This window comes from Arthrobacter sp. HY1533 (assembly GCF_027568515.1).
In the GTDB taxonomy this organism is placed as follows: domain Bacteria; phylum Actinomycetota; class Actinomycetes; order Actinomycetales; family Micrococcaceae; genus Specibacter.
In genome coordinates this window covers 57672-163502 of record NZ_JANKZF010000014.1, presented here as the reverse complement: position 1 = coordinate 163502, position 105831 = coordinate 57672, and the positions used below count along the sequence as shown (strand labels likewise).

The 105831-nt window shown below is 66.1% G+C and carries 103 protein-coding genes and 3 tRNA genes (1 of these 106 cut by a window edge); 36 read left to right on the top strand and 70 right to left on the bottom strand.

Going from position 1 to position 105831, the window contains the following annotated elements:
• Window positions 1-265: 265 nt before the first annotated feature.
• From PCK14_RS12550 to PCK14_RS12540, 3 genes are all read left to right on the top strand, one after another.
• Window positions 266-991 (top strand): hypothetical protein, encoded by a 726-nt coding sequence (locus PCK14_RS12550; protein WP_269938831.1) that lies wholly within the window; start codon window positions 266-268, stop codon window positions 989-991.
• Window positions 992-1350: 359 nt separating this feature from the next.
• Window positions 1351-2082, top strand: a complete 732-nt coding sequence (locus PCK14_RS12545) for a VIT1/CCC1 transporter family protein (RefSeq protein ID WP_269938830.1) — start codon at window positions 1351-1353, stop codon at window positions 2080-2082.
• A gap of 57 nt (window positions 2083-2139) precedes the next feature.
• Complete coding sequence (locus tag PCK14_RS12540) at window positions 2140-3135, top strand: aminoglycoside phosphotransferase family protein (protein ID WP_269938829.1); 996 nt, start codon at window positions 2140-2142, stop codon at window positions 3133-3135.
• An 8-nt stretch (window positions 3136-3143) separates the two neighbouring features.
• Here the strand turns inward: PCK14_RS12540 and PCK14_RS12535 are convergent, their stop codons facing one another.
• The 3 genes from PCK14_RS12535 to PCK14_RS12525 form a co-directional block, all read right to left on the bottom strand.
• Window positions 3144-3953 (bottom strand): sulfite exporter TauE/SafE family protein, encoded by an 810-nt coding sequence (locus PCK14_RS12535; protein ID WP_269938828.1) that lies wholly within the window; start codon window positions 3951-3953, stop codon window positions 3144-3146.
• A gap of 206 nt (window positions 3954-4159) precedes the next feature.
• On the bottom strand, window positions 4160-5953 hold the full coding sequence (locus PCK14_RS12530) for a proline--tRNA ligase (RefSeq protein WP_269938827.1): 1794 nt from the start codon (window positions 5951-5953) through the stop codon (window positions 4160-4162).
• Between the two features lie 204 nt (window positions 5954-6157).
• Window positions 6158-6382, bottom strand: a complete 225-nt coding sequence (locus PCK14_RS12525) for a hypothetical protein (protein ID WP_269938826.1) — start codon at window positions 6380-6382, stop codon at window positions 6158-6160.
• 217 nt (window positions 6383-6599) lie between these two features.
• Between PCK14_RS12525 and PCK14_RS12520 the strand changes: the two genes are divergently transcribed.
• From PCK14_RS12520 to PCK14_RS12510, 3 genes are all read left to right on the top strand, one after another.
• Window positions 6600-7409: an ABC transporter ATP-binding protein gene (locus tag PCK14_RS12520; RefSeq protein WP_269938825.1), complete on the top strand. Its 810-nt coding sequence runs from the start codon at window positions 6600-6602 to the stop codon at window positions 7407-7409.
• Window positions 7406-8161, top strand: coding sequence for an ABC transporter permease (locus tag PCK14_RS12515; RefSeq protein WP_269938824.1), 756 nt, complete (start codon window positions 7406-7408; stop codon window positions 8159-8161). Before PCK14_RS12520 ends, PCK14_RS12515 begins: the two co-directional genes overlap by 4 nt.
• Window positions 8162-8293: 132 nt before the next feature.
• Complete coding sequence (locus PCK14_RS12510; protein ID WP_269938823.1) at window positions 8294-8566, top strand: hypothetical protein; 273 nt, start codon at window positions 8294-8296, stop codon at window positions 8564-8566.
• On the opposite strand, the gene PCK14_RS12505 is transcribed toward PCK14_RS12510, so the two are convergent.
• The 8 genes from PCK14_RS12505 to PCK14_RS12470 all read right to left on the bottom strand — a co-directional run bounded on the left by PCK14_RS12505 (window position 8563) and on the right by PCK14_RS12470 (window position 17868).
• On the bottom strand, window positions 8563-9114 hold the full coding sequence (locus PCK14_RS12505; protein WP_269938822.1) for a PadR family transcriptional regulator: 552 nt from the start codon (window positions 9112-9114) through the stop codon (window positions 8563-8565). The genes PCK14_RS12510 and PCK14_RS12505 overlap by 4 nt on opposite strands.
• Entirely contained in the window at window positions 9114-11141 is a 2028-nt protein-coding gene (locus PCK14_RS12500) for an oxidoreductase (RefSeq protein ID WP_269938821.1), read from the bottom strand. The genes PCK14_RS12505 and PCK14_RS12500 overlap by 1 nt, the downstream gene beginning before the upstream one ends.
• 139 nt (window positions 11142-11280) lie before the next feature.
• Window positions 11281-12501: a serine hydrolase domain-containing protein gene (locus tag PCK14_RS12495; RefSeq protein WP_269938820.1), complete on the bottom strand. Its 1221-nt coding sequence runs from the start codon at window positions 12499-12501 to the stop codon at window positions 11281-11283.
• Window positions 12502-12531: 30 nt separating this feature from the next.
• A complete protein-coding gene (locus PCK14_RS12490; protein ID WP_269938819.1) occupies window positions 12532-13347 on the bottom strand; it encodes an ATP-binding cassette domain-containing protein in 816 nt (271 codons plus the stop codon).
• The gene (locus tag PCK14_RS12485; protein WP_269938818.1) at window positions 13344-14309 is read right to left on the bottom strand and encodes an ABC transporter ATP-binding protein; all 966 of its coding nucleotides are present in this window, start codon (window positions 14307-14309) and stop codon (window positions 13344-13346) included. The genes PCK14_RS12490 and PCK14_RS12485 overlap by 4 nt, the downstream gene beginning before the upstream one ends.
• Window positions 14306-15214: an ABC transporter permease gene (locus PCK14_RS12480; protein WP_269938817.1), complete on the bottom strand. Its 909-nt coding sequence runs from the start codon at window positions 15212-15214 to the stop codon at window positions 14306-14308. Before PCK14_RS12480 ends, PCK14_RS12485 begins: the two co-directional genes overlap by 4 nt.
• On the bottom strand, window positions 15211-16224 hold the full coding sequence (locus PCK14_RS12475) for an ABC transporter permease (RefSeq protein WP_269938816.1): 1014 nt from the start codon (window positions 16222-16224) through the stop codon (window positions 15211-15213). Before PCK14_RS12475 ends, PCK14_RS12480 begins: the two co-directional genes overlap by 4 nt.
• A gap of 39 nt (window positions 16225-16263) precedes the next feature.
• Entirely contained in the window at window positions 16264-17868 is a 1605-nt protein-coding gene (locus tag PCK14_RS12470) for an ABC transporter substrate-binding protein (RefSeq protein WP_269938815.1), read from the bottom strand.
• A 116-nt stretch (window positions 17869-17984) separates the two neighbouring features.
• On the opposite strand from PCK14_RS12470, the gene PCK14_RS12465 reads away from it, so the two are divergent.
• Window positions 17985-18863, top strand: coding sequence for a LysR family transcriptional regulator (locus PCK14_RS12465; RefSeq protein ID WP_269938814.1), 879 nt, complete (start codon window positions 17985-17987; stop codon window positions 18861-18863).
• Between the two features lie 117 nt (window positions 18864-18980).
• On the top strand, window positions 18981-21254 hold the full coding sequence (locus tag PCK14_RS12460; protein ID WP_269938813.1) for a hypothetical protein: 2274 nt from the start codon (window positions 18981-18983) through the stop codon (window positions 21252-21254).
• Here the strand turns inward: PCK14_RS12460 and PCK14_RS12455 are convergent.
• From PCK14_RS12455 to PCK14_RS12405, 11 genes are all read right to left on the bottom strand, one after another.
• Window positions 21251-22144: a GNAT family N-acetyltransferase gene (locus tag PCK14_RS12455; RefSeq protein WP_269938812.1), complete on the bottom strand. Its 894-nt coding sequence runs from the start codon at window positions 22142-22144 to the stop codon at window positions 21251-21253. The genes PCK14_RS12460 and PCK14_RS12455 overlap by 4 nt on opposite strands.
• Window positions 22101-23267 (bottom strand): flavodoxin-dependent (E)-4-hydroxy-3-methylbut-2-enyl-diphosphate synthase, encoded by a 1167-nt coding sequence (ispG, locus tag PCK14_RS12450; protein WP_269938811.1) that lies wholly within the window; start codon window positions 23265-23267, stop codon window positions 22101-22103. Before ispG ends, PCK14_RS12455 begins: the two co-directional genes overlap by 44 nt.
• Before the next feature lie 129 nt (window positions 23268-23396).
• A complete protein-coding gene (locus PCK14_RS12445; protein ID WP_269938810.1) occupies window positions 23397-23690 on the bottom strand; it encodes a YciI family protein in 294 nt (97 codons plus the stop codon).
• A gap of 4 nt (window positions 23691-23694) precedes the next feature.
• The gene (locus PCK14_RS12440; RefSeq protein WP_269938809.1) at window positions 23695-24243 is read right to left on the bottom strand and encodes a hypothetical protein; all 549 of its coding nucleotides are present in this window, start codon (window positions 24241-24243) and stop codon (window positions 23695-23697) included.
• Window positions 24244-24302: 59 nt separating this feature from the next.
• Window positions 24303-24929, bottom strand: a complete 627-nt coding sequence (locus tag PCK14_RS12435) for a MarR family transcriptional regulator (RefSeq protein WP_269938808.1) — start codon at window positions 24927-24929, stop codon at window positions 24303-24305.
• Between the two features lie 77 nt (window positions 24930-25006).
• Window positions 25007-25933, bottom strand: a complete 927-nt coding sequence (locus tag PCK14_RS12430) for a S1C family serine protease (RefSeq protein WP_269938841.1) — start codon at window positions 25931-25933, stop codon at window positions 25007-25009.
• Window positions 25934-26137: 204 nt separating this feature from the next.
• Window positions 26138-26719, bottom strand: a complete 582-nt coding sequence (locus PCK14_RS12425; protein ID WP_269938807.1) for a TetR/AcrR family transcriptional regulator — start codon at window positions 26717-26719, stop codon at window positions 26138-26140.
• A gap of 5 nt (window positions 26720-26724) precedes the next feature.
• Window positions 26725-27168 carry a tautomerase family protein gene (locus tag PCK14_RS12420; protein WP_269938806.1) on the bottom strand — a complete coding sequence of 148 codons (444 nt, stop codon included), beginning with the start codon at window positions 27166-27168 and terminating at the stop codon, window positions 26725-26727.
• Window positions 27169-27293: 125 nt separating this feature from the next.
• On the bottom strand, window positions 27294-28622 hold the full coding sequence (locus PCK14_RS12415) for a M50 family metallopeptidase (RefSeq protein ID WP_269938805.1): 1329 nt from the start codon (window positions 28620-28622) through the stop codon (window positions 27294-27296).
• 16 nt (window positions 28623-28638) lie between these two features.
• On the bottom strand, window positions 28639-29862 hold the full coding sequence (gene dxr / locus PCK14_RS12410; RefSeq protein WP_269938804.1) for a 1-deoxy-D-xylulose-5-phosphate reductoisomerase: 1224 nt from the start codon (window positions 29860-29862) through the stop codon (window positions 28639-28641).
• A 90-nt stretch (window positions 29863-29952) separates the two neighbouring features.
• The gene (locus tag PCK14_RS12405) at window positions 29953-30465 is read right to left on the bottom strand and encodes a MarR family winged helix-turn-helix transcriptional regulator (protein ID WP_269938803.1); all 513 of its coding nucleotides are present in this window, start codon (window positions 30463-30465) and stop codon (window positions 29953-29955) included.
• A gap of 129 nt (window positions 30466-30594) precedes the next feature.
• Between PCK14_RS12405 and PCK14_RS12400 the strand changes: the two genes are divergently transcribed.
• Window positions 30595-31170: an NADPH-dependent FMN reductase gene (locus tag PCK14_RS12400; RefSeq protein ID WP_269938802.1), complete on the top strand. Its 576-nt coding sequence runs from the start codon at window positions 30595-30597 to the stop codon at window positions 31168-31170.
• A 129-nt stretch (window positions 31171-31299) separates the two neighbouring features.
• Here the strand turns inward: PCK14_RS12400 and PCK14_RS12395 are convergent, their stop codons facing one another.
• From PCK14_RS12395 to PCK14_RS12365, 7 genes are read right to left on the bottom strand one after another with little or no spacing between them, the layout of a single operon-like run.
• Entirely contained in the window at window positions 31300-32112 is an 813-nt protein-coding gene (locus PCK14_RS12395) for an HpcH/HpaI aldolase/citrate lyase family protein (RefSeq protein WP_269938801.1), read from the bottom strand.
• A gap of 53 nt (window positions 32113-32165) precedes the next feature.
• Window positions 32166-32690 (bottom strand): MaoC family dehydratase, encoded by a 525-nt coding sequence (locus tag PCK14_RS12390; protein ID WP_269938800.1) that lies wholly within the window; start codon window positions 32688-32690, stop codon window positions 32166-32168.
• Window positions 32687-33340, bottom strand: coding sequence for a CoA transferase subunit B (locus tag PCK14_RS12385; protein ID WP_269938840.1), 654 nt, complete (start codon window positions 33338-33340; stop codon window positions 32687-32689). The genes PCK14_RS12390 and PCK14_RS12385 overlap by 4 nt, the downstream gene beginning before the upstream one ends.
• A 2-nt stretch (window positions 33341-33342) precedes the next feature.
• Window positions 33343-34167 carry a CoA transferase subunit A gene (locus PCK14_RS12380; RefSeq protein WP_269938799.1) on the bottom strand — a complete coding sequence of 275 codons (825 nt, stop codon included), beginning with the start codon at window positions 34165-34167 and terminating at the stop codon, window positions 33343-33345.
• A gap of 41 nt (window positions 34168-34208) precedes the next feature.
• Entirely contained in the window at window positions 34209-35372 is a 1164-nt protein-coding gene (locus tag PCK14_RS12375) for an acyl-CoA dehydrogenase family protein (RefSeq protein ID WP_269938839.1), read from the bottom strand.
• A gap of 2 nt (window positions 35373-35374) precedes the next feature.
• Window positions 35375-37516: an acetyl/propionyl/methylcrotonyl-CoA carboxylase subunit alpha gene (locus PCK14_RS12370; RefSeq protein ID WP_269938798.1), complete on the bottom strand. Its 2142-nt coding sequence runs from the start codon at window positions 37514-37516 to the stop codon at window positions 35375-35377.
• Window positions 37517-37519: 3 nt separating this feature from the next.
• Window positions 37520-39127: a carboxyl transferase domain-containing protein gene (locus PCK14_RS12365; protein WP_269938797.1), complete on the bottom strand. Its 1608-nt coding sequence runs from the start codon at window positions 39125-39127 to the stop codon at window positions 37520-37522.
• 100 nt (window positions 39128-39227) lie between these two features.
• Between PCK14_RS12365 and PCK14_RS12360 the strand changes: the two genes are divergently transcribed.
• A complete protein-coding gene (locus PCK14_RS12360; RefSeq protein WP_269938796.1) occupies window positions 39228-39824 on the top strand; it encodes a TetR/AcrR family transcriptional regulator in 597 nt (198 codons plus the stop codon).
• Window positions 39825-39860: 36 nt separating this feature from the next.
• On the opposite strand, the gene PCK14_RS12355 is transcribed toward PCK14_RS12360, so the two are convergent.
• From PCK14_RS12355 to pdhA, 5 genes are all read right to left on the bottom strand, one after another.
• Window positions 39861-40289: a hypothetical protein gene (locus PCK14_RS12355; protein ID WP_269938795.1), complete on the bottom strand. Its 429-nt coding sequence runs from the start codon at window positions 40287-40289 to the stop codon at window positions 39861-39863.
• Window positions 40290-40403: 114 nt separating this feature from the next.
• Window positions 40404-40772: an SPW repeat protein gene (locus PCK14_RS12350; RefSeq protein ID WP_269938794.1), complete on the bottom strand. Its 369-nt coding sequence runs from the start codon at window positions 40770-40772 to the stop codon at window positions 40404-40406.
• 163 nt (window positions 40773-40935) lie between these two features.
• Complete coding sequence (locus tag PCK14_RS12345; RefSeq protein WP_269938793.1) at window positions 40936-42339, bottom strand: dihydrolipoamide acetyltransferase family protein; 1404 nt, start codon at window positions 42337-42339, stop codon at window positions 40936-40938.
• Window positions 42339-43352: an alpha-ketoacid dehydrogenase subunit beta gene (locus PCK14_RS12340; protein WP_269938792.1), complete on the bottom strand. Its 1014-nt coding sequence runs from the start codon at window positions 43350-43352 to the stop codon at window positions 42339-42341. Before PCK14_RS12340 ends, PCK14_RS12345 begins: the two co-directional genes overlap by 1 nt.
• Window positions 43349-44497, bottom strand: coding sequence for a pyruvate dehydrogenase (acetyl-transferring) E1 component subunit alpha (gene pdhA, locus PCK14_RS12335; protein ID WP_269938791.1), 1149 nt, complete (start codon window positions 44495-44497; stop codon window positions 43349-43351). The genes PCK14_RS12340 and pdhA overlap by 4 nt, the downstream gene beginning before the upstream one ends.
• Before the next feature lie 146 nt (window positions 44498-44643).
• On the opposite strand from pdhA, the gene PCK14_RS12330 reads away from it, so the two are divergent.
• The 3 genes from PCK14_RS12330 to PCK14_RS12320 all read left to right on the top strand — a co-directional run bounded on the left by PCK14_RS12330 (window position 44644) and on the right by PCK14_RS12320 (window position 46347).
• On the top strand, window positions 44644-45114 hold the full coding sequence (locus PCK14_RS12330; RefSeq protein ID WP_269938790.1) for an Lrp/AsnC family transcriptional regulator: 471 nt from the start codon (window positions 44644-44646) through the stop codon (window positions 45112-45114).
• Window positions 45115-45235: 121 nt separating this feature from the next.
• Window positions 45236-45640 (top strand): DUF4383 domain-containing protein, encoded by a 405-nt coding sequence (locus PCK14_RS12325; RefSeq protein WP_269938789.1) that lies wholly within the window; start codon window positions 45236-45238, stop codon window positions 45638-45640.
• Window positions 45641-45696: 56 nt separating this feature from the next.
• On the top strand, window positions 45697-46347 hold the full coding sequence (locus tag PCK14_RS12320; RefSeq protein WP_269938788.1) for a hypothetical protein: 651 nt from the start codon (window positions 45697-45699) through the stop codon (window positions 46345-46347).
• A gap of 14 nt (window positions 46348-46361) precedes the next feature.
• Here PCK14_RS12320 and PCK14_RS12315 read toward each other — a convergent pair whose 3' ends face one another.
• From PCK14_RS12315 to PCK14_RS12305, 3 genes are all read right to left on the bottom strand, one after another.
• Window positions 46362-47126, bottom strand: coding sequence for a C1 family peptidase (locus PCK14_RS12315; protein ID WP_269938787.1), 765 nt, complete (start codon window positions 47124-47126; stop codon window positions 46362-46364).
• 211 nt (window positions 47127-47337) lie between these two features.
• Window positions 47338-49005, bottom strand: a complete 1668-nt coding sequence (locus tag PCK14_RS12310; protein ID WP_269938786.1) for a solute symporter family protein — start codon at window positions 49003-49005, stop codon at window positions 47338-47340.
• Between the two features lie 3 nt (window positions 49006-49008).
• Window positions 49009-49377 carry a DUF485 domain-containing protein gene (locus PCK14_RS12305; protein WP_269938838.1) on the bottom strand — a complete coding sequence of 123 codons (369 nt, stop codon included), beginning with the start codon at window positions 49375-49377 and terminating at the stop codon, window positions 49009-49011.
• Window positions 49378-49548: 171 nt separating this feature from the next.
• Here PCK14_RS12305 and PCK14_RS12300 point away from each other — a divergent pair, with 171 nt between their 5' ends.
• From PCK14_RS12300 to PCK14_RS12285, 4 genes are all read left to right on the top strand, one after another.
• Window positions 49549-50769: a sensor histidine kinase gene (locus PCK14_RS12300; RefSeq protein ID WP_442864716.1), complete on the top strand. Its 1221-nt coding sequence runs from the start codon at window positions 49549-49551 to the stop codon at window positions 50767-50769.
• A gap of 85 nt (window positions 50770-50854) precedes the next feature.
• Window positions 50855-51580: a LytR/AlgR family response regulator transcription factor gene (locus tag PCK14_RS12295; protein WP_269938784.1), complete on the top strand. Its 726-nt coding sequence runs from the start codon at window positions 50855-50857 to the stop codon at window positions 51578-51580.
• On the top strand, window positions 51577-51981 hold the full coding sequence (locus PCK14_RS12290) for a hypothetical protein (protein ID WP_269938783.1): 405 nt from the start codon (window positions 51577-51579) through the stop codon (window positions 51979-51981). The genes PCK14_RS12295 and PCK14_RS12290 overlap by 4 nt, the downstream gene beginning before the upstream one ends.
• The gene (locus PCK14_RS12285) at window positions 51978-53489 is read left to right on the top strand and encodes a sodium/solute symporter (protein WP_269938782.1); all 1512 of its coding nucleotides are present in this window, start codon (window positions 51978-51980) and stop codon (window positions 53487-53489) included. The genes PCK14_RS12290 and PCK14_RS12285 overlap by 4 nt, the downstream gene beginning before the upstream one ends.
• 16 nt (window positions 53490-53505) lie before the next feature.
• Here PCK14_RS12285 and PCK14_RS12280 read toward each other — a convergent pair whose 3' ends face one another.
• The 6 genes from PCK14_RS12280 to rpsB form a co-directional block, all read right to left on the bottom strand.
• Entirely contained in the window at window positions 53506-54111 is a 606-nt protein-coding gene (locus tag PCK14_RS12280; RefSeq protein ID WP_269938781.1) for a DivIVA domain-containing protein, read from the bottom strand.
• A gap of 58 nt (window positions 54112-54169) precedes the next feature.
• On the bottom strand, window positions 54170-55639 hold the full coding sequence (locus PCK14_RS19365) for a phosphatidate cytidylyltransferase (RefSeq protein ID WP_442864714.1): 1470 nt from the start codon (window positions 55637-55639) through the stop codon (window positions 54170-54172).
• Complete coding sequence (frr, locus tag PCK14_RS12270; protein WP_269938780.1) at window positions 55639-56196, bottom strand: ribosome recycling factor; 558 nt, start codon at window positions 56194-56196, stop codon at window positions 55639-55641. Before frr ends, PCK14_RS19365 begins: the two co-directional genes overlap by 1 nt.
• A gap of 127 nt (window positions 56197-56323) precedes the next feature.
• Window positions 56324-57091 (bottom strand): UMP kinase, encoded by a 768-nt coding sequence (gene pyrH, locus PCK14_RS12265; RefSeq protein ID WP_269938779.1) that lies wholly within the window; start codon window positions 57089-57091, stop codon window positions 56324-56326.
• A gap of 231 nt (window positions 57092-57322) precedes the next feature.
• The gene (tsf, locus tag PCK14_RS12260) at window positions 57323-58150 is read right to left on the bottom strand and encodes a translation elongation factor Ts (protein WP_269938778.1); all 828 of its coding nucleotides are present in this window, start codon (window positions 58148-58150) and stop codon (window positions 57323-57325) included.
• A gap of 162 nt (window positions 58151-58312) precedes the next feature.
• Window positions 58313-59152 (bottom strand): 30S ribosomal protein S2, encoded by an 840-nt coding sequence (rpsB, locus tag PCK14_RS12255; protein WP_269938777.1) that lies wholly within the window; start codon window positions 59150-59152, stop codon window positions 58313-58315.
• Window positions 59153-59558: 406 nt separating this feature from the next.
• Here rpsB and PCK14_RS12250 point away from each other — a divergent pair, with 406 nt between their 5' ends.
• Complete coding sequence (locus PCK14_RS12250) at window positions 59559-60083, top strand: M23 family metallopeptidase (RefSeq protein ID WP_269938776.1); 525 nt, start codon at window positions 59559-59561, stop codon at window positions 60081-60083.
• Here the strand turns inward: PCK14_RS12250 and PCK14_RS12245 are convergent.
• On the bottom strand, window positions 60080-61270 hold the full coding sequence (locus PCK14_RS12245; protein WP_269938775.1) for an acyl-CoA dehydrogenase family protein: 1191 nt from the start codon (window positions 61268-61270) through the stop codon (window positions 60080-60082). The two genes, PCK14_RS12250 and PCK14_RS12245, sit on opposite strands and share 4 nt — an antisense overlap.
• A gap of 158 nt (window positions 61271-61428) precedes the next feature.
• Window positions 61429-61626 carry a hypothetical protein gene (locus PCK14_RS12240; protein ID WP_269938774.1) on the bottom strand — a complete coding sequence of 66 codons (198 nt, stop codon included), beginning with the start codon at window positions 61624-61626 and terminating at the stop codon, window positions 61429-61431.
• Window positions 61627-62175: 549 nt separating this feature from the next.
• Between PCK14_RS12240 and PCK14_RS12235 the strand changes: the two genes are divergently transcribed.
• The 6 genes from PCK14_RS12235 to PCK14_RS12215 all read left to right on the top strand — a co-directional run bounded on the left by PCK14_RS12235 (window position 62176) and on the right by PCK14_RS12215 (window position 67643).
• Window positions 62176-62790, top strand: a complete 615-nt coding sequence (locus PCK14_RS12235) for a hypothetical protein (protein ID WP_269938773.1) — start codon at window positions 62176-62178, stop codon at window positions 62788-62790.
• 107 nt (window positions 62791-62897) lie between these two features.
• Entirely contained in the window at window positions 62898-64061 is a 1164-nt protein-coding gene (locus tag PCK14_RS12230; protein ID WP_269938772.1) for a hypothetical protein, read from the top strand.
• 136 nt (window positions 64062-64197) lie between these two features.
• Window positions 64198-65163, top strand: a complete 966-nt coding sequence (locus tag PCK14_RS12225; RefSeq protein WP_269938771.1) for a hypothetical protein — start codon at window positions 64198-64200, stop codon at window positions 65161-65163.
• Window positions 65164-65194: 31 nt separating this feature from the next.
• Window positions 65195-65734, top strand: coding sequence for a hypothetical protein (locus tag PCK14_RS12220; protein WP_269938770.1), 540 nt, complete (start codon window positions 65195-65197; stop codon window positions 65732-65734).
• Window positions 65735-65879: 145 nt separating this feature from the next.
• On the top strand, window positions 65880-66176 hold the full coding sequence (locus tag PCK14_RS19360) for a hypothetical protein (RefSeq protein ID WP_442864713.1): 297 nt from the start codon (window positions 65880-65882) through the stop codon (window positions 66174-66176).
• 354 nt (window positions 66177-66530) lie between these two features.
• Entirely contained in the window at window positions 66531-67643 is a 1113-nt protein-coding gene (locus PCK14_RS12215; RefSeq protein ID WP_269938769.1) for a tyrosine-type recombinase/integrase, read from the top strand.
• Here PCK14_RS12215 and PCK14_RS12210 read toward each other — a convergent pair.
• From PCK14_RS12210 to PCK14_RS12190, 5 genes are all read right to left on the bottom strand, one after another.
• Window positions 67625-67698, bottom strand: a tRNA-Ile gene (locus PCK14_RS12210). The genes PCK14_RS12215 and PCK14_RS12210 overlap by 19 nt on opposite strands.
• Window positions 67699-67765: 67 nt before the next feature.
• Window positions 67766-68971 (bottom strand): glycosyltransferase, encoded by a 1206-nt coding sequence (locus tag PCK14_RS12205; RefSeq protein WP_269938768.1) that lies wholly within the window; start codon window positions 68969-68971, stop codon window positions 67766-67768.
• A 46-nt stretch (window positions 68972-69017) separates the two neighbouring features.
• Complete coding sequence (locus PCK14_RS12200; protein WP_269938767.1) at window positions 69018-69914, bottom strand: DMT family transporter; 897 nt, start codon at window positions 69912-69914, stop codon at window positions 69018-69020.
• Window positions 69911-70534 (bottom strand): CDP-alcohol phosphatidyltransferase family protein, encoded by a 624-nt coding sequence (locus PCK14_RS12195; RefSeq protein WP_269938766.1) that lies wholly within the window; start codon window positions 70532-70534, stop codon window positions 69911-69913. Before PCK14_RS12195 ends, PCK14_RS12200 begins: the two co-directional genes overlap by 4 nt.
• Window positions 70535-70569: 35 nt before the next feature.
• Window positions 70570-71400, bottom strand: coding sequence for a phage holin family protein (locus PCK14_RS12190; protein WP_269938836.1), 831 nt, complete (start codon window positions 71398-71400; stop codon window positions 70570-70572).
• 326 nt (window positions 71401-71726) lie between these two features.
• Between PCK14_RS12190 and PCK14_RS12185 the strand changes: the two genes are divergently transcribed.
• Window positions 71727-72947 (top strand): multidrug effflux MFS transporter, encoded by a 1221-nt coding sequence (locus tag PCK14_RS12185; protein ID WP_269938765.1) that lies wholly within the window; start codon window positions 71727-71729, stop codon window positions 72945-72947.
• Window positions 72948-73006: 59 nt separating this feature from the next.
• On the opposite strand, the gene PCK14_RS12180 is transcribed toward PCK14_RS12185, so the two are convergent.
• Genes PCK14_RS12180 through PCK14_RS12160 form a run of 5 tightly spaced genes read right to left on the bottom strand, consistent with a single transcriptional unit; the run spans window position 73007 to window position 77133 of the window.
• Window positions 73007-73699 carry a RibD family protein gene (locus PCK14_RS12180; protein ID WP_269938764.1) on the bottom strand — a complete coding sequence of 231 codons (693 nt, stop codon included), beginning with the start codon at window positions 73697-73699 and terminating at the stop codon, window positions 73007-73009.
• On the bottom strand, window positions 73692-74672 hold the full coding sequence (locus PCK14_RS12175) for a lysylphosphatidylglycerol synthase transmembrane domain-containing protein (RefSeq protein ID WP_269938763.1): 981 nt from the start codon (window positions 74670-74672) through the stop codon (window positions 73692-73694). Before PCK14_RS12175 ends, PCK14_RS12180 begins: the two co-directional genes overlap by 8 nt.
• A gap of 1 nt (window position 74673) precedes the next feature.
• Entirely contained in the window at window positions 74674-75753 is a 1080-nt protein-coding gene (locus tag PCK14_RS12170; RefSeq protein WP_269938762.1) for a glycosyltransferase family 4 protein, read from the bottom strand.
• Complete coding sequence (locus tag PCK14_RS12165) at window positions 75750-76148, bottom strand: 6-pyruvoyl trahydropterin synthase family protein (protein WP_269938761.1); 399 nt, start codon at window positions 76146-76148, stop codon at window positions 75750-75752. Before PCK14_RS12165 ends, PCK14_RS12170 begins: the two co-directional genes overlap by 4 nt.
• 4 nt (window positions 76149-76152) lie before the next feature.
• The gene (locus PCK14_RS12160; protein WP_269938760.1) at window positions 76153-77133 is read right to left on the bottom strand and encodes a zinc-dependent alcohol dehydrogenase; all 981 of its coding nucleotides are present in this window, start codon (window positions 77131-77133) and stop codon (window positions 76153-76155) included.
• Between the two features lie 131 nt (window positions 77134-77264).
• Between PCK14_RS12160 and PCK14_RS12155 the strand changes: the two genes are divergently transcribed.
• On the top strand, window positions 77265-79739 hold the full coding sequence (locus PCK14_RS12155) for a CDP-alcohol phosphatidyltransferase family protein (RefSeq protein WP_269938759.1): 2475 nt from the start codon (window positions 77265-77267) through the stop codon (window positions 79737-79739).
• Here PCK14_RS12155 and PCK14_RS12150 read toward each other — a convergent pair.
• The 6 genes from PCK14_RS12150 to dusB form a co-directional block, all read right to left on the bottom strand.
• Window positions 79657-80049 carry a hypothetical protein gene (locus PCK14_RS12150; protein ID WP_269938758.1) on the bottom strand — a complete coding sequence of 131 codons (393 nt, stop codon included), beginning with the start codon at window positions 80047-80049 and terminating at the stop codon, window positions 79657-79659. The genes PCK14_RS12155 and PCK14_RS12150 overlap by 83 nt on opposite strands.
• Before the next feature lie 160 nt (window positions 80050-80209).
• Window positions 80210-80285 (bottom strand) — tRNA-Asn (locus PCK14_RS12145).
• Window positions 80286-80402: 117 nt separating this feature from the next.
• A tRNA-Asn gene (locus PCK14_RS12140) sits at window positions 80403-80478 on the bottom strand.
• Between the two features lie 62 nt (window positions 80479-80540).
• Window positions 80541-82556 carry a DNA primase gene (gene dnaG / locus PCK14_RS12135; RefSeq protein ID WP_269938757.1) on the bottom strand — a complete coding sequence of 672 codons (2016 nt, stop codon included), beginning with the start codon at window positions 82554-82556 and terminating at the stop codon, window positions 80541-80543.
• A gap of 85 nt (window positions 82557-82641) precedes the next feature.
• Window positions 82642-83916 carry a deoxyguanosinetriphosphate triphosphohydrolase gene (locus tag PCK14_RS12130; protein ID WP_269938756.1) on the bottom strand — a complete coding sequence of 425 codons (1275 nt, stop codon included), beginning with the start codon at window positions 83914-83916 and terminating at the stop codon, window positions 82642-82644.
• Window positions 83917-84057: 141 nt separating this feature from the next.
• Window positions 84058-85239, bottom strand: a complete 1182-nt coding sequence (dusB, locus tag PCK14_RS12125) for a tRNA dihydrouridine synthase DusB (protein WP_269938755.1) — start codon at window positions 85237-85239, stop codon at window positions 84058-84060.
• A 246-nt stretch (window positions 85240-85485) separates the two neighbouring features.
• Here dusB and PCK14_RS12120 point away from each other — a divergent pair, with 246 nt between their 5' ends.
• The 8 genes from PCK14_RS12120 to PCK14_RS12085 all read left to right on the top strand — a co-directional run bounded on the left by PCK14_RS12120 (window position 85486) and on the right by PCK14_RS12085 (window position 94436).
• Window positions 85486-86217 (top strand): ATP-binding cassette domain-containing protein, encoded by a 732-nt coding sequence (locus PCK14_RS12120; RefSeq protein WP_269938754.1) that lies wholly within the window; start codon window positions 85486-85488, stop codon window positions 86215-86217.
• Window positions 86218-88566 carry a YhgE/Pip domain-containing protein gene (locus tag PCK14_RS12115; RefSeq protein ID WP_269938753.1) on the top strand — a complete coding sequence of 783 codons (2349 nt, stop codon included), beginning with the start codon at window positions 86218-86220 and terminating at the stop codon, window positions 88564-88566.
• A 66-nt stretch (window positions 88567-88632) separates the two neighbouring features.
• The gene (locus PCK14_RS12110) at window positions 88633-89208 is read left to right on the top strand and encodes a TetR/AcrR family transcriptional regulator (RefSeq protein ID WP_269938752.1); all 576 of its coding nucleotides are present in this window, start codon (window positions 88633-88635) and stop codon (window positions 89206-89208) included.
• Between the two features lie 278 nt (window positions 89209-89486).
• The gene (locus PCK14_RS12105; RefSeq protein WP_442864712.1) at window positions 89487-90641 is read left to right on the top strand and encodes a magnesium and cobalt transport protein CorA; all 1155 of its coding nucleotides are present in this window, start codon (window positions 89487-89489) and stop codon (window positions 90639-90641) included.
• A 73-nt stretch (window positions 90642-90714) separates the two neighbouring features.
• Window positions 90715-91902 (top strand): type III polyketide synthase, encoded by a 1188-nt coding sequence (locus tag PCK14_RS12100; RefSeq protein WP_269938751.1) that lies wholly within the window; start codon window positions 90715-90717, stop codon window positions 91900-91902.
• Window positions 91889-92611 carry a class I SAM-dependent methyltransferase gene (locus PCK14_RS12095; RefSeq protein WP_269938834.1) on the top strand — a complete coding sequence of 241 codons (723 nt, stop codon included), beginning with the start codon at window positions 91889-91891 and terminating at the stop codon, window positions 92609-92611. The genes PCK14_RS12100 and PCK14_RS12095 overlap by 14 nt, the downstream gene beginning before the upstream one ends.
• On the top strand, window positions 92604-93746 hold the full coding sequence (locus PCK14_RS12090) for an FAD-dependent oxidoreductase (protein WP_269938750.1): 1143 nt from the start codon (window positions 92604-92606) through the stop codon (window positions 93744-93746). Before PCK14_RS12095 ends, PCK14_RS12090 begins: the two co-directional genes overlap by 8 nt.
• A 27-nt stretch (window positions 93747-93773) precedes the next feature.
• Window positions 93774-94436: a GNAT family N-acetyltransferase gene (locus tag PCK14_RS12085; protein WP_269938749.1), complete on the top strand. Its 663-nt coding sequence runs from the start codon at window positions 93774-93776 to the stop codon at window positions 94434-94436.
• 7 nt (window positions 94437-94443) lie between these two features.
• Here the strand turns inward: PCK14_RS12085 and PCK14_RS12080 are convergent, their stop codons facing one another.
• From PCK14_RS12080 to PCK14_RS12070, 3 genes are all read right to left on the bottom strand, one after another.
• Complete coding sequence (locus PCK14_RS12080; RefSeq protein WP_269938748.1) at window positions 94444-95739, bottom strand: YibE/F family protein; 1296 nt, start codon at window positions 95737-95739, stop codon at window positions 94444-94446.
• Window positions 95740-96037: 298 nt separating this feature from the next.
• Complete coding sequence (locus PCK14_RS12075; RefSeq protein WP_269938747.1) at window positions 96038-97027, bottom strand: GNAT family N-acetyltransferase; 990 nt, start codon at window positions 97025-97027, stop codon at window positions 96038-96040.
• Between the two features lie 2 nt (window positions 97028-97029).
• Window positions 97030-98415, bottom strand: a complete 1386-nt coding sequence (locus tag PCK14_RS12070) for a glycine--tRNA ligase (protein ID WP_269938746.1) — start codon at window positions 98413-98415, stop codon at window positions 97030-97032.
• A gap of 193 nt (window positions 98416-98608) precedes the next feature.
• On the opposite strand from PCK14_RS12070, the gene PCK14_RS12065 reads away from it, so the two are divergent.
• The gene (locus PCK14_RS12065) at window positions 98609-99691 is read left to right on the top strand and encodes a hypothetical protein (protein ID WP_269938745.1); all 1083 of its coding nucleotides are present in this window, start codon (window positions 98609-98611) and stop codon (window positions 99689-99691) included.
• A 67-nt stretch (window positions 99692-99758) separates the two neighbouring features.
• On the opposite strand, the gene PCK14_RS12060 is transcribed toward PCK14_RS12065, so the two are convergent.
• From PCK14_RS12060 to PCK14_RS12040, 5 genes are all read right to left on the bottom strand, one after another.
• A complete protein-coding gene (locus tag PCK14_RS12060; protein WP_269938744.1) occupies window positions 99759-100742 on the bottom strand; it encodes a hypothetical protein in 984 nt (327 codons plus the stop codon).
• Window positions 100736-101584, bottom strand: coding sequence for a phytanoyl-CoA dioxygenase family protein (locus PCK14_RS12055; protein ID WP_269938743.1), 849 nt, complete (start codon window positions 101582-101584; stop codon window positions 100736-100738). Before PCK14_RS12055 ends, PCK14_RS12060 begins: the two co-directional genes overlap by 7 nt.
• 87 nt (window positions 101585-101671) lie before the next feature.
• The gene (locus tag PCK14_RS12050; protein WP_269938742.1) at window positions 101672-102538 is read right to left on the bottom strand and encodes a helix-turn-helix transcriptional regulator; all 867 of its coding nucleotides are present in this window, start codon (window positions 102536-102538) and stop codon (window positions 101672-101674) included.
• Between the two features lie 108 nt (window positions 102539-102646).
• Window positions 102647-103711, bottom strand: coding sequence for a lactonase family protein (locus PCK14_RS12045; RefSeq protein ID WP_269938741.1), 1065 nt, complete (start codon window positions 103709-103711; stop codon window positions 102647-102649).
• 129 nt (window positions 103712-103840) lie between these two features.
• Window positions 103841-104842, bottom strand: a complete 1002-nt coding sequence (locus tag PCK14_RS12040) for a DMT family transporter (protein ID WP_269938740.1) — start codon at window positions 104840-104842, stop codon at window positions 103841-103843.
• Window positions 104843-104954: 112 nt separating this feature from the next.
• Between PCK14_RS12040 and PCK14_RS12035 the strand changes: the two genes are divergently transcribed.
• Complete coding sequence (locus PCK14_RS12035; protein ID WP_269938739.1) at window positions 104955-105185, top strand: RNA-binding S4 domain-containing protein; 231 nt, start codon at window positions 104955-104957, stop codon at window positions 105183-105185.
• 67 nt (window positions 105186-105252) lie between these two features.
• Here PCK14_RS12035 and PCK14_RS12030 read toward each other — a convergent pair whose 3' ends face one another.
• Window positions 105253-105831: the 3' portion of an alpha/beta hydrolase gene (locus PCK14_RS12030; RefSeq protein WP_269938738.1), read on the bottom strand. The gene runs 63 nt beyond the window's last position; only the last 579 of its 642 coding nucleotides appear in the window; its start codon lies off the right edge, out of view — the gene reads right to left on this strand; it ends in the stop codon at window positions 105253-105255.

Genomic DNA, 105831 nt, shown 5'->3' with positions numbered 1-105831 from the left:
TCCCCGCCGCTGTTTCCATGCCCTAATTCTAAATCCAGGCACTGACAAAGAAGCCCAAACAAGCCCCGATGTGCACAACTACCGCCCCAGAGCCCCTGTGGAGGAACAGACACCACAAAACAGGCAACACCTGCCCCCACGCAGAAGCACATCAGCTGTCGCGCGGGCGACCGTTGAGGTGTATGTTCGACGCATGGCCACTAGCCGCCGCTGCTCTCCAAGACTTCCCCCTCAACAGGGTGGATTGATGACGGTGGTCTTCTAATTGACAAAACATGGTTTCGAATCCACAAGCGACGCCGAATTCGCTGATAGCTCCTTGATCAGGGGGCTGAAGAATACCGACGCGGAGTCCGACTCGATGCGCATCGCAGAGGATCGGCGATTCCAAGCGCTCTTGGCTGATCTCTCGTCCCGCCAGCAGGAGATTGACTCTCTTGTCGGCAACGAGCGCCAACTCTACATGGCTCTCGTTGCGGCGGTATTCACTGCGGCAGGCGCAGTCGTCGTTGCCACCGGACTGAACGTGGCAGCCTTCGGAATTCTCGGAAAGTGGCTCCCCTCGATGGTGCTCTTCCTGACTGCGGTTCTGCTGTGGCTGCCGGTGGCGAACTCCCAATCACAACTCACCATCAGACTCAACGCCATATACATAGAGAGACAATTGGTTCCAGCAATTAGAGATTTGTGCGCAAGGCAAGGATCCACTGACAAATTTCAGGTCTTGGGGTGGGAGGGCTTCGCACACCATCGATTGAAGCGCGCCCCGGTGATCAGGCGACTCGCGATAGTGGCACAAGCGATGTACGTTAGTGTCCTTTATCTGCCCGCTGGCGTCACTTTCTGCTTCTATATCCTAGGAACAGAAAGATGGAAACCTGGGTCGACCTTGACCATTGAGATCATCGGTCTAGTAGTCATAATCGTGGAAGTCCTCAGTTCAACCGCACTCGCAATAGCCACCTATAGATCATCCGCATTAGTCGATTAACCGAGCTCTTGGGCTGTCTGCGTCACCAACCCTCTTCGGCGTCGCAATGCTGCCCGATCCGACCACAGTCAGTTTCTCCGAATGTCGCTGCTTGAGTCAGTCAGGAATTGAGGTCGACCCTATCTACACACTCTCGACTGACACCTCAGGCGCAGAACGGTGAGAATGGTTGGTGGTTTAGGCTTCTCCATGACCACCTGCGACAACCCCACCGAACCCACCAAGGAGGTGCCCGGCGTCGTACATAGGGAAGGCAATCCCGCGCGGAACCACCTCGGCAAGACAAAGGCCAGCCAAACCTCAGCGAGGGCATCCTTTCCTTGCTGGCGGCCAATTTGTCATGGTGGTTTGCTGGGGGAATGAAGCGATCTGATGAGCTGGCACGGCCCCGGGAGCTCTCAACAACAGGGGAAATCGCACAACGTCTGAACTGGTTGCGGGCAGGTGTGCTGGGCGCCAACGACGGCATTGTCTCCGTCGCGGCCGTGGTGGTGGGCGTCGCCGGTGCCACGTCCGGCAACGGCCCGCTCCTCACCGCCGGCATGGCGGCACTCGTGGGCGGCGCAATCTCCATGGCCCTGGGCGAATACGTGTCCGTCAGCAGCCAGAGCGACAGCCAAAAGGCACTGATTGACGCCAAGCGCCGCGAACTCCGGCACGACCCCAAGGATGCCGCGGACCAACTCGCGGCCGCCTACGAACGCAAGGGCCTCTCCCCCGCCACGGCCGCCCTGGTGGCCACAGAACTGAGCGAACACGACGCCCTCGGCGCACACCTGCAGGCGGAACTGAACCTCGACGCTGACGAGGTGGTCAGCCCCTGGCACGCCGCATTCGCCTCCGCCATCGCGTTCACCCTGGGTGCCATCCTGCCCCTGCTCGCCATCCTGCTGCCGCCTGATTCCATCCGCGTCCCCGTGACCTTCGTGGCGGTTCTGCTCGCCCTGGGCGCCACCGGCTGGCTGGGCGCCGTGATCGGCGGCGGCCCGCGGTTCAAGGCCGCGGCCCGGGTGGTCCTCGGCGGCGCGCTGGCCCTGGCCGCCACGTTCGCTATCGGCAGCCTGCTCGGCTCCAGCGGGCTGGTCGGCTAGCAATTAATGTCCGACGCCGGACCGCCCGCCCGGGTGCCGGCGGCTAAACTTTGGGGTGTGCCCACCACTGTAGAAATTCCGGAACCGCTGCGTCTTCAACACCGCAATTCACCCGAGGGCCGCACCTGGCTGGGCCGGCTGCCGGGCTACATTGGCCAGGCCATGCGGCAGTGGCAGCTTTCCGTCGACATTCCAGCCGGCGGGACCGCCTGGCACGGAAACACGGGCATCGTGGTGCCAGTGGTTGCCGGTGACGGAAGACGTGCGGCACTGAAGGTGGCGTTCCCCCATGATGAAGTGCTGCTGGAGCCTGCTGCCCTGCGGCTGTGGGACGGCCGTGGGGCTGTCCGGCTGCTGGAAAGCGACCCTTCCATTGGTGCCATCCTGCTGGAACGCCTTGATGAGACCCGCTCCCTGCTGGAACTTCCCATGGAGGAAGCGGTCCCCCTGTGGGGTGTGGCCGTCCGTGCACTGAGCATCCATCCCGACAACCGGGCCGGGTGGAATCAAATCCCCCGCATCGCGGCCACGGCCGAACGCTACTGCGACGAATTGCCACAGCGCTGGTCTGACCTCAACGAACCTTTTCCGCGCTGGCTGCTGGAAGCGGCCCTCGAGGTGTGCCAGACCCACGGGGCCGTGTCACTGCGCAGCAGCGGCAACGACGTCCTGGTCCACACCGACCTGCACTTCATGAACATCCTGGCGCGCCCCGGCACAGACGGCTACCTGGCCATAGACCCGCAGGTTCAGGTGGGAGATGCTGAGTTCGCCCTGGCGCCGTGCCTGTGGAACCGGCTGCGCGACTTGCCGCAGCATGACGCTGAAGCCGGGCTGCGCCGTCGTGCTTCCAGGCTCGCGGCTGCAGCGGGTCTCGACGAAGACCTGGCTGTACAGTGGGCGGTTGTCCGGGAGGTCGAAAACGCGCTCTGGTACCTGGAGGCTGCCGGCCACGGCGACGACGCGCAGCGCTCCTTGTGGGTGGCCAGTACAATGGCGGGGAAGACACTGCCGGGGCTGCCCCCGGCGCACGAACTCAAGGCCCTCTCCTAAGCCACGGCTTAACCGGCCAGTGCCACTGAGATGTTCTCGTTCCAGACGTCCACGCCCAGCTTGATGATGAGCGCGCTGACCACCAGCAGGAACACAATCCGAATGAACTTGCTGCCCTGCTTCACGGCCGTCCGGGCGCCCAGGTAGCCGCCGGCCATGTTGGCCAGGCCAAGGATGAGGCCGATTCCCCACAGCAGCGATCCGTGCGGCAGGAAGAACATGAGGGCGCCGGCGTTCGTCGCCAGGTTGACAATTTTCGCCTTGGCGCTGGCCTCCAGGAACGCGTAACCCATGAGGCTGACCATGGCGATAACCAGGAAGGAACCTGTGCCGGGGCCGATCAGGCCGTCGTAGAAGCCGATGACGCCGCCAATGCACGCAGCCACCACGTAGTGCGTGCGGCCGGAATGGCGCAGCGCCGTCAGCTCGCCCATGCCCGGCTTGAACACAGTGAACAGCAGCACGGCAATCAGCGCCACAACAATGATGGGCTTGAAGACGGAACCGGGCAGGCTCGCCGCCACGACAGCCCCGCCAATGCTGCCCACAAGCGCGACGGCGGCCATCGGCAGGGCCGTGCGCATGTCGGGTTTCACCCGCCGGTAGTAGGTGACCGAACTGGTGGCAGTGCCAAAGATGGAGCCCATCTTGTTCGTGGCGAGGGCCTGAACGGGCGTGATGCCGGGGATCATCAGCATGACCGGCAGCTGCAGGAGCCCGCCGCCACCCACGACGGCGTCGATCCAGCCCGCCGCGAATCCAGCCACGATGATGAGCAGGATCGTAACGGCGGTAATGTCTTCAAGACCGGAAACCAAGGTCACCTCATCGGAGCGCGGGGTGGAGGGGCACAGCCCCGGAGCGAGGATGGATTTTTCTCCGCACGGGCCGAGAGGGCCCACAGCCGCGAGGGCCCCGCTGCGAGCTTGCGAGCAGTGGGAGCGGCTGGGGAACGAGGAACGGGCGAAAAAATCTTACTGCTCGCGAGGGGCTGCGCTCCGCAACCCCTCGCGGGCAGTAGGGCCTACCGGTTGTCGAGGATGTACTGAACGGCCTCGGCAACCGCCACGTTCTCGGCAACGCCGGTGGCGCGGTTCTTGATTTCGACGACGCCGTCCACGAGTCCGCGGCCGACGGCCAGGATGGTGGGGACGCCGATGAGCTCGGCATCGCCGAACTTCACGCCGGGAGAAACCTTGGGGCGGTCGTCGTAGATGACTTCCAGTCCGGCGGCTTCAAGATCGGCGGTCAGCTGTGCGGCCGCACCGAAGATTTCCTCGCCGCGGCCCACGGCCACAACGTGCACGTCGGCCGGGGCCACGTTGGAGGGCCAGATGAGGCCCTTGTCGTCGTGGTTGGACTCGGCCAGTGCGGCAACAGCGCGGGTGACGCCGACGCCGTAGGAGCCCATGGTGACGACGGCAAGCTTGCCGTTCTGGTCCAGCACCTTCAGGTCCAGGGCTTCTGCGTACTTGCGGCCCAGTGCGAAGATGTGGCCCATTTCGATGCCGCGGGCGGCCTCCAGGGGGCCGGAGCCGTCGGGTGCGGGGTCGCCTGCGCGGACCTGTGCGGCTTCGATGGTGCCGTCCCAGGTGAAGTCGCGGCCGGCCACGAGGCCGAAGACGTGCTTGCCGTCTTCGTTGGCGCCCGTGATCCAGCTGGTGCCGGAGACCACGCGGGGGTCAACGAGGAACAGCAGCTTGGTGGAAGCTTCAGCACCCAGCACAGCTGCATCCAGGCTCAGGCCAGGCCCGATGTAGCCCTTGATGAGGCCCGGGTTCTTCTTCAGGTCGGCTTCGCCGGCTGCTTCAACGCCGACCTCGCCGCCGATGGCCAGGTGGACGCCAATGTTGGCCTCAATGCGCTTGAGGTCCACTTCGCGGTCGCCGGGCAGGGCCACGACGACGATCTGGCGTTCGCCGGTGGGCAGGTCGATGGCCAGGACCACGTTCTTCAACGTGTCCGCTGCCGTCCATTCGCCCTCGGCGCGGGGTGCCAGCTGGTTTGCCGCGGCCACGAGAGTGTCGATGGTGGGTGTGTCCGGGGTGTCGATGACGCGCGCGGCCGGGGCGTTGCTGAAGTCAATGTCCTCGGGGACAACGGTGGTGACTGCCTCGACGTTGGCTGCGTAGCCGCCGGCGGAGCGCACAAAGGTGTCCTCGCCGATCGCGACGGGGTGCAGGAATTCTTCGCTCCTGGATCCGCCCATGGCACCTGCCGTGGCGGCGACGGGAATGATTTCCAGGCCGAGGCGCTCGAAAATGCGCAGGTATGCGCCGCGGTGGGCCTGGTAGCTGGCTTCCAGGCCGGCGTCGTCAATGTCGAAGGAGTAGGAGTCCTTCATGATGAACTCGCGGCCGCGGAGCAGGCCGGCGCGGGGACGGGCCTCGTCGCGGTACTTGTTCTGGATCTGGTACAGGCTCAGCGGCAGGTCCTTGTACGAGGAGTACAGGTCCTTGACCAGGAGCGTGAACATTTCCTCGTGGGTGGGGGCCAGCAGGTAGTCGGCGCCCTTGCGGTCCTGGAGGCGGAAGAGGCCGTCGCCGTATTCGAGCCAGCGGTTGGTCTGCTCGTAGGGTTCCTTGGGCAGCAGGGCCGGGAACTGCACTTCCTGGGCGCCAATCGCGTTCATTTCCTCGCGCACGATGTTCTCGACCTTGCGCAGCACGCGCAGGCCCAGGGGAAGCCAGGTGTAGATGCCCGGGGCAGCACGGCGGATGTAGCCGGCGCGCAGCAGCAGCTTGTGGCTGTCCACCTCGGCGTCGACGGGGTCTTCACGCAGGGTGCGGAGAAAGAGTGTGGAAAGGCGAAGTGCCACGGGCGAATTTTCCATTTCTTGACGTTGGTAGGTGCCGTCGTAGATGCAGACGCACAATAACCAATCTACCGGTTCAGGCAAGGCCGTGGCACATGCGGCCGTGCGGCCTCTGCTCCCGAGGGGCTCCCCCACACATGGGCCCACGCGCCCGAGGGGCCCCAAGTGCAGACGCGCCAGCGGCTGCACTTGGGGAGGGCGTGGGGACTAGCCCGACTTGTTCTCGAGGGCGACGAGCACGCCTGCGACGGCGAAGTATTTGTTGCTCCCCAGCTCGCGGATGGTCTTGATGCCCAGAATTTCCTTCAGGGCTGCGGCCTTGGCGTCAGTGATGCCGGCCAGCGCAGCGGGTGATGCATCGAGGATTTCTTTCAGTGACTTGTCCTCAAAGTCCTTGTCGAGCGCCTTCTCCAAATTTACCGAAACTGCCATGGGTATGTCCTTTCAGTTCGATTCAATTCCACAGCTGCGTGGAATGCGCACTTTGGAAGTGCAGCCTCTGCCAAGCTACGTGCCCAGGCGTCACAACTTCAAGCATTTGGCACGTGAAACCCAATGTGTTTTCTGCGCGTGGCATTGCTGGACAGCCGTTGCACCCGGGTCTAGTTTGAAGTCAGACGTCCTTTGAAGCTGCAATCCAGGAGCCGCAATGTCCCACCGAGCAGCGTTGCCAGCCCCGGAACCACCGGCAGGCCCCGTCCCGGCCGATCCATCCGGCTTGCCGGGCCCGGCAGGGGTCAGCGTGGAGGGCCTGCGCGTGCACCGCGGGAAGTCGACAGTGCTGGCCAACATCACCTGCAACATCCCTGAGGGGCGCATCACGGGGCTGCTGGGGCCCTCCGGCAGCGGCAAGACCACCTTCATGCGGGCGCTGGTGGGCGTCCAGAAAATCACCGCCGGGACCGTCACGGTGCTTGGCCGGCCGGCCGGGGATCCCGCCAACAGGCACGACGTCGGCTACGTCACCCAGGCGGCCAGCGTGTACCGGGACCTCAGCGTCCTGGACAACGTGCGGTACTTCGGCTCGGTGCACGGCGCCGGGCGGGAAGAGGCACTGGCGGTGCTGAACGCCGTGGGGCTTTCCGATTTCGCCAAGCGGCGCGCAGGGGACCTCTCGGGCGGGCAGTTCAGCCGCGTGTCCCTGGCCTGCGCACTCGTGGGCAAGCCGAGGTTGCTGGTGCTCGATGAGCCCACAGTGGGCCTGGACCCCGTTCTGCGCGCTGAGCTGTGGACACAGTTTGCCGCCATGGCCGCCGAGGGGACAACACTCATCATTTCCAGCCACGTCATGGAGGAGGCCGGGCACTGCGACACGCTCCTGCTGTTGCGCGAGGGCATGCTGCTGGCCCAGCTGACGCCGGAGCAGCTTCGCCAGGGCGGGGAAACGGACGATTTGGAGCTCGCCTTCCTGCGGCTCATCCAGGCCGCCGCGGAGGATGAGAGGAAGGCCGCCTCATGAACGTCTCGATGATGTGGGCCACCAGCAGGCGCGTGCTGGGGCAACTGCGCGGTGATCCCCGCAGCATTGGCCTGATCCTTGTGGTTCCGGCCCTGTTGTTGGCGCTGGTGTACTGGCTGTACCAGAACGAGACCCTGCCCCCGGGCATGCCGCGGACCTTTGACCGGGTGGGCCTGATGATGCTGGGCATCTTCCCGTTTGTGGTGATGTTCCTGGTCACCTCCATCACGATGCTGCGCGAACGCACCTCGGGAACGCTGGAGCGGCTGCTGACAACCCCCATCCACAAGGCCGACCTGCTCTTTGGGTACGCACTGGCATTTTCCATCATGGCCGCATTGCAGGCGCTTGTGGCCACCGGGACGGCCTATTGGGTGTTCGGCATGAAGATTGAGGGCAACGCGGGCTGGGTGGTGCTGATCTCGGTGCTGACCGCCGTCCTGGGCGTGGCCCTGGGCCTGCTGTGCTCTGCCTTTGCTGCGACCGAGTTTCAGGCCGTGCAGTTCATGCCAGTGGTGGTCATCCCGCAGATTCTGTTGTGCGGGCTGTTTGTGGCCCGGGACCAGATGAACGGGGTGCTGCACGCCATCTCGAACGTGCTGCCGCTCAGCTACGCCGTGGACGGGCTGCAGCAGGTGGCAGCCAATGCCGATCCCACGGCGGACCTGGCCCGGGACCTGGTGGTGATTGCATCGTTTGTGGTGGTCGTGCTGCTGTTGGCCTCGCTCACTCTGCGGCGCCGGACCGCCTGAGATCCCGCGAAGGACGGAGGACACCATGGGCAGCTCTGCCCATGGCCCGCCGGGACTTGCGCCACCTAGGCTGGAAGTTCAGCAAGACCATTGCCTCACGGTCCTGGACACGGCAAGCACGGGAGAGACTGCATGAGCCCCGCCATCATCGGCGCAGACCCGGATGACTTGCGCCAGCTTGCCGGAGAGCTTGAGCACGCGCAGGAGGAGCTCCTGACGGTCAAGAACCAGTTGGGTGCCCGCATCACCAGCCAGCTGCGCTGGGAAGGGCCGGACGCGTTTGTGTTCCGGCACGCCTGGCAGTCGTCCTACTCCCCCGTGATTGCCCGGACCGCGGCCATGCTGGCCGACACCGCCCGCATGGTCAGGGCACAGGCGGCCCAGCAGGAACAGGCCAGCAGCTAGTCTTCGGGACCGGCCAGGTCCTCCAGCGCCTGGGCGCACCAGGCAAGCCACGACTGCTCATAGGCGATTCCCGCCCGGAGCACGGCGAGCTGCAGTTCGTCGGCCCGGGACCGGCCAGCCGCGGGCGGAAAGTCGCGGCGCTCAATGTCCAGGTAACCGTCCAGCACCTCCTGGTGCAGGCCCCTGTGCCTGCGCATTTCAGCGACCACATCCCAGGCCGATTCCTGGGTGCCCAGCACGGCGGCCGCCCGCAGCCGCACCAGCAGCGAGTCCCTGATGGGGCGCGGCTCACCCGCTGTGGCACACCAGCGCAGCAGTTCCGTGCGACCGGCGGGCAGCACGTCAAAATGCCGCTGCTGCCCGCGGCTTGAGGGGAGCCCGCGGCTCTCCACGAGCCCGGCCTCCTCCAGCTTTCCCAGCTCTCGGTAGATCTGCTGGTGCGTGGCCTGCCAAAAGTGGCCCAGCGACTTGTCGAAGCGCCGGGCCAGTTCGGCCCCCGTGCACGGCTTTTCCAGCAGCGAGGTCAGGATGGCGTGCGTGAGAGACATCAGATGCGCGCGGCCAGTCGGGTGCCTTGGTCAATGGCCCGCTTGGCGTCCAGCTCGGCCGCAACATCCGCACCGCCAATGAGATGCACGACGGCGCCGCCGGCTTCCAGCGCGCCCTGCAGTTCGCGCCGTGGTTCCTGGCCTGTGCACAGGATGACGGTGTCCACGGGGAGCACGGTGTCGGTGCCGTTGATGCCCAGGTGGAGGCCGGCGTCGTCAATCTTTTGGTACTGGACCCCGGCAACCATCTGCACGCCCTTGGCCTTGAGTTCGGTGCGGTGGATCCAGCCGGTGGTCTTGCCCAGCCCGGCGCCCACCTTGCTTTCCTTGCGCTGGAACAGGCCCACGCGGCGGTCGGGGCGCGGCGGGGCGGCCGTGGTGATGCCGCCGGGGTTCGCGTACTCGGGGTCGATGCCCCATTCGCGGTAGAACTTTTCCGGCACGAGCGTGGCGCTGGTCCCGTGCGCGGTGATGTACTCGGCCACGTCGAAGCCGATGCCGCCGGCGCCCAGGATGGCCACGTTGGCGCCCACGGGCTTCTTGTCGCGCAGCACGTCAAGGTAGTTGAGCACGCTGGGATGGTCGACGCCGTCGATCTCCGGGATGCGCGGGGTGACGCCGGTGGCCAGGACAACCTCGTCGAAGGTCTCCGCTAGCAGGCCCTCCGCCGTGGCCTTGGTGTTCAGCCGCAGCTCGATGCCACGCAGCTGGACCTGGCGGGTGAAGTAGCGGATGGTCTCGTGGAATTCCTCCTTGCCCGGGATCTGCTTGGCAATGTTGAACTGCCCGCCAATCTCCCCTGCCGCCTCGATGAGGGTGACGGCGTGGCCGCGCTCGGCCGCCGTTACGGCAAAGGCCAGGCCTGCGGGGCCGGCGCCCACCACGGCGATGCGCTTGGGGGTGGGCGTGGTCTCGATGATGATCTCGGTTTCGTGGCAGGCGCGCGGGTTGACCAAGCAGGAGGACGTCTTGCCGGCAAAGGTGTGGTCCAGGCAGGCCTGGTTGCAGCCGATGCAGCTGTTGATCTCGTCGCTGCGCCCCTCGGCGGCCTTGCGCAGGAAGAACGCGTCGGCCAGGAATGGGCGGGCCATGGAGACCATGTCGGCAGTGCCGCCAGCCAGGAGTTCCTCGGCCACGACCGGGGTGTTGATGCGGTTGGTCGCGACCAGCGGGATGCCCACCGAGCCCATGACCTTCCTGGTCACCCACGCGTAGCCGGCCCGGGGCACGGAGGTGGCGATCGTGGGGATGCGGGCCTCGTGCCAGCCAATGCCCGTGTTGATGATGGTGGCGCCGGCCTTTTCCACGGCCTGGGCGAGCTGGATGACTTCGGCCAGCGTGGATCCGTCCTCCACAAGGTCCAGCATGGAGAGGCGGTAGATGATGATGAAGTTCGAGCCGACGCGTTCGCGGGTGCGGCGGACAATCTCCACGGGGAAGCGCATCCGGTTTTCGTAGGAGCCGCCCCATTTGTCGCTGCGCTGGTTGGTGCGGCGGGCAATGAACTCGTTGATGAGGTAGCCCTCGGAGCCCATGATTTCCACGCCGTCGTACCCTGCCGACTGGGCCAGGGCCGCGGCATTGACGAAGTCCTCAATGGTTTGCTCAACCTCTTCGGCGCTGAGCGGGTGCGGGGTGAGCGGGCTGATGGGCGCCTGAACGGCACTGGGCGCCACGAGTCCCTGCTGTGCGGCGTAGCGGCCAAAGTGCAGCAGCTGCAGGGCAATCTTCCCGCCCTCGGCATGGACGGCATCGGTGACCACCCGGTGCTCCATCGCCTCCTCCGTGGTGCTGAGCTTGGCCCCGCCCTTCATGGGCCGGCCGGCCTCATTGGGCGAGATCCCGCCGGTCACCATGAGGGCCACCCCTCCCCTGGCGCGTTCGGCGTAGAACGCCGCCATGCGCTCAAATCCGCCGGGCCGCTCCTCCAGCCCCACGTGCATGGAACCCATCAACACCCGGTTGGGCAGCGTGGTGAAGCCCAGGTCCAGGGGGGCGAACAGGTGGGGATACTGGCCAGCGTTCATTCATGCACTCCTTTGCGCAACAAGTTGCATAATCGTAGCGCATCGAGGGTGACGGGGGTTACAGGCCGATTGAGTATGCAGCGGTGGCTGCTTAGAACGCTCTAAGCAGCCACTGCTGCATACTCACCGCAGAGTTGGCTCAGAGTTCGCCGAGTCCTGCGGCGATGTCACGGAAGAGCTCGGCATGTTCCCTGTTCACGGCTTCAGTGATGGCCACGGGCAGGGATGAGAACTTCACAATCACGGAGTCCGACACCGGATCAACCCAAATGAATTGGCCATGGATGCCACTGGCATAGAAACTGCCACGATCATCGCCCGTCACCCACCACTGGTTGCGGTAGGACCCGTTGGGGTGGACCCGCTGAAATGCCGAACCCGCTGCGGCGCGCGGCTCCCCGCCGGCGGCGGTCTCTGCAACCCACCCGGACGGAACCACCTGGACGCCGTCGAGGACGCCGCCGTCGAGCATGAGTTGCCCAATCCGGGCCAGGTCGCGGGCCGTGCAGGCAATGCCCCCGTTGGCGAAGGCGAATCCGCCGGTGTCCGTGGTGATCAGCGCATCATGGTCCGCCCCGATCCTTGACCACAGCTCGTTGGACAACACGTCTGCGAACCGGAGCCCCGTGACGTTCTCGGCGATCCATGCCAACACGTCCGTGCCGGCCGAGCAGTATTGGAAGACTTGCCCGTGTTCGCCGGATTTCTCCAGCCGTGCCAGAAACTCGTAGTTGTCCTCCGGGTCGCCGTCGCGGCGCGGGCGCCATCCTGCCACACGGTCCTGGGTCTGAACATGGGAAGCGGGGTCGTGGTAGCTCTCGCTGAAGGTCACAGCGACTGTCATGTCCAGCACCTGCTGCACCGTGGCATCCCCATAGGCGGAGTGGGCCAGTGCCGGCACATAGTGTTCAACCAGCTTGTCCGTGTCTATGGCGCCGGAGGCCACAAGCTGCCCGATCGTGAGCCCGCACAGGGATTTGGACACCGACATCAGCAGGTGTTTGCTGGCGGGTGAGCTTTCGCCAAAGTACTGCTCGTGGACAATCTCCCCGTGGCGCACCACCAGCAGGGCATCCGTGCATGAGGCAAGCAGGCGGTCCTGCAGGCCGGCCACCAGCTGGTTGAGCCTGGTGGTTTCGGGTGCCGCGGAGTTGTCCTGGGCCAAGCCCCGGGCGTCCTTGCGGATGGTGGTTGAGGGGACCATTTCCTCGACGTGGGAGAAGCTCCAACGGTTGTAGGGCGCTTCGAGCCAGTTGGAAAGGCTCACGGGGGGCAGCCGGTCCAGATGGGAGTCGCGGGGCACCCGGCGGCCCCCCATGCCGGAGGGCTGGCGGCCGGATTCTCGGACGGTGTCAGTCATGTAGGGCTCCTTGTTCACGTTGCAAGGCTGTCAAAGTTGGATGGTCACCGGCTCGGCACTGGCCACGAGCTGGTGGTTGTGGCGGCTGCCGGGGGACGCATCGAGGAGTTCACGGGTGTAGTCGTGCCGGGGTTTGGCAAAAACGTCGGCCGTCGGGCCCTCTTCCACAAGTTGCCCCTGCCGCATGACCCCGACGTAGTCGCTCATGTACCGCACAACTTCAAGGTCGTGGGAGATCAGCAGGTAGCTCAGCTCGTGTTGCTCCCTGAGTTCCCTCAACAGGTTCAGAATCTGGGCCTGGACGGAGACGTCGAGTGCACTCGTCGGCTCATCCAGGACTATCAACTTCGGGTTGGTGGCCAGTGCCCTTGCAATGCCGACGCGCTGGCATTGCCCGCCGGAGAGTTGGTGCGGCAGCCGCTGCGCGTGCTCGGCGGCAAGTCCCACCCTGTCCAGAAGTTCACCCACCCGCGCCTGCAGTGCCGGTCCGCGGAGCCTGGTGTGGGTGATGAGCGGCTCGGCCACGAGTGCCTGGACACGCATCCGCGGATTCAGCGCCGCCACGGGGTTCTGGAAGACCATCCCCGTGCCGGCCCGGGCCCTGCGCAATTGCGAACGGCTGAGCGCTCCGAGGTCCTGCCCGTCCAGCTGGGATGTCCCTGAGGTGGGCGGAATGAGCCTGAGGGCGCAGCGCGCCAGCGTGCTCTTTCCGGAACCGGATTCGCCCACCAGCCCGAAAGTCTGGCCGCTCTCGATGGCCAGGGAGACGCCGTCGACCGCGTGAAATGCCTTCCCCTGCTTGCGGAAGGTCTTCACAATGTTGTCCAGCTGCAGCAGTGCTGTCATGATTCCGCGCTCCTGATGCACGCCGCTTCATGGCCTTGTGCGACTGGTTGAAGGATCGGGTCGGTGGCCAGGCACTCATCGATGGCCATGGCGCACCTGTTGGCGAACGCGCAGCCGTTGATGCCCAACAGCCTGCTTGGCACGCTGCCGGGGATGGCCACGAGCGGCCGGCCCACGCTTTCCGGGCCGGGCAACGCCCCGAGCAGCCCCCTGGTGTAGGGGTGGCGCGGAGATGCCAGCACGTCCTGGGTGGTTCCGGTCTCGATGACCCGGCCGGCGTACAGCACCGCCACGCGGTCGCAAATGTCGCGCACCACGCCAAGGTTGTGCGAGATGAGCATGACGCCGAAGCCAAAGCTGCCGCGCAGTTCCAGGATCAATTCCAGAATCTTCTTGGCAACTGTCACATCCAGGGCAGTGGTTGGCTCATCCAGGATCAAAAGCCGGGGTTCGCACAAGAGCGCCATGGCGATCATGGCCCGCTGCAGCATGCCGCCGGAGAGCTCGTGCGGATAACTGCCAAACACTCGCTCCGGGTTGGGCAGCTGGACAAGCCCGAGCTGCCGCAGGATGTGCCCCCTGGCCTCGGCGCGGGACATGGCCTTGTGCCGTTTCAGCACCTCGCGCATCTGCTGGCCAATGGTGAACACGGGGTTGAAGGCTGTTCCGGGGTTTTGGAACACCAGGGAGATGACCTTGCCGCGCAGCGACGCTGCGCCGTGGGGCGTGTCCGTGGCCAGGGTGCCATCAAGGGCAATGGTGCCCAGCTGCCTGGCGCCATTGGGCAGCAGCCCCAGGATGGCCAGGCCGGTGAGCGATTTCCCGCATCCGGTCTCCCCCACCACTCCCAGTATTTCCCCGGGGGCAATGGTCAGATTCACGCCCCGGAGGGGCCGGTTGGTCACGGCGCCCCTGTCGGAGAACTCGATCTCGAGCTCGCGCACTTCCAGCAATTGCTTCATCGCTTCACCTGCCGTGGATCGAAGTAGTCCCGCAGGGCGTCGCCCAACAGGTTGAAGCCAAGGGTGGCCAGGAAGATCGCCAGTCCCGGGAAGGTGGAAATCCACCAGCTGGTCAGGACCATGCCCCGGCCTTCTGCGACCATGAGGCCCCAATCGGGCGACGGCGGCTGGGCACCCAGGCCGATGAAGGCCAGTGAGCCCGCGGCGAGGATGACGCTTCCAACATCCACCGTGGCCTGCACCAGGATCGGTGTTGAGCAGTTGCGCAGGATGTGTTGGCCAATGATCTTCCAGGTGGGCACGCCCATGGCACGGGCGGCCTCAACAAAGGGCCTGTCCCGCAGCGACCGCGCCTCGGCCCGGACGAGCCGGGCGTACCAGGGCCACCAGCAGATGGCCAGGGCAATGCCGGCGTTTGTCATGCTCGGCCCCAGCACGGCCACGGTGACCATGGCCAGCAGGAGCGGCGGGAAGGACTGGAACACCTCGGTGATGCGCATGAGCACCTCATCGAGCCAGCCGCCGCGGTATCCGGCGATTGCCCCCAGCGGGACACCGATCAGGGCTGCAATGGCAACCACGAACAGGGACACGGTGAGTGCGGGGCGGGCGCCCATGACGATGCGGCTGAGCACGTCGCGGCCCAGCTGGTCGGTGCCAAGCCAGTGGAGGGCGCCGGGGGCCAGGTTGCGCTGGGAGATGTTGGTCTGGCCCATCCCCTGTTCCGGGAAGGGGGCAATCCACTGGCCAAAGACCGCCAGGACCACCATGAGCAGGATCAGGCCAATGCCAACGGCTGCCAGCGAGTCGGTGCGCAGCACCCGGCCCAGCCGGCCAAGCGGCCCTTCACCGAAGGGAACAAATGCCTTGAGCGCGGGCTCGGGCTTCTTCTGTGTGATGGTCATGAGATCCTCACTCGGGGATCCAGGCGGGCCTGGACCAGGTCCACTGCGACATTGGTCAGCAGGTATCCGACGGCGCTGAGCAGCGTGATGGCCATCATGACCGGATAGTCCACAGCGAGCATGGCCGCCGTGGCAAAGGCGCCAATGCCCGGCCAGTTGAACACAATCTCAACAAAGAACGTGCCAGTGAGTGCATAGGCGGCTGCGAGTCCAACAATGGTCAGCGTGGGTGGCAGGGCGTTCTTCAGGGCGAGCCGCCACACGATGGCGCGCTGCCGCAGCCCGTAGGCGTTGGCGGTGAAGATGTAGTCCTGCCCCTGCACCTCCAGCATGGAAGCCCGGGTCATGCGCGCAATGAGCCCCAGCGGATAGGCGGCCAGGGTGATGGCCGGCAGGACCAGGTGCTCCAGCCCGTCCGTGTATGCCACCCAGTTGCCGGTGATGAGGCTGTCAAACAGGGGGAAGCCGGTAACGGTGGAGACCGGGTCCGAGTACTTGATGGAGTTGCTGAACTGCCCCGTTGCCGGAAGCAGGCCCAGCCGCCCCACGAACAGCACCTGCAGCAGCAGCCCAAGCCAGAACGTCGGCATGGAAATCCCGCCGATGGACAGGAAGCGGATCGCCGCGTCGGTCAATTTGCCGGGCCTGCGCGCCGCCACCACGCCCAGCACAATGCCGAGCACAACTGCCAGGAACAGTGCCGCAAAGATCAGTTCCAGGGTGGACGGCAGCCGGGTGGCAAGTTCCTCAAGGACCGGCCGCTTGGTGGCCAGGGAATTTCCCCAGTCGCCCGTCACCAGGCCCAGCAGGTAACTGAAGTACTGCACGTAGAGCGGGCGGTCCAGGCCAAGTTCGGCGTGGACCCGGTCCAGCTCGGCCTGGGGCGCCTTGGGACCCACATAGATGACGGCGGGATCGCTGGGAACCACGCGGGCCAGGATGAAAACAATGATCGTCAGTGCGAGTATGACGATGGCAGAGCTGCCAAGACGGCTGGCAAGGTAGCGCAATGTATGTCCCCCTTCGTGAAGGAAACGCGGGTGGGGGCGTCAGCTGGAAGGGCGGACCGGGGCAAAGAACACTGTGAATGGATAGTTTTCGTTGAACTTTCCAAATGTCAGGCCGTTGGGGATGACGGACACAGCGTGTGCGTCATAGAAGAACGCCCCGGGCGCCTCCTTGTACAGGACGTCCATGGCCTCCCTGTATACCTTGCCCGCTGCCTCCTTGTCCGTGCCGGCGAGCTTTCCGGCCTTGTCCACCAGGGCGTCGTAGTCGGCGTTGTTCCAGTAGCTGAGGTTGAAGTACGGCTTCTCGCTTGAGTGGAACAGGGAGTAGAGGTTGTCCGCGCCGGCGTCGCTGTAGGTGGGCCAGTAGTACAGGACAAAGATGTCCTGGGCCGACTTCGGGTCGGCCTTGGCTGATTCCCACTGCTGGTTGAACAGTTCAGCCCTGACGGTGACCTCGACGCCCACCTTGGCCAGGGCATCCTTGATCAGCGGCACAAAGCGGGCCTCGGCCGGGTTTTCCGAGGCGTAGCTCAGGTTCAACGAGAAGCCTCCCCCGGGGTGCCCGGCCTCGGCCAGGAGCGCTGCAGCCTTGTCCAGGTCCTGCTTGTACTGGGGAACTGAATCGGCGTAGGGGAAAATGCCCTTGGGCACGGGACCGTGGCTTTGGGTGCCGTAGCCCTGACCGCCAATTTCGATGATGTCCGCGTAGGGCATTGCGTAGCTGAGGGCCTCGCGGACTTTCACGTTGTCCAGCGGCGGCTTGGTGGTGTTGAAGAAGGCCAGGTAGTTGAACGGTGAGTTGTATTCCTGGACCTTGTAGTCGCCGCCTGCCGCCAGGTCCTTGGCGTTCTCCAGGGGGACGTTCGTGGCGAAGTCAACCTCGCCGGCCGTCAGCATTTGCTGGGCCGTCACGGCGTCGGGGGTGATGGAAATGTCCACTGTGGTGTAGCTGGGCATGGCCTCCTTGTTCCAGTAGTCCGCGTAGCTCTCCAGCACCACCTTTTGGCCGGGAACGTAGGAGGCCAGTTTGTAGGGCCCACTGCCCCCGTCCACGCCGGCATCAAAGTAGGTCTTGTCGGCCTTGACCGCGGCCAGGGCCTTGGGGGAAACAATCCATGCGCCGTAGGTCGAGGCGGCAACCAGGTCCATGGGTGCCGGGTACTCCAGGTGCATGACCACAGTGGAGGCGTCCGGTGCCTCGACGCTCTTCAGCGGCGCCCAGATGAATGATGCGCCGCCGTTCTCCTTTGCCGCATCAATGCTTGCCTTCACGGCAGCCGCATCCACGGCCTCGCCGTCATGGAAGGTGGCGCCGGAACGAATGGTGAAGGTCCAGCTCAGGCCGTCGTCGCTGGTCTTCCAGTCCGTGGCGATGCCTGGGCTGAAGGCCTCCTGGGCGCCCTCGGCATTTTTCCAGATGAGGGGTTCGTAGATGTTCCCGAGGTACAGGGCCTCGGTGGAGAACGATCGAACGGGATCCCAGGTGGTGACGGCAGCGGATGCCGCCACGGAGAGTACATTGCTGGCGGCACCATTGCCGCCCTTGTTGCCCCCGGGGGAACAGGCGGCCACGGCCACGCCGCCAACAACCAACATTGCTGTTGTGACGAATGCTCGACGGCTCAATACTGTGTTGATTTCCATGCCGGATCCTCCTGGACTCTCTCGCATTCTCGTAGCGAGGTGGCATTAGTCTATTCATCACATTAAATGTCTGTAAAATACTAATATCGTAACAACTTCATGCCTGGGAGGCATATATGGACCTGCGCCTGCTGCAGTACTTTCTGGCCGTTGTCGATGAAGGCTCGGTCAATGCCGCTGCCGCCAAGGTGCATGTGGCCCAGCCCTCGCTGTCCCGCCAGATCAGGCGGCTGGAAACGGAGCTGGCCTTGAATCTGTTCAACCGCTCGGCCAAGCGGTTGCACCTGACGGCAGCTGGGCAGAAGTTTGTGCCCATCGCCCGGGACCTGGTCAACCGCGCGGCCCAAGCCCATGCCGCCGCGACCACCATGTCCAAGGGGTTTTCCACCAACCTGACCATGGCCTCCTCGCCAACCACGGTGGCGGACATCATTTCGCCCTTCATAGTCCAGGCCGGCTCAACCGGCCCCATTGCCAATGTCGTGGAGGCAAGTCCGGAGCATGTGTACGACGCGCTGCGGGCCGGCGATGCAGACCTGGCCGTCGGCACGCGGGTTCCGCCGGCCGAACTGCGTTCGAAGGTCATTGGGCGCGCCTACCTGTGGGCCCAGTTCCCGGCCGGCCACCCGCTGGCAGGAAGCCGGCGGGTGGCCATCGAGGAGCTGATCAAGTGGCCGCTGATCGTCCAGTCCGCCGACCACGGGGTCAGGCGCATGTTTGATTCGGCCGCAACGGCCAGCGGGCTTTCCTACACAGCCGCGTTCGAGACGGAATCGCCCTACGTTGCCCAGGCCCTTGCCGCTGCCGGGCGGGGCGTCTGCGTGCTGTCGGACGACTCCCGCTACGAGCTGCAGGTGGCCCCCATTGGCGTTGGCAGTGAGGAGCTGGTCATCACGCTCTACGGCGTTTGGGATCCGACCCACTTTGCGGCCGAGGCAATCGAGGACTGCCTCAAGGACCTTGGCGCCTTCATCTCTGAGCTCTACCCGCAGTAGCGCGCTGCCCCGGGGAGTGGATGCTCCCGGGGCATGATCCTTGAACCCAATGGGTCTTGGACGATTCTCCGCGGGCTGCGGATGCTGGTTGTATCCACCAACCGGCAGGAGAGCCCCATGCACCACCGCATTGCCCAAATCACCGTCGCAGCCCTCACCATCGCGGGGGCGGGCCTGGGAATCGCAGCACCCGCCACGGCCGCCGCCGTCCCCGTTCCAGGTGACCCCTTGACGGGCTCCGGCGCCGTCTCAAGGCAACTGCTCACGGCGGCCCAACTCAACGGCGGCACCAGCACGGGAACGGTCTCGAACGATGCCTTCGCCCTGCCGGCCAACGCCAAGGCGCCCAGCAACCAGTTTGAGGGAACGCTCACGCTGAACGGCGTTGGCACCTCCGGCGGTTTCTCCTCGCTCAAGGACCCCTACGGCTACGGCACCGACACTGCCCTGCGCCACCTTCCGCCCATGGGCATCAAGCTCGTGCAGAATGGCAGCCACCTCATCCCGGCGGCACGGGGCCTCCTGTTCACCGGCAGCCCCTACTGGAACCTTGCCGTGGGGCCGGGCCGTGCCTGGAACGAGACCGCTGACGGTTCCAAGACCCGGGCCTCACTTCCCTTTGCCCTGGTCGAGCGCAACGCCAATTGCGTGCACAACGGGGTGCTTACCTTCCTTTTCGATGCCGGCAGCACCAGCAATGTCAGGTACCAGGTCACCAGTGAAACCTGCGAGTACTTCCAGTTCGACATGTGGGGCCAGCTCGGCTCAACGTACGCACCCGGCCCCGTGGCCAACGCCGAGGCGCTCAAGACGGCGTTCTCCACGGAAGTTGGGAACCGCCTGCCAACCCGGCCCATCAGTGCCCTCGCCACCGACTACCCGGGAGCAGGCATTGATGTGGCCGCGTTCAGCAACGGCATCTCCCCCGCCGCGATGAGCACCTTTGGCTTCTTCTATGGCGAGGTCAACTACGTTGGCGGCTGCACCACCCGCCAGGGCGCCTACCCGTATTGCGGCCAGCTGCTGCTCCCTTCCTATTCGACGGCGAAGTCCGCGTTCGCGGGCATGGCCTTGATGCGCATGGGGCAGAAATTCGGGGCCGGCGTGTATGGGGAAGCCATCAGCGCCAGTGTCCCCGAGGCCGCAGCCAAGTCCGCGTGGAATGGCGTCACGTGGCAGAACACCCTGAACATGGCCACAGGCAACTACGATTCACCCGACTATGAGGTGGATGAGGGCGGCTCAACCATGGCGGCATTCTTTGCGGCCGAGCCCTACGCCCAAAAGATGTCCTCGGCGCTTGGATTTCCACGCAAGGCGGCACCCGGCAGCTCATGGAATTACCACAGCTCGGACACGTTCGTGGCAACAAAGGCCATGAACAACTACCTGCAGTCATGGGAAGGAACCTCCCGCGACATCTTCACCATGGTCCGTGACGACGTCTTCGCGCCCATCAAGCTCAGCCCGGATGCCCAAACAACCCTGCGGACCGACAATTCGCCCACGGGGACTCCGTTGGGCGGCTACGGGCTCTTTTGGACCCAGGACGACATTGCCAAGGTGTCCAAATTCCTGACTGTGGACAACGGCGCCGCCAACGGCCAGCAAATTCTCAGCCCTGCCATGCTCGATGACACCATGCAGCGAAACCCAGCCAACCGCGGCGTCACAACCACCGGAACCACCGCGTTCAGGTACAACAACGGGTTCTGGGCAAAACAGTTCACCTCGGCCGACAGCCCCGCCATCACCACACCCTTCCATGTCCCGTTCATGTCGGGGTTTGGCGGGATCAGCGTGGCCCTCATGCCCAACGGCGCCAGCTACTACGCCTTCAGCGACAACAACGAGTTTGCCTGGACGGGGTCGGTGCTCCAGGCGATGAAGTTGGCGCCGATGACCACGGCGCCCAACCCCACGTGCCCGGCCGCCAACCTCTTGGGCAATGGCGGCTTCGAGACCGGCACGGCCGCACCGTGGGCGGCCTCACCGGGGGTGGTGGACAACCGGACGCTGCAGCCGGCACGCACGGGATCCTGGAAGGCCTGGCTGAACGGTTTTGGCAGCGCCAACACCGAGACACTCAGCCAAACCGTCGCCATCCCGGCGTCGTGCGCCTCCGCCAAGCTCACCTTCAGCCTGCGCATCGACTCGGCCGAGACCCTGCCCAACGCCTATGACGGGCTGAAGCTCTCTGTCACGCCCACAGGCGGCACCGCGACCCAACTCGGGAGCTGGAGCAACCTGGACGAATCGGGATACGTCCAAAGGACATTTGACCTCTCCGCCTGGGCGGGACAGAGCGTGAGCATCCAGTTCACGGGCATGGAGGACTACTCAAAACAGACGTCCTTCGTCATTGACGACGCAAGCGTGGACGTTGGCTAAAACAACACCGTGGCGAAGGTGCCCACCTGTTCAAAGCCCACACGGTCATAGACGGCCCGGGCACGCGTGTTGTAGTCGTTGACGTACAGGCTGGTGATGGGCGCGTGCTTCTGGGACAGCAGCACGACGGCGGCCATGTAGCCCGCGCCCAGGCCCAGTCCGCGGTGGCTCGGGTTCATCCAGACCCCCTGGACCTGGGTGGCGTGGCGCGTCACGGCGCCCAGGTCGGCCTTGAAAATGACCTCACCGTCGGGTTCGCTGTCGCTGAAGGAGTGGCCGTGGCTGATGAGCCAGGCCACGCGGCGGCGGTAGTTGGCCTCGCCGCCCAAAAACGGCGAGTAGCCCACTTCCTCCTCGAACATGGCCGCGGCTGCCACCAGCACTTCGCTGAACTGGCTGCTGACGCTGACGGCCAGCCGGGGGTTGGGTTCAACGCGCGGGGGCCCGGAGATGGTCAGAAGGGGCTGGTTTGCCCGGATTTCCTGGGCCTCGATGCCGGCACCGCGCAAAACGTCCATGAGGGCCAAGGTGGGTTCGGCCGGGCCAAAGATGGAGGCGTGGGGCTGCCAGTGGGCCACCATCCAGCGGCCGAAGGCGGCTGCGTGCTCGGCCGTTGCCTCGACGGGCACCACGTTGGAGCCGACCCAGCAGGCGGCGGCGAGGCTCACGCCGTCGTCCGCAAAAAAACCCAACATGACGGCGCCCGGAAAGCTGGGCACAGCCGTGTTGTTTTGCTCAAGCAGCGAGTCGACGAAGACGTTGGCCACGCGGTCGCGCGCGATGAGCGCCCGGAGCGCGTCCGTGTCCTGGTGGACAAGGACGCGCACCGGGTCGTGGTGCAGGCCCCTAGGAAACGGTAACCACGGGGCCACCCGGGAGAGTCGTGCCATCCGCGTCGGACTCCATCTCTTCGGCAAGCCTCATGGCTTCTTCAATGAGTGTCTCAACAATCTGGTCCTCGGGCACAGTCTTGATGACCTGGCCCTTAACAAAGATCTGGCCCTTGCCGTTTCCGGAGGCCACGCCGAGGTCGGCCTCGCGGGCCTCGCCGGGTCCGTTGACAACACAGCCCATGACGGCCACACGCAGCGGCACTTCCATGCCTTCCAGGCCGGCGGTGACTTCCTCGGCCAGGGTGTAGACGTCAACCTGGGCGCGGCCGCAGGACGGGCAGGAGACAATCTCGAGCTTGCGCGGGCGCAGGTTCAGCGACTGCAGGATCTGGTTGCCCACCTTGATTTCCTCAACCGGCGGGGCGGAAAGGGACACGCGGATGGTGTCGCCGATGCCCTTGGCGAGCAGTGCGCCGAAGGCCGTGGCCGACTTGATGGTGCCCTGGAAGGTGGGGCCGGCCTCGGTGACGCCCAGGTGCAGGGGCCAGTCGCCCTTCTCTGCCAGCATCTCGTAAGCGGCCACCATGATGACGGGGTCGTTGTGCTTGACGGAAATCTTGAAGTCGTGGAAGCCGTGCTCCTCAAAGAGCGACGCCTCCCAGACGGCCGATTCCACCAGGGCCTCGGGCGTTGCCTTGCCGTACTTCTTCATGATGCCCGGCTCCAGCGAACCGGCGTTCACGCCAATGCGGATGGAGGTCCCGTGGTCCTTGGCGGCCCTGGCAATTTCCTTCACCTGGTCATCGAACTTGCGGATGTTGCCCGGATTCACGCGGACCGCGGCACAACCGGCCTCGATCGCGGCGAAGACGTACTTGGGCTGGAAGTGGATGTCCGCGATGACGGGGATCTGGGACTTGCGCGCAATGATGGGCAGCGCATCGGCGTCATCCTGCGACGGGCAGGCCACGCGGACAATGTCGCAACCGGACGCCGTCAGCTCGGCGATCTGCTGCAGCGTGCCATTGATGTCAGTGGTTGGCGTGGTGGTCATGGACTGCACGCTGATGGGCGAATCCGAGCCCACACCCACAGAGCCCACCTTGATTTGACGGGTTTTGCGGCGCGGCGCAAGAACGGGAGGCGGCAATGGCGGCATGCCGAGACTGACGGAGGTCAAAATATGCTCCTTGGAGTTCATTGTTCAAGCACTGCGGCGGTGGAACCGGCTTCTGGCGCCACCTGGGGATCCCGCAACTTCTACCAACGATTGTAGGCTTGATCCCCGCTCCGCGAGGACCAGTGAGGCCTAGCCCACGTAGTGGCTGAGCTGGCCAATCACGGGGTTCCAGCCGGAGATCTTCAACCCGGTGACGCCCCCGCCAATGGTCATGGGGTCCTGGGAGACGAGCTTCTGCACGGCGGCCTCGTCCTCGGCGCGGAAGATCAGCAGCGCGCCGGCACCGTCGGCGTAGGGACCGGAGGCAAGGACAACCTCGGCCTCGGCCTGCGCGGCCAGCCATTCGCGGTGCTTGGGGCGGTGCTCGGTCCTGGCTGCTTCGGCTTCGGGACCATAAACGTATTCAACGGCAAAAATAGACATGGCTTCAGCCTATAGGCACGAGGGTTTTTGTGAGGGCTGCGACGCTTGCCGCCCACAACATGGACGCCAGCGTGCCAATGATGAACCGCTCGCTGGCCGCGGGCGTGTCCTTCAGTTCGGGGTAGCGGCCCAGGCCCTTGATGGCCACAACGTAGGCGATGGCCACCGGCTGGCCGGAGAGGATGGCCACGGCCACGGCGGCCCGCTCCAGGAATCCAATCAGGAGCCCGCCGCGGAGCACCTCGGTGCGTGGCGCTTTGCCCGGTTCGGCTGCCGCGGACGCATTTTCGCCCGCAGGCACGACGCCGGATCGCTCGCCTTCCGCCGGCGCCGGCGCGTCAGCATCTGCTTCCGGTGCCGGCGCGTCAGTGGTGGAGTCCGTCTCAAACCCTGCCGGCGCAGGGGTTTCCGCCGCCACGGGGCCGCTGCCGGATTCGGCCGCGTCGACGGCCCGGACGGTGCTGGACCTGGCAAATTTCAGGATGCCGGCGGTCACGGGCCAGCCTCCAACCACGGCCACCACAAGGGCCATTCCCACCCAGATTGCTTCCATGCACCCTCCCAGCTTGGGCCGGCCCCGCGGATTGCCGGCCGACGTGTCCTGCCCCCAAGCTACCGTGCGGGGCTGACATCCGTGGCGAGCCGCGCATGGCGCAGCAGCAGGGCTGCCGCCTGACGTCCGTTGCGCTCTTCCTGGCTGCCCGAGCGCTGGATAGCCTTGCTCACGGCCTGGGGCGTGATGCCAAGCTTTGCGGCAAGGTCCTTTTGGCTCGCTCCGGCAGCGGCGGCCTGGGCGTCCAGGACGCGCCACTCGGCCTCGGAACGGTTCCGGACAACATCGCCCAGGAGGACCAGCACGGCCTCGGCGGCCGCCGCCCATTCGGCCGCGGCCGGGTCCGCCGCCCGCACCCGCAGCGGCACCCGCTCCCCCGTCTTCTTGGCCGCCTCGACGGCGTCGCGAGCTGCAACAAAGGCCCCACCGGAGGCTTCACGGGGCGTTTGTGGCAACGGGAGGTCCACGGGCCCCACGCCGATTCCCACGTACCAGTCCTTTTCCCGCAGGACCCTGGCTGCCACTTCAACCACGGTGCCGGGGTCCGCCAGCAGTCCCTGGACCTCGTCGCCCACGGAGCGCTCGAAGGGGAGCACCGTGGTGAACCCCGATAGCATGTCCAGGATCCGGGGAACCCTGTCCCCGTGGGTGCGACTGCCGCGTTGGTCCATCGTCAAAACAAACATGAATCAACCATAATCAACTGATTGTGGCAAATCAACCTTTTTTGACTGTTGATTCGACCCGGCTCACGGTCCTGCGGCTACTCCGCCATCTCAACCGGCACGGTGATGACATCCACCATGGCGCCGTTTCGAAGCACTGTCACGGGCAGCGGCACGCCAATAGCGTCGGCGAACAGCCGCTTTTGCAGGCTCTCGGCGCTTGAGACCTGGCGCCGCCCCACGGTGAGCACCATGTCACCCGGCTTCAGCCCGGCCATTTCCGCAGGAGATCCGGCCATGACATCCACGATGCGCAGCCCCTCCCGCTGGCCCAGGCGCACCGCCAAGGTCTCGTTCAGGGGCATGGGCGAGCTGACCAGGCCAAGATAGGCGCGGCGGACACGTCCGTCAGCCATGAGGGCTGCAATGATCTTGCGGGTGGTCGCGTTGATGGGCACGGCCAGGCCCAGGCCGGCTCCCGCGACTGCCGTGTTGATTCCGACAACCCGGCCGCGGGCATCCGCAAGTGCCCCGCCGGAGTTCCCGGGATTCAGTGCGGCATCGGTTTGGATGACGTCCTCAATGACCCGGCGGGTTCGGCCAACTGCCGAGGGCAGCGACCGACCCAGGCCGCTGACCACTCCGGCAGTCACAGATCCGGCCAGCCCCAGCGGGTTGCCCACGGCAATGACCAACTGGCCCACCCTCAAGTCCTCGGCATCACCGAGCCGGGCAGGTGTCTGCAGGTGGGACAGGCCGCGGATGACGGCAAGATCGGACAGCGGGTCCGCTCCCCTGATCTCAATGTCGGTTCCGGTCCCGTCCGAGAAGGCCGCCCAGCCGCCGGTGGCGCCGGCAACCACATGGGCGTTGGTCAGCATGTAGCCGTCTTCGGTGAAGACCACGGCGGATCCGGCACCGAGCCGGACCGTGCCGTTGCGTCCCGGGCCGCGCAACTCAATGGCGGCCACGTGCGGCCCCACCGCCTCGGCCACGGCTATGACAGTGCGGGAATAGGCATCCATGGCTTCTTCCTCCCACGTGCCGTGCGGGGAAACTTCGGGAAACTCTTTCACTTCACACCTCCGGGACTTGCCAGCTCTGGCGGGGAACCCATCGCAGGAAACAGCTGCACCCCATGCCAGTACAACAAGCGTGGCGGCCACCACAGTCCCGCCGCTGCTACGCCATGGGTGAACGCGCCCGGCAAGCCGCCGGCAAGGGTGCCGCTAAGGCTGGTTGGCCCGTGCCCTGCCCTGGAGCATTTCGGCAAGGTCCAGCAACTGCTGCGCGACGGCGTCGAACGGTTCCGTGGTGTGTTGGGAGCGGCTCAGCACCACGGCGCCCTCACTTGAGGCGATGAGCATGGCAGCAAAACTGCCGGCATCCGCCGCGGTGAGTCCGCCCTGCTCCAGAAGGCGGCCCAGCCCAAGTCTCCAGGATTCAAAGACCTTGGCTGCCTGTTCCTGGAGCAGCTGCGATTCCGTCGCCACTGTCACGGCCAGCACCGAGCATCCCGCCCGGAAGTCGGAGCGGAGCAGGACCTCCCGCCACAGGTGGAGAAAGTAGGCAGTGACCCCGGTGGCAGGCTCCCCCGCCTTGGCCTCGAGCAGGGCCACAACGCGGGCCCCGGCGAATTCCATGGCCTCCCCGACCAGCTGGTCCTTGCCGCCGGGGAAGTGGTGGTAGATGGAACCGCGGGGCGCGCCCGTCAGCTCAATCACCTCGGCGAAGGATGTGCCCTGGAAGCCTCGCTCGGCCAGGAGCCGGGCAGCCCCCTCAATCATGATCCTGCGGGAATTGGAAGCCATGCGCTCTAGGGCTGGGCCGCCTTGGCCGCCAGCTCGCCGATTTGTTTGCGGGCCGCGGCAACCAGCTCGTCGTTGGTGTTGGCGTGGCCGGCAAGGCCCCAGCCCCCTGGAACAGCCTCGGTCAGCAGGACCCAGGTCCGCCCGGCAAGGCCCGGGTCTCCCGTCGCCGTGGCAACGATCTCGGTGAACTGGGCCACCACGGCGAGCTGCTGTTCGCGGTTGAGTGCGCCGGAGTTCGTCAGCACCTGGACGCGGACGTAGTTGCTGTCCCCGTCAATGTTGGTGATGTCTCCGGCGGGCAATTCATGAATGAAGCCGGCCGTGTTTTGGCGGAACATGGGGATGTCGGGGACACCCTCGATGACCCTCAAGGTGGCGGCGAGATCCTTGGCAAGCTGGTGCTTGTCGGCAAAGGTTCCCGCCGTTGCATAAACATCGATCATGGGCATGGTGGCCCTCCGCATCAGTTGTTTGCAGCACATCCGTTGTCACCATGGTGAACTATGACGATCGTCATAGTCAAGGGTTTCACAGGACATCCGCCGGGCCACTTGGCGGCCACGACCGGCCCGTCTCAGCCGAACAGGTTGACGGGCTTGACGATGTCGGCGTAGATGAGCAGCGCACCCATGGCCATCAGGACCACGGCTGCCACATAGGTCAGCGGCAGGAGCTTGGCAATGTCGAACGGGCCCGGGTCCTTGCGCTTGAACACCTTGGCCACGGTGCGCCGCGCACCCTCGTAGAGGGCCCCGGCGACGTGGCCGCCGTCGAGCGGCAGCAGCGGGATCAAGTTGAACACAAACAGGGCCAGGTTCACCCCGGCCACCAGGCCAATGAGCGTTGCCGCGCGCGAGCTGAAGGGGACTTCCTCCATGGCGGCCACCTCGCCGGCCACGCGGCCCACGCCCACCACGGAAATGGGGCCGTTGGGATCGCGGGGTTCGGAGCTGAAGGCGGCCTGCGCCACACCCACCAGCTTTTGCGGCAGCTGGAACACGACGCCGCCGATCTGGACGATGTTGTCCCCCACGGCCGGCAGCACGGCCGACGCCGGTTCGCGCACCAGGGCGGATCCCGGGCCCACGCCGAGGAAGCCAGCCTGCACGGTGACGGCGTTGCCTGCGGCGTCGACGGCGGCCCTGCCGTTGGCATCAACCACGGGCCGGGCAGTGAGAACAGGGGTGATGGAGGTGGTGACCGTCTGGCCGCCGCGTTCATACACGAGCGGAACTGTCTTGCCCGCCGAGGCACGGACCCACTCGGTGAAGGAGTTCCAGTCGGTGACCTCGCGGCCGTCGAAGGACTTGATGGTGTCGCCCGGCTGCAGCCCCGCCGCGGCGGCGGGCGTCTTGGTGCAGTTTGTGAGGTCTTCGGGGACCGGCTCGCCGTAGGCCACCTGGCAGGCGTTGACTGTGGACAGCGTGGTGGTGGGCTGGGCAGTGCCGAAGCCCATGAGCAGCACACCCATGAGGACCACGCCAATGAGCAGGTTCATGAACGGCCCGCCCAGCATGATGATGATTTTCTTCCACACGGGCAGCTTGTAGAACACCCGGTTCTCATCGCCCGGGCCCACTTCCTCGTGCGCGGCGCTGCGGGCCTCGCTGGCAAGGGTCTGGAACATGCCGGTGCTGGAGGGGCGGACGCTGCCGTCGGTGGGGTTGGGCGGGTACATGCCCACCATGGCCACATAGCCGCCGGCCGGGATGGCCTTGATGCCGTACTCGGTTTCCCCCTTTTTCCGCGACCACAGGGTGGGGCCAAAGCCGATCATGTACCGCGTGACACGCACCTTGAACAGCTTGGCCGGCACCAGGTGGCCCACCTCGTGCAGGGCGATGGACAGGGCGATGCCGACGGCCACGAAGGCCACCCCGCCAATGAAGAGCAATACGGTCACGGTCTACTTCCTGCGATCAGCGGTTGCCGGCCTTGGCGGCCAGCAGTTCATGGGTCCGGGCGCGCGCCCACACCTCAGCTTCCAGCACACCTTCGAGTGTGAGCTGCGTGGCGGGTGTGTGTTCGCTGAGAACTTCGGCGATGGTGTCCACAATGTCCAGGAATCCGATCCGCCCGTCATGGAAGGCGTGGACAGCCTCCTCGTTGGCGGCGTTGTAGACGGCCGGGCAGGTGCTCCCCCGTCGCGCTGCCTCCTTGGCCAGTTCGACGGCGGGAAACGCTGTGTTGTCCAGGGGCTCGAACGTCCAGGTGGCGGCCTTGGTCCAGTCGCACGGTGTTGCGGCACCCGGAACCCGCTCCGGCCAGCCCATGCCGAGCGCGATGGGCAGGCGCATGTCCGGCGGGGACGCCTGGGCAATCGTGGAGCCGTCGGTGAACTGCACCATTGAGTGGACCACCGACTGCGGGTGCACCACGGCCTCGATGCGGTCCAGGGGAATATCGAACAGCAGGTGGGCCTCGATGACCTCAAGGCCCTTGTTGACCAGGGTGGCCGAGTTGGTGGTGACCATGGGGCCCATGTCCCAGGTGGGGTGCTTGAGCGCCTGCTCCGGGGTGACCTGGGCCAGCTCTTCGCGGCTGCGGCCGCGGAACGGCCCGCCCGAGGCGGTGACGATGAGCTTGTCCACCTCGCCGGCGGTGCCCGAGCGCAGCGCCTGGGCCAGGGCCGAGTGTTCGGAGTCGACGGGGACCAGCTGCCCCGGGGAGGCGGCAGCCTTGACGAGCTCCCCGCCCACGATGAGTGATTCCTTGTTGGCCAGGGCCAGGATGGCGGGGGTGGCCAGTGCGGCAAGGGTTGGTGCCAGGCCGATCGAGCCGGTGATCCCGTTCAGGACCACGTCTGCTGCGTTGGCGGTGCCGGCACCCCAGGCGGCAATCAGTGTGGAGGCGTCGGGGCCGGTGAAAATTTCGGGGCCATAGCTTGCCAAGCCGGCCTCGGCGGCGCGGGCGGTGATCAGCGAACGCAAGGTCCCGGCGTCGTCCGCGGCGGTGCCCACGGCCAGGACCTGCAGCGCAACAGCCTGCCTGGCCAGCAGTTCCAGGTTGCCGCCGCCTGCGCTGATGGCCGTCACACTGAAGCGCGGCGTGCCGTCGGGCAGGGCGGCCTGGGCGACGACGTCAATCGCCTGGGTGCCGATGGAACCTGTGGAGCCGAGGATGATCACTTTGCGATGGGCCATGCCTACAAGTATTCCGCAATTGTTCCACGGCTGGGCCCACGACCGCGAGGGACCCGCTGTGAGCTTGCGAGCGGTGGGAGCGGTTGGGGATTACCAGAGGCCGCGTTCCTCGGCGGCGGCGCGGATGCTTGTCAGTGCGTCGTGGAGTTGCGCCTGTTGTTCGGGGGTGAGCGGGTCAAAGATGGTTTCCCTGACCATGGTGACGTGGCCGGGCGCGGCGCTGTGGATTTTTTCCCAGCCGGCATCGGTGAGTGCGATGTCCTGGCCGCGACCGTCGGAGCTGGCGGCGCAGCGGTGGATGAGGCCGCGCGCCTCCATGCGGCGCAGCAGGTGCGAGACGCGGGAGCGTTCCCAGCCGAGCTTGGCGGCAAGGTCGCCCGAGCGCACGGCATCGGCGCCAGCCTCGGAGACGACGGCCAGGATGGCGTATTCCCCGCCGGACACATCGGAATCGCCGCTGAGCTGGCGGTCGATGGCACGCGGCAGTCCCTTGGCGAACTCGCGCAGCTCAAGCCACAGCGCCTGTTCGTCCAGGCTGAGCCAGCGGGTCTGGCCGGGGTCGCCGGCGGGCTGTTCGCTGCCGGTGTTTTCGCGGCTGGTCATTGCCTTCCTCACATTTCTTCGCATTGGTTGACATGTCAAGTATCTCTGATCCATGATTGAAACATCAAGTTTTAGTTGACACGTCACTTACTTTCGGTGGCGGGCTTCCACTCTTCAAGGAGAAAACTCATGACCAAGATCGCCATCGTCACCGGTTCCACCCGCCCCGGCCGCAACAACCACGGCGTTGCAGAGTGGGTTCTGGCCCAGGCCCAGCTGCGCGGCGACGCAGACTACGAACTCGTTGACATTGCGGACTTCAAGCTGCCCATCCTGGATGAGGCCTTCCCGGCCGCGTACCAGAACTACCAGAACGACCACACCAAGGTCTGGGCTGCCAAGATGAACGAGTTCGACGGCTACATCTTCATCACCGGCGAATACAACCACTCGGTCCAGCCGGCCCTGGCCAACGCCCTCTCCTACCTGAACGCGGAGTTCAACAACAAGGCCGCCGGCATGGTGGGCTACGGCTCGGCATTCGGCGCCCGCGCCATCGAGCACCTGCGCGGCATCCTCTCCGAGCTGCAGGTCGCCCACGTGCAGAAGACCGGCCTGTTCTCCCTGTTCACCGACTTCGAGAACTTCTCCACCTTCAAGCCCACCGATGCGCAGGCTGCCTCGGTTGAGCCCATGTTCGACCAGCTCATCTCCTGGACCCACGCCATGAAGACCGTGCGCGAATCCGCACTGGCCGCCGTCTAAAGCCCCAGGACGCTCCCTCACTTCACGGGGTGTTTTTGACAACGCTCCCTCACCAGTTCATTTCGGGTGAGGGAGCGTTGTCATTTAATGCCCCAAAAGTGAGGGAGCGTTGTAGGGGTGGGGTCTGGGTCAGGGGGTTGCGGCGCGGCTGATCGTTTGCTTCGCGTGGAGCAGGATGGGGCCGTCGACCATCTGGCCCTTGAACGCGAACACGCCCGTTCCGGCAGCCTCGGCCGCGTCCAGGAGTTCCCGGGCTGCAGCCACCTCGGAATCGGCGGGGCGGTAGGCGTCGCGCACCACAGCCACCTGCGAGGGGTGGATGCAGGCCTTGGCGCCAAAGCCGCTGGCCACGGCGTCCTCGGATTCCTCCGCGAGCCCGTCGAGATCGGCAAAGTCGGCGTAAATGGAGTCGATGGCCACCTTGCCCGCCGCCCCGGCCGCCAGCAGCAGCTGCGAGCGCGCGTGCATTGCCACGGCTCGGTAGGCACCTGCCCTTGCGCCGGAGGTGAAGCGGCTGGATGTGCCGCCCAATGAAGCCACCAGGTCCTCCGCACCCCACATCAGCCCCACCACATTGGGCAGCTGCGCCAGGGCCGGTGCGGCGAGGATGCCGGCCGCGCTTTCGCACAGGACCACAACGTCGTATCCCTCCAGCGCCGCCACTGCCTCGGGGTCGGAAGCTTTCGCGACCATGATGGTTCGGTAAGGGCTGAGCGCAACGGCCGCCAGGTCCTGGACGGAATCCGGGGTGCCGAGCGCGTTGATGCGCACCATGGTGCTGGCCGGATCCAGCGTTGCCGCCGCCAGGTTCTCCCGCGCCTCCGCCTTGGCCGCGGGTGCCACTGCGTCCTCGAGGTCGATGATGACGGCGTCCGCCCGCTCGGCGGCCTTGGCAAAGCGTTCGGGCCGGTCCGCCGGCGCAAACAGCAGCGCCGGGCCCATGGTGAATTCCCTGTGCTCGGAAATGGTGTGCTCCTTAGGTGTTTCCTGGTTGGTCAGTCTTGCCCGGCGGGCAGGAGCCAGAACAAGGCGGTGCGGCTTGCCTTGGCCACCACGACGCCGGACTGGTTGCGCCCCGTATGCTCCATCACCACTATCCCCTGCCCGGGCCGCGATGCCGAGAGCCTCTTCTCCACCACCACTGTCTCGGTGTACAGGGTGTCGCCGTGGAACATGGGGTGTGGAAAGGCAATGTCCGTCATGCCAAGCTGGGCCACGATGGTGCCCTGCGTCAGTTGCGCCACGGACTGGCCCACCATGGTGGCGAGGGTGAACATGGAGTTCACCAGGCGCTGGCCGAACGGCTGGCCCTCGCTCCATGCCGCGTCCAGGTGCAGGGCCTGGGTGTTCATGGTCATGGTGGTGAACAGGACGTTGTCCGTCTCCGTCATGGTGCGCCCGGGCCGGTGCCGGTACACGGTGCCGATTTCGAGTTCCTCAAAGTACAGGCCACGCTGGGTCACGACGCGCGGTTGGGGCGGGGACTGGTCCTTGGGCCAGCCTGCGTGCAGCTCACTCATACATTGTCCACATCGTGCATCTCCAGGTTCAGCGGGGCGCCGGTGGCGGCCACGATCTGCTCCACTGTGACATCCGGTGCGAGCTCCTTCAAAACCAGCCCGTCCGGCGTCACCTCGATGACGGCCATGTCGGTGATGATCAAGTCCACGCAGCCCTTGCCGGTCAGCGGCAGTGTGCACTCCGTGAGGATCTTCGGCGAGCCGTTCCTGTCCACGTGCTCCATCATGACAATGAGTTTCTTGGCGCCGAACACCAGGTCCATGGCACCGCCCATGCCCTTGACCATCTTGCCGGGGATCATCCAGTTGGCGAGGTCGCCGTTCTCCGCCACCTGCATGGCACCCAGCACCGCGACGTCAACGTGGCCGCCGCGCACCATGCCAAAGGACAGCGCCGAGTCGAAGAAGGCCGCCCCCTTGTTCACGGTCACGGTTTCCTTGCCGGCGTTGATGAGGTCGGGGTCGACGTCGGCCTCGGCCGGGTAGGGCCCCGTGCCCAGGATGCCGTTCTCTGAGTGCAGCACCACCTCCACCCCGGCGGGGATGAAGTTCGGAATCAAGGTGGGCATGCCAATCCCCAGGTTCACGTACTGGCCGTTGTGAAGTTCCCGGGCCACCCGGGCGGCGAGCTCGTTGCGCGTAAGTGCCATGGTCATGCCTCCTTGGTCTGGGTCTCGACAGGCTCGACCACCGGGACAGGGGTCTCGACAGGCTCGACCACCGAGACGGTCCGCTTCTCAATGTGCTTCTCGCTGCCCGGTGTTCCGGCGGGCACGTGGACCACGCGCTGGACGAAGATGCCCGGCACATGCACATGTTCGGGGTCCAACTCCCCAGGTTCCACGAGCTCCTCGACTTCGGCAATGGTGATCTTCCCGGCCATGGCGCACAGCGGGTTGAAGTTCATGGCGGTGGCGTGGAAGACCAGGTTGCCGTGGCGGTCGCCCTTCCAGGCGTGCACCAGCGCGAAGTCCGGGGTGAGCGATTCCTCCAGCACAAAGTCGGCGTCACCAAAGGTGCGCACCTCCTTGGCCGGCGAGGCAATCTCAACCCCGCCCGCGCCGTCGTACTTGCGCGGCAGGCCGCCCTCGGAGACCTGGGTACCGACCCCGGCCGCCGTGTAGAAGGCGGGGATGCCGGCTCCCCCGGCGCGGAGCTTCTCGGCGAGCGTGCCCTGCGGGGTCAGCTCCACCTCGAGTTCGCCGGCCAGGAACTGCCGGGCAAACTCCTTGTTCTCCCCCACGTACGAGGAGACGGTGCGGCGGATGCGGCCGTCGGCGAGCAGGATGCCCAGGCCCCAATCGTCCACGCCGCAGTTGTTGGAGATGGTTTCCAGTTGGGAGGTGCCGGCGCGGTGCAGGGCGCCGATGAGGGCAACGGGAATGCCGCACAGGCCAAACCCGCCCACGGCGAGGGAGGCGCCGTCGTGGATGTCATGAATGGCGGCGGCTGGGGTGGCAACGACTTTGTTGATCATCACTAATACCTTTCTGGGGTCTCGACAGGCTCGACCACCGGCTACAAACCCAGTTCGCGGGCGATGAGCATGAGCTGGACTTCCGTGGTGCCCTCCCCCACCTCCAGGATCTTCGAGTCGCGGTAGTGGCGGGCCACGGGGAATTCATTGATGAATCCGTAGCCGCCGAAGACCTGCGTGGCGTCCCTGGCATTGTCCATGGCCGCCTCGCCTGCGACCATCTTAGCGATGGCCGCCTCGGTCTTGAAGGGCTTGCCGGCGAGCATGCGGGCGGCGGCGTCGTAGTAGGCTAGGCGGGCCGTGTGGGCGCGGGCCTGCATGCGGGCGATCTTGAAGGAGATGCCCTGGTAGTGGCCAATGTTGTGGCCGAAGGCGCTGCGCTCCTTGGCGTAGCGGACGGATTCGTCCACGCAGCCCTGCGCGGAGCCGGTGGCAAGGGCGGCAATGGCGATGCGGCCTTCGTCCAGGATGGACAGGAAATTCGCGTAGCCGCGGCCGCGCACGCCGAGCAGGTTCTCTTCGGGCACGTGGACGTTGGACAGGCTCAGCGGGTGGGTGTCGGAGGCGTTCCAGCCCACCTTGTTGTAGGCCTTCTCCACCGTGAAGCCCGGCGTCCCGTTGGGCACGATGATGGTGGAGATTTCCTTCTTCAACGAGCCGTCCTTGCGTTCCGAGGCGCCCGTGACGGCCGTGACGGTGACGAACTTGGTGATGTCCGTGCCGGAGTTCGTGATGAACTGCTTGGCCCCGTCGATGACCCATTGGCCGTTCTCCAGCCGCGCCTTGGTGGCCGTGCCGCCCGCGTCGGATCCGGCGTCGGGCTCGGTCAGCCCGAAGCCTGCGAGCGCCTTGCCGGAGGTCAGCTGCGGCAGCCACTGCTCCTTCTGGGCGTCCGTGCCGAAGCGGTGGATGGGCATGGCGCCGAGCGACACCCCTGCCTCAAGTGTGATGGCCACCGACTGGTCCACCCGCCCCAGCTGCTCCAGGGCCAGCGCCAGGGCAAAGTAGTCCCCGCCCATGCCGCCAAACTCCTCGGGGAAGGGCAGGCCAAAGAGCCCCAGCTCCCCCATCTGCGCCACCACCTCGTAGGGGAAGGAGTGTTCCTCGTCGTGCTTGGCGGACACCGGGGCCACCACGGTGTCGGCGAAGTCGCGCACCATGTCACTGAGGTCCTGGTGCTCGTCGTTGAGCTCAAAGTTTGGCACTGTCATTCCCCTTCAGGGTTGGTTGTAGGTTCTTGGTCCGGCTCCACGGTGGCCACCACTTGGTCGGCCTTGACCAGGGCGCCGGGCACCACGGCGATGTGCACGGTGCCGGCCATGGGTGCGGTGATCTGGTGTTCCATCTTCATGGCCTCGACGGCGAGCAGGACGTCGCCCGCCTGGACCCGGTCCCCCGTTTTTGCGTTCACCACTGTGACGGTGCCCGGCATGGGGCTGCGGAGCTGGGGATCGGCCGCGGCGTCCACGCGCTCCAGCCCGGCGAGCATGCGGGCCGTGGCCGCATCCCTGCCCAGGCGCTCCAGCGCAATGCTCCATCCCCCGGCGCCCAGGAAGACCGTGTCCCCAGCCAGGGCGAACTGATAGCCATCCACCGACGCGGACACCTCCTGAGCCCCGTCCAGCCCACTGACCAGCACGACGCCGGGATCTTGCGTGCCGTTGACCGTCACCACACCGGTGCGGCCCGGTGCCGCCCACGACGACCGCCACGGCTGGGGATCGCCGAGCCGCCACCCGTCGGTTCGGGCCCAGGGGCGGTGCGGCGGAGGAGCCGGCGTTTCCGAAGGGCGCGTCAGGGAGACCGAGGCCGCCCGCGGCCGATTGGTCGGAAAGCGCCCGAGGGAATGCCGGTCCGCAGCCACACCGGACCGGGTCTCGACAGGCTCGACCACCGGGGAGCGGGCAACGAGGGCCGCGGCGGCGTAGTCGGAGGCGGCGACGTGGCGGAACGCCATGTCCGGCAGCTTGCGCTCGATGAGGTTGGTGTCGAGGCGGCCGGCCTGGACGTCGGGGTCGGCCAGGAGCAGGCGCAGGTATTCCACGTTGGTGTGGACGCCCAGCACCACGTAACTGGCCAGTGCGGCGTCCAGCCGTTCCAGTGCCTCGGCCCGGCCGGCTCCCCAGGCAATGACCTTGGACAGCATGGGGTCGTAGTCGGCCGAGATTTCCAGCTGCGGCAGCAAGGAGCTGTCCACGCGAATGCCGGGGCGCTGGGCAACCGATTCATCCAGGGCCACCACGGTTCCGGTGGCCGGCAGAAACCCGTCCGCCGGGCTCTCCGCGTACACGCGGGCCTCGATGGCGTGCCCCTCGAGCGCCACGTGCTGCTGGCCGAAGTTCAGCTTCTCCCCGGCGGCGATCTGCACCTGCCACCCCACCAGGTCAATGGGTGAGTCATCCACGCGTGCCACCATCTCCGTGACGGGGTGCTCCACTTGCAGCCGGGTGTTCATCTCCATAAAGAAGAACTCCTCCGGGTTGTCGTCCGAGACCAGGAACTCCACGGTGCCGGCGCCCGTGTAGTTGACGCTGGCGGCCGCGGCACACGCTGCGGCGCCGATGCGTGCCCGGGTGGCACCGCCGTCGTCCAGGGCCTCCAGCAGCGGCGAGGGGGCTTCCTCGATGACCTTCTGGTGGCGGCGCTGCAGCGAGCATTCGCGCTCGCCCAGGTGGACCACGTTGCCAAAGGTGTCGGCCAGGACCTGCACCTCGATGTGGCGCGGGTTGGCGACGAGCCGCTCCAGGAACAGGGTGTCGTCGCCAAAGGCTGTTGCGGCAACCCGGCGGGCCGTGGCGAGGGTGGCCGGCAGCTCGTCGGCGGAGAAGACGCTGTGCATGCCCTTGCCGCCACCACCGGCCGAGGGCTTGATGAGCAGGGGGTAGCCAATCTCTGCAGCGGCGGCAATGAGGTCCGCATCCGTCAATCCCGGCTCGGAGATGCCCGGCACCACGGGCACGCCGGCGGCGGCAACGTGGTTCTTGGAGCGGATCTTGTCGCCCATGACGTTTAGGGCTTCCACGTTGGGCCCGATGAAGGTGATGCCCGCAGCGTCGAGTGCCTTGGCAAACTCGAGGTTCTCGGACAGGAAGCCGTAGCCGGGGTGGACTGCCTGCGCGCCGGACTCCCGGCACGCGGCAATCACGTTCTCGATGTTCAGGTAGCTCTCGGCTGCGGCGGCGGGGCCGATGCAGACGGCGGCGTCGGCCTCGCGCACGTGCCGGGACCCGGCGTCGGCCGTTGAATGGACGGCCACGGAGCGGATGCCCAGGTCCCGGAGCGTGCGGATCACGCGGCAGGCGATTTCGCCGCGGTTGGCGACAAGGACGGTGTCAAACATTGCAGTCATGGCTCACATCCTGAAGAGGCCGAAGGCGGTTTCGGGCAGCGGGGTCCGGGCGCAGACGTCCAGCGCCAGGCCCAGGACGGTGCGGGTGTCGGCGGGGTCGATGATGCCGTCGTCCCACAGCCGGGCCGTGGCATAGTACGGGCTGCCCTGGTGTTCGAACTGTTCCAGGACGGGTGCCTTGAAGGCGGCCTCAGCCTCGGCGGACCAGTGCTCGCCGTGCTGCTCAAGCGCATCCCGCTTGACGGTGGCCAGCACGGAGGACGCCTGGTTGCCACCCATGACGGAAATGCGCGACGCCGGCCAGGTCCACAGGAAGCGGGGACCGTAGGCGCGCCCGCACATGGAGTAGTTGCCGGCGCCAAAGGACCCGCCCACAATGACCGTCAGCTTCGGCACGCGGGCCGTGGCCACGGCGGTGACCATCTTGGCGCCGTGCTTGGCGATGCCGCCATGCTCGTAGTCCTTGCCCACCATGAAGCCGTTAAGGTTTTGCAGGAAGATCAGCGGGATCCCGCGCTGATCGCACAGTTCAATGAAGTGGGCGCCCTTGAGCGCCGATTCGCTGAACAGGACACCGTTGTTGGCCACGATGCCCACGGGGTGGCCGTGCAGCGTGGCGAAGCCCGTGACCAGCGTGGTGCCGTAGTTCTTCTTGAATTCGTGGAACTTGCTGCCGTCCACCAGGCGGGCGATGATTTCACGGATGTCGTAGGGCGTGTTCAAGTCGGTGGGCACGGCGCCGTACAGTTCGGCGGGGTCAGCGTCCGGTTCGCTCGATTCCCCCACTGCCCAGGCCGGCGCCGGGTTGGGCGGGAGCGTGGCCACGATGTCGCGGATGATGGCCAGCGCGTGTTCGTCGTTTTCCGCCAAATGGTCGACGACGCCGGAGATTCCCGCGTGGACGTCGCCGCCGCCGAGCTCCTCCGCCGTGACGATCTCACCAATGGCGGCCTTCACCAGCGGCGGCCCGCCCAGGAAGATGGTGCCCTGGTTGCGGACAATGACGGTCTCATCGCTCATGGCCGGCATGTAGGCGCCGCCGGCCGTGCAGGAACCCAGCACGGCGGCAATCTGCGGGATCTTCCGGGCCGACATTTGCGCCTGGTTGAAGAAGATCCGGCCAAAGTGCTCCTTGTCCGGGAACACCTCGTCCTGCTTGGGCAGGAAAGCCCCGCCGGAGTCCACCAGGTAGATGCAGGGCAGCCGGTTCTCCAAGGCAATCTCCTGGGCCCGCAGGTGCTTCTTGACCGTCAGCGGGTAGTAGGTGCCGCCCTTGACAGTGGCGTCGTTGCACAGGACCATGACGTGGCGGCCCTCCACCAGGCCAATGCCGGCGATGACCCCGGCCCCGGGGGACGCGCCGTCGTACATCTCATGCGCGGCCAACGGGGAGATCTCCAGGAAGGGGCTGCCCTCATCGAGCAGGTGGCCGATCCGATCCCGGGGCAGCAGCTTGCCGCGGGACACGTGGCGCTGGCGGGATTTCTCGGGACCGCCCAGGGCAGTGGTGCGCAGTGTGCCGCGCAGTTCCTCCACGAGGGCACGCTGGGCGGCATCATTGCGCGCAAAGGACTCCCCCGACGTTTCCACCCGGCTGTGCAAAGTCTCCATCGACCCCTCGTTTTTCCTTCAAGCCTGCGCTAAGTTAATAGGCACTAACTGAGTTTCAGGTTAGTCTGTGAGCTCTGTGATGTCCAGCACAAGGGGAAAGATGAATCCGCAAACGGCCAATGCACGCACCCAGGCCAAGGCCGAGCGCCGAACGGTGCTGTTGAATGCCGCGGGCGCACTGTTTGCGCGCCGCGGCTTCAACGGCGTGTCCATTGAGGACCTCGGGGCAGCCGCGGGCGTCAGCGGCCCCGCCGTGTACCGCCATTTCCCGGGCAAGCAGGCCCTGCTTGGCGCACTCCTGGTGGGCGTGAGCGAGGACCTGCTCGCGGGCGGCCGGGCAGTACTGGCTGCCGGCTCCGACGCCGCCTCTGAACTGCGGGCACTTGTGGCCTTCCACGTGGACTTTGCCTTGACCAAGCCCGACGTGATCCGAGTCCAGGACCGGGACTTTGAAAGCCTGGGCGGGGACGACAGCGCAGCCGTCAGGTCTCTGCAGCGTGAATATGTGGAGCTGTGGGTCGAGGTGCTGGGCAAGCAGTTCCCGGATCGGGCCGTGGCAGTGCGCCGGCTGCAGGTCCAGGCAGTTTTCGGGCTCATCAACTCAACCCCGCACAGCGTGCCCATGCACCGCCAGCAGCTCACCGCTGCCCGGCCCGTGCTGGAGGCCATGGCCTGGGCGGCGTTCACGGGCTTGTAGCGGGCCATGGTGAAAGCCCGGCCAAAAATGCCGCCGCTACTGGCCACCGCCGCCGACATAACGACGGCGGCGGCCATTACCGACGGCGGCCGCAAGAATCACGGCGGCCCCGGCCAGGGTTGCCAACAAGTGGCCCCGGACCAACGCTGTGGACACAACAAGGAACCCCGAGATGATCAGCGCCGCCGGAAAGTAGCACAACAGCCAGCCAAGCAGCAGGAATACGTAGCCGGACCGGCGGCCGCGCAGCTTCCATGCCGCCCATCCGCAGAGAGCAATACCCAGTCCGCTGGCCCCGCCAATGAAGATGCCCAGCATGGGCATGCCGTCGTAGAGTCGCTCGCCGGAATCCACCTGCGCGAAATACCGCAGCAGTCCCCAGAATGAGGCCAAGACGCATGCGATCCCGCCGGACAGCATCGCCAGCGCCAGGCCGCCCGCCAGCCGAGTAAAAACGTTCCCCATGGCCTGTGATCCTAGCGCCGCCACCGGCCAAAGCGCTGCACAAAGGGGAAGCCCCGGCGTGGTGCCGGGGCTTCGACTTTGGTGCCGTGCGTCCACAAGGGAGCCCGGCGGGAATCAGTGTGCCGCAACACCGCCATGGGGGTGCTCAGCATGCTCGTGCATGGCAGGCTGCAGTGCCATCACCCCGGCAATCAGGGCGCAACCACCTGCAATCCATGAAGTCCAGGTTGCTGCCGTGTGTGCCGTGTAGCCGGCCAACCACGGGGAGACGAACAGCAGGGCGCCAAGGACCATCTGGACCCACTCGGCCACCGGCTGCCCGGGGCTCATGAGGTTCCAGACGCCGGATGCCATCAGCAGCACGCCGCAACCAATCATCATGACCATGGAACTGCCCTGCTGTGATGTCCACATGGTCGAGAGTGCTGCGTACAGCCCGGCGACCACGGCAACATAATCCTGCCAGCGATTCCACTTCTTCATCGAAACCATCCTCCTTGTCAAGGCGGCTCCCAGAATGGGGGTCACTACAAATATACGACTGCTCCCGCCCCGCAACCAGAGGCCGGAGGTTGCAGAGCGGGAGCAGTTTCCCGCGCCCGCATTGCGCCGCACCGCGCCCGCACTGCGCCCGCCCGGCGCCGCCTCAGTCCAGGGCCAGCACCATGGCGGGGTCGGCCATGACGGCGCCAACGTCGGCCAGGAACTTCGAGCCGGCGGCACCGTCCACAAGCCTGTGGTCGAAGGACAGGCTCAGCGTCATGACCTGCCGCAGCGCCACGCGCCCCTTGTGCTCCCATGGCGTGCTGCGCACGGCCCCGAGCGCCAGGATCCCGGCCTCGCCCGTGTTCAGGATGGGCGTGCCGGCGTCGATGCCAAACACCCCGATGTTGGTGATGGAAAAGGTGCCCCCGGCCAGGTCCGCCGGCGGCGTCTTGCCCGAACGGGCCGTCTCCGCCAGTCCACCCAGCGCAGCTGCGAGCGCGCGAAGCCCCAGCGTGTGGGCGTCCTTGATGTTGGGCACCACGAGCCCGCGCGGTGTGGCCGCGGCGATGCCCAGGTTCAGGTAGTTGTGCTGCACCACTTCCTGCGCGGCCTCATCCCAGCTTGAGTTCAGGGCCGGGTGTCGTTCCAGCCCGAGCGCAACGGCCCTTGCAGCGAGCGTCAGGGGCGTGAGCTTGACGCCGTCGAAGTCCCGGCGCTTGCGCAACCTCTCCAGGAACTTCATGCCGCGCGTGACGTCCACCGTGAGGAACTCGGTGACGTGCGGTGCCGTGAACGCGCTCTGGACCATGGCCTGGGCCATGAACTTCTGCACGCCCTTGACGGGGGTGCGCACCTCCCGCTCATTCCCCTGACCCCAGCTGCGGGTGACGGAAACGTTCGACGCCGCACCCTCCCCCGCGGTCACCGCACCTTGGGCCTGGTTCCCGGCCGCGCCGGCCGCAGCTTGCCCACCGGCGCTGCCGGAGGAATAAGACAGGACGTCATCGCGGGTGATGAGCCCGCGTTCCCCTGATCCGGGCACCAGCGCCAACTCAATGCCCAGGTCCCGGGCCAGCTTGCGCACAGGGGGCGTGGAGCGGGGCCGCTCGGCCTGCACAACTGTGGTAGTGGCGACGGCGGCAACGGTCGGGGTGGCCAGGGCCGCCGTCGGGGCAACCGGGCCCGCACCCGCCGCAACGCGGGTGCGCCGGACGGGCCGCCCGGACGGTTCGGGGTCTGCCCCGTACCCCACGAGCGTGGGGATCCGCTTGGCGGTCTCCCCCTCGGCACCTGCCTGGCTGGCGCCGACTTCGGGGCCACCTGTGCCTGGAATGTCGAAGGCAATGATGACCTCGCCCACCTCCACCACCGTTCCGGGCCCATGCGCAATGGCCGTGACCTTGCCGGCGTAGGGCGAAGGAAGCTCCACCACAGCCTTGGCGGTTTCCACCTCGCCCAGGACCTGGTTGAGCGTGACGGTGTCGCCAACGGACACGGCCCAGCTGACAATTTCCGATTCGGTGAGACCTTCGCCGAGGTCGGGCAGCTTGAATTCAGCAATCATCAAGAGTCCTCCATGCCTGTGAGTGAGTTGGGTCGGCCCAGCGCGCGGTCCACGCCGTCCAGGATCCGGTCGAGGTCCGGCAGGTGGTGTTTTTCCAGCTTGGACGGCGGGTAGGGGATGTCGAATCCCGTGACGCGCACGGGGGCACTTTCCAGGTGGTTGAAGCACCGCTCGGTGATGGTCGCGGCAATTTCGGCGCCGAGCCCCAGCGTGCGGCCCGCCTCGTGCGCCACAACGAGCCTGCCTGTGCGCCGCACCGATTCGATGATGGGCCCGTAGTCCACGGGCGAGAGCGAGCGCAGGTCGATGACCTCGATTGACACGCCGTCGGCCGCGGCCGCACTGGCTGCGTCGAGGGCCGTGCCCACCATGGGGCCGTAGGCAACCAGCGTGGCATCGGTGCCCGGGTGGGCCACGCGCGCCGCACCCATGGCGGGGGCGGAGGACAGCGGCGCCTCCAGGTCAACCTCGCCCTTGGCGTGGTAGCGGCGCTTGGGCTCAAAGTAGAGCACGGGGTCGTCGCTCGCGATGGCCTGGCGGAGCATGGTGTAGGCGTCCTGCGGGTTGGAGGGGCTGATCACCCGCAGCCCTGAGGTGTGCACAAAGTACGCTTCGGGCGACTCCGAGTGGTGTTCCGGCGAGCCGATCCCGCCGCCAAAGGGCACCCGGATGGTGATGGGCATGCGCACACTGCCGTGGGTGCGGGCGTGCATCTTGGCCACCTGGGAGACGATCTGGTCAAAGCCCGGGTAGATGAAGCCGTCGAATTGGATCTCGCACACGGGGCGGAAGCCGCGGTAGGCCAGGCCCACGGCCGTTCCGATGATGGCGGATTCGGCCAGCGGCGTGTCCATGACCCGGTGCGAGCCGAAGTCCTTCATGAGCCCGTCGGTAACCCGGAAGACGCCTCCGAGTGTGCCAATGTCCTCACCCATCAGGACCACCTTTGGGTCATCCTCCAGGGCCCGGCGCAGCCCGGCGTTGATGGCCTGGGTCAGGCTCAGCTTTGTCATGATGCACTTCCTTTGGCTGCCGTGCCCGCCGCTGTTGCCGGGCCTGTGCCGAACATGTCCAGGTAACGCTTGTATTCCTCGCGCTGGCGGAGCAGGACCGGGTTGTCGTCCACGTAAACGTTGTCAAAGACGCTCATGGGTTCGGGGTCCGGGAGGTTGATGCAGGCATCGCGAAGTTCCGCGGCGACGGCGTCGGCCTCGGCCGCGATGGCGGCTTCGGCACCGGCGTCGAGCACTCCTTCGGCCAGCAGGTGGGCGCGCAGACGAGAGATGGGGTCTTTGGCGGTCCACTCCTCCAGCTCGGTGACGCCGCGGTAGCGCGTGGGGTCATCGGCCGTGGTGTGCGGGCCCATGCGGTAGGTCACGGCCTCAATGAAGCTTGGCCCGCCGCCGCTGCGGGCGCGGCGGGCGGCCCAGCGGGTGGCCGCCAGCACGGCCAGGGCGTCGTTGCCGTCAACCTGCAGGCCGGGGATTCCGTAGCCGGGGGCGCGGCCGGCCAGCGGCACGGAGGACTGCAGGCCCACAGGTTCGGAAATGGCCCAGTGGTTGTTCTGGCAGAAGAAGATGACAGGCGCCTGGAAGCTGGCGGCAAACACCATGGCTTCATGGACGTCGCCCTGGCTCGTTGCGCCGTCGCCCAGGTAGGCGATGGCCAGGGATTCCTTGCCATCAAGCACCAGGCCCATGCCGTAGCCGGTGGCGTGCAGGGTCTGCGAACCAATGATGATCTGCGGTGTGGCCATGTTCAGCTGGTGCGGGTCCCAGCCGGTGTTGCTGGTGCCGCGCCACACCCCCATGATCTGCTGCATCTTGGCGCCGCGGATGTGGGCCACGCCGTTTTCCCGGTAGGTGGGGAAAATGAAGTCATCGGCCTCCAATGCCCTGGCGGAACCGGCCTGGGCGGCTTCCTGGCCAAGCATGGGCGGCCACAGGGCCAGCTGGCCCTGGCGCTGGAGGGCCGTGGATTCAAAGTCAATGCGGCGCATGACAACCATGTCGCGGAGCAGCCCGCGCAGGGCCTCGGCGTCGACGTCCGCCACGTATTCATCGAGCAGGGCATCGGCGCCGCGCTGCCCGTCGGGGGTGATGAGCTGGTGCATGGGCATCGGGCCGGGGCCCGGGGCGGCTTGGCCTGGGTTGTTCATTCTCTGCTCGCCTTCGTGCAGTGTGATGCGGATCATTCCCTGATGTGTGTGACGATACTCACGCCGAACAGGTGGCGCAATCACCTCAGGAAAAGTTGATCATCCTGCACTGTTGGCCGCCGCCGTACCGTGCTAATCTGCGCATTATGCCCACTTTGGATGGAACCGACGCACGCATACTCCTGGCCCTCATGCAGGACCCCCGGCAGACGGTGGTGGCCATGGCCACGCAGCTGGGGCTCTCCCGCAACACGGTCCAGGCCCGGATGGCGGCGCTGGAGAAGCGCCACGCCTTCCTGCCCTTCGACCACAGGATCAATCCCGGCCCCCTGGGCTATCCCCTGCAGGCCTTCATTTCGGTGCACGTGCAGCAGCAGAAACTCGGCGCACTGGCCACCTCGCTGGCAGCCATCCCGGAGGTGGTGGAGGCGCACGGCCTCAGCGGCCGGGCCGACCTGCTGGTCCGCGTCGTGTCCAGGGGGGCGGAGGACCTGTTCCGCATCAACGGGAAGATCCTGGCGTGCGACGGCGTTGAGCGCACCGAGACCTCGCTGGCCATGAACGAGCTGGTCCCCTTCAGGATGTCGCCGCTGCTGAAACGGGAACTCGAAAAATAGTTCCCGTGCGTCCAATCTGCGCGCCCGCCCGCTCCGAACAACTGTCACGGGTTCACTTCGAACCCGCTCAGGACTGAACGGGGCAGCTTCTGCCCCGGCATCGGGAAAAGGAGTAATCATCATGCGCACCTCACCGAACCGGCTTCTCGCCACCATCTTCGGGGCCGTCTACCTTCTGGTCGGCATTGTGGGATTTTTTGTCACCAGCGGCGTGGGCTTCTTCGCCACCGAGGGCAGGAACTTGATCGTCTTTGAGGTCAACCCCCTGCACAACGTGATCCACCTGGCCATTGGTGCGGCGCTTCTGCTGGCCGGGCTTTCTTCCGCACCGGCTGCCAAGACCATGAACTCAACTGTGGGTGCCGTGTACCTGCTGGTGGGCATCGTTGGCCTGTTCCTTCCGGGCACCGCGCTGAACATCATTGCCCTGAACGGTGCCGACAACGTCCTGCACCTGGGCAGCGCGCTTGTCCTGCTGGCAGTGGGCCTGTCCCAGGACCGCACGGCCGCCGTGCGAACCGCCTGATCATGGCCACCACCGCCCACATGGGGGTCCCGGCCGTTTCCAGGCCAGGGCCCCCGGTGGCAAAACCCGGCGGGGCAACTGAGCTGGGCGCCCTCTACGCCAGCCTGGCCCTGCTGGGCATTGCCTCCCTGGCCATAGCCGCGGCCTCGAGCCTGCTGCCCTGGCTCAATGCCGGCCAGGCATCGGTTGCCGGAGAAGGCCTGCCGGCGGTTTGGCCGTGGGCGGCCGGGCTGGCTTCGGCCGCGTACGGGCTGGCCGCATTGCTGTACGGCCTGGCATCGCTGCGCAGCGGAAGGCTTCCTCGCGTGGATGCGGTGCAAATTGTGCTCGCCGTGGCCGGCGCCATCCACCTGACAGCACTTCTGGCAGGGCTGTGGCGGATGCCCGAAACCGGCAGGACCTTTGATGCGACCCTGGCCGCACTGCTGGTCCTGGAGCTTTCCGTTGTGGCCACGCTGGGGTGGCGCCGCAACGCGGCCATGCGGCGGCGGCCCGGACGGGCAGCCCAGCACAAGCTGCCGGCGGCTGCCGTGGTGGGCATGCTGTTCGCGGCATCCATCTTTGTGGCGGCACTGACCACCGCCGGCATGGCAGCGTCAACTGCAGGCGAGCTGGCGGTGCCGCACTCCGGGCACGGGGGCAGCCACGAGGCACCCGCGGTGCCGGAGAATGTGCAGCAGCTCAAGCAGCAGGGCCACCACCACTAGCGACAAGCGTGCGCCTAGGAGGTTGCGGAGATCATCCAGAAGTCGCTGGCAAGTGAGGGGCTGATCAGGTACGTGTAGGGCATGGTCGCATAGCCGGCCATGCCCCATCCTGTTCCCCAGGAGTTCCGGATGGTAAACCGCTGGCTCGCGTCGTCGTAGCCCACGGCCACCACGCAATGCCCGCCAATCACGGCCTCCGCCGCGGCCGGCATGGGGACCACGCCCGTGTTGGCCACATCGGAGCCCTCAAAACTCTCGTACACGGTGAACCCGAAGACAATCGGGAATCCTGAAGCCAGGCACCCCTTCATGTGGGCCAGGGTCTGGGCCACCCGGGAGTAGGCAATGGCGCGCTGGTTCAATGCCGCCTTGTAGGCCGCCGCGCTTGGCTTGGTGGCGAACTTGGTGATGTCGTAGGGCCACAGGGTTTCATCGCAGGCGCCGGTCTTCGCCACGGTCTTGATGCCGTCACGGATCTGGGCCCCGGCGTCGGACTTCACGGTTCCCTCAATGACCCGCTCATTGTAGTAGATGAACAGGCGTGAGGGTGTGGACGTGTCGGCGAGCCCTTCCTTGAGGGCATCGAACTGGATTGCGGCGGCCACCCCGTTGCCGGTGCAGGAGCCCAGCTGCCCCTGGTCGTAGACGGGCGGGCACTGGGGGCGGAGGTCGACGGCGGGCGGCAGCGCTGCCTGCACGGCCTGGGCCGCAGCGAAGTGGAAGTCACGCTGGTCCGGCAGGTCCGGAACCCATCCGTAGTGTGAGTTTGTTCTGGCCATGGCGGCACTGCCTCCTTGCACCACCCCGTGGTCCAGACGGGCCTCCAACGGCATGGCTAATGTGAAGATTCCTCCGCCGCAGGGCGGAAGTCAATGCCTTGAACGCCAATAAAAGTGCGCCTGCTTTGGTGCCACGCAGAAGGCCCCGTCCGCCGTCGAACAACGACGGCGAACGGGGCCTTCTGGGCTGAACTTTCCGGCAGTTGGCGCGTCAGTGGTCCACGGCCTTCTCGGCGCCGACGCCGGTCAGGGAACGGACCTCCATTTCGGCCTGGATGCGCGGGTCCTCGGTGTTCTTGTCCAGCACAGTGCCCAGCCAGCCCAGGAAGAACGCCAGCGGGATGGAGACGATGCCGGGGTTGGCCAGCGGGAACCACGCGAAATCGGCCCCGGGGATCATGGCCTTTTCGGATCCGGACACCACCGGGGAGAAGGCAATGAGGATGATGGCCGCGGCCAGCCCGCCGTACATGCTCCACAGGGCGCCCTGGGTAGTGAAGCGCTTCCAGAACAGCGAGTACAGGATGGTGGGCAGGTTGGCGGAGGCCGCGATGGCGAAGGCCAGGGCAACGAGGAAGGCAATGTTTTGGCCGTTGGCCAGGATGCCGCCGCCGATCGCCACCAGGCCAATGACGATAACGGTGCGCCGTGCCACCTTGACCTCCATTTCGGGCTTCGGTTCACCCTTGACGATCACGTTGGAGTAGATGTCGTGGGCAAACGAGGCTGCCGCGGTGATGGTCAGCCCGGCCACCACGGCCAGGATGGTTGCGAAGGCAACGGCGGAGATGAAGCCCAGCAGCACGGGCCCGCCCACCACGAAGGCCAGCAGCGGTGCGGCCGCGTTGACGCCGCCGGGGGCTGCCAGGATGGCGTCCTTGCCGATCAGTGCGCCGGCGCCGTAGCCCAGGACCAGGGTGAAGATGTAGAAGCCTCCGATGAGCCAGATGGCCCAGACCACTGACTTGCGGGCTTCCTTGGCGGTGGGGACCGTGTAGAAGCGCATGAGCACGTGCGGCAGCGCCGCCGTGCCGAGCACCAGGGCCAGGGCCAGGGAGATGAAGTCGAGCGGGGCCTTGCCGTACTGGGCGCCCGGGTTCAGCAGCGCCTGGCCGGCGCCGCCTTCGTTGATGGAGGTCTGGACGGCAGCTTCCATCAGCGTGGAGAGGTTGAAGCCGTGCATGGCCATCACAATGATGGTCATGATGGCGGCACCGATGATGAGCAGGAACGCCTTGATGATCTGCACCCACGTGGTGCCCTTCATGCCGCCGATCAGCACGTACACGATCATGAGCACGCCCACCACGGCGATGACAATGTTTTGTCCCACCTTGTTGGAGTTGTCCAGGCCCAGGAGCAGGGACACCAGGCCGCCGGCGCCGGCCATCTGGGCCAGCAGGTAGAAGAAGCAGACCACCAGCGTGGTGGTGGCCGCCGCGATGCGCACGGGTCGCTGCTTGAGCCGGAAGGAAAGGACATCGGCCATGGTGAACTTGCCGGTGTTGCGCAGCAGCTCGGCCACGAGCAGCAGGGCCACGAGCCAGGCCACGAGGAATCCAATGGAGTACAGGAATCCGTCGTAGCCGTTGACGGCGATGGCCCCGGTGATGCCCAGGAACGACGCTGCGGAGAGGTAGTCGCCGGCGATGGCCGTGCCGTTCTGGCCGCCGGAGAACGAGCGGCCGGCGGCATAGTATTCCGCCGCGGTGTTGTTGTTGCGGCTGGCACGGAACACCACGATCATGGTCACGGCCACGAAGCCGATGAAGATCAGGATGTTGATCCAGGAATTTTCCTTGGTCTGCTCCGCCAACGTCGCGGACAGGGGTGCTGCGGCGTGGATTGCCGCGGTGTCGAGAACTGAAGTCAGGCTCATGCGTCAGACCTCTTCCTTTTCGGCGGCGTCGTCGGCAATCCTGGTTTCCAGGCGCGCACGGATCACGGCCGCCTGCGGATCGAGTTTGCGGTTGGCGTAGGACACGTACCAGGTGGTGATGCCGAACGTCGTCACGAACTGCAGCAGCCCCATGACCAGGCCGATGTTCAGGCTGCCCCAGACCTTGATTGACATGAAGTCGTGCGCATAGGCGGCCAAAAGGACGTAGGCGAAGTACCAGGCCAGAAAACCAATGGCCACGGGGAAGACAAAGTTCCTGTGCGATTTGCGGAGTTCTCTGAACTCCTGCGATTGCTGCTCGGCGATGAAATCCACCGGACCGGGTTGACTTGCTTGGGCTGGGTTACCCATCATTCCTCCTTGAGTGATGTGATCCCCTTCACTATGGTGTGTGCCACCTCACATTCGGCTGCGGTGATGCGCCTGCCGCGCCGAACGGCAGGGACGCTGCGGTGAACGGCGCCGCCGCCTGCCCGGCGGCCCGGCCGGCCAGCTAGTCTGGACTGCATGCCCTCCCCCGTGCTGAGCGATTCGACGCTCCTGCTGATTACCGCGATCGCTGCCGTTGTTGCCGCGATCGCCATCGTGGCGGCCGTCGGGTTCCGGCTCACCCGCTCCCAGCGGGACCTGGGCACGGAGGCAGAGCACGCAACCTTCGCCACCCTGCATTCGGCCGCGGCAGCAGGCGAACACCTCCGCAACGGGCTGCAGCCGGCCGGTGCACTCAAGGCCAGCAGGCAGCTGCGCACGCTGCTGAACTGCGCCGCCTTTGCCATGACCGACGACGCCCGTCTCCTGGCCTGGGACGGCACAGTCACCGCTGCCGGGCAGCCCGGGTCCGACGTCGTCATGGGCCTGGCCGCAAAGACGCTGGGCAACGGGCGGACCCAGGTGGCAACACTGGACGGTCCGCTGCGCGGGGAACTGGGGCTGGGGCAGAACGGCACAGAGCTCAAGGCAGCCGTGATCTGCCCACTCAAGGTCGAGTCCCGCGTGGTGGGGTGCATCGTGGTCCTGTCCGGGACGCCAACGGCCGGGCTGGTGCGGGCCACCAACGAGGTGGCTGCCTGGGTTTCGGCCCAGCTGGAACTGGCCGAACTGGCATCCTCGCGGTCGCTGCTGGCCGAGGCCGAGGTACGGGCACTGCGGGCACAGATCAGCCCGCACTTCATATACAACTCGCTGAACGCGATTGCCTCATTCATCAACACCGACCCGCAGCGGGCCCGGGACCTGGTGGTGGAATTTGCCGACTTCACCCGGTACTCGTTCCGCCGGCACGGGGACTTCACCACCCTGGCCGAGGAACTGCGCTGCATCGAAAAGTACCTGCTGCTGGAAAATGCCCGCTTTGGCGAACGGCTCCAGGTCAGCCTGCGCATTGCGCCCGAGGTGCTCAGCACAGTGATACCGTTCCTGAGCCTGCAGCCGCTCGTGGAAAATGCGGTCCGCCACGGCCTCGAGGCCAAGGTGGGCCGCGGGCTGGTGCAAATAACCGCCCGCGACCTGGGCGCCTTCACGGAGGTCACCATCGAGGACGACGGCGTGGGCATGGACCCCGAGCAGCTGCGGCAGGTCCTGGCCGGGCGGCAGGACGGCCACCATGTGGGGCTGCGCAACGTCGACGCGCGGCTGCGCCAGGTGTACGGCGACGCCCACGGGCTCACGATTGACACAGGCGTGGGCCACGGAATGCTCATCAGCATGACGGTGCCCAAGAACCAGCCCGGTCACGACGCGTGACGAGGCGCCTCGCCAGTTAGCGCCCAACCGCCTCCCCTTCCTCGCTGCGCTCGGATGTGGCCCCTCGGCGGTTAGGCTGGGTCACATGATCAATGTCCTTGTCGCCGACGACGAGCTGCCCGCCGTGGAGGAGCTGGCGTTCCTGCTGCGCCGGGACCCGCGCATCGGCACCATATTGCGGGCCACCAACGGCCCCGAGGCACTGGAATTATTGGCCGCCAACCCCGTGGACGCGGCCTTCCTGGACATCCACATGCCCGGGCTGTCCGGGCTCGAACTGGCCGAAATCATTGGCCGCAGCGCCAACGCCCCCGTCGTTGTTTTTGTGACCGCCGACGATGACCGCGCCCTGGAGGCCTTCGAGCTGGCCGCCGTCGACTACCTGCTCAAGCCCCTGCGCAACGAGCGGCTCACCCGCACCGTGGACCGGGTGGTAGAACTCGTTGCGCACCCGGCCCAGGCTGCCGAGGTGGAGATGATCACCGTGGACCAGGGCGGCATCAGCCGGATCATCAGGCTGGACGAGGTGAGGTTTGTCCAGGCCCAGGGCGACTATGCCAGGCTGCACACGGCCGAGGCCAGCTACCTGGTCCGCATCCCCCTGGCCGAGTTGGAGAAGCAGTGGGCGGACTCGGGCTTCATCCGCATCCACCGCTCCTACTTGGTGTGCATGGCCTTTGTCACCGGGCTGAAGCTCAGCGCCGCAAAGCCCACCGTTTCGGTGGGCAGCGCCGCCCTGCCCGTTAGCCGCCGCCACGTCACCGTGCTGCGTGAGCGGCTCGAGGCAACCAGGGTCCGGCCGCAGAAATGAGCCACCCGCCCAGCCACCCGCCCAGCGAACCACCGGCCGCGGGACGTGAGCGGGTCACCGCCCCGCGCACGCCCGCCCCGCAATTTCCGGGCCGCACCACAGTGTCCCAGGAAGTGGCCGAACAATCCGCGGTGGGCGAGGTCATGGTGCGCTCGCTCATCCGCTCGCAGCTGCGCCTGGGGCTCGTGGTGGCCTCCGGGTTCATGGCAGCGCTGCTGCTGTGCTGGGCCCTGGTGGCCTGGGTGCCCATGTTCGCCGGTTGGCTGATCCTGGGCATCCCGGCGCCGTGGATCCTGTTGGGCGTGGGCGTGTACCCGCTCATCGGCAGCTGCGCATGGCTGTATGTCCGCGCCGCCGCCAGGAATGAAAGCCGCTACCGGGACCTGGTGGACGGGCCATGAACCCGGCCATCGGCTACACCGCACTCATTGCCGTTTCGCTGGCCACCACCGCCATTGGCTTCTACGGCCTGCGGATCTCCCGCACCACGAGCGACTTCTATGTTGCCTCGCGCACCGTCAAGCCGTGGTGGAATGCCTCGGCGATCGGTGGCGAGTACCTTTCCGCGGCCAGTTTCCTGGGCATTGCGGGCCTGATCGTCATCTCCGGGGTGGACGCCCTCTGGTTCCCCATTGGCTACACCGCCGGCTACCTGATGCTGCTGTTCTTTGTGGCCGCCCCACTGCGCCGCTCCGGCGCGTACACCATCCCGGACTTTGCCGAAGCCAGGCTTGAATCGCCGGTGGCCCGCCGTGTCACAAGCGTCCTGGTGGTGGCGGTGGGCTGGTTCTACATTGTGCCGCAGCTGCACGGGGCCGCCCTGACCATCCGGACCACCACGGGCCTGCCATCGTGGGTGGGTGCGGCAGCAGTCGCGGTGGTGGTGTGCCTGACGGTGGTGACAGGCGGCATGCGCTCCATCACTTTTGTCCAGGCGTTCCAGTACTGGCTCAAGCTCACGGCCCTTGCCGTGCCTGCCATCTTCATGCTGCTCCTGCTGGCAGGCACACCGGACAGCGCCGCGCAGCTGGCCACCACCCCGCCGGCCGGCGGCATCCTTCCCCCGGCGGCCCCCGTCACGGGCGCGTCCGTGTACGGAACGCTTTCACTTATGGTGGCGCTGCTCTTTGGGACCCTGGGACTGCCCCATGTCCTGGTCCGCTTCTATACAAACCCCGACGGCGCTGCCGCCCGCCGCACCACCCTGATCGTGTTGGGCCTGCTGTCGGTCTTCTACCTTTTCCCCACGATGTACGGTGTGCTGGGACGGGCGTTCCTTCCGGGGCGGGACAGCGGCGGTTTCCCTGACGCCACGGTCCTGCTGCTTCCCGGAGCCCTGGTGGGCGGCCCGCTGGGCGACGTGCTCTCGGCGCTCGTGGTGTCCGGGGCGTTCGCGGCCTTCCTGTCCACCACCTCGGGGCTCGTGGTTTCGCTGGCGGGTGTCATCAGCCAGGACGTGCTGGGGGGAAGCGTGCGGGGGTTCCGGGTCGCGGCTGTGGTTGCCGCCGTCGTGCCGCTGGGCATTGCCCTCGTGACTGATTCCTTGGCACTGGCCGGCAGCGTGGGGCTGGTGTTTGCCTTCACAGCATCAACCATCTGCCCGCTGTTGCTGCTGGGCATCTGGTGGCGGGGCCTGACCGACGCCGGCGCCGTGGCGGGCATGCTCACGGGCGGGCTGCTGTGCGGGGCTGCGATCCTGTTCGGTTCCCAGCTGGGGCCGGAAGCGCCGTGGCGCGGGGTGCTGGTCCAGCCGGCGGCGTGGACGGTTCCGGCCGCGTTCCTGGTGGCGGTGCTGGTGTCCAGGGCAACCCGGCACCGGCGCAGCCCGTCCGTGTCGCGGTTCATGGCCAAGCTGCATGTCCCCGAACGTCCACTCGCCGTGGACGAGCCGCGGCCGCAGGGCGGCTGAGGCGCCGCGGTTGCCGCTAGTGGGTGGCGAGCGGGTCGATCGCGGCCATGAGCTCCACGACGCGGTCCAGGAAGGCGTCGACCTGGCTTTCCTCATAGCCGGCGGCACCCTTTTCGGGGGCGAAGACGGCGCGCCGGACCACGTCGACGCTGAGTTCGCCGTTGTCCTCGATGTAAACCAGCAACTCGCGGCACAGCACGTCCACGTCGTTGATGTTGTAGCTTTGGGCGCTGTTCTTGGACGGGCGGCGGAACCGCTCACCGTCGGGGCGGTGCAGGCGGGCACGCAGCACAGATGCGGTCTTGCCGATCTTGATCATCCACGCTTTTTCGCCCTCGGCCCCGATGAGGAGGTCCTTTTCGCGGAGCACAAACTCGTCCTCGATGCGGTCCATGGCCGCATCGACTGCCTGGGCGCTGTAGCCGCCGCGGGCCGGGTCGAAGGAGGCTGTGCGGACGTCGTGGCTCGTGATCGCCGGCCCGTTGGTGTCATCGTTGAGGAAGTAGGCACGGGCACGCTCGAGGAAAACGTCCACCTGCTTGACGTTGTAGCCCACTTCCTTGGGCCCAACCAGCTTGAACTTGGAGTTGGTCCGGGGTGTCTCTTCCACTGTCACAGTCATTCCTTGAACTATCGCTCGACGGGTTGCAGTACGGTGCCGGGCACCGCGGTCCTGGCCGCTAGAACCGGCCCAATACGGTGAAGATTGCGTATGCCACCGGGGCGGCAAACAAGATTGAATCGAGGCGGTCCATGACGCCGCCGTGTCCCGGAAGCAGGTTGCTCATGTCCTTGACACCCAGTTCACGCTTGACCATGGACTCGGCGAAGTCTCCGCCCGTGCCGGCCAGGACCATGCCGATGGCCAGTGCCAGGCCCACCCACCAGTGCTGATCCAGCAGGAAAACGGTGGCGGGAATGGCCACCAGGGTGGCCCCGCCTAGGGAACCGGCAAAGCCCTCCCATGACTTCTTGGGGCTGATCTTCGGCGCCATGGGGTGCTTGCCGAACAAGACCCCCACCAGGTAGCCGAAGGTGTCGTTGGCAACCACCAGCAGCAGCATGATCAAGACCTGAACCACGCCGGGGTTGATGTGGCCCAGGTCCAGTGTCAGGCCCGTGGTGGGTCCGTGGTCTGCCCGGAGCATGAGGAAGACAAAGCTGAGCAGGAACGGGATCCACATGAGTGTGAACACACCGGAGAGGATGCTCTTGACCGCTCCGGGTGCAGGGTCCAGCGACCGCCACAGCACGGTTGCGCCTGCGCTGGCGACGAGGGCAAACAGCAGCCCTTCGGCTCCGGCGAAGTAGGCGGAGGCGGGCATGGCCAGCGCACCGACCATGACGGGGGTGAGCGGGGCCTTGATGCCCTTGCTGCCGATGGCGCGGTTGACTTCCCACACCCCGGCACAGACAAACGCGGTGGCCACGGCAACGAATGCCACGGGATAAAACAGCAGGGAACCCATGACCAGCACCAGCAGGCCCACGCCCACGCTGATGGCCGCGGGCAGGTCGCGGCCGGCCTTGGGCGTCCGGGGTGGCTTGCCGGCGGTGGCGGCATCGGGCATGACAGCGATGGGGCCCTGGGCGACGGGAACCACGGGCAGGCCCGTGACATTCAGGGCCGAAACCGGCTTGGGTGCGGCCCCCTCCCCCGCGGCAAAGTCGTCGACTTCCTCGAAGGATTCTTCGCTGATGGACTCGTCGTTGCCGGATGCCACGGGGCCGGGTGCCACAGGGCTGGATGCCTTCTCCGCTGCGGGCTGAACCTCGGTGGCAGCCGGAAGACCGGCTGCAGCCGCTTCCTCGGACTTCCCGGCTGAGGATTCCCCGCCAGGCTTCTGCTCCGTTGCCGTCTCGGCCCCAGCAGTCTTGGCGGCGGGCACCGTGGAGGTGCCGGCGTCGTCCTTGTCCTTGGGGGCGGACGCACCAGTTCCAGCCTCGGCAGCCGTTTCGGCCGCGGGGGCCTGCGCCGCCTGGTCCTTTTTGGGCACGATGATGGGGATCATGCCCGTGAGCTCCGCCTGGCGGCGGGCCTTGCGGGAGGGGAACTGGTAGTCGTCAGGTGCTTGCTTGGGAGCCTGCCCTGGATTTGGCTCGGCCGGCTCCGCAGGGGAACCGGCCGGCTTGTTTTTGGGGGCCTTCATTAGACCTCGAGAAGCTCGACTTCCTTGCGCTTGAGCAGCTCATCGATGTTGTCCACGTGCGACTTGGTCATGGCGTCCAGTTCCTTCTCGGCACGCGAACCCTCGTCCTCGCCGGCGTCGCCGTCCTTGACGGACTTGTCCAGCTGCTCCTTGGCCTTGCGGCGGATGTTGCGCACGGAGATCTTGGCGTCTTCACCCTTGGTGCGGACCAGCTTGACGTATTCCTTGCGGCGTTCCTGGGTCAGCTCCGGCATGATGATGCGGATAACGTTGCCGTCGTTGGAGGGGTTGGCGCCCACCTCGGAGGAACTCAGGGCGCGCTCAATGTCGTGCATGGCCGTCTTGTCGAACGGGGTGATGAGCAGGGTGCGGGCCTCCGGCACGGAGAAGGCGGCCAGCTGCTGCAGCGGGGTCGGGGAGCCGTAGTACTCCACCATGACCTTGTGGAACATGGCGGGGTTGGCACGGCCTGTGCGGACCGCTGAGAATTCCTCTTTGGCTACCTCAATGGCCTTGTCCATCTTTTCCTCGGCCTCGAGCAAAGTATCTTCGATCACGCGTCTCTCCCTGAAATATATGACTACAAACTATTCCGCGGCATGCGCCTGCGGCAATTCTGACACCATCCTACCGTGCGGTACCCCCGGACCGGGGCCAGCCACACGGGCCCCGGTTTCGCGGATGCTACGGGGTGACGAGTGTGCCGAGTTCCTCACCGAGGATGGCACGGGCAACGTTGCCTTCACCCTCCATGCCGAAGACCAGCATGGTGACATTGTTGTCCTTGCACAGGCTGAAGGCGGTCTGGTCCATGACGCGGATGTCGCGGGCCATGGCCTCGTCGTAGCTGAGGTGGTCGAGCTTGACGGCCGTGGGGTCCTTCTTGGGGTCTGCCGTGTAGACGCCGTCAACACCGTTCTTTGCCATGAGCACCACATCGGCGTGGACTTCCAGGGCGCGCTGGGCGGCAACGGTGTCGGTGGAGAAGTAGGGCAGGCCCGCGCCGGCACCAAAGATGACCACGCGGCTCTTCTCCAGGTGGCGGATGGCGCGCCGCGGAATGTAGGCCTCGGCAACCTGGCCCATGGTGATGGCGCTCTGGACGCGGGTGTCTACGCCGGCCTGTTCCAGGAAGTCCTGCAGGGCCAGGCAGTTCATGACGGTGCCCAGCATGCCCATGTAGTCGGCGCGTGAACGGTCCATGCCGGAGGCGGAGAGCTCGGCGCCGCGGAAGAAGTTGCCGCCGCCAACCACAATGGCCACCTCAACCGTGTCCACGGTGCTGGCGATCTGCTTGGCGATGCCGCGGATGGTCTCGGGGTCGACGCCGAGCTTGCCAGCTCCAAAGACCTCGCCGGAAAGCTTGAGCAGCACACGACGGCGCCGTCCGGCTCCCGCTGCTGGTTCAGCTGCAGTGGTGGTGGGCTCGGTCTGCGAAGTGTTCGAGGTCATGGTGCCTTCCGTGGGTGCCGGCTGCCGTCCGCCGCGTCGGGGATCGGTCCGGGGCCATTTGCCGTTGTGCTGGGGTGCGGTATTCCGCCGGGCCGGGGCCAGTTGAAAAGGGTGCGCCTAAATCTTATCCGACGATGGACGCAAAGAAGGGGCAACCGCAGTTGGCGGCCACCCCTTCTTCGTCACATCGCCTCAGGCCACCGGGGCGGCCTGGGTTGCGAAGTGTTGTACTTACGCGCCCACGCGGAAGCGTGCGAAGGCAACAGGCTTGACGCCTGCTTCTTCCAGAACAACGCCGACGCTCTTCTTGGCGTCCTTGGCGAATGCCTGGTCAACCAGGACGATCTCCTTGAAGAAGCCGGTCAGGCGGCCTTCAACGATCTTGGTCATGGCGGCTTCCGGCTTGCCCTCTGCCTGTGCGGTTTCGGTGGCGATGCGGCGTTCGCTTTCAACGACGTCTGCAGCAACCTCGTCGCGGGTCAGGAACGTCGGGGACATGGCGGCGATGTGCACGGCCACGTCGTGTGCGACTTCCTGGTTGTCGCCATCAACGGCGAACAGCACGCCAACCTGGGCCGGGAGGTCCTTGGAGGTCTTGTGCAGGTAAGCGTCAACAGTTGCACCCTCGATGCGTGCAATGCGGCGGATGGCAACCTTTTCGCCCAAGAGTGCACCGGCTTCGATGACAACCTCGGACATGGGCTTGCCGTCAACGTCAACAGCCAGCAGGGTCTCAACATCGGCTGCACCGGAGGACAGCGCGGTTGCGAGAACCTTGTTGGAGAATTCGATGAAGGGGGCAGCCTTGGCAACGAAGTCAGTTTCGCAGTTGACCTCAACCATGACGCCAACGCCGTTTTCAACGGCAGCGGCAACCAGGCCCTCGGCGGTGGAGCGGCCTTCACGCTTCGTGGCACCCTTGAGGCCCTTGATGCGGATGAGCTCCATGGCCTTGTCGGCGTCGCCGTTTGCCTCGTCGAGAGCCTTCTTGACGTCCATCATGCCAGCGCCCGTGCGCTCGCGCAGAGCCTTAATATCAGCGGCGGTGTAGTTCGCCATGTGAACCCCTCAGTGTAGATGTTTGAGTATGCAAATCAGTTTTAGGCCAGTTCTGGCAGGACCGCTGTGCCTTGTGGGCGGCGCGATCCTGCCAGCATCTGGTTCCTGGGTGGCGGACTGCCCGGGATTGCTCCCTGGGCGGGGTCCGCGAGGAAAAGTTTTTTACTTCTCGGTTGCAGCTTCTGCGGCAGCTTCGGCCGGAGCCTCAACAGCGGCTTCAACAGCAGCTTCAGCGGCGGGTGCCTCGAGGAGCTCGCGCTCCCACTCAGCCAGCGGCTCAGCCGGAGCTTCTTCGTTGCCGGTTGCCTTGTTGTTGCGAGCGATCAGGCCCTCTGCAACTGCATCAGCGATCACGCGGGTCAGCAGCGCAACGGAGCGGATGGCGTCGTCGTTGCCCGGGATCGGGAAATCAACTTCGTCGGGGTTGCAGTTGGAGTCCAGGATGGCCACAACGGGGATGTTCAGCTTGTGTGCCTCGTCGATGGCGAGGTGTTCCTTCGGGGTGTCAACAACCCAGAGCACGGACGGTGCCTTGGTCAGGTTGCGGATACCACCGAGGTTGGTCTGCAGCTTGGTGAGTTCACGCTTGAGGAGCAGGAGCTCCTTCTTGGTGTGGCCCGAGGAAGCAACGTCTTCGAAGTTGATCTCTTCGAGTTCCTTCATGCGGGAGATACGCTTGGAAACCGTCTGGAAGTTGGTGAGCATACCGCCCAACCAGCGCTGGTTCACGTAGGGCTGGCCAACGCGGGTAGCCTGCTCGGCAATTGCTTCCTGAGCCTGCTTCTTGGTACCGACGAAGAGAACGGTGCCGCCGTGTGCAACGGTGGCCTTTACGAACTCGTAGGCGCGGTCAATGAAGGACAGTGACTGCTGCAGGTCGATGATGTAGATGCCGTTGCGCTCCGTGAGGATGAATCGCTTCATCTTCGGGTTCCAACGACGGGTCTGGTGTCCAAAGTGGACGCCGCTGTCAAGCAGCTGGCGCATAGTTACGACGGGCATGCCGGCGCTCCTTCTAGTTAGTTTTACGGTTCGATCAGCCTTGGTTCCGTGCCGGTTGCCCGGTGGTTCCGTTGCTCCTGGCACCCATTGTGCATTCCATCAACCGCCGTGAGGCGGACCGCATGGACACAATCCATCCGCAGGATTCAAGAAGATTCTCGAATTCCTCATCAGGTGGGGTGCGCGTAGTCAGCGTGCACACGGCACACTGCTCTTTCAATGTTACTACAGGCGGGCAACGGCGGCTGACCACAACCGCTCCCCCACAGGCCGTTCCACCCATGGGCTTGTCCACAACTTGCCCGGGGCACCTCCCCGCGGGGCCTTCAGGGGCGCATTGTTGGGCATGGGCTACATACTGGACTACTTACGCTGTCACCCGCGGGGGCATTTGCTGGGTGCGCTCTTGCTGGTCCTTGCGCTCCTGCCGGGTCCCGCCACTTCCCCCGTGGCCGCGGCACCCCTCCCCCTCCCTGCGACGCTCGCTTGGGGCTGGCCGCTGGCCGGGCGCCCGCGGGTGGTGAATGTCTTTGACCCGCCGGCCAAGCCGTGGCTTTCTGGCCACCGCGGCGTTGACCTGGCCGCTGAACAAGGCGCCGCAGTGCTGGCTCCGACGGCCGGCGTGGTGGCGTTCTCCGGCAACGTGGTCGACCGGCCGGTGCTGACCATTGCCGTGGCAGGCGGTTTGCGGCTCAGTTTTGAACCGGTCCTCTCGCGCCTCAAGGCGGGCGACACGGTGGCCCGGGGCCAGGATATTGGCAAGGTGGCAGGTCCCACACACTGCAGGGACCCGGCCGGGGACGGCTCCTGCCTGCACTGGGGCGTGCGGCGCGGGGAGGACTACCTTGATCCGCTGCAGTTCATCCTGGACCTGCGGCCGTCGGTCCTGCTGCCCTTGACCAACCAACCCGCAGCAGGGCGCCGGGATTAGACGATGGCGGAGATGCCCGTGATGGCGCGACCCGTGACGAGGGTGTTGATCTCGTAGGTGCCCTCATAGGAGTAGATGGCCTCGGCGTCGGCAAAGATCTTGGCCATCTCGTAGTCGGTGACAATGCCGTTGCCGCCCAGGATGCTCCGGCCCATGGCGACCGTCTCGCGCATGCGGGACGTGGTGAAGGCCTTGGCCAGGGCGGACTGCTCGTCCTTCGCCTGGCCCAGGTCCTCCAGCTGGGACAGACGCACCATCATGCCCATGGAGGCCACGGTGTTGCCGAGCATTTTCACCAGCTGGTCCTGCACCATTTGGAAGGAGGCGATGGGCCGGCCGAACTGGTGGCGCTCCACGGCGTAGCGGCGGGCAACGTCGAATGCGGCCATCTGCTGGCCCACGGCCTGCCACGCCACGGCCAGGCGGGTGACCTTCAGGACCTTGTTGGTGTCGCGGAAGCTGTTGCCGCCGGCGAGCTTGTGGCTGTGCGGGACAACCACGTTTTCGAGGGTGATGTCGGCATTCTGCACAGTGCGCAGGGCAGTCTTGTTCTCGATCTTCGTGGCACTGTAGCCCGGCAGGGTGGTGTCCACGAGGAAGGCCTTGACCTGGTTGTCGGCGACGTCGCGGGCGTAGATGACAACCCAGTCGGAGAACGTTGCGTTGCCAATCCATCGCTTGGCGCCGTTGATGATCCAATTCTCGCCGTCCCGCACGGCAGTGGTGCGGGTGCCGCCGGCAACGTCGGAGCCGCCGAGGGGTTCGGTCAGGCCGAAGGCGCCGATCTTCTTCATGGCGTAGATGTCCGGGAGCCAAGCGGCCTTTTGCTCCTCGGAAGCCAGGGCTTCGATGGAGCCGGTGAACAGGCCGTCATGCACGCCCATGAACGTGGCGATGGAGGCGTCGGCCCGGGTGAATTCGGCATGGGCCAGTCCGGCAAACAGGCTCGAGTAACCCTGACGGTGGACGGGGCTCATGATGTCCAGCGCGGCAAGCTTGGGGATGATCTCCATGGGGAACTCGCCGCGGTTCCAGCAGTCGGTGGCGATCGGCTTGACCTCCTTGGCCAGGAAGTCGCGGATTTCCTGCAGGCGTTCGCGCTCGGCTTCGGAGAGCATCTGCTCAAATCCATAGAAGTCGCCGTCGGCGTAGGGGAGGTTGTTCGGGTCTGCGGCAGCCTTGGACACGGGAATTCCTTTGCTTGTCTTCATCATTGAACAGTGACCGTTCGGCCCAGCACCAAACATGTTACTGGTCAGTAACTTACCGCATCTTGTGTGGCGAAGGCAACATTGCCGGATCCCGCGGGCGGCACGCGCACCCGCGGCGGACGGCGCTGCGGCCGTCAGTCCCCGGGCTGTCCGTTGCTCACGGTCCCCGCGCGGCCCCCGGCCACGTCATCCTCCGGGGGCTCCGCGGCAGTGCCCGTGGCGGACCCTTCACACATGATGTCCAGGCGCGAGCGTTCCGGCATGGGGTCGTCGGCGATGATGTGCCGCTCAATCCATTGCCGAAAACGGGCACGCGCGTTGTTCCAAAACATGGGCTGAATCCTTCAAGAATGTCGAGGTGCCAATTCTCTCCGATGAACTGCCACGGCGTCCCGGAAATTGCGGGCATTGTGACAGGCCGAATATGACGGATTTGTCACAGCCAACGTGCCCGTTGGCGAACAACCTCCGCTTCCGGCCCAAAGCAAAAGTGCCCCCGGCCTGCGTTTCCGCAGGCCGGGGGCGTCCCGAATCTTGCAGCCGTGCGACATCCAGCCAGCAATCTTGTCGAGACGGCAGCCGGAAAGTCAGGGACGATCGTTAGCCGCGACGGTAACTGTCGGCCTCTGGGCTGCGTTGAGACAACGTCGGTAGCTAGTAGCCAGGTTCTAGGCAGCAACCGCCGCATCGCTTCCTGTAGCCACCTGCTCAATTTATGGCTATGCACGGCATACTCTGGCTTTCACTGTGTGTGTTCCGCGCGCCCGCGCCAATCCGGTGAAACGATGCCACAACTTGTATTCTTTTTGGAGTTCATTTATTTATATGTTGCAGTGTCCGCCAAGTCTGGGTGCTGCGTGGCCATTCGAGAGGCGGACGTAGTGAACGCAACACATTCGCTTGATGTCCTGACTCAAGTTGCCCAGGACAAGAACGGCTGGTCTACCCGATATCTTCAGCGGCGCACTGAGAACCTCGCACTGGATATGAAGCACTCGAACTTCTCGCGGCTGAAGAACCAGGAGCTCATCTCAATCAAGGGCAACGTCATCCACGCCCTTGCAGAAGTCGTCCGGGTCCCGGTTCAGAGAGTTGTCCAGGGCGCCATGGCCAGTATGGGAGCCGAGGGGCAGGCCGTACGGCCGGCGCTCGAAGATGTGGTCCGCGATTCGCAGGAGTTCAGCGCTCTGGACCGACAAATCATCCAAGGTTTCGTGGACACGATTCGAACTCTTGACGCTACAAATCAAGAGGAGGCGGCAGCCAATCCCACCCATATGAACCAGGCAGGGAACGCCCCTGCCAACCCCAAGGGCAAGAAGGTCCCGTATGTGTATCCCCCGCCCACCCTGGATGCCGACGAGTTCGGCCGCGTGCCACTGCCGGCCAACCATTGCGAACTGGCAGCAAGCGGCCATCCGAACCTTGGCGCCGAACAAGACGCCCGAGCCCGCGAGCGCGGCGAAGAATCACAAGACACAAAGCACGACAACTAGACCAACCCGCGGGCGCTGCTCGCATCGTAACCGATTGGGGAATGAGAATGACGGACTATAGGCTGCCAGGTCCTGAGAATGGTTGGGCGAACGTCGATGCTGTAGGCATGTTCTACCACCAGGCGAACATCGCGAAGGTCATTGGCGGGAAACCTCCGGTAGGCCAAAGCATCGAAATGAATGTCGATGCTCAGCTAGTCCCTGAGCCGGACAACCCCCATGGAACTCATGCCATCTCTGTCAGGGTCAACGGACGAATCATTGCCTACATTTCGAAAGACGACGACGCCAGTTACTGGAACGATATTGGTCGTATCGCGGCCAGCGGCCACACAGCGGTAACCACCGCCCGTATTTGGGCCAGCACGCAACGGCCTTGGGACGGTCGGGGCGCGAACAAGTTCGAGTCCCGTGTCACGCTGGTCCTTCGGGAGCCAAATCTACTCACCCCTATCAACAACGCCCCAACGGGTACTTACTCGGTGTTGCCCTGGGGCGGTGGACTGCAGGTCATCAAAGAAGAAAATCACTTTGATGTTCTTTTCAACTATGTGCCGCCCTCTGGAGTGGGCATGCTCTTACTGACGATGCACCGCGGCATCAACCGCCTCAAGAACGGAACTGAGAAACAATTCATTGAAGTTCGGCTGGAAGGCGAACGCGTAGGCGAATTGAGCGGCGCCACCTCGGGTCACTACTTGCCCGTCGTTGAACACATGGAGACCATGAATGTATTGCCCGTTGCTTGGGCAACCATCAAGGGATCTGCTCTCGCAGCTCAGTTGACCCTTCAAGCGGCGAAATCCACGGAAATCCCCGACGAGTGGATCATCGGTCCGGCGACCACCGTTCCCAAATTCGTGCCGCACTCAGACAGCTACACAATCCCGCCCACATACCAAGGTGAGCTTCCAACGCCAGCAGCCGCCGGACGACCGCCAACTGCCACCATCTCTACTCCTTCCTCCTTCCGAGCCGCACCGCAGGCATCAGCGCCCGCCGCCGGACAACCGAAGGTCAAACGCGGGACCGTTCCCACTGACGAGCACCGGAAATCCAGCCCCACTATGCACAGGCTGGCCGGCGTCAGCATGATCATCCTGGGTGTACTGCTCGGGGGCATCCTCGCGCTCATACCAGGCATAGGCCCACTGCTCTGCATCGGCGTCATCTGGCTCGGCATCTACGGCAACATCGTCCGCCGGCGGATAGCTAAGACCTTGGAGGCCGAGGCCAGCAGCGGCCAAGGCACTCAGCCAAGCAGCCGCTAAGGCCCTCGACACCCAGAAAGACGCCCGCGCCCGCAAGCGCGGCCAAGAAACACAAGAACCGAGCACGACAACTAACAACCAGCTGCGAGCGTTGCTCGCACAATGATTTGGGGGCGCAACAATGCCTAGAAGAACAATGACCTATCAGTCGATCATGATCCGTGAATCTCGGACCGATAGGTGGTTTTCACTGGACGACATCCAGGGCCTGAACGTTTTGGACGAATTCGAGCGCTGGCTTAAGGGCCTCCCTATCGAACACTTCAAAGACTCAGCCAAGAAAACGTACGGCAAGAAGCCAGATGTCAAACGGCGAAACCGTATCGTGATGGCAAAAATGCGTACCGGCAGCTACGGAACAGTCGGAGACGAAGTTGTGGATACCGCGACACACGGAACGGCCTACACAACCAAGGAGTTGGATGCACAGACGGTCGAAACCCGGAGCGCACTCCTGATACCACCGGGCTCGACTGTGGCTCTATTCTTCGCAGAAAAACAAGGCCATTCGGGTTGCGGTCCTTTGATCCTGCCGTCGTTTGTTGGACACCTCAAATCGATGGTCTCGGGAAAGATATCCAAGACGACCGGGAAACCGCTCTCTCTTGTCGTAGACACCGAGACAGTGGTTTCGCCTGATTCGTGGCTAGCTCTGGCGAAATTGGAATCAGTGACGGCAACTGTCTACGACTACTCACCGGACATAGCCGATGACTCGTCAACTACTTCCACACTGATGAACTACAGCTCGACTCTCACGCCGATCAAAGGCGAGAGGTGGCTTCCAAGCAAAATCAAGGACATCGTTCGCGGGAAAAAGTTGGAAGGTGTCACGGATCTCGGCTTCCCTGACGATCTCAACTATGACGAGATGGAGATGCGGCTGAGCGATGGTGAACGCACCAAGACCATGGTTGTGGACAAAGATCGAACGCCCGGAATACGCGTGCTCCTGAACGACTACGGCGAATCTTCTCTGGGAATGTCAGCCCTGATCGGTATGATCGACGAAGAGGCAAAGGGCTTCTACGAGCGACGTAGCCTCGACTGGAAATACGAGTGGACGCGCAAGCTTCCTAAGCCTGTCACAGCGACACGATAGTAGTACTTGGCTGACTAGAGGGAGGCCGATCATGAGTTCGAAGATCAACATATTTCCCATCGTTCGGGATCATTTTGGAACGCTAAGAAACGCCGCTACCGGCCGACTGTCCCCAATGGATTTCATCGTTCATGTCGGTATACCGATCGCAGCCGGAATTGCGTCATGGTGGCCCCTGGGTTTTGAGCTCACAAACGCTCACGCGAACATGGTTGCGGCCCTGGCCATCGTTTTCGGTTTCTCCTTCGCCGTAACCGTCTTCGTTTTCCAGCTTCGGATGCAGATGGCTGAGATGCAAATTTCCTCGGAGAAGCGCACTGTTGCTGCAATCGCCCCACAGATAGATACACGCGCACCGGCACTTGTTAATCAATTGTTTAGCAACTGCCTATACGCCGTTGTGCTCAGCGGCTTTGCGACGCTCTTGACTGCAGTGGCAGGCCCGCTGAAATTTGGACAGGCCGCCGATAGCATTTTGATCGCTATCATTTTGCACCTGCTAATGGTCCTGCTGATGTGTTTCAAGCGACTTAACGCCGCATATTTCAGAGTGTCTTCACTCGTTTCATAGCCGAAATTGCCAGAGCCTCCCCCTGGGATCATCGAATGTTTGATCCTCGGAGGGGGCGCTTCGGCGGCTGACACACATCCACATCAGTCCTATTCGCCTGTCGGATGGCCTGCCTGGGCGGACGGATGGCCTCCGGGTCATCTGGTTGGACAACCGTCTTCAGCAAGACGAGCGGCGATGCGCTGTAACCCACGAGCTCGTACACCTGGAACGTGGCCACGATGGTTGCCAAGAGCCGAGCATTGAATACGAGGTCTGCACTGAAGCCGCGCGCCGACTCATCCCCATAGACACCCACTGCGCGCATGCCGCCTGGGCCACCAGCGACCACGAGCTGGCAGAGGAACTATGGGTAACTCCGCAAGTCGTGACCGACCGATTGCAATCCCTCACACCCGAAGAGACGGCACAGCTGGCTCTCGTGGAGCACCAAACCCGCTGACCTCCGGGCAGCCACTTTCGAATCGAGACGCACCATTGTCAAGGCCAACACCTAGGGAGAAGGTAATATCCCTACAAAACCAGCGACGGTCGGTGGCGGTCCGAAGTCGCCGTCGGCTGGACCGCCGCCGGCAAGCCCAAGAAACTGATCATCTTCGCACCCACCCGAGCCGAGTGCGCCACCAAACTCCGGGCCTCTCTCGGCGCCAAGGACGACGGCTCCCTGGTCTCAGGCAATGTCCCCACATTCATCCAATGGATGGACTACTGGCTGGCCAGCATCGCCGCCATCAGGGTCAGGCCCCACACACTGGTCGGGTACCGAACCTAGTTCCGCAAAGGGGTGGTCGGCACCATGGCGGCCCTCGTCCCGCTGGACCAGCTCCGTACCGAACACATCGAAGAACTCCGCGCCAACATGCGGGCCGCCAAGATGTCGGAAACCTCGGTCACCCAACTGCACCGCATCGTCTCCCGCGCCCTCACCATGGCCGAACGCCGCGGTCGCATCGGCATCAACCCCGCCGGCCGCCTCGACGCCCCCACCCCTGCCCACTACTCCCCCTCAGTGCTGTCTATGGATGATGCCCGCCGCCTTATCCAGGCCGCGAGCGCAGCTCCGGACGGCGCCCGCTGGATTGTTGCACTGGCGCTCGGCCTGCGGCAGGGAGAGCGACTGAGCCTCGTCTGGCCGGACATGAAGCTGAACACTGGCAAAGTCTGGATTACGCGGGAGCTGTACCGCCTTCCGGACAAGCACGGCTGCGCCGAGGTGAAGAACGCCCCCTCAGGCGGCCGTCGCACCCACTGGTGCCCCGCAAAGCACTCGGGTGGCATCTTTTACCGCCCACCTAAAACGGAGGCGGGAAAACGGCACCTGGCGCTTCCGGCCCAGATCGTTGATGTCATCACCGCCCATAAGGACCGACAAGATCTCGCCCGGCTGCAGACTGGTGACAGCTGGAGAGGGTTCACCTCAGCCAACGGCGAGCTCGTAGATCTCGTCTTCTACCAGGACAACGGGCGTTCCGTGGATTCCCGAAAGGACTGGGGCGATTGGAAGAAGTTCCTGGAGCAGGCCGACGTGCCCTCACTGCGAATGCAAGATGCCCGGCACACAGCCGCCACAGTCTTGCTGCGGCTGATGGGCGTGGACGGAAGGGTCGTCATGGAGATGATTGGTTGGTCCCAGTCCTCCATGCTCAAGCGTTACCAGCACGTACTGACTAAAATGAAGAAGGACGCTGCCGCGAAGATGTCGGACGCACTCTGGGCCCCGCCTGCCCCAGGCCACAGCCGCACCGGCCGTTGCTTATGTGGTGGACTTCGCTGCTCGGCGCGCCGCGCGGGACATGAAACGCGGCTAACTCCCACCAAATCTCCCACCAAAGCCAAGAAAGCCGCAGGCCAGAAACCCTCGAAAGGGCTTCTGACCTGCGGCTTGACATGTAGGGCCACTCGGACTTGAACCGAGGACCTTAGGATTATGAGTCCCGCGCTCTAACCAGCTGAGCTATGGCCCCATGCAGGCGCTTTGGCCCGGCAACGGTCACCGGGAAAAGCACTCCTGCAATCTTAGTGGAACTTTTCCTAAACGGCGTGATCCTCGTAGCTGCCGCCACGATAAATGTCCTCGAAGGTGTCCAGCGTCTTGGCGAGCCCGTGGCGGGCCACCATGGAGTGGCTGGCGGCACCCATGGCCGCACGGTCCTCCGGGGAGAGTTCCATGATGGTGGTGATCTTCTCGGCGAGGTCGTCACTGTCGTTCGGCTTGAACAGGTAGCCGTTGACGCCGTCCTCCACCAGGTGCGGCAGGGCCATGGCGTTGGCCAGGACCACGGGGGTTGAGGCGCTCATGGCCTCAAGCGTCACCAGTGACTGCAGCTCGGCCGTGCCCGGCATGACGAAGAGGTCGGCCTTGAGGTAGACGTCGCGCAGTTCCTCATCGCTGACCAGCCCGGTGAAACTGACGCGGGAAGACAGGCCGAGCTTCTCTGCCTGTGCCTTCAGCGCCGACTTCACCTCGCCGCCGCCCACCACCACCAGGTGCAGGTCCAGCTCCGCGGGAGTCTTGGCTATGGCGTCGATGAGGACGTCAATGTGCTTTTCCTCCGCCAGGCGGCCCACGAATGCCACTGTGGGGTGCGGGTACTTCTGCAGGACCTCTCCCTCGGCGAGTTCGTAGTTGCCCACCTCGATGCCGTTGGACAGCGGCAGGACCTTGCGCAGGAACGCGTGCTGGTGCATGGCCTTGGCGGCCAGCGGTGTGGGTGTGGTGACCACGTCGGCCCGGCTCATGACCTTGCCCATGTCGCGCCAGGAAACCCGGCCCACAATGTTCTTGAACCACTGCGGGAATGGCAGGAACGGGTTCAGGTTTTCGGGCATGAAGTGGTTGGTGGCCACAATGCGGATGCCACGCTTTTGGGCCTCGTAGACCACGTGCTCACCGATCATGTAGTGGCTCTGGACGTGGACAACGTCGGGCTTGATGACGTCAAAGAGCGCCGCAATGTCCTTCTTGATTTCCCAGGGCAGGCAGATCCGGAAGTATTCGTGTGTGGGAACCGGGCGGGAGCGCAGGCGGTGCACGGTGGCCTCCGGCCGTGTCTCCGTGTACATGGGCCCACCGTCGGGGCGGAACGACATGACGTGGACGTTGTGGCCCCTGCCCGTCATGCCCGTTGCCAGCCGGAAGCAGAACTGCGCCGCGCCGTTGATGTGGGGCGGGTAGGTGTCGGCGGCAATCAAGATGGTGAGCGGCTTTTGGCCGCTGTCACTCGCAGAGGGTGTCACGGGTAAAACTCCTGGTGGCTACTTGGATGGCCCACGGGCCGTTTGCTTAGGCTGCACTTTTCTTGGCAGCTCGACGCCGCTTGACCACGTCCGGATGGTGCCGGGACAAGGCGATCACCCCCACGATAGCAAGGATGGCAGCCCCGGCCATGGCAATTGCCACCACCGGCGGCACGTCGTCGCGCAGTTCGTTCAGAATCGTGATTCCAATCGCGATGCCCACAATGGGGTCAATCACTGTCAGCCCGGCAATGACCAGGTCCGGGGGGCCGCTGGCATAGGCGCTCTGCACAAACCAGCTGCCCAGCCCGCCGGCAACTGCAATGGCGATGATCGAATACCACTGCACATTGAGCAGGAACAGGCCGTTGGGGTCAAAGATCTGCTTGGAAATGATGCGGGTCAGCACGGCCACAAAACCGAACAGCATGCCCGATCCCATGATGTAGAAAAACGACTTCAGGTGCCGCTTGAACAGCACCAGTGCCCCGCCGAAGAAGATGACCACAACTGTCAGCAGCAGCACCACCGTCAGCTCCTCCTCGACAGTGACGTGAGTATTTTCACTCACCACGTTCACTGCCATGAGGACAAACAAGGCGCTGCCGGCCACACAAGCCGTGATGGAAAGCACCGTGGCCCGGTTGAGCCGGATGCCCTGGTCGCGGGAGTTAACAATGGTGGTGATGACCAGGGCAATGGCGCCAATGGGCTGGACCACTGTCAGGGTGCCCAGCGTCAGGGCCACCACGTTCAGGGCCATGCCAACACCCAGCAGCACCAGGCCCAGCACCCAGCGGGGATTGGTCAGCAGGCGCACAAAGCCGGAACCGCCCAGCGCCAGGCCGCCTGTGTTGTTCTTGACGGCGCTGCCCTGCCGCTGTGCGCCAAAGGCGAGAAAGAAGGCACCCGCCACCGCGCACACCACGGCCAGCCACATCATGGGCGGCCCTGGATGTCGCCGGCCGGCCCCGCGGCGGGCAGGTGAAGTTCACGGTGCTTGGCCAGGACAGCCACCAGGTACTGGGCGAAGGCGATGACATGCATGACCATGCCGGCGCCCAGGATCGCCCACGCCAGCCAGAAGGCGAAGCCGGAATCCGTCGCCTTGGCCAGCAGCAGCAACGGCGTGCCCACCATGAGCGCGGCCGTGCGGGTTTTGCCCAACATGGTGACCTTGAGCCCGGCATCGCCACGGAAGAAGTACAGCGTCACTGCCAGCAGGACGACGTCGGGCACCAGCAGGAGCAGCAGCAGCCACAGCGGCAGGATCTTGGCCACCACCAGCGTGATGATGACGGCAACAAGTGCCACACGGTCTGCGAGCGGGTCCATGATCCGCCCCAGTTGGGAGGTCTGGTTGAGCCTGCGCGCCACGAATCCGTCGATCCAGTCGGTGCAGCCCATCATGGCCAGGACAAAAACTCCCCAGCCGTACTCGTGGCGGGCCAGCACGAGCCACACAAAAAGGGGCGTGCCAAGGAACCGCACAATGGTGATGATGTTGGGGACGGTGAAGACCGCTGTGGAGTAATCGGTCGGTGAACCGGAACTGCCGGACATCTGCCCCACCCCTGTCTTTGGTCTGCCGTGCGGAATTATTTCTTCATCAACTTTCGCAGCAGCACAAGGAATGCCACCGCCGACACGGCGAATGCCGCCAACGGCTTCCAGCGTTCCTTGATGGTTTCCGCCGCCTGCCCGGCGGCTCCTGCCGCTGCCTGGCCCACGGTTTCGCGGGCCTTGTCCTTGGCGGCGTCGAGCGCGTGAACCGTCAATTTCTTCACATCAGCCTCTGCCACGATTTCCTCGCGAATCTTCAGCAGGTGTTCGCGGCGGGCTGCGGTGCGGGCGATCAGCTCGGTTTCGGTGGCCTTGGGGCCCTGGGCGGCCTCCTTGGCGTTGTGCTCGGCGATGGCCCGCGCCTTGGCCTCGGCGGCCTCGGCCTTGCGTGCCTTCTTCTCCTCGCGGCTCAGCTCTTCCTTCTCCAGGGTGGCCGGGTCAAAGTCAAGGCCGAGCTTGGCAATGCCGAGGTCGTGCCGGATGCCGCGGGTGGCGTTTTCGGGCAGCAGCGGCAGCAGGGCCTTGAACTTGCGGTACGCCACGAAGGCGCTGATGCCGATGACCAGGAGCATGGCCCCGCAGATGATCAGGGCTGAGAGCCACAGGGGCAGGACGGTGCCGAGTCCGGCAATGGCGGCAACCACCAGGGCGATGACCAGCAGTGCCATGAATACCAGGGCAACACCGGCGAAGGCTGCAACGCCGCCCAGGCGGGCCTTCTTGTGCTCAAGTTCGAGCTTGGCCAGGGCAATTTCGTCGTTGACCTGGCGGGGAACCAGCCGGGCCGCGGTCTTGACCGTTTCCACCAGCGCGGCGACCCCGTCCCCCGTGTTTTCACCCGCCGCGACATGCAGTTCCTTGTGCATATCCGTCACTGAGACCGCCTCCATAATGAGGGTCCGTGCAGAATGCGTAAAGATCCGCACGAACCCGAAATCTTTGTAGCGCCCTCACCCAGCGGCACAACCGTAAACTCAAAATTACCACCCATCGCCGGGGGCGCGGTCCGTCCTGGGCCGGGGCGAGGTTGCGGAATAGTAAAGGCCGCATGTGAGTTGTTGGCCGATGGACGCCAAATTTGCACAGGGCGCCCTGCCTTGGCCTGCCATGACCACCTAACATGATCCAAGGGGTTGTCCCCACAAGGGCTTTCCTGCACCGCGCGCACACCACATTCTTGAGGACTCCTTACTTGACCACCACCGTTCACCCCGGCGACGCCCTGTCGCGCCGGCAGAAACTGATCTACGTCCTGGTGCTGGGGCTGCTGACCGCCCTGGGCCCGTTCACCATTGACCTGTACCTGCCAGCCTTCCCGATTATTGAACAGGAGATGGGCATCACGGCCACGGCCGTGCAGCTGACCCTGACAGCCACCACGATCGGTTTCGCCGCCGGCCAGCTGGTGGTTGGCCCGTTCAGCGACAAGTTCGGCCGGCGCATGCCACTCATTTTGGCAACTGCGCTGCACGTGGGCGCATCGATCGGCGCTGCCATGTCCACCGACATCACCATGCTGGGCGTGTTCCGCGTGCTTCAGGGCATTGGCGCGGCCGGTGGCGGCGTGGTTGCCATGGCCATGATCCGTGACCTCTTTGCCGGTTACCGCCTGGTGAAGATGCTCTCCTACATGTCCCTGGTCAACGGCATGGCCCCGATTCTTGCACCCGTGATTGGCTCACAGCTGCTGGGCATCATGGACTGGCCCGGCATCTTCTGGTTCCTTGCCGGCTACGGCGCCCTGGTCGTGCTGGCCACCTCCGTTTTCATCATTGAGACCCTGCCGCGCGAAAAGCGGCATTCCGACGGCGTGCGGGTCGCCGACAGGTACAAGGCGGTGTTCAGCGACCGGATCTTTGTGGGCACCTTGTTTGTTGGTGGCTTTAACTTTGCCGCCCTGTTCACCTACCTGTCGGCGTCCACCTTCCTGTTCCAGAACACGTTCGCCTTTACCCCGCAGCAGTATGGCTTCTTGTTTGCCGTGAATTCCCTGGGCGTTGTTTCAGGTGTGCAGATTGCCTCGCGGATCATGCGCCACACCGGTCCGCAGTGGGTCATTGCATGGGCCACCGTGGCCCAGGTGGCTGCGGCTGTCGCGATGGTGGTGTTTGACCAGCTTGGCTTTGGCCTGTGGGGTGTCATGGTGCCGCTGTGGTTCTTCATCTGCGCCACGGGCTTCATGTTCCCCTCGGTGCAGGTCATGGGCCTGGCCCGCAACGGCAAGCAGGCCGGCACCGCGGCCTCGCTCCTCGGCGCCGTGACGTTCGGCTTCGCCGGCCTGATCACCCCCGTGGTCGGCTTCGTGGGCGTCACCACGTCAACGCCCATGGGCCTGATCATGGGATCGTGCAGCCTGTTGGCCATGGTCGCCCTGTGGGTCATTGTCAGGCCGCGCACCGTGCCGAAACTGTAGCCAACGGCGCGGGCCTGCGCACTGCGCAGGCCCGCGCCTTTTTGCTTAATTGGACGGGCTCAGGGTCCTTCGAACCGCCCCGACAGGGCATAGCGCAGCAGCACGGCGTCGCCCATGGGCAGGGCCTGGACAAGGGTGGCGGGCCGCTCGGCGGTCCAGGGGAACACGCCGTCGAACACCAGGCGCGGGGCCTGGGCATCGCCCACGAAGAACGGGGCCACCACCAGCTGGAGTTCGTCGGCCAGCCCCTCGGCCAGGAACTGGGTCAGGATGCTCTGGCCGCCCTCCACCATGAGGCGCCGCACGCCGCGGGCATGGAGGTCCTCGCTCAGGCCGGCCATCCACACGCGCTCCCCGCCGTCCACCACTGTGGCCAGCGCGCCGAGCCGCACCCTGGCAGCAGCCACGCAGGCGCTCGTGCAGTAGACGATCCGGCCGGCCTCCCCTGCGGTGAAGAATCCCGCGTCCGGGTCAAGCCGACCGCCGCCGGTCACCGTGACCTTCAGGGGCGACGGCGGCAGCCCCCGCTCCGCCCGGCGCCCCCGCCGTGAACCGCTGCGCACCAGCAGGCGCGGGTTGTCGCCCCGGATGGTTCCGGCGCCCACCATGATCGCGTCGCAGGAGGCCCGGACGGCGTCCACCCGGTCAAAGTCCGCGTCGTTGGAGAGCAGCAGGCGCTCACTCGTGGCGTCGTCAATGTGCCCGTCGATCGACATCGCGGCGCTGAGCAGCGTGTAGGGGCGTTCAGCCATGCCGCACTCCCCCGGCGGCGCCCGGCCCGCCATGGACCGCCGCCCGGCCCCGCGCACGGCCCCGGCGAAGCCAGCCGGCCAGCAGCACGGCGGCCCCCGGCAGGCAGGCGGCCAGCGACAGCACGCCATAGACGACGGCGGCACTGACCCCTTGCGCGGCACCCAGGCCGGCAGCCATGAAAGCCCACGCCGCGGCACCCTCCCGCGGACCCCAGCCGGCAATGCTGGCGGGAACCGACATGGCCAGCAGCACGAACATGGCCAGCGGCAGCAGCTGCGTGGCCGTGGCGGCTGTCCCGGCGGATCCGGCCGCAATGACGAAGATGGCGGTGTACCCGGCCACGGCTCCGGCAGAGGCCAGCACAATGCCCGGCGCGGTGCGGCACTGCAGCAGGCCGTGGCGCAGATCGGAGGCCACGGCAGGCAGGACGCGTGCCCACCACCGTGCACCGGACCGCGGCGGCCACAGGACAAGGGCGGCCACGGCGGCCGCAAGGGCCAGCAAAACCCAGGCCAGGGCTGCTCCGACGCCGTGCAGCGGGGACGGCAGGAAAGTCAGCACCAGCACGGCCAGCAGCAGCTGCACGGCCTGTCCGGCAGCGCGGTCCCACGCCACGGCCCGCAGCCCTGCGCCAACGTCCCCGTCGCGGCTGCCCTGGTCAACGCCGCGGTGGACGTCGCCCAGGATCCCGCCGGGCAGAACGGAATTCAGGAACTGCGAGCGGTAGTAGGCCGCCACGGCGGGCCAGTAGGGAAAGTTCCGGCCCAGCCCCCGGGCCACAAGCTGCCAGCGCCAGGCACAGCACAGGGTGGTGCCCAGGGTGATCACCATGGCGGCAGCCACGGCCCGGGCGTCCACGGCCATGATGCCGTCAATGAAGGGCCCCGAGCCGAGCTTCCAGAGCAGGGCCGCCAGCACGGCGGCACCCGCCAAGGCCTGCAGCCAGCCCAGCAGCACCCTCCTCCCCGGCATGTCAGTGCCGAACTGTCTCGGTGCGGGCGGCGGCCAGAAAGGACAGCAGCCCGGCCAGTGCAACGGCGGCGTCGTCCCAGTCCGGCAGGATGTCCCGTCGATCCAGGGCAGCTGCACGCAGGGAGTGCCGCAGGGCAGCGTCCCCGAGCCAGCGGCGAAGTGCGGCGGCCAGCGCGGAGGCGTCGCCGGGCGGCACCAGCAGGCCCGGCACCGTGCCCAGGGAGCTGTGTCCCAGGGCCTCCGGCACGCCGCCCGTGTTGCTGGCAATGACCGGGAGACCATGCGCCTGGGCCTCGGCCACCACCATGCCATAGCTTTCCTGCCGGGAGGCCAGGACCAGGGCGTCCGAGGCTGCGTAGCTGCGGCCAAGCTCCGCCCGGGTGAGCGGCCCCAGCCAGTGCAGCCGCCCCGCAATGCCGGCATCGCTGGCCTGCCGGCGCAGTTTCTCCATCAGGCCCGCCTCCATGTCCGTTGCACCGGCAAAGGTGCAGCTCCAGTCGAGCCCGGCCACAGCGGCCAGCGCATCGATCAGCACGTCGTGGCCCTTGTTGGCCGTCACGGCCGCGGCGCACAGCAGCACCCCGCCGCCCGGTGTTCCGGGCGCCACCGGCCCCCTGTCCGTGCCGGGCTCCAGGACCAGGATGTCCCCGTGCGCGATCCCGTGCCGGGACACGATCAGCTCGCGGGTCCAGGCACTCGTGGTGACCACGGCTGCCGCCTGGCGCAGTGCCGCACGTTCGCGGGCAAGCCTCGGACCGGCGTCGTCCGCGGAAGCCAGCAGCATGTGCACCAGCACCACAAGCCGCAGCCTGCCTGCCGTGGCGGCCGGGACGGCGCTGGCCAGTGCAACCAGGCTGTCCAGGAGCACCACGGCCCCGTCCGGCAGGCCTGCCAGCAGCCGCGGGAGCGCCCCGGCGTCGCACGGTGCGGGGCTGGGCCAATTGCCGGGCAAGGGGTGTTCCACGATGCGCCAGCCCAGGCCGGCCAGTGCCGTGGCGATCCGCCGGTCAAAGTGGTTGCCGCCGCTGGGCCGTGCCGGGTTGTCGATGCCCGCGGGGACCACCAGGTGCAGAGTTGTCACAGGGCACGCTCGTAGCTGGCCCAGGCGATGTGCGACTCGCGCAGGGTCACCTTGATGCCGGCCAGCCCTGACGCGCCGGGGCCGAATGCGCCGGCGTGGATTCGCGCGGCGAGGCGGTCCGCAACTGTCTTGGCGAGCACCTCGGTGGTGGTGTTGATGCCGGCGAACTCTGCGTCCTCGTCCAGGTTGCGGTAGCCCAGTGCTTCCGCGATGGAGCGCAGCTCGGCTGCGGCGGCGCCGATGTCGACCACTGTGCCGTTGGCGTCGAGCTCCTCCCGGGTGAACGTTGCATCGATGATGTAGGTGGCCCCGTGCAACCGCTGGGCCGGGCCGAACGCCTCGCCGTTGAAGCTGTGGGCGATCATCATGTGGTCGCGGACGCTCACGCTGAACATGGCATCACCTTGTCGTTCCGGTCGGGGCTGGGTTGTCGGGGACGGCTGTGCCGTAGGAGATGGTGTGGCACAGGGCTTCCAGCCGTCCGTCGGCGAGCCTGGCCATGACGCCCGGCAGTTCGCTGAAGGTGGAGGTGCCCGTGGTGAGGGCGTCAAAGGCCGGGTCGCGCAGCAGTTCCAGCGCGAGCTCCAGGCGCCTGCCCGGGGTGCGGTTGCGCCGCCTTGCCGGGGCCACCGACCCCACCTGGCTGGAGCGGATGGCGAGCCGCGAGGGGTGGAAGCTGCCGCCCAGGTTGATGGTGGCGGGGGCGTCGCCGTACCAGCTCAGCTCAATGACTTCCCCCTCGGGCGCCAGCCGGTCAAGGCACAGTTGGAGCCCGGCGGAGGTGCCGCTGGTGTGGAAGGCGAGGTCCCAGCCCTCCGGCCCGCCGGCGTCGTCCGGCAGCGAAAAGCCCGCCCCCATGGCGGCAGCCACTTTTGCCTTGGCCGGGTCCACGTCCACGAGCTCCACCGCAACTCCGGGGATGCCGGCCAGCAGCCGGGCCACGGCGCACCCCACCATGCCGGCGCCCACCACCCCGACCCTGTCTCCCACCAGCGGCGCCGCATCCCACAGGGCATTGACGGCCGTCTCCACGGTTCCGGCGAGCACGGCGCGGCGGGCGGGGACGCCGTCGGGCACCACATGGACGGCGGATTGCGGCACCACATAGGCGCTTTGGTGCGGGAAGAGGCAAAACACTGTGCGGCCCAGCAGCTCCGCCGGCCCCAGCTCCACCGTGCCCACGTTGAGGTAGCCGTATTTGACGGGGCCGGGAAAGTTGCCGGCCTGGAACGGGGCCCGCATGGCCTCCCGCTGCCCGGCCGGGACGCCGCCGCGGTGGACCAGCAGTTCACTGGCCCGGCTGATGCCGCTGAACAGGGTGCGGACCAGGACCTGCCCGGGTTCCGGCTCGGCCAGCCTCTCGGCGCGGATCAACCCCATGTCTGGCTCCTGAAGCCAGTAGGCAAGGGCATCACGGTCCACTGGGCTCACATCCCTGGCTCGGATTCACGGGTTCAGCCCCGCAATTGCCCCTATCCTAATACTGTTGGGGTCCCAACTCTGGAGGCACAGTGCGAACAGTGCACCTCGGTCCGGCCGCTGGCTTCGCTTGCCAGTTGCTGCTGCTGGCTGCCCTGGCCGCGGGCGTCGGCCTGGGCTCCGCAGGCTGGGTCACGGGCGTGCTGTACGCGGTGGCCGTATGGGCCCTGCTCGCGGCGGCGCTCATGAAGCGCGGTTCCGGGTTCGGCCCCGCCGACTGGGTCACGGCATTCCGCGCCGTCCTGGCCGGCGGCGCCGCCGCGCTGGTGGCCGACTCCTTTTACTCCCCCGCCGCCGTGCCGGCCCTCGTTGCACTGTCCGCGGGCACCATCGTGCTCGACGCCGTGGATGGCAAGGTTGCCCGCAGGACGGGCACGACGTCGGAACTTGGCGCACGCTTTGACATGGAAGTTGACGCTTTCCTCATCTTTGCCCTGAGCGCCTACGCCGCGCCCCGGGTGGGTGGCTGGGTGCTGTTGCTTGGTGCCGCCCGCTATGTGCTGGTGGCCGCGGGCTGGTTCCTGCCCTGGCTGCGTGCCGACGCCCCGCCCCGTTACTGGAACAAGGTGGTGGCAGCCGGGGTGGGCATTGCCCTGACCATTGCGGCCGCCGGGGTGCTGCCGCCTTGGCTTGCGGCGGCCTTGCTGCTCGCTGCCCTGGCGATGCTGGCCGAATCGTTCGGACGGGAGGCCTGGTGGCTGTGGCGTCACCGCAGGGAGCATCCGGGAAAGGTGGTGCTGCCGCCGCGCGTGCTGACTGTCACGGCCGCGGTTGCGGTGTGGTGTGTCCTCTCCGCCCCGGCAAACCTTGCCGGGACAACACCGGCGGCGCTGGCCGCCATCCCGCTCGAGGGGATCGTGCTGCTGGGTGGTGCACTGTTCTTGCCGGTGCGCCTGCTGCGGCCCTTTGCCGTGACGTTTGGGCTGCTCTTGGCGGGCCTGCTTGTCCTGAAGGCCCTGAACACCGGCTTTGAATCGGCTTTTGGGCGCGGTTTTGACCCCGCCAACGACTGGTACTACCTGGGCCCCGGAGCCGGTGTTCTGGGCGACTCCATAGGGCAGGCCGGGGCCATCGCCATTGTGGCCCTGGTTGTGGTGTTCGTTGCCCTTGCCCTGTTCTTGCTGCCGCGGGCCACGCTGCGGCTTGTCCGGGCTGCGGCAGGCAACCGCAGGGCGTGGCTCGGCCCCTGGGCCGTGCTGGGTGCGGCCGGGCTGCTGTTTGCGGCGGCGGGGCTGGCGTGGGCGCCCGGGGCACCGGTGGCATCCGCCGGCTCCTCCGGATTCGTGGCAGGCCAGGTCCGCCAGCTGCAGCGCGACCTGGCCGACCGGGGCGTCTTTGCCGCCGAAATTGCCCATGACCCGATCTTCGGGGCGGGCACGGGAGCCGCAGGCCCGATCTCGCCCGGCGGGATGTCGGGCGCCGGCGTGGCGCAGGATCCCGGTGGCTTGCTGTCCGGGCTCCGGGGAAAGGACGTGCTGCTCGTGTTTGTTGAAAGCTATGGGCGGTCCGCCGTGGAGGGCTCGTCCTTTTCCCCCGGCATCAAGGACGCGCTCACCGCCGGAACCGCCCGGCTTGAGGCTGCGGGCTTTGCATCACGCAGCGCGTTCCTGTCCTCCCCCACGCTGGGCGGCGCCAGCTGGCTGGCCCACTCAACCCTGCAATCGGGGACGTGGGTCAACAGCCAGCAGCGCTACAACCAGCTCCTCACCACCGGGCGGATGACATTGTCCGGGGCGTTCCACAAGGCTGGCTGGCGTACGGTCTTCGACGTCCCTTCAAACACCACTGACTGGCCCCAGGGCCAGGCGTTCTACGGCTTTGATGCGCTCTACGATTCACGCAATGTTGGGTATGCGGGCCCCAAATTCAGCTATGCAACGATGCCTGACCAGTATGTCCTGTCGGCCTTCCAGCGGCTGGAGCTGTCCCCGGCGCCACGCTCCCCTGTCATGGCCGAGTTGGACCTGGTCTCAAGCCACACCCCTTGGACGCCGCTGCCCTCTCCAGTGCCGTGGGCTGAAGTGGGCGACGGCAGCGTGTTCAACGGCATGCCCGGGCGCGGCGCCACCCCTGAATCCGTGGCCGGCGACCCCGCGCGGGTGCGCGCCCTCTACGGCGAGTCGATCGAGTATTCGCTCAACACCGTCTTTTCCTTTGTGGCCGCACACCCGGACCCGAACCTGGTCCTGGTTGTGCTGGGCGACCACCAGCCGGCCCCTGAGGTTTCCGGCGGCAGGGGCGGCCATGACGTTCCGGTGTCGATCATGTCCGCGGATCCGGCCGTCATGGCGGCTATCTCACCGTGGGGATGGCAGGATGGCATGCTGCCGGGGTCCGGCGCACCCGTCTGGCCCATGAGCGACTTTCGCGACAACTTCCTGGCAGCCTACAGCGGCAACTCCGCAAGCCCGGGCACTGCCGCCGTCACCGAAGGTGTGAAGACGCCGCAGCCCGCGGTGCCAGTGGGTGCCGGCGTTCCATTGCCAGGCCCGCAAGGCCCAGGATGATCGCGGCTATCTCCACGCCGGCGGCCGTGAAAATGATCCAGCCCGTCCAGTGCTCGTGAACACCGAAGAGGCCCACGGTGGCGGAAATAATGAAGGCGCCCAGCGTCGAGGCGCCAAAGAGCACCGTAAGGGCCAGGGGGATCCAGTGCCGCCAGAAAAGCAGGAGCAGGGCGATCACGACGCCGCCGCCAAAGTTCAGCAACATGGCGGGGGCCATGAAGGCATTGTCTCGGAACACGACCCACCATTGCTCAAGGTGGATGAGGGCTGAAACAAAGACTGCCACGGCAGCCAGGATTCGAATCAACATGGCCGGGCTCCTTTTCTGTTCCGAAGAGGGCTTCTCTGGGCACGTGTGACAGACCGCACCTGCCATCCAGTTTATTCCTGATGGCCCGCCGCAAAAAGGGCCGGCCCGGAAAACAAAAGAACCCCCGCATTCACATGGAATGCGGGGGTTCTTTTGTCGATGGCTCCCCCACCTGGACTTGAACCAGGAACCTTTCGATTAACAGTCGAACGCTCTGCCAATTGAGCTATAGGGGAATGAAGCAACACTACCTTAGCAGAAACTCACAGTAATTACCAAAACCGATCATTTCCACCCACACGACACAATAATTGTCTCCGGCCCCGATACGAGGCCGGAGACAATTTTTGCCTTGGCTCCCCCACCTGGACTTGAACCAGGAACCTTTCGATTAACAGTCGAACGCTCTGCCAATTGAGCTATAGGGGATCGTGCAGGAACAACAATAACAAAGGGTTGCCCCGTTGTGAAATCGAGTGGTCCCGTGCCGATTATCCGTCGCCGCGCAGCTGCCTGCGGGCCGTTTCCAGCTCCATGAGCTCGCGTTGCAGCAGCTGGTAGTTCTCCGGATCGACGGCCGGATCCATGCGCTGCAGGGCCCCGAGCCGCTCCTCCTTCAGGCGTGTGATTTGCAGCTCAAAGAGCCTGCGCAGGATGTCCCGGCAGTAGCGTGCCAGGGTGTCCTCCCGGGTGGCCGGCAGGGGGCTGAGCGCCAGCTCGGCGACGAGTGATTCCAGCTCCGGCGGCACGCTTGAGCGGACGGCCTCCAGCCACTGCACCGAGGTCTCCTCGGACTGGCCCGCGGCGGCGATCCCGGCCTGGATGGCCTTGTAGGCGGGAACCACGAATTCCGTGGCGCCAAAGTGCTGCCAGTTTCCGGCCGAGAGGTACCCGGGATGCTGCAACACTACCTCCAGCGCCTCGCGCTCCATCCGGCCCTGGGGGTCCCCGGGGTTCGGGCGCGCGATGGTGGGGGTGGCCTCCGCTTCCGGGGCGCTCATCTGCTGCGCGCCCTGTTGGAACCCTTGGGGTGGCCCCGCCTGCTGACGGCCCTGGCCTCCGCCCTGCTGCGGTGACCCGTTGTGGCTGGCGGCAAACTGGCCGCCGCCCTGCGGGCCTGCCGCTCCGGCGCGCTGCTGGGTGTGCCCCTTGGCGTCGTGCTGGCCCGGGCTGTGGGCGCGCCGTTCGGCATTCTTCACCGCGCGCAGCACCTCGTTGGGGTCGGCCAGGCCCAGCCAGCCGGCCAGTTCCTGGCTGTACCCCATCCGGGTGGAGCCGTCGCGGATCGCGGCCACCACCGGCGCGGATTCGCGCAGGCCGCTGACCCGGCCCTCAACCGTGCTCAGGTCGTACTTGGCCAGGGTGGAGCGGATGGCAAATTCAAACAGGGGGCGCCGGGAGCGGATCAAGGCATGGACGGCCTCGTCACCCTTGCGCTGGCGGAGTTCGCAGGGATCGGCGCCTGAGGGCTCCACGGCCACGAACGTCTGGGCCGTGAATCGCTGGTCCTCGTCAAAGGCCTTCAGGGCGGCCTTCTGCCCGGCCGCGTCACCGTCGAAGGTGAACACCACCTCGCCGCCGGTGCCGTCGTCGGACAGCAGGCGGCGGGCCACCTTGATGTGCTCGGCACCAAAGGCCGTGCCGCAGGTGGCCACGGCTGTGTCGACGCCAGCCAGGTGGCAGGCCATGACGTCGGTGTACCCCTCGACCACCACCAGCTGGCGCTTCGAGGCGATGTTCCGCTTGGCCAGGTCGATGCCGTAGAGCACCTGGGACTTTTTGTAGAGGGTTGTCTCCGGGGTGTTCAGGTACTTGGGGCCCTGGTCGTCCTCGAACAGCTTCCTGGCGCCAAAGCCCACGGTGTCCCCGGCAATGTCGCGGATGGGCCAGATGAGCCGGCCGCGGAAACGGTCGTAGATGCCGCGGTTGCCTTCGGAGAACATGCCTGTCAGCTTCAGTTCCTCGTGCGTGAAGCCCTTGCCCGTGAGGTGCTTGAGCAGCGCATCCCAGCCCTGCGGGGCGAAGCCCACGCCAAAGTGTTCGGCGGCAGCACGGTCAAAGCCGCGCTCGGACAGGAACTGGCGGCCGGCCGCCGCGCCCGGGGTGACCAGCTGTTCGCGGAAGAACTCCCCGGCAATCTTGTGGGCGTCCAGCAGGCGCTGCCGGCGGCCAATGTCCTCGCGGCGCGGGCCGGTGCCGCCGTCCTCGTAGCGCAGTTCGTAGCCGATGCGCCCGGCCAGCTTCTCCACCGCCTCGGAGAAGGAGATGTGGTCCATCTTTTGGATGAAGGAAATGACGTCGCCGCTTTCCTGGCAGCCAAAGCAGTGGAAGTAGCCCATCTGCGGGCGCACGTGGAAGGAAGGGCTGCGTTCATCATGGAACGGGCACAGGCCCTTGTAGGAACCAATTCCAGCGGACTTCAGGGTGACGTAGGCGTCAACGACTTCCTTGAGGTCGGTGCGCGTGCGCACCTCGTCAATATCTTCACGTTTAATCAGCCCAGCCATTTTGCCAGTTTACGTGAGGATTGTGGGCAAGCTGGCGGGGCGGTGCATGCAGGGCCCATGGCGGCAGCCCAGGCTGTGGCGGACGCTACAGAAGTGTCCGTTCCGTGCCCACGAGCCGCTCGTGCAGCGCAAGGGCCGATCCGTCGGTGAGTGACGCCACCTGGTCGATGACCACCCGAAGCCGGGCGCCGTCGTCGTCCGCGGCCCGCCAGTCGGCGGCAAACATGGTCTCCAGGTGCGCGTCGCCCGTGGCGCTGAGGACGGCAACAAGCTCGCTGAGGACGTCCTGCTGGCGCTGGTAGATGGGCTGGCGGTGGTCGGTGGTCATGACGAAGGTGGTGGCCAGGCCCTTCATGACGGCAATTTCCACCAGGGTCTCCTGCGGCACCACCACCTCGCCCGCGTACCGTGACAGGCGGCCGGTGCCGTGGATGGCCTGGGTTGCGGCCACAGCGCTCTGGCAGAAGCGGCCGATCAGCTGGCTGGTCATGTCCTTCAGTGCGGCCATGGAGCGGCGGCTGCCGTCGGCGTGGCGGACCCACACATCTGCGGCTTCGAGGCGCTGCAGGGCGGCGTCAATCTCGGCGGTGTCCACGCCGGGCAGGTACCACTGCTTGGTGTAGCCCAGGACCCGGTTGCGCTGGTCGGAGTTGGCCAGCCACTTCAGCTGCACGTGGCCGGCCACGATCGCGTCCTCCACGTCGTGGACGGAGTAGGAGATGTCGTCGGCCAGGTCCATGACCTGCGCCTCAATGCAGGACTTCCCCTTGGGGGCGCCCTCGCGCAGCCATTCAAAGACGGGCAGGTCGTCGGTGTAGGCGCCAAACTTGCTGGTGCGGGAGCCGTCGATGAGCGGTGCGTCCACGGCCAGCCACGGGTACTTTGAGGCGGCATCCAGGGAGGCGCGGGTCAGGTTCAGGCCGGCCGATCCGCCGTCGGCCGTGAGCACCTTGGACTCCAGCCGGGTCAGCAGGCGCAGGGTCTGGGCGTTGCCCTCGAAGCCGCCAATGTCGTGGGTGAGGCTGTTCAGCACGGATTCGCCGTTGTGGCCAAAGGGCGGGTGGCCCAAGTCGTGGGACAGGCAGGCGGTGTCCACCACGTCGGGGTCGCAGCCCAGGGTGCGGCCCAGCTCCCGGCCAATCTGGGCAACTTCCAGGCTGTGGGTGAGGCGGGTGCGGACAAAGTCGTCGGTGTCCGGGGCCACCACCTGGGTCTTGGCCCCGAGCCGGCGCAGCGCCGAGGAGTGCAGGACCCTGGCCCGGTCGCGCTCAAAAACGGTGCGCAGGGTGTTCTTGGGTGTCTCCTGCACCCACCGCTGCTCGTCGTGGGGCAGGTACACGGGTGCTGGATCTGTGGCCATGTTCCCTAGTTTAGGGCCATGCGGCGGGCGCCCCGGGACGCTGTGCACAGGGCTGCCCATTCACGGTCCTTGGGCGCCGGTGATTGAGCCTGTCGAAATCACGCGGGCCTCGACAAGCTCGACCACCGAGGCAGCAGACACTTAGCCGCCGGAGACGTCCAGTTCGGCGCCGGCCAGCTCGGCCTCCTGCGTGTTGCTGACGGTGCGGTTGTCCAGCCAGCCGGCCGGCAACGCTGTGCGCTTGGGCGAGCCGGCGCGGCCGCGGGGGCCCTCGGCGTCGGTGCCGGGGTAGCCCTCGGACATGTCCAGCTGGTCCAGGAGCCCGCGCAGCACTTCAAGGGTGGGCACGGCGGCCAGCTTGGCGCGCAGGTCCCCGCCCACCACGTAGCCCTTGAAGTACCAGGCCATGTGCTTGCGGATGTCGCGCAGGGCCTTGTTCTCGTCGTCGAAGGTGTCCACCAGCAGCTCGGCGTGGCGGTACACCGCCGCAGCCAGCTCGGCCATGCCGGGCCTGTGGCGGGTGTCGCTGCCTTCGAATGCGGCCATGAGGTCGCCGAAGAGCCAGGGGCGGCCCTGGCAGCCGCGGCCCACCACCACGCCGTCCACGCCTGTCTGGCGCACCATGGCGATGGCGTCCTCGGCGCTCCAGATGTCGCCGTTGCCCAGGACCGGGATGTCCGGGAGGGCTTCGCGGAGCCGGGCAATGGAGTCCCAGTCGGCCTTGCCGGAGTAGAACTGGTTGGCCGTGCGGCCATGCAGGGCAACCGCGGCCACGCCGGCGTCGCGCGCAATGCGGCCGGCCTCGAGGAACGTCAGGTGGTCCTCGTCAATGCCCTTGCGCATCTTGATGGTCAGCGGCAGACCGCCCACAGAGGCCTCGCGCACTGCGGTCTGGACGATGTCGGTGAACAGGTCAAGCTTCCAGGGCAGGGCCGCGCCGCCGCCGCGCCGGGTCACCTTGGCCACGGGGCAGCCGAAGTTCAGGTCGATGTGGTCGGCGTGGTCTTCCTCGACCAGCATGCGCACGGCCTTGCCCACCGTCTCGGGGTCCACGCCATAGAGCTGCACGGAACGGATCTGCTCGTCCGGGTCGTGGCTGATCAGGCGCATGGACTCCGGAGTCCGCTCAACGAGCGCCCGCGAGGTCACCATCTCGGACACAAAAACCCCACCGCCATGCTCGCGGCACAGCCGGCGGAAGGCCGTGTTGGTGATGCCGGCCATGGGGGCAAGCACCACCGGGGTGTCCACGGTGATGTTGCCAAGTTTCAGGGGCGGGAGGTCCAGTTTGGTGTCGCTGGAGGGCAGGTCTGTAACAGTCACGCTTCAATTCTCTCAAATCAGTCCAAATTCTTCGCCCCCCTGCGCCCGGCAATCCCCGGAACGACGCGCGGGCGGGCGCCGGGAGTGAACAATCTCACGGACCCGCGCGCCCGGGAGCGGTTGCGCAACCACCCCTTCACGTAGTTAAACTGACTGGTCAGTACAAAGAATTGAAATGTGCCGGCCCCCGCGGAATCTCCTGCGGCACCGGCACCTAGGAACCATCCCCCACCCGAAGGAACCCCCGTGCAGATTGATGCAGACCAAATTGAGTTGTCGGCGGGCCGCGGCCCCGTCTACGGCCCACTGACCTTTGAGCTGCACGGCGGCTTGGGCGTGCTTCGTGGCGATGCCGGCAGCGGCCGCACCTCGCTCCTGCTGACCCTGGCAGGGCGCATGAAGCACGACGCCGGCACCCTCACCGTGGCCGGCCACGAACTCCCCAGGGACCTGCGTGAGGTGCAGAAGTTCAGCTCCGTTGCGGGTTTCGCCGGCATTGACGAGTTGGAGCAGTCGGTCACCGTGGGCGCCGCGCTGCGCGAACGCCAGGCCTGGATTTCGCCGTGGTGGTCGCGGGTGCGCAAGTTCAACGACGTTGACGTGGCCAATGCCTGCGCCCCCGTCTTTGGCGCCGAACCCATCCCCCACGCCGCCACCGTCATCTGGGACCTGGACAGCACGCATCAGTTCCTGCTCCGCCTGGCCCTGGCCATGATGTCCGTCCCCCGGGTCCTGTTTGTGGACGACATCGAACAGCTCCGCAGCACCGAGGCGCGCTCCATCGTGTGGGACCGGCTGGCCAGCATCGCAGCCGGCCACACCGACGTCGTCGTTTCTGCGTCCTCCCTGGATGAGAGTTTGTGGGAGCAATTGGACATCGCGCCGCACGTCATTGACCTCAGAGCCCCGGCCGAAACGCCGGAACCCGCCGCGGAAGACGCGCCGGCACACAGTGAATTGATCGAGGAGTCCGTCTAAATGTTTGCCTTTTTGTCCCCCGGCACAGAGCTCAGCCGCTTCAAGCGCGGCAAGCTGCCCAAGATCGCCGTGGCGGTCATGCTGTTCATCCCGCTCATCTACGGCGCGTTGTACCTGTGGGCGTTCCAGGCGCCCGACAAGCACATGAATGAGCTGCCAGTGGCCCTGGTCAACCAGGACACCGGCGCCGTCAATGGCGAGGAGGCCGTGCATGCAGGCGACGACCTCGCCAGGGAGCTCATGGCCGGCATGGACCTCAAGTGGGAGGAGACGGACGCGGACGCGGCCGCCGCGGGCGTGGCCAGCGGCAAGTACTACTTCGCCATGACCATCCCCGGCGACTTCTCCACCAACGCCGTCTCGGTGGGCACCGACGCCCCGGCGCAGACCATGCTGGACGTGGAGTTCAACGATTCCAACAACTTCCTCTCCAGCGTCCTGGGCAAGCAGGCCATGGCCCAGGTGCGCGACGCCGTGGCCGAACAGCTCGGCGAGCAGACCTCCTCCACCCTCCTGGTGGGATTGCACGACGCCGGCGACGGGCTTCGTGCCGCGGCGGACGGTTCCGCCAAGGTCACCGAAGGCATCGACAGCGCCAAGGACGGGGCCGGCAAGCTGGTGGTCGGCATGACCGAGCTCGCCGACGGCTCCGTGACCCTCAAGGACGGCGCACTGGCACTGGCCGAGGGTGCCTCCAGCCTCTCCTCCGGCGTGGACTCGCTGGCGGGCGGCGCGGCCACCCTGAACGACGGCGCATCCTCGCTGGCCACCGGGGCCGGCTCCCTGTCAGCGGGTGTGGCGGAACTGAACTCCGGTGCGGCGTCTTTGTCCGCCGGCAGCAGCACCCTCGCCGCCGGCGCACATGAGCTGGCCGGTTCCCTGGCCAATGCCATTCCCGACGCCCAGAAGCTCGATGCCGGTGCCGCAGCATTGTCTTCCAGTGCCGGCACCCTGTCCTCCAGCGCAGCCAAGATCTCCGGATCCGCAGCCACCCTGGCCGGCAGCGCAGACAGCGTGTCCGCCGGTGCCGCCCAAGCCTCAGACCAACTCGCCAAGCTGATTGCCGGCGTTGCGGCCATGCCGGCCGGAACGCCTGCGAGCGCACTGCTGGACAGCCTGACCCAATTGCAGCAGCAGGCAATGGCACCGCTGGCCGGCGGGGCCAGCCAGCTGGCGGCAGGGGCCCACCAGCTCTCCGCCGAGGGCACCACGCCCCTGGCGGACGGCGCGGCAAAGCTCGCCGCGGGGGCAGGCAATGTCTCCTCCGGTGTCACCAAACTGGCCGGCGGCGTCAGTGACGCAGCAGCCGGCGCAGGCAAGCTCTCCACGGGAGCCACCTCCCTGGATGCCGGCGCCGCTAAGCTGGCCGCGGGCACGCAAAGCGCCGCGGCAGGTTCGGCCTCCGTGGCCGACGGAGCCGCCAAGCTCTCCGGCGGCACGTCCCAGCTCTCCAGCGGGGCCACCACCGCCAAGGACGGCGCAGCGGCGCTGGCCAACGGCGCCAACACCCTCAGCGGCGGCAGTTCGCAGCTGGCCGATGGCACAGGCAAGCTCCTGGCCGGTGGCACCACCCTGGCCGACGGCGCCGGCAAGCTCTCCGCCGGCAGCCATGAGCTCACCGACAAGCTGCACGACGGCGGTGCGGCAGTTCCCAACGACTCCGCGGACCTGCTGGAGCAGAAGTCGCAGGTCCTGGCCGCCCCGGTGGCCGTCAACCAGAAGTGGGCCAACGAGTCCAAGAGCTTTGGCGAGGGCTTTGCCCCATTCTTCATCGCCCTGGCCACGTTTGTGGGCGCACTCATTTCTTGGCTGCTGCTGCGGGCCCTGCCCACCCGCGCCCTGGCGGCCGGCGCCAACGGCCTGCGCACGGTGCTGACCGGCCTGCTGCCGGCCCTGGCCATTGGCCTGGGCCAGGTGGTCATCATGGTGGCCGTGCTGCTGTGGGGGCTGGACATGCAGCCCGTGTACCCCGTGGCCATGGCGGCCTTCATCTACCTGACCACCGTGGCGTTCCTGGCGCTGCAGCAAATGTTCATCATCGTGCTGGGCACGGCTGCCGGCCGCGTGGTCAGCCTGGTGCTGCTGATGCTGCAGCTGAGCTCCTCGGGCGGAACCTACCCCGTGGAGACGACGCCCGGATTCTTCCAGGCCCTGCATCCCTTCATGCCGGCTACGTATGTGGTGAGTGGACTTCGGGAGCTGATGACTGGTGGAATAGACTCCCGGTTGTGGACCTCTGTGTTGTTCCTGGCGCTCATGGCCGTTGCCTCCGTGGCGATCAGCGCGTTCAGCGCCGGGCGCCAGCGGGTGTTCTCCATCAAGCGGCTGCACCCGGAACTGGAAATGTAGGCCGCACCGCCGCCCCGGCAGCACGCCACAGTCCACGCCCGCATTACTGACCAGCAAGGAGCCCCCGTGGCACGCATCTCCCCCACCAAGCAGGCCATCCTGGACGCCGCCCTGGAACTCGGTGCGCTGCACGGGATCTCCGGGACCACCATGGACGGCGTTGCCGAGCGGGCCGGGGTGGCCAAGGGCAGCGTGTACTACAACTTCTCCTCCAAGGACGCCTTGTTCGGGGAACTGCTGACCGCCGGGGTCCGCTCGCTGGCCGAATCGCTGCGGGCGGCCCGGGGCAGGGCGGAGGGCTTTGCCGCCATCGAGGCCATGGTGGCGGACATGCTGGCCCTGATCGCCGAGAACCGGGCCCTGGCCAAGCTCATGGCCTCGGAGATCTTCCGCACGGACAGGGCCTGGCAAGACACAATGTCCGTGCTGCGCCGCGAGGCCCTCGGCGAGATCTGTGCGGCACTGGAACCGATGCTGCCGGCCGGCACCACCGAGAACGGCAGGCTGCTCATGGCCGGCAGCATCTTCGGGGCAACGCTCATGGGCGGGGTGGAGTGGCTGCTGTTCAGCCCCGACACCCCGGCCCCTGAAGTGTCCGCGGCTATCCTGTTCACCTTCTCCGGCCGCCTGGCCCATCCCTGACCCGGGGGTCCCCGCACCGCGGCACTCAGGGCCGAAATTGGCACCGATGTGCCAGAACCGGCAGACTCGGGTATCCTCGGCACTGACAGGAAAAAATCGCCGGGACGGCGCGAGCATACTGAAAAGAGGTGGTCAGTCGCATGATGACCGAACCCCCAAGTATGTGCCCCGTGGCCCCCTCCGGCTCCGCATAGGATTTCCTTATCTTCCTGCGGCACACGTTCCGAGGCTGGCCATAGACGAATCGTCCCCGCCCGCACTGCCGTTTGGACCACCCCATGAACACCCGCCGCACTGTCACGCGCCTGCAAAACCTCACCCCCCTCAAGACCCGGGAATTCCCCGCCCCGCCCACGGCCACGAGTGCCGCCATCCCGGACCGCGGCGCCGAACGCGCCGTGCAGCGCCCTGCCACCAGCATGGTTGACGCCGGCATCTACCTGGACGGGACCAGGATCTCCTCCCCCGCCACGCTCCCGGACACCTTCCGGGAGTTGAACAAGGCCCCCGGCTCCATGGCCTGGATTGGCCTGGTCCGCCCGGAGGAGGCGGAGCTGCAGGAGCTTGCCGCCGAGTTTGACCTCCACGAACTGGCCGTTGAGGACGCCGTCATGGCGCACCAGCGTTCCAAGATCGAACGCTACGGAACCACACTGTTCGCCGTGCTGCGGGCCACCCGGTACCTGGAATCGCAGGAGGAGGTGGAGTTTGGTGAGCTGCACATTTTTGTTGGCCCCAACTTCATCATCACCGTCCGCCACGGCCACTCCCCCGACCTTGCCCAGGTCCGGCGCCGCATGGAGCAGGATTCCACCCTGCTGCGGCTGGGCCCGGAGGCGGTGCTCTACGCCATTTTGGATACTGTGGTGGACGGTTTTGCGCCCGTGGTGACAGGCCTGGAGAACGACATTGACGAGATCGAGACCGAGGTCTTCGGCGGTGACCCCCAGGTGTCGCGGCGCATCTACGAACTCTCGCGTGAGGTTATTGAGTTCCAGCGCTCCACCAAGCCCATGGTGGGCATTCTGGCCGCCCTGGCCGGCGGGTTCACCAAGTATGGAATCAACGAGGACCTGCAGCAGTACCTGCGCGACGTGGACGACCACGTCACCCAGGTCAATGAAAAGATCGATGGCTTCCGGTTCATGCTCCGCGACATCCTCACCGTGAACGCCACGCTGGTGGCGCAGCGCCAGAACGAGGAAATGAAACACCTTGCGGAGGCCAGCAACGACCAGAATGAGGAAGTCAAGAAGATTTCCGCATGGGCCGCCATCCTCTTTGCCCCCACTTTGGTGGGCACCGTCTACGGCATGAACTTCGATTCAATGCCCGAGCTGCACTGGGAGTGGGGCTACCCGCTGGCGCTGATAGCCATGTTTGGGGTCAGCGTTGTCCTGTTCGGCATCTTCCGCAACAGGCGCTGGATCTAGGCCACCCGGCAATAGTGGCAACTTTTGTACCGTCCCCATTGTGCAACGGCGCGGGCGGCCCTAAGAATGGACTATGACGGTCACCCTGAAGTCCCTGGAAACTGCGGTTCCGCCCACCATCTTGATCCAGGAGCAGGCCCGGGACGTGTTTGCCGCCCAGCCGGGGCTGACCCGGCTGGGCCAACGCCTGGTCCGCACCTGCTTTGACTCGGCGGCCATCGACACCCGGCACACAGCGGTGGCCGAGATGAGCCTGGATTTCCACGGCCCCGACCCCATGTTTTACGACGGCGCCACCGGGCTGTTGCTGAACCCCACCACCAAGGAACGCAACGACTTGTTTGCGGGCCAGGCCACGGCCTTGTTCATCGAGGCGGCGCACAAGGCCCTGGCGGCCTGCCCAGGCGTGGCCGCCGAGGACATCACGCACGTGGTCACGGTTTCCTGCACAGGCTTCTTCAACCCCGGACCCGACTACAAGATCGTCCGGGCCCTGGGCCTGAACCCGTCGGTGCAGCGCTACCACCTGGGCTTTATGGGCTGCTACGCCGCATTTCCGGCGCTGCGGGCGGCCAAGGCCTTTTGCGACGCGGATCCGGACGCCGTGGTGCTGGTGGTCTCCGTGGAATTGTGCTCGCTGCATGTGCGCACCTCCAACGATCCCGACACCATCATGGGCTCCTCGCTGTTCGCCGACGGCGCGGCAGCAGCCGTGGTCACGGCGCGGGAGCTGCCCGGGGACGGGCCATTCCTGGACCTGGACCACTTTGAGACAGTCCTGACGCCCGTGGGCGAGGACTCCATGGCCTGGAACATTGGCGACCACGGCTTTGAAATGGTCCTGGACAGCTACGTCCCCAAGATCATTGACGAACACATCACAGGCGCGCTGGTGCCGTTGCTGGCCCGCGCCCCGGAATTCCACGGTCTGCCCCACAGCAGCATTCCGCACTGGGCCATCCACCCCGGCGGGCGGAGCATCCTGGACAAGGTGCAGGCCAAGCTGGGGCTCAGCGACGAACAACTGGTGCCGGCCCGGGAAACCCTGCGCAACTACGGGAACATGAGCAGCGCCACCGTCATGTTCGTGCTCAAGCACATCCTGGACCTTCCGGCGGCCCAGGAACGCGAGGCCATTTGTTCCATGGCCTTTGGTCCCGGGCTGACCGTTGAGACAGGGCTGTTCACCAAGGTCAGCCAGCCCAGCAACCTCGAAGGCCAGGGCCACGAAAGCCAGCTTGAAGACGCTGCCAGGGTCTAGGGCTGGCGGGTTCCTTCGCGCCCGGGACCTGGATGCCGTGGAGGAAATGGACAGGCCCGACTGCGACCCGGCCAGGCTGGAACGGACGTACGCACAGTTTCCGCTGATCAATGCCGTGGTGTCCGGATGGCGCGGCAACTACCGGGAGCGCATCCGGCCGCTGTTGTCGGCCAAGCGACAGACAACCCTGCTCGACATTGGCTGCGGGGGCGGCGACGTGGCCCGCAACCTGGCCCGCTGGGCTGCCCGCGACGGCCTGTTGCTGGAGGTCACGGCCATCGACCCCGACCACCGCGCCCTCGCGTTTGCCCGCGCCCAACCGCCGGTGCCCCACCTCTCCTACCGGCAGGCGTTCAGCGGGGAGCTGGTGGCCGGGGGTGCCGTGTTCGACGTCGTCATTTCCAACCACATGCTGCACCACCTCAACCCCGGCGAGTTCCAGGGACTGCTGCAGGACTCGCAGGCCCTGGCCAGCACCGCCGTGATCCACAGCGACATTGCCCGCAGCCCCGTTGCCTACACCCTCTTCGCCGCCGGGACCCTGCCGTTTTTCCCGGGATCCTTCATTCGCCGCGACGGGCTGACCTCCATCCGGCGCAGCTACACGGCTGACGAACTGCGCGCAGCTGCTCCCCCGGGCTGGCGGGTGGAACGCGCGGCGCCCTACCGCAACTTGCTGCTGCACACCCCGCGGCGGCCGCATGTTTGACGTGCTGGTGGTGGGTGCCGGACCGGTTGGCCTGTACCTTGGCGCGCTCCTGCTCCAGGAGGGCCTGTCGGTGCGCATCCTGGAACAGCGCAGCGAAGCCAGCCCGCACTCGCGCGCCATCGGCATCCACCCGCCGGCGCTGGCCGCCCTGGACCTGGCCGGGGTGGCCACCGCCATGGCGGCCGAGGGCGTGCACATCCGTGACGGGGTTGCCCGCAGCGGCGGCCGGGAGGTGGCCAGGCTATCCTTCGAGCAGGCCAACCCGGCCTGGCCGTTTGTGCTGGCGCTCAAGCAGGCCCGCACCGAGGCCATCCTGGAGGCACGGGTCCTCGAACTGGACCCGGACGCCGTCGTGCGCGGCTTTTGCGTCACGTCGCTGAACGACGGCGGCACGTCCGTCACGCTGTCCGGCACGCACGGCGGCGGGGGCCAGAATGTACATTTCCAGGGCCGTCTGGTGGTGGGGGCCGACGGCGCCCGCTCCACCGTGCGCAGGCTGCTGGGCATTCCCACGGCCGGACGTGACCACCCCGACCGCTACCTCATGGGCGACTTCCCGGACACGGGCAGCGACGGATCCGCAGCCGTGCTGCATTTGGAGCCTGGCGGCATTGTCGAATCGTTCCCCCTGCCGGGGCGGCTGCGGCGCTGGGTGGTGCACACGGATGAACTGCTGCAGGGGGCCACGGCCGAGGACCTGGCCGGGCTCATTCTCGCGCGCACCGGTGCCGCAGTTGCGGCAGAAGACAACAGCATGCTCAGCGCCTTCGGGGTCCGAACCCGCATGGCCCGGGCCATGGTGCGGGGGCGCGTGGCCCTGGTGGGCGACGCCGTCCACGAGATCAGCCCCATCGGCGGCCAGGGCATGAACCTGGGCTGGCTCGACGCGGCAGAACTGGCCCCCATCATGGCCGCCGCGCTGCAGGGCAACCCCACGGGTGCGGTCCTGCGCGCCTTTGAACGCACCCGCATGCAGGCTGCCCGGGCCGCCGCACGGCAGGCGTGGCTGAACATGGCGCTGGGACGCCCGGCCCCGGCGTCGTACCTGGATGTTCGGCATGCGGGCGTTGGTGTGGCATTCCGGCTGGCACCAGTACGGGAACTCGTGGCCCGGCGCTTCACGATGATGCACTAGGCGCCAGTGCCCGGTTAGTGTGGTCAGATGCTTTCGCCCTCGGATGTCTGGCCCCTGTTCGACCTCACCATCACCTCCCCGCGCCTGGTCATGCGGATTGTCCGCGACGACGACCTGCCCGGCATTGTGGCTGCGGCACAGGCCGGCATCCACGATCCTGCAGTGATGCCCTTTTCGGTGCCGTGGACCGATGCCGACCCCGTGGAGATGGCCAGGGGCATGGCCCGGCACCAGTGGGAGCTGCGCGCCGGCACCCGGCCCGAGCATTGGACGCTGAACTTCACCGTCATGCTCGACGGCGTCCCGATCGGCACCCAATCCCTTGGTGCCTCGGGGTTCTCCTCGACCCGGACCGTCAACTCCGGTTCATGGCTCACGGCGGCGCAGCAGGGCAAGGGGTACGGCAAGGAAATGCGGGCCGCTGCCCTGCTGTTTGCCTTCGACCACCTGGGCGCCCACGTTGCCGAATCAAGTGCGGCCGTGTGGAACCAGGCCTCGCTCGGCGTATCCAGCAGCCTGGGCTACCGCCAAGGGGTTGTGCGTCCCATTGAGCCGCGGCCCGGCCACCCCGATGAGCTGCAGGAGGTGCGCCTGGTTGCGGCCGATTTCAAGCGTCCGGCCTGGGGCATAACGGTGGAAGGATTCGAGGACGCGCGGCGGGACCTGTTTGTTGAGGTGCCGTCCGGCTGAGCCGGGGCTACACGGCCGCTGGCTCCGGGGCCGGCTTGGTCCCTTCCGCTGCCGGCCCGCTGGCTGCGTGCCTTCCTGTGGCCTTGACGACGGCGACAGCAATCGCGGTGGTCACGGGAATGGCCAGCACCAGGCCAATGGAGCCCACCAGGATGTGCACAATCTCCTCGGCCAGCTCCGCCCCCGTCAGGGCGGTCAAGAGCGGCTGCTGGTACAGCGAGACCATCAGCAGCACGGGCAGGGCGCTGCCGGCGTAGGCAAAGGCAATGGTGTACACCGTCGAGGCGATGTGGTCCCGGCCAATCCTCATGGCCGAGGAGAACAGCTCCCGCGAGGTGGTGTGCGGGGCCAGTTCGTGCAGTTCCCACACGGCCGAGGACTGGGTGATGGTGACGTCGTTCAGCACGCCCAGGCCCGAGATCACGAGCCCGCACAGGATCATGCCCGACAGCGACATGCCGTTGGTCAGGTTGGCCAGCTGGTAGGCGTTCTCGCCCGTGGTCCCGGTGAGGGCAGCGGCATCCACCGACCAGGCTGCCAGCCCGGCCGTGACCCCCAGGCCAAACAGCGTCCCCAGGAGTGCCGTGGAGGTGCGCACGGAGAAGCCGTGGGCAAAGTACAGGACGCCAAACATGATGGCTGAGGCACCCACCAGGGCAACCAGGAGCGGCGGCTGGCCCTGTGACAGGGCGGGCAGGATGAACCAGGCCAGCACCATGAAGGCGCCGCCAAGTCCCACCATGGCCCGCAGGCCCCGCCATCTCGCCACGGCAACAACCACCACGGCGTAGGCCACGGCCAGCAGGCCCATGGGGAACGTGCGGACAAAGTCCATGAACACATACTTGGCGCCGTTGGCGTTGGCACCGGTCATGCCCGGGAGCCCCGAAAGATCGAGGTACCTGATGGTGTCGCCGGCACGGACGGGGCGGGAGGCCTCGATGTCCGGGCTGACCACCACCGGGACATCGGCACCGCCGTCAACTGCCGTGTAGGCAATGAAGCACGTGGTGCCGGCCTGGCCGCCGGCGGTGAGGGAGCAGTCTTCGGAAACCGTACGAACCACGGAACCGGTCACAATGCTGGCCCCGGGGGCTGCGGAATACGGGTTGCTTGCCGGCACCTTGCCTGCGTCGCCGGAGGGCCACATGAGCACCATGGCCACCACCGTCAGGACGGCGAGGGGCACCAGGATCCAGCTCAGAAGCACCACAGCCCGGCGCCGCAACGCCTTCCGGCGCCGCAATTCCGGGCGGCTCAGCAACGAATCGTCAGTCTCACCGTGCGAGTGTGAATGTCCCATGGGCTGAAATCAGTCCTTCGGTTGTGCTTGATTCGTGCTTGCGGCCCGGGTCTCGACAGGCTCGACCACCAGCGGCGGCGCGGGTCTCGACAGGCTCGACCACCGGCGGCGGAGCCGGCATTTTTGTAGGCGACGTAAAGGAGACGCCAAAGGCCGCCCGCGGCCGACGCGTCGGATAGTCGCCGGAAAATGCCGGTCCGCCGCCGGAGGTGCGGGCACCAGCCCCCACCTCGCGAGAGCGCCGGGGCCGGAGGTGAGCCTGCCGAAGGGTCTCGACAGGCTCGACCACCGGATGTTGTTACTCGCCGACGACGAGGGTTTCGGCGCCGCGGACCTTGGCCGCACCCACGGAGATCATGGGGTTGACCACGGCCGCGAGGGCTTCCATGGAGTCGTCGAGTTCCAGCAGCACGGGGTACTGGTGGGTGATGAGTGCCAGAAGGTCGTAGACCGCCTGCACGGCAACGTCTTGCTCCAGTGACGGCTCGACGCCGAGGAACACCTCGGAGGCTGCCGCCGGGATGTCCTCGTTGGTCTCGATGCTGCCCTGGGAGTAGCTGAGCGCGAAGGCCTGGATCTTGCCCTTCTTGCTCGGGGCAACGCCGGCACCGAAGGCGCTGGCGGGCTCGGCCCGCAGCACTAGGGCACCGTGGGCGCCGGTGAGGTCGTCCAGGAACATGCGCTGCACCAGGCCGGGGCTCAGCGGACCGGTGGGGTCCCACTGGTTCACGGACTCGTAATAGCGGCCCACCACGTCGGTCAGTTCCACCGAGCCGGTGGCCAGGTCCTGCACACGTGCGGTGGCTTCCTCCTCGGTGCCTTCACCGAAGACGGGCAGCTTGAGCGCGCCGGGGCCCACCTCAACCACGCGGTTGCGCTGCAGCACAGCCAACCCCATGGCTTCGGCGAACGCCGCGCCCGAGGTGCCGGGGGCAACCTTGGTGCGCAACGCCGTCGTGCTTACCGAACCTGAGGCCAGTGCGCCGTCGGCTTCGCGGCGGAGCATGGTCAGCAAGGTGGCGCCGACGCCTGCGCGCCGGTGGTCCTTGGCGACCTCCACGAAGGCCCACAGCCGGGCCGGGTGCAGCTTGGTGGAGTAGACCACGCCGGCCGCGACCGGGATGCCCTGGTCCTCGGCGACAATGGTGCGCCGCCAGGGGTTGGCGTCGCTCTCCGGTGCCAGCGCGGCCCGGAAGTGCCCGGCCGGGGCGGAGTCGGCGTCTCCCCAGATTTCCAGGAGGGTCAGGTCGTCGCCGTCCCGCCAGGGCCGGTATGTCAGCTCAGCCATTCCTAGGCACCCAGGAGGCGGGTGGCCAGGTAGGCCTGCACCTGGTCCAGGGGCACGCGCTCCTGGCTCATGGTGTCGCGTTCACGGATGGTCACGGCGTTGTCTTCGAGGGTTTCAAAGTCAACGGTGATGCAGAACGGCGTGCCGATCTCGTCCTGGCGGCGGTAGCGGCGGCCGATGGCGCCGGCATCGTCGAACTCGATGTTCCAGTGCTTGCGCAGCGTGTTGGCGAGCTCCTTGGCCTTCGGGGACAGCTCCTCGTTGCGGCTCAGCGGCAGGACGGCAGCCTTGACGGGGGCCAGGCGCGGGTCCAGCTTCAGGACCGTGCGCTTGTCCACGCCACCCTTGGCGTTGGGGGCCTCGTCCTCAACGAATGCATCCACCAGGAAGGCCATCATGGAGCGGGTCAGTCCGAAGGAGGGCTCGATCACGTACGGGGTGAAGCGCTCGCCCGTGGCCTGGTTGAAGTAGCTCAGGTCCGTGCCGGAACCCTTGGTGTGCGAGCCGAGGTCATAGTCGGTGCGGTTGGCGACGCCCATGAGCTCACCCCACTTGGAACCCTGGAAGCCAAAGTTGTACTCAAAGTCGATGGTGCCGGCGGAGTAGTGGGCGCGCTCGTCCTCGGGGACGTCGAAGCGGCGCATGTTCTCCGGGTTGATGCCCAAATCGATGAACCAGTCCCAGCACAGTTCAACCCATTCCTTGAACCACTGCTCGGCGTCCTCGGGTGCCGTGAAGAACTCGATTTCCATCTGCTCGAACTCACGGGTGCGGAAAATGAAGTTTCCGGGGGTGATCTCGTTGCGGAAGGCCTTGCCGATCTGGCCGATGCCGAACGGGGGCTTCTTGCGGGAGGTGGTGAGCACGTTGTTGAAGTTCACAAAGATGCCCTGCGCGGTTTCCGGGCGCATGTAGTGCAGGCCTGCGGCGGAATCCACCGGGCCCAGGAACGTCTTGACCAGGCCGGAGAAGAGCTGCGGCTCGGTCCACTGGCCCTTGGTGCCGCAGTCGGGGCACACGATGTCTTCCATGCCGTTTTCCGGCGGGCGGCCCTTCTTGGCCTCGTAGGCTTCAGTCAGGTGGTCCTGGCGGTGACGCTTGTGGCACTGGGTGCACTCGACCAGCGGGTCGGTGAAGGTGGCAACGTGGCCGGAGGCTTCCCAGACGGCCTTGGGCAGGATGATGGAGGAATCAAGGCCCACCATGTCCTCGCGGCCGCGGACAAATGACTGCCACCATTCGCGCTTGATGTTTTCCTTCAGCTCCACGCCGAGGGGGCCATAATCCCAGGCCGACCGTGAACCGCCGTAGATTTCACCGGCCTGGAAGACAAAGCCGCGACGTTTCGCGAGTGAAATGACCTGGTCAAGCTTGGACTGAGGCGCCACTGTTTACTCCTATTAATTACGAGGCCGCTGGGTGCGGTCCGTCCGCAGACAAGACTACCGTCGCGTTCAGCCTTGCGGAGAATTTCCACGCCAGTGAATCGCAGCACCCGCGCCGCCCCGGCCGTCCATGGAGTTGGGACAAGTTTCCGTTCAGCTCATTGACCAGCCACCACGTGCGCCGTACTGTTCATTTGTGGTAGGAGTCACATTTGCCCGACTCGGCACCGCGACCGCAGCAATCGTCGCGGCTGGAACCATGTTTCTGACGGGCTGCACCGCAGCAACAGGCGGTCCTGCCGCAGCCACCAAAACTTCCACCGGCACAGCGCCGACGGCTGGTCCGGATGCATCAGCGCCGGGCTCCCCTGCCACTGCGGGCGCCACCGCACCAGAGGAAGCCGCGTGGAACACCTTCACCACCTCGGACGGCTTGGCGACATGGCAGATGCCGGCCACCTGGACGGCGACCCTTCAACCCGCCGGGGCGGCGCAGCTCAACTATTACCTGACCGGACCGGACACGAAGGTGCGGTTGTACTTCGCTGACAACATCGAGGGCGTGGGCGGGCCGGGCTGCATCCCCGGATACAAGCCGGCGTACCCCTATCAACTTCTGGACCATGCCGATGTGGCACTGCCAGTGACCGAGAGGACGAATCCCGTGGGGGTGTCGGCGCGGGTCGCCTATGAGGCGATCCAGTTCCCCGACCATGTCTTCGCCGGCCTCGGCATCACCCAAGGGCTGCAAAACAGCGACGGGACGGCCTGCGAGTTTGGCCATTTCGTTTTGACCGCCACGCAGGCCAACATCATTGAGTTTGCCGCCCAATACCCCGCCACTGACGGATCGTGGGGTGACCGGAGCCTTGCCACCATGGAGGAGGCCCAGGCCTACATGGACACCGACGAATACAAGACAGCGGCCAGGATCCTCGCCTCGCTGCATTTGAATGATGCACCCACAGGACTCGACGGCGTGTACACCATCCTCGAGAACGCCGAGTGCGGCATCTTCGACCTCTCAGGCCAGGTCCTGACCGTGTCGGCAGGAACTGCAACCATTACCACTCCGGGCCAGACCCTCACCGGCACCGCCGTTGAGAACGGCGGGATCTGGGACGTCGACGTGTCCGGGTTGCAGTCAACCGTTGTGCACCTCACCGGGACGGTCAGCGGCACAAAATACAGAGGCTCGGGCAACTACGCCGGCATCCACGTTGGAGGTGAGAACGGCTGGACATGCGACGTGCCGTCGTTCACGGCGACGCTGCGATGAGCAGTCGGTGCCGGTCCGGGCGGTGATTCCATTGTCTTGGGCCAGCCTCGGCAACCATCCCTAGCCGTCAACTGTCGCCTGCCGGCCGCAGCAGCACGACCCGCCCGCCGATCCGCCATTCACCGACGAGCACATCTCCCGTGGTTGAGGCGGCAATGCCGTGGGGGCTGCTGAACTGCAGGGCGGGGGTTGGGGGCGCAACAGTGGCCCCGTCCCGAAGCGCGTTGGGCCACCCCGGCGAACGTTCCGTGAAGTCCGCGCCGAGGCTGTCCAGGAGCTCTCCCTGCAGGTCAAGAACCTTCAGTGATCCGTGGAGTTCCGTCACCCAGAGTTTCCCCTCCCGCAAGGCCAGCCCGGACGGGCTCGTGAGCACCCCCGAACCCAGCGTCCCGAGCACCCCGCCATCCATCCCCAGCGCAACAATGCGCCGGTTGCCCCGGTCCGCCACCAGGAGCCGTGGTTCCGGCCCCCAGTCGTCAACCAGGATGCCGTGAGGGGTGCTGAACGCAAGTCCGCTGTCGCTGCCGTCCGTCGTCCACAGGTGGCTGCCATCGCGGTCGAAGGCGTGCACCAGGCTCTGCCCATAGCCGTCCGCGACCCAGACCTGCCCGCCGGAACCATGTCCATGGTCGTGCACGGCAACGCTGCACGGGTGCCAGGGAAGCCGTCCCGGGGCCGCCAATGACTGCTGCTCGACGCCGTCGAAACCAACCCGCAGCACCCTGCCCTGGACCTTTTCGCCTTGGTAGCTGAGGCCGTTCGGCACTGGCTTGTGGCCGTTGTCGACCACCCACAAAGACTGCCGGTGGTCCACGGCCAGGCCATGGGCCTCCGTGGTCGAAAGGCGGACGCGGGAGATGGTGCCGTCAGCGCCGATCGAGATGATCTCCTGGCCCGTGGCGCCTGCGATGTGAAGTGCCCCGTCCGGGCCAGCAGCGGCCCCGGGATGCGCCCAGGACGCCTCGTTGGGCTCCTCCAGCGCAAGCTCATGCCATGAGAAATCGTCTCCGGCGATGGTGACCACGCGGTTCTTGGCGGGTGCGCTCAGCATTCTGCCCCACGTCCTTCCAGGCCAAAGACGGCCAGGCGTTCTTCCTCGGTAATGCGCAGCACGTCGCGGGCGACGTAGTGGAACTGCAAGGCACGACGGCGGGTGGCCGTCCTGTTTTGGGGTGTTCCGTGGTGGATGTAGCCGTCAAAAAAGAGCAGGCCACCCGGATCAAGGGGAACAGCCACGTTGCGGGCCGTGTCCACGTCGGTGTCACAGATTTGCCAGTCCCGCCGCTTGAAGTGCGGAATGGGGCCCTCCCGGTGGGATCCGGGAATGACATGCATGCAGCCGTTTTCCGGGGTTGCCGCATCCAGGGCAATCCAGACTCCAACGATGGTGGCGTCCAGGTCGAGGTTGAAGAACGCCTTGTCCTGGTGCCAGGGCTTTTCGCGCCCACCGCCCGGAGGCTTCAGGAGGGCCATGTCCTGCAGCAGCACAATGTCGTCGGTGCCGATGATGGCCTTGACCGTGCGCAGTATGCCTGGATGGTTGGCGATGCCCAGCAGGCGGTCTTCGGCATGGGTGAACTTCTGGAGCTTGCGGACGGCGTCCATGCGGTCATCGCCGTGCAGCTGCGCCAGCTGGTCCTGGGCCCATGCCTCAAACTGGAGGTCGACCCCATCCTTGGGGTTGTCGATGAGGTGCCTCAGCCCCGCCAGGGCCTGCTGGTTCTCCTGCGGTGTGAGCGCTTCGCGCACGGACAGGAATCCCAGCGCCCGGTATTCCTCAATGGCGTCCACGTCGACGGCCGGCAAATTGCCAACCGTGTTCGCAAGGACGTCCGTGGCGTAGAGGCTGTCGGCATATGCGCCGCCAAGATCGTCCACTCGTGCCAGTGACATGTGTCTATCTCCTGTGGTCAGTTCCGCGGGACGTTCCCGCGGGCCAGTGACATTCACACTATGGGCGCACGCCTGCGGCAGTACATGTCATGAAAGACCCAAATTATGCACTGAATCACGGTACTGGCTCGGCGGCATGCCGAACTTGGCCCGGAACTGCCGGCTGAACAGGAATTGGTCCGGGTAGCCAAGCGACCGGGCAATTTGCCCCACGCTGAGATCCGTTCCATTGAGGAGAAATTGGGCCCGTTCCATCCGCACATCCACCGTGTGGCGGCGGAAGGTGACACCCAGTTGCCGAACAAACAGCCCGCTCAACTCCTTGGGCGACAAACCGGCCGCCGCGGCAACCTCCCCCAGGGCCAGGCGCTGCGACGGCCGGGCACCGATGATGGCCAGGGCGGAGTTGAGGCGGTGGTCGATTTCCGGCTGGACGCCGTCGGCCGCGGCGTCGAGCTTGTAGACCACTGCCAGCAGTTCCAGCAGCAAGCCCCGGGAGACCAGCGAACGGAACAGGGACGGCTCGCTGCGCGAACGGACAAGGCGGGTCATGAGATCTGAAATCTGCCCTTTGTCATTCACCAGGTGCCGGCGGCGGGGGAAGTGCCGGCCGTCCAGCTCCAGCGGCAGGCCCGTGGCCATGTCCAGCAGTTCAAAGTGGCTGGACAAAACGGTCAGCGGCGCCTGCGGGTCCTGCCGGAAATCACCTGTGTCACCCGGGCGCAGGAGCAGCAAGGTCCCCGGCTCAATGCGGATCTCGGGTTCCCCATTGATCCTGGCATGGCCGTAGCCGTGCAGCACCCACCACAGGTCAAAGTCACTGAAGCGCGGCTTCCACGTCCAACCTGGCTCGCATTCGTAGCGGCCAAAGACTCCGGACGGGATGGCGTGGGCCCGTTCAAGCAGGGCTTCGGCTTCCTCGATTCGTTGCCGCTTCCCGGCGGTGCTTTCCACGGAACCCCTTTGGAAGAAATCGCCCGACTCCCATGGTCAAGGCGCGCATTCATCATAGGACACGAATCCCGGCTCCCGGCCTGCCCTGTCAATTCAGCTGTTCGCCGCTCATGCCGGCACAATGCACGCGGGGCTGCCGAAATCCACCAACTGGGTTGGGACCACACCCGGGAGGCCCGCTGCATCAAGTTCCAGGACCGCAATATTGTTGGAGAGCTGGTTCGCCACGTACATCTTGTTGTTGGCCACGGCGAAGTGCCGCGGCCAGTTGCCGCCGCTGGGCACCAGCCCCAGGAGCTTCGGCCGGGCCGGCAAGTCCGACACATCCAGGGCCACGACCGTGTTGGGGCCGCGGACGGCCGCGTAAAGAAGCCTGCCATCGGGGGACAGTTCGATGTGGGACGGGAAGAACTCCCCCGCCGCCGCGATGTCCGCGGCACTTTCCGCCAAGGGCGTTCTGAACAGCCAGCGCCAGAAGTGGCCACCGCCGTTGGATTCCCCGTTCCCGGGCTGCACGTGCGCTACAGGAGTTCGCTGCAGCACGTGGAGGTGCCCGTCCAGCTCGCCGGCCACCAGCAGGAAATCCCCCTTCAGGGCCATGTGGCGTGGGCCGGTGCCGGGCGGCAGCTCCGCGGACTCCAGCCGCACCCTGGACGAGGCGGAATACTCATCCACACGGTCGGCACCCAGGTCGGCCACAAGCACTGTCCCCCATTGCGTGCCGAGCACCTGGTGCGCATGGGATTCGCCCTGCCGGTCCGCAACGGGCCCGCTTCCCGGATGCGACAACAGTTCCGGCGCTTCGGGCGCTGACCCGTCCAGCAGCTGGGCCAGCGGGGTGACAGAGGTGTTGCCCGAGCTGTAGTTTGCTGCCCACACGAACCCGTCGATGAGGGCCACGTGGCAGGTGTCGGCGCCGCGGCTGGAGGTCCTGCCCAGAATCTCCAGCGTCTGGGGATCCAACGCGACTACGTTCCCCTGTGCCAATTCCTCAGCAGCCAGCAGCACGCCTCCGGCCATGGACAGGAAGGAGGGGTTGGACATTCCCGGGGCTGCGGCCGTCTGCTCCCCCACCGTGCCGTCGTCCGCCAGGGCGAAGCGGGCAAGGCCGGGTCCGGCGCCTTGGCCGTCCTCGGTGTAGCCGCTGACAAACAATTCGGGGGTGCTGGGCATCGCTGATGGCTCCTTCGGTGCGGGCAATGGTTGGAACCAAGCTACCGCGCACATTCCCCGCAAGCGTTGAATGACCCCGTGTTGCAATGCATTCAATGACGCCGTCAGCTCGAACCTCAGCACGGGTGGTCAGGGGCTTTGTTTTCCAACCGACCTGCGGACAACCCTGGGCCAGGGCAGCGTGGCCACCACAATCGCAGCCAAGGTCAACAATGTTCCCAGCACCGTGGCCACCGCCACCTGCGACCCGGGAGTCGGCAGCACAAGGTCAAGGGCCAGGGACCCGAGCAACTGGCCGGCGATCAAGCCCAGCCCGGTCAACAAGATCCCCAGGCTGCGCACAAGCACGGCGCCCACACCAATGTAAATGCAGCCCAGGGGCCCACCCAGGTAGTACCACCACTCCCCCGGCAGCGGGTTGCCCGCCCCCGCCAGCCCGGCCTTGGCCAGCCACGCAATCCACAGCACCACGCTGCCGGTGAGCAGGTTGACGAATGTGGCCGTGATGGGCGTTCCGTAGTGGAGTGTCTGGGTGCCGTTCATGGCCTGCTGGAAACTCTGCAGGAACCCCGCGGCCACAGGGAGCAGCAGGGGCAGGAGCAGGTTCCCGACGCCGGGGCCATCGCCAAAGCGCGGCGAGACGGCCCAGACGACGGCGGCAACGGTCAGCACCGCGCCGAGCACGCGCATGCCGGTAATTCGCCTCTTGCCAGCCGGCCCCATGCCCAGGCGGTCCACCAGCAGCCCGCTCGCCATCTGGCCGGTCACCGTGGAGACGGTGAACAGCGCCACGCCGAGCACCGAAATGGTCAGGCCCTGGCTCATGACGAAAAACGCCCCAATGACCCCGGCCAGCAGGTACCAGGGCGGGAACTTCCGGGCCCGGATGGCAGGAACCACTGCCGCCAGTCCGGCGCGGCCGCGCGGGAGCAGCAGAGAGATGGCCACCATGATCAACAGGCCCACGGTGAAGCTGACCACCGCGGCGGCAATCCCGTCGTCGAGCCTTGCCCCCAGCGCACCGTTGACCCGGCCCTGGAGAGGGATGGCAAGCCCGGCGGCAACCGCCAGGGGGATGCCCACCAAGGGGCTCAGGTGGGCGCGGGGCGCCGAGGAACCGACGGCAGCCAAGTGAACCTCCTCGCGGACTTCCAATGAGTCCCCCTACGCTACAGCAGCCGGGACTGGGCACCGGAATGGGATTGGCGAAATGAAAGGGCGGCCCATGCGGCACAATTGATCCATGAGTTCACACGAGATCATTGACATCCCCATCCGCGACGACATGATCCGACTGGGCCAGCTGCTCAAGCTTGCCAGCCTGGTCGAGGACGGCGTTGAGGCCACCGACATCATCAAGGCCGGCCTGGTCAAGGTCAACGGCGAGATCGACGAACGCCGCGGCCGCCAGCTCCACCATGGCGACACCGTGACGGTCAACGGCGAAACCGTCCGCATCACCACGGGCGCATAGCCCACCCCGACGCAACGAACGGCGGGCACCCAAGGGGTGCCCGCCGTCGTGCTTTAAGTCGATGCCACTACTTGGCGTTCAGGACCTTGTACTGCAGGAACTCGCCCACATGTGCAATTTCCTGGGCATTGATGCCGTGGAGGATCCCCGCGTAGAGGACCTTGGTGAGCTTGACGTGGCCGTGCATCCACGCGTTGGTGGCCTCGACCGCGAACTGCGGGACCACGGGGTCGGCCTGGTCGCGGCCCCAGAAAACCTCCGGCTTGGCGGCGGCAACGGCGGCGTCGTCAAAGTACGGGTGGTCCTGGGCATCGACCACGAATCCGGACAGGCCCACCACGGCGGCGTAGTCGGAGGGGCGGTGACGCAGCAGCGAGGTGGCCATGCACATGCCCTGGGAGAAGCCCAGCAGGACCACCGAGGTGTGCGCCCCGCGGACCGAGTCAATCCACGTTTCGAGGGCGGCGGCCGACTCCGCGACTACTTCCGCCGAGTAGCTGAGATCGCTGGCCAGCGGGAACCAGGAGTAGCCCGGGCCGGCCTGCATCGGCGCCCGGACCGAGGCCACAGTGAACTCGGCGGGGAGCTGGGAAGCCAGCGAAAACAAGTCTTCCTCGTCCGCGCCGTAGCCGTGCAGAATCACCAG

Bases quoted from the DNA above. Each gene is read 5' to 3' on its own strand.
- PCK14_RS12230 (WP_269938772.1), top strand. From the start codon at position 62,898: ATGTTCTACCACCAGGCGAACATCGCGAAGGTCATTGGCGGGAAACCT.
- PCK14_RS12325 (WP_269938789.1), top strand. From the start codon at position 45,236: ATGCGCACCTCACCGAACCGGCTTCTCGCCACCATCTTCGGGGCCGTC.
- PCK14_RS12200 (WP_269938767.1), bottom strand. From the start codon at position 69,914: ATGATGTGGCTGGCCGTGGTGTGCGCGGTGGCGGGTGCCTTCTTTCTC.
- PCK14_RS12165 (WP_269938761.1), bottom strand. From the start codon at position 76,148: ATGTTCAGCGTGAGCGTCCGCGACCACATGATGATCGCCCACAGCTTC.
- pyrH (WP_269938779.1), bottom strand. From the start codon at position 57,091: ATGACCTCGAACACTTCGCAGACCGAGCCCACCACCACTGCAGCTGAA.
- PCK14_RS12390 (WP_269938800.1), bottom strand. From the start codon at position 32,690: ATGAGTGAGCTGCACGCAGGCTGGCCCAAGGACCAGTCCCCGCCCCAA.
- PCK14_RS12350 (WP_269938794.1), bottom strand. From the start codon at position 40,772: ATGAAGAAGTGGAATCGCTGGCAGGATTATGTTGCCGTGGTCGCCGGG.
- PCK14_RS12310 (WP_269938786.1), bottom strand. From the start codon at position 49,005: ATGAGCCTGACTTCAGTTCTCGACACCGCGGCAATCCACGCCGCAGCA.
- tsf (WP_269938778.1), bottom strand. From the start codon at position 58,150: ATGGCGAACTACACCGCCGCTGATATTAAGGCTCTGCGCGAGCGCACG.
- PCK14_RS12280 (WP_269938781.1), bottom strand. From the start codon at position 54,111: ATGACTGTGACAGTGGAAGAGACACCCCGGACCAACTCCAAGTTCAAG.
- PCK14_RS12355 (WP_269938795.1), bottom strand. From the start codon at position 40,289: ATGGGGAACGTTTTTACTCGGCTGGCGGGCGGCCTGGCGCTGGCGATG.
- PCK14_RS12430 (WP_269938841.1), bottom strand. From the start codon at position 25,933: ATGGATGCCTATTCCCGCACTGTCATAGCCGTGGCCGAGGCGGTGGGG.
- PCK14_RS12435 (WP_269938808.1), bottom strand. From the start codon at position 24,929: ATGTTTGTTTTGACGATGGACCAACGCGGCAGTCGCACCCACGGGGAC.
- dnaG (WP_269938757.1), bottom strand. From the start codon at position 82,556: ATGGCTGGGCTGATTAAACGTGAAGATATTGACGAGGTGCGCACGCGC.
- PCK14_RS12510 (WP_269938823.1), top strand. From the start codon at position 8,294: ATGAGCCCCGCCATCATCGGCGCAGACCCGGATGACTTGCGCCAGCTT.
- PCK14_RS12545 (WP_269938830.1), top strand. From the start codon at position 1,351: ATGAAGCGATCTGATGAGCTGGCACGGCCCCGGGAGCTCTCAACAACA.
- PCK14_RS12420 (WP_269938806.1), bottom strand. From the start codon at position 27,168: ATGCCCATGATCGATGTTTATGCAACGGCGGGAACCTTTGCCGACAAG.
- PCK14_RS12520 (WP_269938825.1), top strand. From the start codon at position 6,600: ATGTCCCACCGAGCAGCGTTGCCAGCCCCGGAACCACCGGCAGGCCCC.
- PCK14_RS12495 (WP_269938820.1), bottom strand. From the start codon at position 12,501: ATGACTGACACCGTCCGAGAATCCGGCCGCCAGCCCTCCGGCATGGGG.
- PCK14_RS12455 (WP_269938812.1), bottom strand. From the start codon at position 22,144: ATGGCACGACTCTCCCGGGTGGCCCCGTGGTTACCGTTTCCTAGGGGC.
- PCK14_RS12075 (WP_269938747.1), bottom strand. From the start codon at position 97,027: ATGGCTGAGCTGACATACCGGCCCTGGCGGGACGGCGACGACCTGACC.
- PCK14_RS12105 (WP_442864712.1), top strand. From the start codon at position 89,487: ATGAACACCCGCCGCACTGTCACGCGCCTGCAAAACCTCACCCCCCTC.
- PCK14_RS12400 (WP_269938802.1), top strand. From the start codon at position 30,595: ATGACCAAGATCGCCATCGTCACCGGTTCCACCCGCCCCGGCCGCAAC.
- PCK14_RS12445 (WP_269938810.1), bottom strand. From the start codon at position 23,690: ATGTCTATTTTTGCCGTTGAATACGTTTATGGTCCCGAAGCCGAAGCA.
- PCK14_RS12385 (WP_269938840.1), bottom strand. From the start codon at position 33,340: ATGGCACTTACGCGCAACGAGCTCGCCGCCCGGGTGGCCCGGGAACTT.
- PCK14_RS12290 (WP_269938783.1), top strand. From the start codon at position 51,577: ATGAGCCACCCGCCCAGCCACCCGCCCAGCGAACCACCGGCCGCGGGA.
- PCK14_RS12090 (WP_269938750.1), top strand. From the start codon at position 92,604: ATGTTTGACGTGCTGGTGGTGGGTGCCGGACCGGTTGGCCTGTACCTT.
- PCK14_RS12080 (WP_269938748.1), bottom strand. From the start codon at position 95,739: ATGGGACATTCACACTCGCACGGTGAGACTGACGATTCGTTGCTGAGC.
- PCK14_RS12405 (WP_269938803.1), bottom strand. From the start codon at position 30,465: ATGACCAGCCGCGAAAACACCGGCAGCGAACAGCCCGCCGGCGACCCC.
- PCK14_RS12115 (WP_269938753.1), top strand. From the start codon at position 86,218: ATGTTTGCCTTTTTGTCCCCCGGCACAGAGCTCAGCCGCTTCAAGCGC.
- PCK14_RS12035 (WP_269938739.1), top strand. From the start codon at position 104,955: ATGAGTTCACACGAGATCATTGACATCCCCATCCGCGACGACATGATC.
- PCK14_RS12220 (WP_269938770.1), top strand. From the start codon at position 65,195: ATGAGTTCGAAGATCAACATATTTCCCATCGTTCGGGATCATTTTGGA.
- dxr (WP_269938804.1), bottom strand. From the start codon at position 29,862: ATGGCCCATCGCAAAGTGATCATCCTCGGCTCCACAGGTTCCATCGGC.
- PCK14_RS12500 (WP_269938821.1), bottom strand. From the start codon at position 11,141: ATGAACGCTGGCCAGTATCCCCACCTGTTCGCCCCCCTGGACCTGGGC.
- PCK14_RS19365 (WP_442864714.1), bottom strand. From the start codon at position 55,639: ATGAAGGCCCCCAAAAACAAGCCGGCCGGTTCCCCTGCGGAGCCGGCC.
- PCK14_RS12045 (WP_269938741.1), bottom strand. From the start codon at position 103,711: ATGCCCAGCACCCCCGAATTGTTTGTCAGCGGCTACACCGAGGACGGC.
- PCK14_RS12395 (WP_269938801.1), bottom strand. From the start codon at position 32,112: ATGGGCCCGGCGCTGCTGTTTGCGCCGGCGGACCGGCCCGAACGCTTT.
- PCK14_RS12285 (WP_269938782.1), top strand. From the start codon at position 51,978: ATGAACCCGGCCATCGGCTACACCGCACTCATTGCCGTTTCGCTGGCC.
- PCK14_RS12460 (WP_269938813.1), top strand. From the start codon at position 18,981: ATGCACCACCGCATTGCCCAAATCACCGTCGCAGCCCTCACCATCGCG.
- PCK14_RS12315 (WP_269938787.1), bottom strand. From the start codon at position 47,126: ATGGCCAGAACAAACTCACACTACGGATGGGTTCCGGACCTGCCGGAC.
- PCK14_RS12505 (WP_269938822.1), bottom strand. From the start codon at position 9,114: ATGTCTCTCACGCACGCCATCCTGACCTCGCTGCTGGAAAAGCCGTGC.
- PCK14_RS12175 (WP_269938763.1), bottom strand. From the start codon at position 74,672: ATGCCGGGGAGGAGGGTGCTGCTGGGCTGGCTGCAGGCCTTGGCGGGT.
- PCK14_RS12470 (WP_269938815.1), bottom strand. From the start codon at position 17,868: ATGGAAATCAACACAGTATTGAGCCGTCGAGCATTCGTCACAACAGCA.
- PCK14_RS12330 (WP_269938790.1), top strand. From the start codon at position 44,644: ATGCCCACTTTGGATGGAACCGACGCACGCATACTCCTGGCCCTCATG.
- PCK14_RS12525 (WP_269938826.1), bottom strand. From the start codon at position 6,382: ATGGCAGTTTCGGTAAATTTGGAGAAGGCGCTCGACAAGGACTTTGAG.
- pdhA (WP_269938791.1), bottom strand. From the start codon at position 44,497: ATGAACAACCCAGGCCAAGCCGCCCCGGGCCCCGGCCCGATGCCCATG.
- PCK14_RS12225 (WP_269938771.1), top strand. From the start codon at position 64,198: ATGACCTATCAGTCGATCATGATCCGTGAATCTCGGACCGATAGGTGG.
- PCK14_RS12345 (WP_269938793.1), bottom strand. From the start codon at position 42,339: ATGATTGCTGAATTCAAGCTGCCCGACCTCGGCGAAGGTCTCACCGAA.
- PCK14_RS12370 (WP_269938798.1), bottom strand. From the start codon at position 37,516: ATGACTGCAATGTTTGACACCGTCCTTGTCGCCAACCGCGGCGAAATC.
- rpsB (WP_269938777.1), bottom strand. From the start codon at position 59,152: ATGCCCGTCGTAACTATGCGCCAGCTGCTTGACAGCGGCGTCCACTTT.
- PCK14_RS12465 (WP_269938814.1), top strand. From the start codon at position 17,985: ATGGACCTGCGCCTGCTGCAGTACTTTCTGGCCGTTGTCGATGAAGGC.
- PCK14_RS12195 (WP_269938766.1), bottom strand. From the start codon at position 70,534: ATGTCCGGCAGTTCCGGTTCACCGACCGATTACTCCACAGCGGTCTTC.
- PCK14_RS12490 (WP_269938819.1), bottom strand. From the start codon at position 13,347: ATGACAGCACTGCTGCAGCTGGACAACATTGTGAAGACCTTCCGCAAG.
- PCK14_RS12365 (WP_269938797.1), bottom strand. From the start codon at position 39,127: ATGGAGACTTTGCACAGCCGGGTGGAAACGTCGGGGGAGTCCTTTGCG.
- PCK14_RS12150 (WP_269938758.1), bottom strand. From the start codon at position 80,049: ATGTTGATTCGAATCCTGGCTGCCGTGGCAGTCTTTGTTTCAGCCCTC.
- PCK14_RS12240 (WP_269938774.1), bottom strand. From the start codon at position 61,626: ATGTTTTGGAACAACGCGCGTGCCCGTTTTCGGCAATGGATTGAGCGG.
- PCK14_RS12295 (WP_269938784.1), top strand. From the start codon at position 50,855: ATGATCAATGTCCTTGTCGCCGACGACGAGCTGCCCGCCGTGGAGGAG.
- PCK14_RS12305 (WP_269938838.1), bottom strand. From the start codon at position 49,377: ATGGGTAACCCAGCCCAAGCAAGTCAACCCGGTCCGGTGGATTTCATC.
- PCK14_RS12055 (WP_269938743.1), bottom strand. From the start codon at position 101,584: ATGTCACTGGCACGAGTGGACGATCTTGGCGGCGCATATGCCGACAGC.
- PCK14_RS12340 (WP_269938792.1), bottom strand. From the start codon at position 43,352: ATGACAAAGCTGAGCCTGACCCAGGCCATCAACGCCGGGCTGCGCCGG.
- PCK14_RS12380 (WP_269938799.1), bottom strand. From the start codon at position 34,167: ATGATCAACAAAGTCGTTGCCACCCCAGCCGCCGCCATTCATGACATC.
- PCK14_RS12160 (WP_269938760.1), bottom strand. From the start codon at position 77,133: ATGGGGTTGATCCGCGCCGAGAGGCTGGCCGAGCCGGAACCCGGGCAG.
- PCK14_RS12180 (WP_269938764.1), bottom strand. From the start codon at position 73,699: ATGGCTGAACGCCCCTACACGCTGCTCAGCGCCGCGATGTCGATCGAC.
- PCK14_RS12485 (WP_269938818.1), bottom strand. From the start codon at position 14,309: ATGAAGCAATTGCTGGAAGTGCGCGAGCTCGAGATCGAGTTCTCCGAC.
- PCK14_RS12425 (WP_269938807.1), bottom strand. From the start codon at position 26,719: ATGGCTTCCAATTCCCGCAGGATCATGATTGAGGGGGCTGCCCGGCTC.
- PCK14_RS12480 (WP_269938817.1), bottom strand. From the start codon at position 15,214: ATGACCATCACACAGAAGAAGCCCGAGCCCGCGCTCAAGGCATTTGTT.
- PCK14_RS12515 (WP_269938824.1), top strand. From the start codon at position 7,406: ATGAACGTCTCGATGATGTGGGCCACCAGCAGGCGCGTGCTGGGGCAA.
- PCK14_RS12440 (WP_269938809.1), bottom strand. From the start codon at position 24,243: ATGGAAGCAATCTGGGTGGGAATGGCCCTTGTGGTGGCCGTGGTTGGA.
- PCK14_RS12360 (WP_269938796.1), top strand. From the start codon at position 39,228: ATGAATCCGCAAACGGCCAATGCACGCACCCAGGCCAAGGCCGAGCGC.
- PCK14_RS12215 (WP_269938769.1), top strand. From the start codon at position 66,531: ATGGCGGCCCTCGTCCCGCTGGACCAGCTCCGTACCGAACACATCGAA.
- PCK14_RS12060 (WP_269938744.1), bottom strand. From the start codon at position 100,742: ATGCTGAGCGCACCCGCCAAGAACCGCGTGGTCACCATCGCCGGAGAC.
- PCK14_RS12085 (WP_269938749.1), top strand. From the start codon at position 93,774: ATGCTTTCGCCCTCGGATGTCTGGCCCCTGTTCGACCTCACCATCACC.
- PCK14_RS12190 (WP_269938836.1), bottom strand. From the start codon at position 71,400: ATGCACAAGGAACTGCATGTCGCGGCGGGTGAAAACACGGGGGACGGG.
- PCK14_RS12100 (WP_269938751.1), top strand. From the start codon at position 90,715: ATGACGGTCACCCTGAAGTCCCTGGAAACTGCGGTTCCGCCCACCATC.
- PCK14_RS12130 (WP_269938756.1), bottom strand. From the start codon at position 83,916: ATGGCCACAGATCCAGCACCCGTGTACCTGCCCCACGACGAGCAGCGG.